This window comes from Mitsuokella apri, assembly GCF_047974105.1.
In the GTDB taxonomy this organism is placed as follows: domain Bacteria; phylum Bacillota; class Negativicutes; order Selenomonadales; family Selenomonadaceae; genus Mitsuokella.
The window spans coordinates 115,344-230,686 of sequence record NZ_JBHYRS010000003.1; the positions used below are offsets into that span (position 1 = coordinate 115,344).

At 52.2% G+C, this 115,343-nt stretch carries 90 protein-coding genes, 1 tRNA gene, 1 other RNA gene and 1 riboswitch (2 of these 93 cut by a window edge); of the genes, 79 read left to right on the plus strand and 13 right to left on the minus strand.

Going from position 1 to position 115,343, the window contains the following annotated elements; all coding sequences use genetic code 11:
- From ACE419_RS05595 to rfbB, 8 genes are all read left to right on the plus strand, one after another.
- Positions 1–680 carry the final stretch of a hypothetical protein gene (locus tag ACE419_RS05595; protein ID WP_435721294.1) on the plus strand. It extends 1,429 nt beyond the left edge of the window, so only the last 680 of its 2,109 coding nucleotides appear in the window; its start codon lies beyond the left edge, outside the window; its stop codon occupies positions 678–680.
- A gap of 3 nt (positions 681–683) precedes the next feature.
- Complete coding sequence (locus ACE419_RS05600; RefSeq protein ID WP_435721295.1) at positions 684–3,095, plus strand: phosphoadenosine phosphosulfate reductase domain-containing protein; 2,412 nt, start codon at positions 684–686, stop codon at positions 3,093–3,095.
- A gap of 14 nt (positions 3,096–3,109) precedes the next feature.
- Positions 3,110–7,333 (plus strand): hypothetical protein, encoded by a 4,224-nt coding sequence (locus ACE419_RS05605; protein ID WP_435721296.1) that lies wholly within the window; start codon positions 3,110–3,112, stop codon positions 7,331–7,333.
- 10 nt (positions 7,334–7,343) lie between these two features.
- The gene (pglZ, locus tag ACE419_RS05610) at positions 7,344–9,644 is read left to right on the plus strand and encodes a BREX-4 system phosphatase PglZ (RefSeq protein ID WP_435721297.1); all 2,301 of its coding nucleotides are present in this window, start codon (positions 7,344–7,346) and stop codon (positions 9,642–9,644) included.
- 11 nt (positions 9,645–9,655) lie between these two features.
- Positions 9,656–11,098, plus strand: a complete 1,443-nt coding sequence (gene brxL / locus ACE419_RS05615) for a BREX system Lon protease-like protein BrxL (protein ID WP_435721298.1) — start codon at positions 9,656–9,658, stop codon at positions 11,096–11,098.
- A 3-nt stretch (positions 11,099–11,101) separates the two neighbouring features.
- Positions 11,102–11,299, plus strand: coding sequence for a hypothetical protein (locus ACE419_RS05620; protein ID WP_435721299.1), 198 nt, complete (start codon positions 11,102–11,104; stop codon positions 11,297–11,299).
- A 14-nt stretch (positions 11,300–11,313) separates the two neighbouring features.
- Positions 11,314–12,429: a cysteine desulfurase family protein gene (locus ACE419_RS05625; protein WP_435721300.1), complete on the plus strand. Its 1,116-nt coding sequence runs from the start codon at positions 11,314–11,316 to the stop codon at positions 12,427–12,429.
- A gap of 150 nt (positions 12,430–12,579) precedes the next feature.
- Positions 12,580–13,623 (plus strand): dTDP-glucose 4,6-dehydratase, encoded by a 1,044-nt coding sequence (rfbB, locus tag ACE419_RS05630; protein WP_435721301.1) that lies wholly within the window; start codon positions 12,580–12,582, stop codon positions 13,621–13,623.
- Positions 13,624–13,679: 56 nt separating this feature from the next.
- On the opposite strand, the gene ACE419_RS05635 is transcribed toward rfbB, so the two are convergent.
- Positions 13,680–13,967, minus strand: coding sequence for a hypothetical protein (locus tag ACE419_RS05635; RefSeq protein ID WP_435721302.1), 288 nt, complete (start codon positions 13,965–13,967; stop codon positions 13,680–13,682).
- A 157-nt stretch (positions 13,968–14,124) separates the two neighbouring features.
- Here ACE419_RS05635 and ACE419_RS05640 point away from each other — a divergent pair.
- The 12 genes from ACE419_RS05640 (at position 14,125) to ACE419_RS05695 (ending at position 33,186) form a co-directional block, all read left to right on the plus strand.
- Positions 14,125–14,200 (plus strand) — tRNA-Ala (locus ACE419_RS05640).
- An 80-nt stretch (positions 14,201–14,280) separates the two neighbouring features.
- Positions 14,281–15,438, plus strand: coding sequence for an exonuclease SbcCD subunit D (locus tag ACE419_RS05645; RefSeq protein WP_435721303.1), 1,158 nt, complete (start codon positions 14,281–14,283; stop codon positions 15,436–15,438).
- On the plus strand, positions 15,435–18,506 hold the full coding sequence (locus tag ACE419_RS05650) for an SbcC/MukB-like Walker B domain-containing protein (RefSeq protein ID WP_435721304.1): 3,072 nt from the start codon (positions 15,435–15,437) through the stop codon (positions 18,504–18,506). The genes ACE419_RS05645 and ACE419_RS05650 overlap by 4 nt, the downstream gene beginning before the upstream one ends.
- Positions 18,507–18,548: 42 nt before the next feature.
- A complete protein-coding gene (gene addB / locus ACE419_RS05655) occupies positions 18,549–22,190 on the plus strand; it encodes a helicase-exonuclease AddAB subunit AddB (RefSeq protein ID WP_435721305.1) in 3,642 nt (1,213 codons plus the stop codon).
- The gene (gene addA, locus ACE419_RS05660; RefSeq protein ID WP_435721306.1) at positions 22,156–26,055 is read left to right on the plus strand and encodes a helicase-exonuclease AddAB subunit AddA; all 3,900 of its coding nucleotides are present in this window, start codon (positions 22,156–22,158) and stop codon (positions 26,053–26,055) included. The genes addB and addA overlap by 35 nt, the downstream gene beginning before the upstream one ends.
- Positions 26,056–26,158: 103 nt before the next feature.
- Positions 26,159–26,495, plus strand: a transfer-messenger RNA (tmRNA) gene (gene ssrA, locus ACE419_RS05665).
- Positions 26,496–26,672: 177 nt separating this feature from the next.
- Positions 26,673–27,686, plus strand: a complete 1,014-nt coding sequence (gene cbiM, locus ACE419_RS05670; RefSeq protein ID WP_435721307.1) for a cobalt transporter CbiM — start codon at positions 26,673–26,675, stop codon at positions 27,684–27,686.
- Between the two features lie 169 nt (positions 27,687–27,855).
- Positions 27,856–28,563 carry an energy-coupling factor transporter transmembrane component T gene (locus ACE419_RS05675; RefSeq protein ID WP_435721308.1) on the plus strand — a complete coding sequence of 236 codons (708 nt, stop codon included), beginning with the start codon at positions 27,856–27,858 and terminating at the stop codon, positions 28,561–28,563.
- Positions 28,560–29,228, plus strand: a complete 669-nt coding sequence (locus ACE419_RS05680) for an energy-coupling factor ABC transporter ATP-binding protein (RefSeq protein ID WP_435721309.1) — start codon at positions 28,560–28,562, stop codon at positions 29,226–29,228. The genes ACE419_RS05675 and ACE419_RS05680 overlap by 4 nt, the downstream gene beginning before the upstream one ends.
- 141 nt (positions 29,229–29,369) lie before the next feature.
- The gene (locus ACE419_RS05685; RefSeq protein ID WP_435721310.1) at positions 29,370–30,407 is read left to right on the plus strand and encodes a threonine aldolase family protein; all 1,038 of its coding nucleotides are present in this window, start codon (positions 29,370–29,372) and stop codon (positions 30,405–30,407) included.
- A 564-nt stretch (positions 30,408–30,971) separates the two neighbouring features.
- Positions 30,972–32,339, plus strand: coding sequence for an MATE family efflux transporter (locus ACE419_RS05690; protein WP_435721311.1), 1,368 nt, complete (start codon positions 30,972–30,974; stop codon positions 32,337–32,339).
- A complete protein-coding gene (locus ACE419_RS05695) occupies positions 32,329–33,186 on the plus strand; it encodes a MerR family transcriptional regulator (protein WP_435721312.1) in 858 nt (285 codons plus the stop codon). The genes ACE419_RS05690 and ACE419_RS05695 overlap by 11 nt, the downstream gene beginning before the upstream one ends.
- Here the strand turns inward: ACE419_RS05695 and ACE419_RS05700 are convergent.
- Positions 33,153–33,539 (minus strand): hypothetical protein, encoded by a 387-nt coding sequence (locus ACE419_RS05700; RefSeq protein WP_435721313.1) that lies wholly within the window; start codon positions 33,537–33,539, stop codon positions 33,153–33,155. The two genes, ACE419_RS05695 and ACE419_RS05700, sit on opposite strands and share 34 nt — an antisense overlap.
- Before the next feature lie 265 nt (positions 33,540–33,804).
- On the opposite strand from ACE419_RS05700, the gene ACE419_RS05705 reads away from it, so the two are divergent.
- Complete coding sequence (locus ACE419_RS05705) at positions 33,805–34,662, plus strand: EamA family transporter (protein ID WP_435721314.1); 858 nt, start codon at positions 33,805–33,807, stop codon at positions 34,660–34,662.
- A 58-nt stretch (positions 34,663–34,720) separates the two neighbouring features.
- On the opposite strand, the gene ACE419_RS05710 is transcribed toward ACE419_RS05705, so the two are convergent.
- On the minus strand, positions 34,721–35,425 hold the full coding sequence (locus ACE419_RS05710) for a tetratricopeptide repeat protein (RefSeq protein WP_432648065.1): 705 nt from the start codon (positions 35,423–35,425) through the stop codon (positions 34,721–34,723).
- Positions 35,426–35,487: 62 nt separating this feature from the next.
- Here ACE419_RS05710 and ACE419_RS05715 point away from each other — a divergent pair, with 62 nt between their 5' ends.
- Positions 35,488–37,194 carry a phosphoethanolamine transferase family protein gene (locus ACE419_RS05715; RefSeq protein WP_435721315.1) on the plus strand — a complete coding sequence of 569 codons (1,707 nt, stop codon included), beginning with the start codon at positions 35,488–35,490 and terminating at the stop codon, positions 37,192–37,194.
- A 16-nt stretch (positions 37,195–37,210) separates the two neighbouring features.
- Here the strand turns inward: ACE419_RS05715 and cydC are convergent, their stop codons facing one another.
- The 4 genes from cydC to ACE419_RS05735 are packed head-to-tail and all read right to left on the minus strand — an operon-like array spanning position 37,211 to position 42,948.
- Positions 37,211–38,827: a thiol reductant ABC exporter subunit CydC gene (cydC, locus tag ACE419_RS05720; RefSeq protein ID WP_435721316.1), complete on the minus strand. Its 1,617-nt coding sequence runs from the start codon at positions 38,825–38,827 to the stop codon at positions 37,211–37,213.
- Positions 38,824–40,536, minus strand: a complete 1,713-nt coding sequence (gene cydD, locus ACE419_RS05725) for a thiol reductant ABC exporter subunit CydD (RefSeq protein ID WP_435721317.1) — start codon at positions 40,534–40,536, stop codon at positions 38,824–38,826. The genes cydC and cydD overlap by 4 nt, the downstream gene beginning before the upstream one ends.
- 28 nt (positions 40,537–40,564) lie before the next feature.
- Positions 40,565–41,578, minus strand: a complete 1,014-nt coding sequence (cydB, locus tag ACE419_RS05730; RefSeq protein WP_435721420.1) for a cytochrome d ubiquinol oxidase subunit II — start codon at positions 41,576–41,578, stop codon at positions 40,565–40,567.
- On the minus strand, positions 41,578–42,948 hold the full coding sequence (locus ACE419_RS05735; protein WP_435721318.1) for a cytochrome ubiquinol oxidase subunit I: 1,371 nt from the start codon (positions 42,946–42,948) through the stop codon (positions 41,578–41,580). Before ACE419_RS05735 ends, cydB begins: the two co-directional genes overlap by 1 nt.
- Positions 42,949–43,164: 216 nt before the next feature.
- Between ACE419_RS05735 and ACE419_RS05740 the strand changes: the two genes are divergently transcribed.
- The 6 genes from ACE419_RS05740 to ACE419_RS05765 all read left to right on the plus strand — a co-directional run bounded on the left by ACE419_RS05740 (position 43,165) and on the right by ACE419_RS05765 (position 49,035).
- The gene (locus tag ACE419_RS05740) at positions 43,165–44,016 is read left to right on the plus strand and encodes a 4Fe-4S binding protein (RefSeq protein WP_435721319.1); all 852 of its coding nucleotides are present in this window, start codon (positions 43,165–43,167) and stop codon (positions 44,014–44,016) included.
- 38 nt (positions 44,017–44,054) lie between these two features.
- Positions 44,055–44,924 (plus strand): 4-(cytidine 5'-diphospho)-2-C-methyl-D-erythritol kinase, encoded by an 870-nt coding sequence (gene ispE / locus ACE419_RS05745; protein WP_435721320.1) that lies wholly within the window; start codon positions 44,055–44,057, stop codon positions 44,922–44,924.
- Between the two features lie 11 nt (positions 44,925–44,935).
- Positions 44,936–45,691 carry a GntR family transcriptional regulator gene (locus ACE419_RS05750; protein ID WP_432646832.1) on the plus strand — a complete coding sequence of 252 codons (756 nt, stop codon included), beginning with the start codon at positions 44,936–44,938 and terminating at the stop codon, positions 45,689–45,691.
- A 75-nt stretch (positions 45,692–45,766) separates the two neighbouring features.
- Positions 45,767–47,131 carry a bifunctional UDP-N-acetylglucosamine diphosphorylase/glucosamine-1-phosphate N-acetyltransferase GlmU gene (glmU, locus tag ACE419_RS05755; RefSeq protein WP_432646833.1) on the plus strand — a complete coding sequence of 455 codons (1,365 nt, stop codon included), beginning with the start codon at positions 45,767–45,769 and terminating at the stop codon, positions 47,129–47,131.
- A 158-nt stretch (positions 47,132–47,289) separates the two neighbouring features.
- On the plus strand, positions 47,290–48,237 hold the full coding sequence (locus ACE419_RS05760) for a ribose-phosphate diphosphokinase (RefSeq protein WP_295632958.1): 948 nt from the start codon (positions 47,290–47,292) through the stop codon (positions 48,235–48,237).
- Between the two features lie 108 nt (positions 48,238–48,345).
- Positions 48,346–49,035, plus strand: a complete 690-nt coding sequence (locus ACE419_RS05765; RefSeq protein WP_435721321.1) for a Crp/Fnr family transcriptional regulator — start codon at positions 48,346–48,348, stop codon at positions 49,033–49,035.
- Positions 49,036–49,129: 94 nt separating this feature from the next.
- Here ACE419_RS05765 and trxA read toward each other — a convergent pair whose 3' ends face one another.
- The gene (gene trxA / locus ACE419_RS05770) at positions 49,130–49,438 is read right to left on the minus strand and encodes a thioredoxin (protein WP_432646835.1); all 309 of its coding nucleotides are present in this window, start codon (positions 49,436–49,438) and stop codon (positions 49,130–49,132) included.
- Between the two features lie 314 nt (positions 49,439–49,752).
- Between trxA and ACE419_RS05775 the strand changes: the two genes are divergently transcribed.
- The 7 genes from ACE419_RS05775 to thiC all read left to right on the plus strand — a co-directional run bounded on the left by ACE419_RS05775 (position 49,753) and on the right by thiC (position 57,615).
- Entirely contained in the window at positions 49,753–50,601 is an 849-nt protein-coding gene (locus tag ACE419_RS05775; RefSeq protein ID WP_432646836.1) for an undecaprenyl-diphosphate phosphatase, read from the plus strand.
- A 178-nt stretch (positions 50,602–50,779) separates the two neighbouring features.
- On the plus strand, positions 50,780–51,433 hold the full coding sequence (gene pth, locus ACE419_RS05780) for an aminoacyl-tRNA hydrolase (protein ID WP_432646837.1): 654 nt from the start codon (positions 50,780–50,782) through the stop codon (positions 51,431–51,433).
- Positions 51,414–52,667, plus strand: coding sequence for a radical SAM family protein (locus tag ACE419_RS05785; protein ID WP_435721322.1), 1,254 nt, complete (start codon positions 51,414–51,416; stop codon positions 52,665–52,667). Before pth ends, ACE419_RS05785 begins: the two co-directional genes overlap by 20 nt.
- Before the next feature lie 139 nt (positions 52,668–52,806).
- Positions 52,807–54,261 (plus strand): DUF438 domain-containing protein, encoded by a 1,455-nt coding sequence (locus ACE419_RS05790; RefSeq protein ID WP_435721323.1) that lies wholly within the window; start codon positions 52,807–52,809, stop codon positions 54,259–54,261.
- Positions 54,262–54,396: 135 nt separating this feature from the next.
- Positions 54,397–54,843: an Hsp20 family protein gene (locus tag ACE419_RS05795; RefSeq protein ID WP_432646840.1), complete on the plus strand. Its 447-nt coding sequence runs from the start codon at positions 54,397–54,399 to the stop codon at positions 54,841–54,843.
- 146 nt (positions 54,844–54,989) lie between these two features.
- Positions 54,990–56,006, plus strand: a complete 1,017-nt coding sequence (locus ACE419_RS05800; RefSeq protein ID WP_432646841.1) for a phenylacetate--CoA ligase family protein — start codon at positions 54,990–54,992, stop codon at positions 56,004–56,006.
- 158 nt (positions 56,007–56,164) lie between these two features.
- Positions 56,165–56,264, plus strand: a riboswitch (TPP riboswitch).
- A gap of 43 nt (positions 56,265–56,307) precedes the next feature.
- On the plus strand, positions 56,308–57,615 hold the full coding sequence (gene thiC, locus ACE419_RS05805; RefSeq protein ID WP_432646842.1) for a phosphomethylpyrimidine synthase ThiC: 1,308 nt from the start codon (positions 56,308–56,310) through the stop codon (positions 57,613–57,615).
- A 92-nt stretch (positions 57,616–57,707) separates the two neighbouring features.
- Here thiC and ACE419_RS05810 read toward each other — a convergent pair whose 3' ends face one another.
- Both ACE419_RS05810 and ACE419_RS05815 read right to left on the minus strand, forming a co-directional pair.
- Positions 57,708–58,790 carry a M48 family metallopeptidase gene (locus ACE419_RS05810; RefSeq protein WP_435721324.1) on the minus strand — a complete coding sequence of 361 codons (1,083 nt, stop codon included), beginning with the start codon at positions 58,788–58,790 and terminating at the stop codon, positions 57,708–57,710.
- Between the two features lie 39 nt (positions 58,791–58,829).
- Complete coding sequence (locus tag ACE419_RS05815; RefSeq protein WP_432646844.1) at positions 58,830–59,225, minus strand: helix-turn-helix domain-containing protein; 396 nt, start codon at positions 59,223–59,225, stop codon at positions 58,830–58,832.
- Between the two features lie 257 nt (positions 59,226–59,482).
- Here ACE419_RS05815 and ACE419_RS05820 point away from each other — a divergent pair, with 257 nt between their 5' ends.
- Positions 59,483–59,932 (plus strand): CBS domain-containing protein, encoded by a 450-nt coding sequence (locus ACE419_RS05820; protein WP_435721325.1) that lies wholly within the window; start codon positions 59,483–59,485, stop codon positions 59,930–59,932.
- Between the two features lie 92 nt (positions 59,933–60,024).
- On the opposite strand, the gene ACE419_RS05825 is transcribed toward ACE419_RS05820, so the two are convergent.
- Positions 60,025–60,345, minus strand: a complete 321-nt coding sequence (locus ACE419_RS05825; protein ID WP_435721326.1) for a hypothetical protein — start codon at positions 60,343–60,345, stop codon at positions 60,025–60,027.
- A 208-nt stretch (positions 60,346–60,553) separates the two neighbouring features.
- Here ACE419_RS05825 and rny point away from each other — a divergent pair, with 208 nt between their 5' ends.
- From rny to ftsH, 7 genes are all read left to right on the plus strand, one after another.
- Positions 60,554–62,098: a ribonuclease Y gene (rny, locus tag ACE419_RS05830; RefSeq protein WP_435721327.1), complete on the plus strand. Its 1,545-nt coding sequence runs from the start codon at positions 60,554–60,556 to the stop codon at positions 62,096–62,098.
- A 67-nt stretch (positions 62,099–62,165) separates the two neighbouring features.
- Entirely contained in the window at positions 62,166–62,708 is a 543-nt protein-coding gene (locus tag ACE419_RS05835; protein WP_435721328.1) for a hypothetical protein, read from the plus strand.
- Between the two features lie 54 nt (positions 62,709–62,762).
- Complete coding sequence (locus ACE419_RS05840) at positions 62,763–63,548, plus strand: TIGR00282 family metallophosphoesterase (protein WP_435721329.1); 786 nt, start codon at positions 62,763–62,765, stop codon at positions 63,546–63,548.
- A gap of 215 nt (positions 63,549–63,763) precedes the next feature.
- Positions 63,764–64,024, plus strand: coding sequence for a stage V sporulation protein S (locus ACE419_RS05845; protein WP_118015757.1), 261 nt, complete (start codon positions 63,764–63,766; stop codon positions 64,022–64,024).
- Between the two features lie 45 nt (positions 64,025–64,069).
- On the plus strand, positions 64,070–64,900 hold the full coding sequence (locus tag ACE419_RS05850) for a phosphatase (RefSeq protein ID WP_432646850.1): 831 nt from the start codon (positions 64,070–64,072) through the stop codon (positions 64,898–64,900).
- Positions 64,901–64,917: 17 nt separating this feature from the next.
- Entirely contained in the window at positions 64,918–65,751 is an 834-nt protein-coding gene (locus ACE419_RS05855; RefSeq protein WP_432646851.1) for an Asp23/Gls24 family envelope stress response protein, read from the plus strand.
- Between the two features lie 75 nt (positions 65,752–65,826).
- Entirely contained in the window at positions 65,827–67,866 is a 2,040-nt protein-coding gene (gene ftsH / locus ACE419_RS05860) for an ATP-dependent zinc metalloprotease FtsH (RefSeq protein ID WP_432646852.1), read from the plus strand.
- Between the two features lie 86 nt (positions 67,867–67,952).
- Here ftsH and ACE419_RS05865 read toward each other — a convergent pair whose 3' ends face one another.
- The gene (locus ACE419_RS05865) at positions 67,953–69,311 is read right to left on the minus strand and encodes a hemolysin family protein (RefSeq protein WP_435721330.1); all 1,359 of its coding nucleotides are present in this window, start codon (positions 69,309–69,311) and stop codon (positions 67,953–67,955) included.
- A 129-nt stretch (positions 69,312–69,440) separates the two neighbouring features.
- On the minus strand, positions 69,441–70,016 hold the full coding sequence (locus ACE419_RS05870) for a BsuPI-related putative proteinase inhibitor (RefSeq protein WP_435721331.1): 576 nt from the start codon (positions 70,014–70,016) through the stop codon (positions 69,441–69,443).
- 172 nt (positions 70,017–70,188) lie between these two features.
- Here ACE419_RS05870 and ylqF point away from each other — a divergent pair, with 172 nt between their 5' ends.
- The 36 genes from ylqF to ACE419_RS06050 form a co-directional block, all read left to right on the plus strand.
- Entirely contained in the window at positions 70,189–71,106 is a 918-nt protein-coding gene (ylqF, locus tag ACE419_RS05875) for a ribosome biogenesis GTPase YlqF (protein ID WP_432646855.1), read from the plus strand.
- Positions 71,103–71,876, plus strand: a complete 774-nt coding sequence (gene rnhB / locus ACE419_RS05880) for a ribonuclease HII (protein ID WP_432646856.1) — start codon at positions 71,103–71,105, stop codon at positions 71,874–71,876. Before ylqF ends, rnhB begins: the two co-directional genes overlap by 4 nt.
- 81 nt (positions 71,877–71,957) lie before the next feature.
- Positions 71,958–72,323, plus strand: coding sequence for a YraN family protein (locus tag ACE419_RS05885; RefSeq protein ID WP_432646857.1), 366 nt, complete (start codon positions 71,958–71,960; stop codon positions 72,321–72,323).
- Between the two features lie 35 nt (positions 72,324–72,358).
- Positions 72,359–73,888: a YifB family Mg chelatase-like AAA ATPase gene (locus tag ACE419_RS05890; protein WP_435721332.1), complete on the plus strand. Its 1,530-nt coding sequence runs from the start codon at positions 72,359–72,361 to the stop codon at positions 73,886–73,888.
- A 53-nt stretch (positions 73,889–73,941) separates the two neighbouring features.
- Positions 73,942–76,359 (plus strand): primosomal protein N', encoded by a 2,418-nt coding sequence (priA, locus tag ACE419_RS05895; RefSeq protein ID WP_435721333.1) that lies wholly within the window; start codon positions 73,942–73,944, stop codon positions 76,357–76,359.
- A gap of 112 nt (positions 76,360–76,471) precedes the next feature.
- Positions 76,472–76,762 (plus strand): Asp-tRNA(Asn)/Glu-tRNA(Gln) amidotransferase subunit GatC, encoded by a 291-nt coding sequence (gene gatC, locus ACE419_RS05900; protein WP_435721334.1) that lies wholly within the window; start codon positions 76,472–76,474, stop codon positions 76,760–76,762.
- Between the two features lie 14 nt (positions 76,763–76,776).
- Positions 76,777–78,246 (plus strand): Asp-tRNA(Asn)/Glu-tRNA(Gln) amidotransferase subunit GatA, encoded by a 1,470-nt coding sequence (gatA, locus tag ACE419_RS05905; protein ID WP_435721335.1) that lies wholly within the window; start codon positions 76,777–76,779, stop codon positions 78,244–78,246.
- The gene (gene gatB / locus ACE419_RS05910) at positions 78,246–79,688 is read left to right on the plus strand and encodes an Asp-tRNA(Asn)/Glu-tRNA(Gln) amidotransferase subunit GatB (protein WP_435721336.1); all 1,443 of its coding nucleotides are present in this window, start codon (positions 78,246–78,248) and stop codon (positions 79,686–79,688) included. The genes gatA and gatB overlap by 1 nt, the downstream gene beginning before the upstream one ends.
- Positions 79,689–79,833: 145 nt before the next feature.
- Positions 79,834–80,499, plus strand: a complete 666-nt coding sequence (locus ACE419_RS05915) for an HAD family hydrolase (protein ID WP_432648249.1) — start codon at positions 79,834–79,836, stop codon at positions 80,497–80,499.
- A gap of 37 nt (positions 80,500–80,536) precedes the next feature.
- Positions 80,537–81,904, plus strand: coding sequence for a 23S rRNA (uracil(1939)-C(5))-methyltransferase RlmD (gene rlmD, locus ACE419_RS05920; protein WP_435721337.1), 1,368 nt, complete (start codon positions 80,537–80,539; stop codon positions 81,902–81,904).
- A gap of 15 nt (positions 81,905–81,919) precedes the next feature.
- Positions 81,920–82,501, plus strand: a complete 582-nt coding sequence (locus tag ACE419_RS05925; protein ID WP_435721338.1) for a uracil-DNA glycosylase family protein — start codon at positions 81,920–81,922, stop codon at positions 82,499–82,501.
- A gap of 79 nt (positions 82,502–82,580) precedes the next feature.
- Entirely contained in the window at positions 82,581–84,353 is a 1,773-nt protein-coding gene (locus ACE419_RS05930; RefSeq protein ID WP_435721339.1) for an EAL domain-containing protein, read from the plus strand.
- Positions 84,346–85,212 carry a GGDEF domain-containing protein gene (locus tag ACE419_RS05935; RefSeq protein ID WP_435721340.1) on the plus strand — a complete coding sequence of 289 codons (867 nt, stop codon included), beginning with the start codon at positions 84,346–84,348 and terminating at the stop codon, positions 85,210–85,212. Before ACE419_RS05930 ends, ACE419_RS05935 begins: the two co-directional genes overlap by 8 nt.
- A gap of 187 nt (positions 85,213–85,399) precedes the next feature.
- The gene (locus ACE419_RS05940) at positions 85,400–85,942 is read left to right on the plus strand and encodes a cell division protein SepF (RefSeq protein ID WP_432648283.1); all 543 of its coding nucleotides are present in this window, start codon (positions 85,400–85,402) and stop codon (positions 85,940–85,942) included.
- A 91-nt stretch (positions 85,943–86,033) separates the two neighbouring features.
- Positions 86,034–87,494, plus strand: coding sequence for a beta-Ala-His dipeptidase (pepD, locus tag ACE419_RS05945; RefSeq protein WP_435721341.1), 1,461 nt, complete (start codon positions 86,034–86,036; stop codon positions 87,492–87,494).
- A 186-nt stretch (positions 87,495–87,680) separates the two neighbouring features.
- Positions 87,681–89,018: a tRNA (N6-isopentenyl adenosine(37)-C2)-methylthiotransferase MiaB gene (miaB, locus tag ACE419_RS05950; protein WP_435721342.1), complete on the plus strand. Its 1,338-nt coding sequence runs from the start codon at positions 87,681–87,683 to the stop codon at positions 89,016–89,018.
- A gap of 114 nt (positions 89,019–89,132) precedes the next feature.
- Complete coding sequence (gene mutS / locus ACE419_RS05955; RefSeq protein ID WP_435721343.1) at positions 89,133–91,757, plus strand: DNA mismatch repair protein MutS; 2,625 nt, start codon at positions 89,133–89,135, stop codon at positions 91,755–91,757.
- Positions 91,754–93,772, plus strand: a complete 2,019-nt coding sequence (gene mutL / locus ACE419_RS05960; RefSeq protein ID WP_435721344.1) for a DNA mismatch repair endonuclease MutL — start codon at positions 91,754–91,756, stop codon at positions 93,770–93,772. The genes mutS and mutL overlap by 4 nt, the downstream gene beginning before the upstream one ends.
- 38 nt (positions 93,773–93,810) lie before the next feature.
- On the plus strand, positions 93,811–94,602 hold the full coding sequence (locus ACE419_RS05965; RefSeq protein ID WP_435721345.1) for a class I SAM-dependent methyltransferase: 792 nt from the start codon (positions 93,811–93,813) through the stop codon (positions 94,600–94,602).
- Positions 94,603–94,957: 355 nt separating this feature from the next.
- A complete protein-coding gene (locus tag ACE419_RS05970; RefSeq protein ID WP_435721346.1) occupies positions 94,958–96,655 on the plus strand; it encodes a ribonuclease J in 1,698 nt (565 codons plus the stop codon).
- An 80-nt stretch (positions 96,656–96,735) separates the two neighbouring features.
- Complete coding sequence (locus ACE419_RS05975; protein WP_435721347.1) at positions 96,736–100,122, plus strand: DNA polymerase III subunit alpha; 3,387 nt, start codon at positions 96,736–96,738, stop codon at positions 100,120–100,122.
- A gap of 240 nt (positions 100,123–100,362) precedes the next feature.
- Positions 100,363–101,460: a D-alanyl-D-alanine carboxypeptidase family protein gene (locus ACE419_RS05980; RefSeq protein WP_432646243.1), complete on the plus strand. Its 1,098-nt coding sequence runs from the start codon at positions 100,363–100,365 to the stop codon at positions 101,458–101,460.
- Positions 101,461–101,464: 4 nt separating this feature from the next.
- Positions 101,465–102,214, plus strand: coding sequence for a pseudouridine synthase (locus ACE419_RS05985; RefSeq protein ID WP_432646224.1), 750 nt, complete (start codon positions 101,465–101,467; stop codon positions 102,212–102,214).
- Positions 102,211–103,455 (plus strand): BaiN/RdsA family NAD(P)/FAD-dependent oxidoreductase, encoded by a 1,245-nt coding sequence (locus tag ACE419_RS05990; protein WP_432646223.1) that lies wholly within the window; start codon positions 102,211–102,213, stop codon positions 103,453–103,455. The genes ACE419_RS05985 and ACE419_RS05990 overlap by 4 nt, the downstream gene beginning before the upstream one ends.
- A gap of 28 nt (positions 103,456–103,483) precedes the next feature.
- Complete coding sequence (gene aroA / locus ACE419_RS05995) at positions 103,484–104,788, plus strand: 3-phosphoshikimate 1-carboxyvinyltransferase (RefSeq protein ID WP_432646222.1); 1,305 nt, start codon at positions 103,484–103,486, stop codon at positions 104,786–104,788.
- A 66-nt stretch (positions 104,789–104,854) separates the two neighbouring features.
- Complete coding sequence (gene cmk / locus ACE419_RS06000) at positions 104,855–105,511, plus strand: (d)CMP kinase (protein WP_432646221.1); 657 nt, start codon at positions 104,855–104,857, stop codon at positions 105,509–105,511.
- Between the two features lie 4 nt (positions 105,512–105,515).
- Positions 105,516–106,121: a lysophospholipid acyltransferase family protein gene (locus tag ACE419_RS06005; RefSeq protein WP_432646220.1), complete on the plus strand. Its 606-nt coding sequence runs from the start codon at positions 105,516–105,518 to the stop codon at positions 106,119–106,121.
- A gap of 101 nt (positions 106,122–106,222) precedes the next feature.
- Positions 106,223–107,050 carry a 4-hydroxy-3-methylbut-2-enyl diphosphate reductase gene (ispH, locus tag ACE419_RS06010; protein WP_432646218.1) on the plus strand — a complete coding sequence of 276 codons (828 nt, stop codon included), beginning with the start codon at positions 106,223–106,225 and terminating at the stop codon, positions 107,048–107,050.
- Between the two features lie 2 nt (positions 107,051–107,052).
- Positions 107,053–108,096 (plus strand): 30S ribosomal protein S1, encoded by a 1,044-nt coding sequence (gene rpsA / locus ACE419_RS06015; RefSeq protein ID WP_432646217.1) that lies wholly within the window; start codon positions 107,053–107,055, stop codon positions 108,094–108,096.
- A gap of 92 nt (positions 108,097–108,188) precedes the next feature.
- Positions 108,189–109,598, plus strand: coding sequence for a DUF512 domain-containing protein (locus tag ACE419_RS06020; protein ID WP_432646216.1), 1,410 nt, complete (start codon positions 108,189–108,191; stop codon positions 109,596–109,598).
- Positions 109,599–109,641: 43 nt separating this feature from the next.
- Positions 109,642–110,973 carry a ribosome biogenesis GTPase Der gene (gene der, locus ACE419_RS06025; protein ID WP_435721349.1) on the plus strand — a complete coding sequence of 444 codons (1,332 nt, stop codon included), beginning with the start codon at positions 109,642–109,644 and terminating at the stop codon, positions 110,971–110,973.
- Positions 110,973–111,572, plus strand: coding sequence for a glycerol-3-phosphate 1-O-acyltransferase PlsY (plsY, locus tag ACE419_RS06030; protein WP_435721350.1), 600 nt, complete (start codon positions 110,973–110,975; stop codon positions 111,570–111,572). The genes der and plsY overlap by 1 nt, the downstream gene beginning before the upstream one ends.
- Positions 111,573–111,762: 190 nt before the next feature.
- Positions 111,763–112,209 carry an ACT domain-containing protein gene (locus ACE419_RS06035; RefSeq protein ID WP_295635359.1) on the plus strand — a complete coding sequence of 149 codons (447 nt, stop codon included), beginning with the start codon at positions 111,763–111,765 and terminating at the stop codon, positions 112,207–112,209.
- An 18-nt stretch (positions 112,210–112,227) separates the two neighbouring features.
- Positions 112,228–113,529 (plus strand): homoserine dehydrogenase, encoded by a 1,302-nt coding sequence (locus ACE419_RS06040; protein WP_435721351.1) that lies wholly within the window; start codon positions 112,228–112,230, stop codon positions 113,527–113,529.
- Between the two features lie 3 nt (positions 113,530–113,532).
- Positions 113,533–114,462: a homoserine kinase gene (gene thrB / locus ACE419_RS06045; RefSeq protein WP_432646211.1), complete on the plus strand. Its 930-nt coding sequence runs from the start codon at positions 113,533–113,535 to the stop codon at positions 114,460–114,462.
- A 51-nt stretch (positions 114,463–114,513) separates the two neighbouring features.
- Positions 114,514–115,343: the 5' portion of a tRNA nucleotidyltransferase/poly(A) polymerase-related protein gene (locus ACE419_RS06050; protein ID WP_435721352.1), read on the plus strand. The gene runs 430 nt beyond the window's last position; 830 of the gene's 1,260 nt are visible here — the first part of the coding sequence; the start codon lies at positions 114,514–114,516; the stop codon falls past the right edge of the window.

Genomic DNA, 115,343 nt, shown 5'->3' on the forward strand with positions numbered 1-115,343 from the left:
AAAATTCTGTGTATTCTCCTCTTGGATGGCGAAATGCGTTGTGGTATAAACTTGGTGATAAATTCTCTTTTAATAGTAATATCATCAGCGACAAATATAAAGATCTCGCCATGAAAGATGTTTTTTTATATTATGCGCAAAAAAGAAAGAATTTTACTTTACAAGATATTCAACAATTTGCTGATAGTATTGGATCTACGACAATTTATTTTGAAAGCCTATATCAGAAAAGTGCAAGGATAAGTGAAGATAGATTTGTTCAAAAAGATGATCTTATTTTCAATGTGAGTGAAACAGACAAGGTACTCAGTAAATTTTGTACAGGTGATTATATTCCGATTGCTGAAATTAGCAATTATGGAATTCTACCAGATGCATCTTACCCGTGGAATACATATTTATTAGAAACCTACATAGCTTTTTATAGTAAGAAGTATTATTTATTACATACAGGCTATAACCAGTATATGGTTCTTGGTTCTATGGTTGATAAATCAAGTGATATAAAAGATTTTTCGATGCTCATTACAAGAGTAATTGCTGATGCCAAGGTTCCTTTGGAAAAAGAGGCAGCTCTTTCTTATCTTTGTGATAAAGGATATATTGGCCGCCGATCATACCGTGGTATTGAGAAAATCTTGATTAATGCTCGCACTATACGAAATAGAAAGGAAAAGTAAAATATGTACTCATACGAATGGGATCCTGAAACAGGAGGAATCCTATTAAATAGTTCACCGCTTAGTTTTAGTAAAGAACCAAGACCTGTTTATTATAAAGAACTTGATATACTTGGTTTTGATAAATACTGGAACTACAAAAAGGATGATTCTTATCCGTATATGTGGGCTGAGTCGAATACGTATATATATCGTGGACGAAAAGTTGCTAAAACGAAGGGCGGCTCTTTTTATACTGCGCCAGAATTAATTTTGCTTGAAGATCCAGAGCCTGACGGAAATCCATTACAATTTGTGGATGTCCCTACTATGGTGGAAAAAAACCGTGAAATAATTGAGACGCTTTCACAGAACACAATAAAAAAGATTTATAATACTTATATAGAATATAGCAATAAAATAGATGTATTCTATGTTGCTTTTAGTGGTGGAAAAGATAGTATTGTAGTTCTTGATCTTGTGCAACGAGCATTGCCACATAACCAATTTAAGGTTCTATTTGGAGATACAGGAATGGAATTTCCTGATACTTACGAGGAACTAAAAAAAATAAAAGAAGAATGCAAAAAAAAGAATATAGAGTTCATAAAAGCAGCATCAACTATGAATGTAGACCGAAGCTGGCATACATTTGGTCCGCCAGCAGTAACTATACGTTGGTGCTGTAGCGTACATAAATCAACACCGCAAATTCTTAAGCTTAGAGAGTATACAGGTATTCCAAATTTTAAAGGTATGGCATTTACAGGAGTACGCGGTGATGAAAGTATCTCAAGAAGTGAATATGATGAGATTAGCTATGGAAAGAAAATAAGAGGTCAGTATAGTTTCCATCCTATTCTTGAATGGAATTCTGCAGAATTGTTTATATATATATACCAAGAAAATCTTATCGTTAATGAAGCGTATAAAAAAGGAAATTCTAGAGTAGGATGCCTTGTTTGCCCTATGTCTTCTGGAAAGCACGAATATATGAAGGCACAGTGTTATAAAGATGATGTGGATTGTTTATTAAAAAAAATAAAAGAAACGAGTGGAAAAACATCTTTTACATCACAAGAGATGGATAAGTTTATTGATAATGGTTTATGGAAATCAAGAAAAACTGGAAGAGAATTGAATCTAGGATGCGATAAACACATTATAGATGTAAAAAATGGAAAAACAATTATTTCGGTAAAACAACTTAGTAATGAATGGAAAGAATGGGCCAAGACAATAGGAGAGTTTATTCAACTTTCCGAACAAGATTATTCAATTAACTTCAGTAAGAAAAATTATAAAATACACCTTGAAGATAATGATGATAACACAGTTATTACTTTTCCTGATTGCGGAACGAGTAAAGATGATATAAAGTTTATTTCCTTATTTAGAAGTGTCATTATAAAAACTATATATTGTGTAGATTGTGATGTATGTGTTGCTAATTGTCCCTATGATTATATAAGTATGAAAAACGGACTCGTAATTGATGATAGGTGTGTTCATTGTCATCAGTGCCATGATATTTACGAACATTGTCTGAGATATAACTCTATAAGAAATAAAATTGGGGGAGAAAAAATGGTAAAAGGGCTAGATAGATACTTTAGTTTTGGCATCAGAAAGGAATGGATAGATTTTTATTTTCAAGATAAAGGATCTGATGAATTTTGGAACTCTGATGGTCACGGACATGTTGCAAATAAGAAAAAAGATGCCTTCTTGAATTTTATTAAAGATGCTGGTCTTGTTAGCTATAATCGTTTAGATGGTGATAATAAATATACAAAAAATAAACCTAATAAATTTGCGAAAGTACTATTTTCTATTGGAAGCGATTCGGAAATAACTTGGGGGCTTATGCTCAGTAATCTGGCTTATACACCAGAATTTAAGTGGTTTATAAAAAATATACCTTTCCATGAGAGTGTTACTCCAGAACGACTTAAGTATATGCTGGAAGATGTTATGAGTAATGACACAAAAGGATTAGGCAAAAGAAATATATCAGATGCCTTCAAAATATTACTTATAAAAACGCCTTTTGGAGAAGCTATTGGACTCGGAAAGTGTGACTACAAAAAAAAGGTAAATTCTTCTGGAAATGAAACTATAACATTGAATAATTTTTATCGTGATAAATGGTATAATCCGGACATAAAGGTTATACTATATTCACTTTATAAATTTGCAGAGTCGTGCGGTGATTATTATCAGTTTTCACTTTCGAGATTAATGGACTTTAGCATAGATGGTGACGGTATTAGCCCTGCCGAAATTTTCGGATTAGAAAAAGATACGATGAAAAAAATATTAATGGGACTGAGTATAAATTATCCTGATTTTATAATGACGCAATTTACTTTAGATCTAGATTCAATAACATTAAATGCGCAAAAGACATCTATGGATGTTTTGGAATTATTTTAAGGGGAGTTTTACATATGGATACGTATCGCCATTATTTTGATATTGACCCAGATTATTTTCCAGCTGTAAATGAAAAGGTAATAAATGATAATCCGGACATGTGGGAAAAATTCTTTCCACATGAATCATTTGTTAGATTATTGAAAACCACAGTAAGTGTTTTAGATAGAAGACAGAAGTTATCCATCTGGGTTGAAGGTGCTTACGGTACTGGTAAATCTCATGCTGTCCTGACATTAAAGAAACTTTTGGATGTAAATGAACAAAAAATGCAGGATTATTTTCAAAAATATAATCTAGATAATGATCTTCTTAATAATTTTAAACGCATAAAAAATGATGGACAAATTTTGACAGTTCATCGTTATGGTTCTTCTGATATACATGGTGATAATGATCTTGTTTTTGCCGTTCAAGAGAGCATAGAAGAGGCCTTCAGAAAATCTGGTATAGAAAATAAAGGTCGTGAATCATTAAAGGAAGCTATTATTCGCTATCTATCTGATTCTGAGAATAAACAAAGTCTTGAGATCTTTATAAAAGGTAGTTATTCAACTCTTTTTGGCGGGGATGATGTAGATACTATCATAGAAAAATTGAAAACGTATCATGGTGCAGCTTTGCATACTCTCATGGAAAAGATATTTAAGCTATCTCACGAGAAACAGATACGGGCATTTTCTATGACCGTAGATGACCTTATTAATTGGATTATAGAAACGATACATGTAAATAACTTAAAATCAATCGTATTTATGTGGGATGAATTCACTGAGTACTTTTATAATAATACCAGAAATCTTACTGGCTTTCAAAAACTTCTAGAGTTGAGTGAAACGGAGCCATTTTATTTTATTCTTGTGACACATATTAGTTCTAGTCTCTTCCATGAGGGAGATAAGGATTATAAAAAATTAAACGATCGTTTTGTAAATCCGCATAGTCAGATATCCTTACCTGAGAACATTGCTTTTCAATTAATGGGAAGTGCAATGGAGAAAAATTCCGACTCCGTAGTTAGGAATGAATGGAATGATATTGTAGAGGAACTTGCTAATCGTACAAATGAATCTAGAAAAACCGTGGGCAAGGAAGCCGGAATTAAAGAGCAGGAGATGCTGGACATACTGCCTATTCATCCTTATACCGCATTATTGCTAAAAAATATTTCATCTACATTTGATTCCAATCAGAGAAGTATGTTTGATTTTATAAAAAATGATCGTGGTGATGACATTAAGGGATTTCAATGGTTTATCGATAATTACGGACCTTATGGTGGCCCAGATAATACAGATAATCCTCTTCTTACTGTTGATATGCTGTGGGACTTCTTTTATGAAAAAGGTAAAGAGAGCCTTGCACGTGATGTTAGAACGACTCTTGATTATTATAGTCGTGTTCAAAGGCGTGGCCTTGATACAGATGAGAAACGAGTGTTGAAGACAATATTATTATTGCAAGCAATCTCGCAGCATGTGGCAGATTCGGTAGAGATGTTTATCCCGAATGAAAAAAATTTGGATCTTGCTTTTGAAGGATCCGACATCGAGAACGATGTATTACGTATTGCAAAAAAACTAGATAGGGATAAGATCATTTTTCAAAATAAATTAGGTGTAAATAACTTTCAGTATAATGCTTATATTAACGAAGCTAGTGATGAGGAATTAGAGAAATTCAAAAAAAATATTGATGATAAATCTACATATTCTTTGATTACTGAACACTTAAATGATAATACAACTGTACTAGATGCATTAGCATTTGCTGATGGCGCTTTAAAACTTCGTTATAATTTAAAGTATGTTTCATCGAGGGAATTTGATAGCACTATCAGGAAGTTGCGGAATATTGATGAAGAGGAAGGAAATAAGATTCCTGCAGTTGTCTGTTTCGCAAAAAATGATGAAGAAGCAATTCTTGTGGAGAAAAAAATACAAGAGGCTCTGCATGATGGCAGCTATCATTTAGTATTCATCGATGCCACGACGACTCCATTTGGTCAGGATGGATATGACCAGTATCGAGAAGATATGGCTCAATCGCTGTACCAGACCGGTAAAGATAATGTATTAAGTGAGCAGTACTCTAGAAATGCCAAAGAGGCTTTAAAAAAATGGAAAGAACGAATTTTTAACGGTGATGTTATCGTTTATACGCAAAAAAACACTGCTGGTGAACGAGCTACTTCAAGGGATTTATTTGAAGAGATTCTTAAGAAGATTGACCGGGAGAAATTTCCTAGATGTCTTGAAGGTGAGTACAATGTACTGCCTACGATGTACAAGTCAACAAATTTAAAGCAGGCTGTACAATGTGGTGTTGAGAGAAAAACGAAGGGAGCATTTACTTCTGGTAATCCTAAGACTAAATTGGAGACTGCCTTAAAAGAAGCATGGGATGATCCCGTATATTGGAAAACGCATCCTAATATTTTGATTTCTAAAATAAAGACTGCTGTTGATCAGGGAATTCAAGATGAATTTAGGAATTCAGGTAGAATTTCAATCAGAACTATTTGGGACATATTGGAAGCTTCTCCTTATGGATTTATGCCATGCAATCTTTCCGCGTTTATTCTGGGGTTTGTCCTTAAGGAATATACAAATGGAGAATATTCATGGAGTGACGGACTAACTAATGATGAGCTTACACTAGATAAATTGAAAGAAATGGTAGACGAAGTAATTCATCTCCAAATCACATCAAATCCTAAATATAAGGATAAGTATATTGTTACCTTAACTCCGGAAGAAAGAGCCTTTAACGAAAATAGTGCTATGGTATTCGGTGTTTCTAAGAATTTATGTACATCATCTGAGCAGACCAGAGGTGTTGTTCGTAATAAGATGAAGGAATTTCCCTTCCCACTTTGGACCTTAAAAGAGATTACTTCAGAAATAGGGCTTGAGACAAAATCCAATGTATTGGATGAAATGATTGATTGTTATTGTGGAATTGCTAATAGTGGAAATGTTGGCAGTTTGAAAACAGAAAATGATATTGTTAATCAAATAGGAAAGTTATACTTGGATAATCCTAGTGCGACAAATGATTTGAAAACACTTTTTTCAGAGGATAACTGTATCGAAGGAATGAAACATTATCTTAGTAGGTTTGAAGGAGGAATATTGCCAAGGCTTTCTGATGAGATTGAAGATAAGGGGCAGTATATTAATGCTGTAAGAGAGAAATTTGATGCTGATGCTGCAAACTGGGTTTGGAATAAAGATACAGCTAATCAAAAGATTCGTGAAACAATTATAGAATATCAAATTATCGCAGAGAGCAATAAGATATTGCCTAAGGCAACATCATTTACAGAAACAATCAAGGAATGGTGCGATAAATGCAATCGCCTGCATATGTCTTATACAGCAGCTAAAGATAAATATGGCAGCATTTCGGATTTCATGAAGATGCTTTATGAGATAGAGAGAACAGGAAGCCTTTCTGGGGAAGAAAAAAAGAAAAAATTCCTTTCTCTTTTGCAAGTAAATGGTTCCGGATTTAAACAATATTATGAACATCAAGAGGACCTTTTTGAAGTAGTATGTGAATTTTATCTTGATGGATTTGATGATGATGAAATAAAAGAAATTTATAAAAAGATACCAGCGGCAGGTACTTTTGTGATGGATAAGGCTGCTTATTTAGGTCTGGTAGATAATACTTCAAAAAAATATCGTAATTCTTTAGGATATGAACAACTTAAGAATTTCTGGCAGGATAAGATACAGTCATCTCTTACTCCGCAGGAATGGTCTAATAGGCATAAAATGCCTATTTTATGCCTCGTCCCGGATAATGAAGTGACACAGGCAAAACAAGCTTTTGACGTTCTTAATAAAGCTCATCCAGATGAGGCTTCTGTAACAAAGGCTAAAGAATATCTAGAAAAGGCCACCTTTTATTCGAAGATGGATGATAATGACATGCTTGATAAGATATTTGCCAGATCTATAATCAAAGATTATTCCGTAATTTTGACAGATATAAATGATGTCAAAGAATATCTTAGCAGAACTTTAAGTGATGATCCCTACGATTGGTTTGGTTTACCTAGCGTTGAAAAAAAGATAAAGCAAATGGCGGAAGCAAAGTATAATCAAAGTGGAGTGAATAAGGCATTAGAAAAAATTGATAAGATGGATGCAGATGACGTACGTCGTTACTTAAAAGAGCTGATTCAGGATAATATGACAGTGGGAATAGAGATTATCAAGGATAACTGAGGTGACAGTTATGAACATCACTGAATGTAAAGGAAGAATTAAGAAGTTTTTAGAAAAGAATGATGTAGAATCACCGTTGATAGTAGATGTTCAAAATCAGAATGATCTCAAGGAACTAATCCGAGAGTTTTGCGTTAAGTCTGGGAGTCATGTATCTGCAGCACATTACTGTAAAGAGGATGAGTATCCGCGTATCGAAAATATCATTAATGATATCCAGAATAGAGAATGTGACTATTTTTTTCTTACAGGATTGACTTCATTCTTAAGACTTGTTGGAGAGCACGAACTGACAGATGTATTACGCGCAATTGTTAGCTTAACTACAACTAGTCATGTGGTTATTATTAGCTATCAGTGTAAGCGGTTCTTGAATTTTGGTGATCCTCGTATTAGTCGAAGAATATTAATATTAGATGGAGATATAGCAAAGATTCCCCATATATATTTTGTTTCACCTAAATTGCCAATTCCTCAAGAAGTAATGTCAAAGAAAGGGATTGAAAAATTAGCAGATGTAATTGAATATGAAGAAAATGACGATATTTATCTAGTAACAAGAATTGAAAAAAATACATTTCAGAATGCCCTTTATAATATTACCGAGATTCAAAGTGCATATGATATCCTCTGTCTTAAAGATATAAAAACACGAGAATTAAATAAGGAAATGGGAACAGAGAAGCAATGGCAGTATGCACTTTCGTTATTTGATTCTAGCTGGGATGATCTTATTGATGCTGAGTTTGGTGATCATAGAAAGCTCGATATCTATATTGCTGGACTATCTTGTAAGTCAGACGAGTATCGTTGGCTGTATTATATAGGAATAAAATTATACGGAGCAAAGGGGAATTGGTGTTTAAATGATGCAGCAATCCATTCTAACAGTTTGGAGGAGATGAAACGAAACATCTACATCGGAATTCTTTCGAGATCGCATAAGGAGAATGATTTTTGGGAATGCTATACAAGCAGAAAAGAAATCATCTGCCAAATGGAAGATCACTCGGCTGAAATTGTATCTTTTCGTAATCTCGCTCGTGCAAAAGGACAAGATGAGATCTATTACCTCACGGATGTTACGCAATGTGAAAAAGAAGAGATATTTTACGTTCTTGATCGATATGGAGCTCAGATAGGTCGTGCTAAGCTGGTTGATATCTTGGCGAAGATATATCCAGACCTTTGTTCATATTTAAGACCATATGAGTATAAAGACAAATTGTTAACTGAGTACTTTGATGAATATAATTATCAAAAAGTGATCAATAAGCTTTTTCCTGAATTCTATGAGAAGGTACTTGATCAAGCGGAAAAACGTGACTATAATGCTCTTCTTCCCCCCAGGTCCTCGAAAATTGAAGAAATATCAAAGGAAAATGCGTTACTCTATTTCGTAGATGCTATGGGAGTAGAATATCTAAGTTACATAAAGTCTCTATGTAATAATCTGAAGCTGCATGTAGACATTACTGTCTGTCGTTGCGAGCTTCCGTCGATAACAAGTGTCAATAAGGAATTTTTGAATGGTTGGTCGCCAGAACAAATTATATCTATTAAAGATATTGATGATATCAAACATCATGGGAAGGATGACTTCGATTATTACAGAAAATCCAAATTGCCAATTCATCTTATAAAGGAACTTGAAATAATCAAAGGTATTTTAAAAAATATTCAGGAAAAGCTTCGGAATGGGCGGGATGAGGCAGTAATCATCTCTGACCATGGAGCCAGTCGTCTGGTTGTTCTCTATGACCATGAAAATATTTGGGAAATGGGGAATAATGGTGAACATTCAGGAAGATGCTGCAAGAAGAACGTTGTTGATAAGCAGCCAGCGTATGCAGTAGATGCTGGGGATTTCTGGTCATTAGCCAATTATGATCGTTTTAAACATGGAAGGAAAGCAAATGTCGAGGCTCATGGGGGCGCAACATTAGAAGAGGTCTGCGTGCCAATCATAAGAATTAGATCCACAGATAAAATAATTGAAGCCTATATTATGTCTGCTGAATCGGATTCTTTAGGAGATATTCATGAGGTTCCAGAGATAAGAGTAAGCTACCGTAAGAAAGCTGAAATTAAACTGTATTTGACAGTGGAATGTCGTGATGTTTCTATTGTGATAAATGAAAAAAATTATAAGGCTATTCCGCTTGGTAATGGCTATTATAGTGTAAAAATGCCAGATTTGAAGAAAAAAGGACAATACTATGTAGATATCTTTTCCGGCGACAATAAAATAGCAAATCATTTACCACTCCTTATTAAGCGGGAGGGTCAACAAGAAAATGATTTGCTGTAGGAGGATCTAATATGGAAGATAAACTACGTGAATGTTTTGAAGATATGGTGGTTTATAAGGATCTAAAGAAAAGTAATTTCTTTTCCTCTCTTGGATTACCTTCTTTTTTACGAGATTGGGTTTTGAAAAAATTTGAAGATGATGATGGAAATTATGATATTGAAGAAGTAACCAATTTCATAAAAACTTATCTGCCAAAAAAAGAAGAGTGGCTTAGTATAAAGAATCGTATTGCATATGAGAATGAACGTGTAAAAATTCTTACAAAGATAAGCGTGGATATCGATATAAAGACAGGAGAAATATCATTTTCACTTCCTAATTTTGGTGTGACAAATAAAGAAACTATCATAGAGCCATCCGTTTGGGAGCAGTATAAAAATGAATTAACTAGAGGACAAGAAACTTGGGGGGTAATCGAACTAGGATATCGTTTCCCAGATGATACTGTAAGACCTAAGATAACGGGTAAAATTAAGATGACTGGCTTTACTAATTTTTATCCGTATATAGCCGAATTAGATTACTATAAAGATGTTCGTGAAGAATTTTCTATTGGAGAATGGATTGATATTCTTCTAGGTGCAATCGATTATAATGCTGAGGGATATAAGGACGAGAATGAGAAATTAGCAATGCTGACTCGTCTGTTGCCTTTTTTAGAGAAGCGACTAAATCTTCTTGAGCTTGCACCAAAGGGAACAGGAAAATCGTACGTTTTTGGAAATTTGAGCAAGTATGGAACTTTGACCGATGGCGGTAAAATTACTCGTGCCAAAATGTTTTATGATACGAGCAGACATAAACCGGGCTTTATTGTAGGGACTGATTACGTTGCTATCGATGAGGTCAAACTGGTAACATTTAACGATGTCAATGAAATGCGTTCCATTATGCAAGGATATATGGAGCGTGGACGTTTCAATATAGGGGGATATGAAGGCGAATCGTCTGCTGGTGTCGTACTTTTAGGCAATATCGATATAAACAACATGGACGAATATAAAAGTATGTTTAATGAACTTCCTTCTCTGTTCCAAGAGAGTGCACTTGTAGACAGAATTCATGGCTTTATTAAAGGTTGGGACATTCCTAAAATGAGCGATGATCTAAAAGTTTCAGGATGGGCTTTAAATACTGAATACTTTTGTACTATTATGCATATGCTGCGTGATGATGTAAGCTATCGCGCTATTGTTGATGAGATAGTTAAGGTTTCAGACAATGCATATGTGAGACATACCGAAGCCGTTAAACGTATTGCGACTGCATATTTAAAGTTACTTTTCCCGAATGTAAGGTCTGCTGATGATGTGGATGTACACCAATTCAATCGCTACTGTTTAAGACCTGCAATTCGTATGCGAAAGAATATATGGCGGCAATTATCTATTCTTGATTCGGAATATAAGAATGATGATAAATTAATGCCAGATTTTACAGTAAGAGGTTAATTTATGAAATACGAATGTATTGCTTGTGGGAAAAAAGGGCTTGATAAAGATACCATTGGCATCAATAAAAAGTTACTAGGTAGGGATATAACAAATTATTATTGCATGGACTGTCTAGCAGACTATCTGGGATGCACAGTTGATGATTTACTTGATAAAATAGAAGAATTTAAAGACGAGGGATGTACTCTTTTTGATTAGGAGATGGTTGTTTCATGATTTATGCAGATAATGCTGCTACTACTAGATTAAGCGAGAACGCTTTTGCTGCCATGAAGCCCTATCTCCTTGAACAATATGGAAATGCATCTCAACCATATTCTTTTTCTCGACCAATCAAAAAGGCGTTGAAGCATGCCCGTGAAACTATCGCGGAGTGTATAGGCGCTTTGCCAGAAGAAATATTTTTTACTTCTGGCGGTACAGAGAGTGATAACTGGGTAATCAAATCTTCCTTATTTCTCCCATCAACAAAAAATCAAATCATTACTTCTCAAATAGAACATCATGCGATTTTAAATTCGTGTGACACAGTTCAAAAACTCGGTATAGATGTAAAATATCTGCCAGTTGATCATCAAGGCGTGATAAATCCTGCTGTTTTGAGAGATAGCATATCTGAAAATACGGGCATAGTGTCAATCATGTATGCAAACAATGAAATTGGTACAATTGAACTAATAAGAGAATTATCTAAAATTGCTCACGAGAACGGTGCGCTTTTTCATACGGATGCTGTTCAGGCTGTCGGACATGTTCCCATTGATGTCAGGAAATTAGATATTGATCTTCTGTCGGCTTCCTCACATAAGTTCAATGGCCCGAAGGGGATAGGATTTTTGTACATGAAGAAGGGCGTTCGTATTCATCAATATGCGGATGGTGGCTCACAGGAAAACGGAAACCGAGCTGGAACCGAAAATGTAGCATCGATTGTTGGTATGGCAGAAGCTCTCAAGGAAAATACCTCGAGGATGGATGAGCAAAAAAAGAGACTCCTTAATTTGGAAGATACCTTGATTCAAACACTTCTGTCAGAGAATCTAGACTTTATTCGTAATGGTGCGGAAGATCACTTACCAGGGAATGTAAATATTTCTTTTCGCAATGCAGATGGGGAAATGCTTTTGCACCGTCTTGACCTGATGGGAATTTGCATCTCTACAGGATCGGCATGTGATTCAGTTAATACGCAGATTTCGCATGTACTGCAGGCAATCAATGCCCCTGAAGAATACGCAAAAGGAACTATTAGAATAACATTTGGTGTAGACAATACTCCTTTTGATGCGGTAAAGATAGCAAAGTCTATAGGGAAGATTTTGTCTTAACGTAACCAGAAGAGCTACATACTTGTGTCATAATTTGTAATGTGAAAAAGGTTTTTGTGTCGTGTGATATACTATTGTATAATATATAGGTAGAAAAGAATACGGCGCAGAGGCTTTTTTTGCGGCCGTTTAGACATAGGGGGAATTTGTATGAATATTATTGTGACCGGCGGTGCCGGGTTTATTGGTTCGAATTTTATTTACTATATGCTCAAGAAGCATCCGTCCGACCGCATTATCTGCGTGGACAAGCTGACGTATGCGGGTAATCTCGAGACGCTTGAGGGCGCGATGGAGAAGAAGAACTTTAAGTTCATCCGTGCGGATATCGCGGACCGCAAGGCGATTTACCGCATTTTTGAGCAGGAGAAGCCGGATGTCGTCGTGAATTTCGCAGCGGAGTCGCATGTCGACCGCTCCATTGAGAATCCGGAGATTTTCCTGCAGACGAATATCATCGGCACGAGCGTGCTGCTTGATGCCTGCCGCAAGTACGGCATCGATCGCTATCATCAGGTTTCGACGGATGAAGTCTACGGCGACCTGCCGCTTGACCGTCCGGACCTGTTCTTTACGGAAGAGACGAACCTCAAGACGTCGAGCCCGTATTCGGCTTCGAAGGCCGGCGCTGACCTGCTCGTCATGGCTTACCACCGCACGTACAAGCTGCCGACGACGATTTCGCGCTGCTCGAACAACTACGGTCCGTACCATTTCCCGGAGAAGCTCATCCCATTGATGATTATCAACGCGCTGTCCGACAAGAAGCTGCCGGTCTACGGCGACGGCAAGAATGTCCGCGACTGGCTTTATGTCGAGGATCACTGCCGTGCCATCGACCTCATCCTGCAGAAGGGCCGTGTCGGCGAGGTTTACAACATCGGCGGCCACAATGAACGCGCCAATATCGATGTCGTCAAGACCATCCTCAAGGAACTCGGCAAGAGCGAGGACCTGATTGAGCACGTCACGGACCGCAAGGGCCACGACCGTCGCTACGCCATCGACCCGACGAAGATTCACAACGAACTCGGCTGGGAGCCGGAGACGAAGTTCGAAGACGGCATCAAGAAGACTATTAAATGGTACCTCGAGCACCGCGACTGGTGGATGGGCATCATCAGCGGCGATTATCAGAGCTACTATGAGCGCATGTACGACAAGCGCGCCATCCTGGAATACGCAAAAATCTGATTCGCTCAGGGAAATCTGGGCATAAAAAAGAGGCCGTCGCTGGCCTCTTTCTTGTCTCATAGATTTTTGTGCATGACGTATTTGTCCGTAGCCGTGTCGAGCATTTCCTGCCATGAGGAAAATTTCGTGGCTTTTTTGACCCAGGCATCCATTTTTTCTTCGGGCAGGGCCTCAAAATCCTTCTGGCAAGTGATGCCCAAATGGCCGCCCTGCAGGAATTTCTCGAAGGTGCGGAAGCGCGTGTATTTGCGCATGAACGAGGTGTCGAAGACGTCGTCAAAGTCGACGAGCTCCGGCATCGTCTGATGGGGAAGCTGGTAAAAACCGGTGATTTTGATAGCCATGGAAATTCCTCCTGCTTTATTTTTCAAAGTGTCTGGTCGTTTTTCTCTATTTTAGCAGAAAGTCGGGCATAGAAAAAGTCGGCAGGCGAAAAAAAGTGTTGACAAATGCATGGGGCTCCTTTATAATAATATCTGTCGTTAGCGATTCGCTAAAGACGGGGGCATAGCTCAGCTGGGAGAGCGCTTGCATGGCATGCAAGAGGTCAGGAGTTCGATCCTCCTTGTCTCCACCATATCGAATGCACAGAGTCAGAAGGTACACTTCTGGCTCTTTTTTGTATATCGGGTATTTGGTATTTCCAAGGGAGGGATTGTGTTGCGCTTTATTCATACGGCTGACTGGCATCTCGGGCGCTATTTTCATGGGCTGCATTTGACGGCGGACCAGCGTGCCATCATCATGGAGCAGCTTCTGCCGCTCGTAAAAGACGAAAAGGCCGAGGCGGTCATCATTGCGGGGGATATTTACGACCGCGGCGTGCCGCCTGTCGAGGCTGTCGATCTCTTTGATGAATTCCTTCGCAAAATGGCTGAGGCCAAAGTCAAGGTTTTCTACATTGCGGGCAATCATGACAGCGAGGCGCGGCTGAATTTTGGCGGCCGGCTCATGGAGCAGGCGGGGATTTTCGTGCGCGGCCGTCTCGATGACAAGATGGCCCCTATTATAATAGAAGACAAATTCGGCCCTGTGGCCGTGGAGCTCTACCCTTATATGGAACCTGCCGGTGTCAGGGCGGTGTTCGGCGTGGAAGAGACGCTTGATTTTGAAAAGGCGCATGAAATCGTGCTGCAGAAGAGCCGCGAAAAACTGCCCAAGGGGGTACGTAGCATCGCTGTCGCCCATGCCTTTCTCGCGGGCGGCGTGAGCTCGGACTCGGAACGGCCGCTTGCCGTCGGGGGCTCCTCGAATGTCAGCCCTGCGATTTTTAAGGATTTTTGCTACACGGCACTTGGCCATCTGCACAATCCGCAGCGCGCGGGGGCCGACAACATTCGCTACAGCGGGTCCCTCATGAAGTATTCTTTTGATGAGGCGGAGCAGAAAAAGGGCGTGCTCCTCGTCGACCTCGATGAAAAGGGGCAGACGCAGGAAACATTCGTGCCGCTGGTGCCGCCCCACGATGTGCGCCGCGTGCAGGCGTCCTTTGCCGAAATCGAGCACGACCGCGCGAAATTCCCGCAGTCGGACGATTATGTCGAGGTCGAGCTCACGGATACGGGCATTATCCTCGATGTGTTCAACAAGCTCAAGGCCATTTATCCAAATCTCATGCATGTGCTCTATCCGAATCTGCAGCATGAGGGCACGATGCGCGAGCAGAACGGGCAGGCTGTGCTGAAACTCACGGAAGAGACGCTTTTTGCTCAGTATTACGAGGATATGACGCAGGAAAAGCTCGATGAGGGGCAGAAAGAATTCATTCACGGCTGTCTGCAGGAAATTTATCAGGAAGAGAGGGATGCGAAGTGAAGCCGGAAATCCTTACCATTTGCGCCTTTGGGCCGTATAAGAAGAAAATCAGCCTCGACTTTTCCGTGCTCGACTCGCAGCCGTTTTTCCTGATTCACGGTGCGACGGGCGCGGGCAAGACGAGTATTTTTGACGCCATCTGCTACGCGCTTTACGGCGAGGCCGCGACGGAGGCGCGCACGCCTAGGATGCTCCGGAACCGCGAGGCCGGTCCTGCGGACGATACGTATGTCGATATGATCTTCCGCGTGCGCGAGGAAAAATGGCACATCAGGAGAAGTCCTGAGTACCAGCGCAAGGCCAAGCGCGGCGAAGGACTCGTGCGCCAGAAGCCCGAGGTCCTCTTAGAAAGGCTCGAAGACGGCAAAGTCACCGAAAGCTGGACGAAGGATGGCGAAGTTCATGCGCGCATTGTGCGGCTTTTGGGCTTTGAATGCAAGCAGTTCCGTCAGGTCGTGCTGCTGCCGCAGGGGGAGTTCCGCCGTTTTCTCATGGCCGATACGAGCGCGCGCAAGGAAATCATGAAGGTCCTCTTTAATACGGAAATTTACCAGAAGCTTGAGGAAAAGCTCAAGGCGAAGGCCGCAGAAATAGGCAAAGCGTATGACGTCATTGCAGAAAAGCAGAAAATCTACCTTGCCGAGGCCGGCGCTAAGGATGAGACGGAATTTCAGGCCCTGCTTGCCGTGCAGGAGAAGCAGGCTGAGGGGCTGGCAGAAAAAACCAAGGCCCTGCAGTTTATCAAGGAAGACTGCGAGAAAAAGAGGGACGCTGCGCGCGAGGTCATGACGAAGTTCCAGCAGGCGGAAACGGCGGCTGCCGAGGTGCAGAAGTGGGAAAAAACGGTGCCTGAGGATGAAGTGCTGCGGGGAACACTCGACAAGGCCGACAGGGCGGCAGGCCTCTTGGACTTTGCGGGGCAGCTTCGTAATGTCGAGCAGGATGTAAGAAAACGCGGGCATGAGCTTGAAAATCTCAAACAGCAGGGGCAAAAACTTGCCGCAGAGCATGCGGCGGCTGAGAAACTCTTTGAAAAGGTGCAGGCTGGCAAAGAGGCACATGCAGCGGAAAAGGAAGCCCTTGTCGTCCTGCGGGGACTGCTGACTGTTGCACGGGAGCTGGAAACGGCGCAGAAAGACGCCGCGATGAAGCAGGCAAGGAGCGAAGCCCTGCAGAAGGAGTCGCTGGCAGGCAAGGAGAAGCTGGCAGAAGTGGAAAAACTGTTGCAGGCAGGACAGAAACAGGCCGAAACACTCCGCACGCAGGCTTTGACGCTGGCGTCCCTGCAGCTTGCGCATAAAAATCTCTTGGACGAGCAGGAAAAGTTTGCCGTTTTGGCACGTAACGAGCGTACTTTTAAGGAAGCGAAGGCAGCTCACGAACAGGCGGAAAAGGCCGCGCAGGAAGTCGGGGAAAAATGGCAGACGGCCCGCGCTGAGCTCGACCATCTGCGCGAACTTGCGAAAGAGGCCCGCGCCGTGCTGCTTGCCGAAAATCTAAAAGAGGGCGAGCCCTGTCCCGTCTGCGGCTCCACGCATCATCCAAGGCTCGCGCAGGCCGTGACGGAAGTCGTCACGGATGCCATGCTCGAGGAAAAGGAAAAGTCAGTCGGCAAGCTTGAAAAGTCGTATCAGTCGGCTGCGGCTAAGGTGCAGGAAAAGGCAGCCCTGCTTGCCGCCGCAAAGGCCAAGGCGGAAGAAGTCAAAAAACAGCTCGGCGACAAAAGTCAGCAGGAACTCGGCGAAGAACTCCGGAAGAATGGGCAGGAGCTGCAGGCAGCAGAGCAGGCCGGCAGCGAACATGCGGCCCTGATGAAGAAAATCGCGGAGCTGCAGGAAAAGCAGTCCGACTTGCAGGCTGAGGCAGAGCAAACGGAAAAAGCGGCTGCCGCAGGTGCGGCCGAGGCCGCGGCGGCCAGAGCGCTGGTCGAAGATAAAAAGGCGCAGCTTGCAGGCAGGGAACTTCCTGCCGAACCCAAGGAACTGGAACGCCAGTGGCAGCAGCGCGAAACGGCATGGCAGGACGAGGAAAAAAAGGCCGTCGGGGCAGAAAAAAACTACCATGAACTCGATACGCGCTATCATGCGGCGCAGTCGGCGTGGCTGACGAAGCGCGAGGAACTTTTGCGCAGTCAGGAGCAGGCAAAGACTCTGCAGGATAATTTTGCCAAACGGCTGACTCAGGCGGGCTTTGACGGGCAACCGGCGTACGCAGAGGCCCTGCAGGGCAGCTGGCGGGAAGAAAAGTACCGCGAGCAGGTGCGGCAGGAACTTCTCGCACACGAACAGGCCCTGCATACGGCGAGGACGAACCTTGCCAAAAGTCAGGCCGCCATCGAGAATTTGGAAAAGCCGGACCTCGCGGCGGCAGAATCTGCGGCAAATGCGGCCCAGCAGGCATGGCAGGGGGCCCTGCGCGAGTCGTCGGCAGCCGAAACGGTGCTGGCTTCGTGGCAGAAACGGGCCGTGGCCCTGCAGAAACTTCGCGAGAAGAGCGGGGAGCTCACGGACGCCTATGCGCGCATCACGAGTCTTTCGGAGCTTGCGAGCGGCAAGACGGGCAGCAAAGTGTCATTCCAGACGTATGTGCTGCATTCGCTTCTTGGCGATGTCATGGAAATGGCGAATCAGAGACTCCTGATTATGAGCCGCGGCCAGTATGAGCTGCATGCTGGCGAACGCCTGCGCGCGAATCAGCAGGGCGGGCTCGACATGGAGATTTTTGACAATTATTCGGGGTATCCGCGCCCTTTGGCGACGCTTTCGGGCGGCGAGTCGTTTTTGGCATCCCTGGCACTCGCGCTTGGCCTTGCCGATGTCGTGCAGGCCTGTGCGGGCGGCGTGCGTCTCGATACGATGTTCATCGATGAAGGCTTTGGCACGCTCGACAGCGAGACACTCGATGTGGCTCTCAAGGCCCTGTTCGAACTGCAGAAGAGCGGCCGCCTCATCGGCATCATCTCGCATGTCGAGGAGCTCCGGAGCCGCATTCCGGCAAGGCTCGAAGTCACGAAGACAAAGAGCGGCGGCAGTACGGCCCATTTTGAGCTCGGCACGGCGGAGAGCTGAGGCAGCCTGTATTATAATAGAAGGAAGTTGAGGAAGAGATAAATGACAGCAGAACTCGATTTCATCATCGGCAGGGCCGGCACGGGCAAGACGCACGCGTGCCTTGAGGCCATGCGCGCACACCTTGCCGAAAATCCCATGGGACCGGCGCTCATCCTGCTCCTGCCCGAGCACATGACGTTCAAGGTCGAGCGCGAACTCGCCGCGAGCATCCCGCAGGGCAGGGGCTTTTTGCGCGGCTATGTCTTCGGTTTTCGCCGTTTTGCGCGCCATGTGCTCTTAGAGACCGGCCATATGAAGGTGCCGCGCATCAGCGAAGTCGGACGAAGGCTGCTGCTGCGCAAGATTTTGACGAAGCACCAGAAGGAGAAGGATTTGCAGGTTTTTGCGCGCGCTGTGCGCCAGCGCGGCTTCACGGAGAGTTTGTCGGACGCGATCAAGGAGTTTAAGAGCTACCGTCTGACGACGGACGTGCTGCGCGAAGCGGCAGAGGAACTTTCCGCGGGCACAGGCAATGAGCGCCTTGCGGGCAAACTGCAGGAAATGGCGCTTCTGACCGATGAATTCGGCGCGGAGATGCAGGGCAAGGCCAACGATGCCGAGGATATGATGCAGAAACTCGCCGAGTCCCTGCCCGAAGCCGCCATTATGAAGGGGGCCGAAGTCTGGCTTGACGGCTTCATTTTCTTCAATCCGCAGGAAATGGCCGTGCTGAAAGCCCTGCTGCAGTCGGCGGCTAAAGTCCATATCACGCTGCCGATGACGGGATTTCTGCGGCCGGATGGCAAGATTTCGCTCGACTCGCCGGAAAATCTGCAGGAGACCGCGCTTTTTAACCGTCCGTACCGCACCATGCAGGCCATTCGTCAGATGATGCGCGGGGAACTCGGCTGCACGCGGCCCATTCCGATTCATCTGCTTTCCGGCCAGCACCGTTTTGCGGAAGATACCATCATGCCCGCGCTCGAGCAGGAGCTTTTCCGCTACGGCGGCACTGCACATGAGGGCAGCGGCGGCGTGCAGCTCGTCGAGGCCGCGAATCGGCGCCTTGAAGTCGAGAACGCCGCGGCTGATATTCTGCGGCTCGTGCGCGATGAGGGCTGGTATTACCGCGAAATCGGCATCCTCGTGCGCGATGCCGAGAGTTACGACGACCTCGTCAGGCTCGTCTTTGCCGACTATGGCATTCCGTTTTTCGAAGATGCCAAGAGACCGAGCATTCATCACCCCTTGGCAGAGCTCATGCGTTCGGCCATCGAGGTTGCCGCGAAGGATTGGCGCTATGAGACGGTCTTCCGCTGCCTGCGCACGGGCTTTTTCCCGCCGGTCCGCGAGGATGTCGATAAACTCGAGAACTACGTGCTCGAATTCGGCATTCGCGGACGCAAACGCTGGCAGCAGGAAGAGCCGTGGGATTGGCACCGCCGTTATTCACTCGATGAGGATGGCGAGACGGTCGATGAAGACACGGCCTCGACGCTCGCGCTCATCGACGGCCTGCGCCGTCAGTCGGTCGCGGCCTTGACTTCGCTTGAAAAAAATCTGCAGCAGGCGAAAGATGTCCGCGGCTTTACGACGGCCCTCTACAATTTTCTCGTGGAGCTCGAGGTGCCGGCCAAGCTGCAGGAATGGGCCGAACTGGCCGAAAAAGAAGGCCGTCTTGCCGATGCGGCGGAGCACCGGCAGCTCTGGGATGACAGCATGGCCCTCTTTGACCAGCTCGTCGAGGTCAGCGGCGATGAAGAGATGAGCCTTGCCGACTTTGAGGCGATTTTGAGCGACGGCCTCGATGCCCTGCAGATTTCGCTGATCCCGCCGGGACTCGACTATGTGACGCTCGCGCCGTTTGACCAGAACAGCCTCGACAATCTGCGCGCTATCTATATTTTAGGCGCGGATGCCGACACGATGCCGCGCCGCGTGCGCGAACAGGGGATTTTTTCCGATGCCGACCGCCTGCACATTGCGGAGACCTTAGCAGCCTGCCAAAAAGAGGGCGGCGAGGCCCATACAATTTCGCGCGGCGGCCATGAGCGAAGTTTTGGCGAAAAATTCCTGCTCTACCGCGGCTTTAACGAGGCCCATGAGTACCTATGGCTTTCGTACGCTCTGGCCGATGCCGAGGGCAACGGCCTGCAGCCTTCGCCGCTGTTCAAGAAAATCCGCGCGCTCTATCCTGAGGTGCCGTTCCTTTCGATTCCTTTGGAGACGGTGCAGCGCGATGACGACCTTTTGCTTGCGGCCCCGCGGCCGGCCCTTTCGGGTCTTGCCAATGCCCTGCGCGCGGAGCGCGAACAGGGGACGATGCAGCCCTGCTGGCGCGATGTCTACAACTGGGCGCGCGGTCAGGAAAAATGGCAGCGTCCCCTGCGCATGGCTCTGGCCGGTATTTTTGCGAAGGCCGGCGAAGGGAAACTGCCGAAGGAAATCGCCGAACAGATTTTCACGAAGGGCACGATTCTGCGCGGCAGCGTGACGCAGTTCGAGAAATTCCGCCAGTGTCCGTTTGCGCATTTTGCGGCCTATGGGCTGAAGCTGCAGGAACGCCGCGAGTATCAGTTCCGTTCGATGGACCTCGGACAGCTCCTGCATGCCGTGCTCAAGGAATACGGCGGCATCGTTAAAAAGGATTATGCGAACCGCTGGCAGGATGTGCCGGAGGAAAAACGCACTGCCCTCTGCGAAGAACTCGTCAATACGCTTGCCCCGCGCCTGCAGAGTGAAATCCTTCTGAGCCGCGACAATTACCGCCATTTGAAGAAACGCATCGAAAGGACCGCAGAACAGGCCGTCAATCATCTTTCGGCGTGGGCCGCTGTGTCGGAATTTCAGCCAGCGTTTTTTGAAGAAGCGTTTGGACATCCCGATGATGCGGTGCATTTAAAGCCGCTGCAGCTTGAAGATGGCTATGCGCTGTCTTTTAAGGGGCAGATTGACCGCCTTGACCTGCACGAGCATGCCCCGTATTATCTGATTCTCGACTACAAGACGGGTCATGTCGCCATCAATCTCTTTGAAGTTTACTACGGCCTGCGGCTGCAGCTGCTCGTCTATATGCTCGTAGGCAGGGAGCTGCTGCGTGAAAAAGGGGAAAAACGCCTGCCGGCGGGCATCCTCTATGCATTTTTGCAGAATCCTCTGCTGCAGACGCGCAAAAAATACACGCAGGCGGAGCTTGAAAAGCGCGTCAATGCGGAACTGCGCATGCCGGGCTGGGTGCTTGCCGACCTCGACGTGGCCAAGGCCATCGATGCGAGCTTCTCGCACATCAAACCAGGGCTCAGTCAGGTCCGCGACGAGAAGAAAAAGGCGGTGCTCGGCCCCGACGGCGAGCCCGTCATGGACTTTGACGCCAACAGCCGCAAACGCGGCTACATCAGGAGCCCTGAAGAATTCGAGCTCATGCTTGCCTATGTCGATTACATCCTGAAGGATACGGGCAGGGCGATTCTCTCGGGCGATATCAGCGCGAGCCCTTACCGCCTCAAGGACAATAAAAAGCAAAATGCCTGCACCTACTGCGAGTACCGCGATGTCTGCGGCTTTGACCCTAGCCTCGATGGCTATGACTACCGCGATATCGGGCCCGAGGACGACAGCGTGCTCGAAGAGAAGATGGCGAAGTGCACGGGGAAGGAGGATTTACTGGATGAAATACACAAAGGACCAGCAGAAAGCAATTGAGACAAGGCATAAGAACATCCTCGTAGCAGCAGCTGCGGGCTCGGGCAAGACGCGCGTGCTCGTCGACCGCATCATCGCGCAGCTTCTCGCGCGCGAATGCAGCGTCGATGAAATGCTCGTCGTGACCTTTACGAACGCCGCGGCCGCCGAAATGCGCGAACGCATCGACAAAGCCCTGCAGCAGAAGCTCGTCGAGGCCGAGGACAGGGAGACCATTGACTGGCTCGAACGCCAGCTCGTTCTCTTGTCCGGAGCTTCCATCTGCACATTTCATGCGTTCTGTCAGCGCGTCATCCGGCAGAATATCGAAGCCCTTGACGTCGACCCGCAGTTCCGTCTGGCGAGCGACCAGGAAATGGTGCTTCTGCGCCGCGATGTACTTGAAGAACTTCTCGAAGACTCGTATAAAATGCCGGAAGATGAGGAAGAGAAAAAAGAATGGCAGGATTTTCTCGAGTTTGCCGACGATTACGGCGACGACCACGGCGACGAGGGCGTCTATGATGCTGTGCTGAAGCTCTACAATTTCTGCCAGAGTCAGCCTTTCCCCGAGGACTGGCTGCGCGCACAGCAGGAGCGTTTTGCTTATATTAAGGAAGGAAACGGCTTCTGGCAGACGCCGTGGACGGATACCATCGTCGAAGCCCTCGGTCAGGAAATCGAGCGCAGCATCCGCCGGTATGAAGAGACCTGCGCCCTTGTCCGCATCAATCCCGATGAATCCGAGGCTGGGGCTGAGGCGAAAAAGTCGCAGGCCCTGATGGCCGCCTGGCAGCCTTATGTCGAATACCTGCAGTCGTGCATCGAAAAAATGGAGGATGTGCAGGCCGCTTACCGCACGGCCGTGCTCGAAAAAAAGGCGGGCGGCTGGGATGCGCTTGCGGCTGTCGCGAAAAAATGGCGTCAGCCCGTGCTGCGCGGCAAAATCTACAATGATCTGCGCGACAATTTCCCGGAAGTCAGGCAGGCCTTTGAAAAGAGCCGCGATGAGGCCAAGAAAATCTTCACGGACGCGCGCGATAAATACCTCGCGGAGTCCGAGAAAGAAGTCATGGCAGGTCTTTTGGCATGCGGCGCGACCGTGCGGCGTTATACGAATCTGACCCTGCGCTTCATCAAGGCCCTGCAGGCCGCGAAAAAAGAGCGCAATATTCTCGATTTCAACGACCTCGAGCATTTTGCTCTGGCTGTGCTCTGCGCCGACCCCAAGAAACTGGCCGCAGCGAAGGAAGAAGATTTTCAGGGCGAATCGGGCGAAGCCCTGCGCACGGAGGCCGCGCGTGACCTGCGTGAAAAATATGCGGTCATCATGGTCGACGAATATCAGGACACGAATGGCGTGCAGGAGGCGATACTAAATCTCGTTGCGCGCGAGGACAACCGTTTTACCGTTGGCGATGTCAAACAGAGCATCTACCGCTTTCGCCTCGCGGACCCATATCTCTTTCAGCAGAAGTACGATACGTATCCCGAAAATCCGGGAGAGGGCGACAAAAATCAGCTGATTACGATGAAGCAGAATTTCCGCAGCCGCGCCGAGGTGCTCGCGCCGATTAACTTCATCTTCGACCAGGTCATGCACCGCGCTCCGATGGAAATCGAGTACGACGAGAAGAGCCGGCTCTATCCGGGGGCCGACTATCCGGAACACGCGCAGAGCCTCAAGGGACCGATGGAAATCGATATTATACTGCGCGGCGGCGAAGATGAAATTTCGTCGGCCAGCAGTCAACAGAATCAACAGAACCAGCAGGATCAGGAGGATGAGGCCGAGGAACTGGAGGGTTTTGAACTTGAGGCGCAGCATATTGCGGACCGCATTGCAGAGCTGATGGAGTCGGGATATAAAGTCTTCGATAAGGACGCGGGCGGCTACCGGCCTTTGGCTTACCGCGATATCGCGATTCTCTTGCGCGCGGTCAAGGGCAAGGCGAATACCCTGCTCGAAAGCCTGCGCAAAAACAGCGTGCCTGCTTACGCCGATGTCGATGGCGGCTATTTTGAGGCCAATGAAGTCCGGCTCGTGCTGGCCCTTTTGAAAGTCATCGACAATGCGCGGCAGGAGATTCCGCTCGCGGCCGTGCTTGTCTCGCCGATTGGCGGCTTTACGATGGAGGAACTCGCGCGCCTGCGCATGTCCGTGCCCGACGAAGACCTTTACGGCGCTCTTTTGCGCAGCCATTCGCCGGAGACGCCGCTGCCGGAAGATTTAGCCGACAGAGCCGCTGATTTTTCGGCCGCACTCAACAGCTGGCGCAGTTACGCCGTGAGCCACAGCGTGCCGGAGCTCATCTGGAAACTCTACCGTGAGACGGGATATTACGATTATGTCGGCGGCCTCAGGGGCGGGCTTCTGCGTCAGGCCAACCTGCGCATGCTTGCCGACCGCGCGGCCGAGTACGAGAAGACGAATTACCGCGGCCTATTCCGCTTCCTGCGTTTTCTTGAGGATCTCAAGAAACGCGACACGGACCTTTCCGTTGCGCGTACACTCGGTGCCAGCGAGGATGTTGTGCGCATCATGAGCATCCATAAGAGCAAGGGGCTGGAATTCCCCGTGGTCATCGTCGCCGATATCGCGAAGGGATTCAATGTGCGCGACGCACAGGGCGTTTTCCTGCTGCACAAGGAACTCGGCATTGGGCCGCGCCTTGTCGAGCGTTCGGCCGCCGGCCGTCAGATGTATACGACGATGCCGTATCAGGCCATTGCCGCGCGCATCACGGCGGAGACAAAGGCCGAGGAAATGCGCGTGCTCTACGTCGCTATGACGCGTGCCCGCGAAAAACTCATCCTGACGGGCACAATCCCTGCCGCGCACTGGGAGAAAATGGCCGCGCGCTATTGCCGCGGCCTTGACGAACAGGACCTTGCGCTGCCCGATGAGGAAATCCGTCAGGCAGGCAGCTATCTCGACTGGATTGCGCCGGCCGTTGCGCGTCATACGGATGGCAAAATCATCCGGCAGGCCGCAGACCGCGACTTCGGCACGATGCTTGACAATGTGGAGCCCGATGCTCATTTTGCTGTACAGCTCCTGCAGGGAAATCGCATTCAGCCGCATGAACAGGAAGAAAATCTCGACGACCCCATCCTCATCGCCGTGCGCGGCCATCAGCCGCTGCCGGCTTCTGCTGAAAAAGAACTCGTCGAAAAGCGGCTGAACTGGCATTATGAAGGCGAGGAACTCACGGGCATTACGGCTAAGATGACCGTTTCCGAAATCAAACAGCGCTTTGCCGAGGAAATCCGCGAAGAAGAACCGGCTTCCGTGCCTCTTGTCAAGACGGAAGAAAATCTCGTCTGGCGCCGGCCGCAGTTTTTGCAGCAGAAGGGCCGTCTGTCACCGTCCGAGCGCGGTACACTCATGCACAGCATCATGCAGAACCTCAACCTGCACGGCGATTTGTCGCCCGATGGCCTCAGGGCGCAGGTATCTTATATGGAAGCAAAAGGCCTGATTGCCGCAGGTCATGAAAGTGCCGTAAACTACCGCAGCATCGAAAGATTCTGTGCATCTCCGCTGGGAAAACGCCTGCGCGGGGCGAAAAGCATCTGGCGCGAACTGCCTTTCAGCCGCATGATCCCGGTCGGCGAAGTCAGCAGGGCCTATGCGGAAAGTCACGAAGAAATCTTCATCCAGGGCGTCATTGACGTGCTGTTTGAAGAACACGACGGCAGCCTCGTCCTGCTCGACTACAAGACCGACCGCGACACGACGCCAGACAAAGTCCGCCGCCACTATGCCAAGCAGATTGAGCTCTACCGCGAAGCCGTCGAGAGCGTCCTCAAGAGAAAAGTCAAAGAAAGCATCCTCTTTATGCTGCAGGATGGCACCATTGTCACGATTGGCCCCGAATGCTGAAAATCAGGATGGGCCATCTATTGACGAATTGACTTTTCTGTATTATAATATCCTTTACAAAAGGTTGCAGAACCCTGCAATCGCCTTTTACAATTTACCTTAGGGGGATGTAAAGGTTTCGACGGGGTATTGAAGCCACGAAGTTCGCAGGCCAATGGTCATGAAAGCCTAAAGCTTGACCGCTAAATTCAACTGACGAAGCTGAATACGCTTACGCTGCCTGAGCCTAGCTCAGATAGCCCCTCTGGAAGTACGAACCGTCAGCCAACCCGGAGGCTTTAAATAAAGACGGCAGTTTCCTGTTTTGTAAAAACAGGTGGTGGAGAACTCTGAATCCCAGAGTTTCGCTCCTATGATGCCCGCATTCTCGGGCTACTGCGATAATGCTTTGTGATGTGGATGTATTTCGGACAGGAGTTCGATTCTCCTCATCTCCACCATGATGTGGACTGTCGCCGGCCGGTGCTCGGAGCACGGCTGGGGACAGATGATATAAAAAGTCGGAGTTTTTATGACTTCGACTTTTTTTCTTGCCATTTTATCCCCCTGGGAGGCTTACATAAAAGAACATCTTCCCTTACAATATAGAATATGAATTCTATTTATGGGAGGTTCTTATGCACATTCCAGAAAACTACCTGAGCCCCTCAACCTGTGCAGTGATGGGCGCGGTCATGGTCCCTGTCTGGCTCATGGCCGTTTCGAAGGTGCGCCGTCATGTGCCGCAGGATAAACTGCCGCTTTTAGGCATTGCGGCAGCCCTGTCGTTCCTCAGCATGATGTTCAACATCCCGCTGCCGGGCGGCACGACGGGGCATGCGGTAGGCGGCACGCTGATTGCTATCTTGTTCGGGCCTTATGCGGCGTGTCTTTCCGTCAGCATCGCTCTGCTCATTCAGGCCCTGTTTTTCGGCGACGGCGGCATTCTCGCCTTTGGGGCGAACTGTTTCAATATGGCCTTGGTCCTGCCGTTTACGGGCTACGGTGTCTACCGTTTCCTGCGCGGACATTTAAAATCGCGTTCCGGCGAGTATATCGCGGCGGGGGCCGGCGCTTATGCAGGCATCAATGCTGCGGCTTTTGTGGCTGCCGTGGAATTTGGCATTCAGCCGCTGCTGTTCACGGATGCTGCCGGACAGGCTCTTTACTGCCCGTATCCGTTCTGGATTTCCATTCCGGCCATGATGATCGGCCATCTGACGCTCTTCGGCCTTGCGGAAGTCGTCTTCACGACGGCGGTGCTCGCGTATCTGCGTAAGACCTCGCCGGACCTCTTTGGCTCTGTGCGCATGAAGACGAACCGCGCACTTTACGGCCTGATTGCCGCACTTATCGTCTGCACGCCGCTCGGCCTGCTCGCTGCGGGTACGGCCTGGGGAGAATGGGACCCGGAGGAGCTTGCGGGACAGGATTTCCTCGGCAGTGTCCTTGGCTATACGCCGGCCGGCATGGAGCAGGGCTTCTCATTTGACGCGCTGTTCCCAGACTACGCGGTTGCGGGACTGCCCGATGCGTTTGGCTACATTTTGTCGGCTCTCATCGGCACCGCCCTGCTCGTCATCATCTTCAAGATGGCGGCGCCGCTCTTTGCCTCGCATACGGATTACGGCGACTCGCTTTCGAACCGTTGAGGCCGTAATTATGAGGCTGTAATTCCTATATATAATAGAAAGATTTTGTTGATTTTTGAGGTGTTTCTTCATGAAGGATTTGCCGGCTTGGGCAAAACGGGAAGAATCATATAGACCTGACAAGGACCGGGATGCATTCATTTCCCGGTCTCTTTTGCGTATCATGGGAATGCTGAAAGTGCTGCGCGCACAGGCCGGCAGGCGCCATCACGGTCAGGCCGGACTTTATTTCGTGCTGCTCGTGCTTTTCCTGCTCGCCGTGGTTACGGCAAGGACTTCGGCCTTCCTCTGGACGGCTTTGGGCGGCGAACTCCTGCTGCTGGCCTTTTTGCCGGCAAAACTTTTGCGGCAGGATATCATGGGGGCTCTGGCGGCCGCTGTTTTCTGTCTGCTGCTCATCCTGCCGGCCCTGCTCTTTTGGGGGAGCGGACCTGTCCTGCTGCTGCCGTTTAAGACATTTCTCTGCGTGACGGCGTTGAATCTTCTGCAGCAGCATTTTTCATGGCACGAGCTCACGGCGGCCCTGCGGCGCTTTCATCTGCCGCCCGAAGTCATCTTCATTCTCGATACGACCCTGCGCTACCTCGTGCTGCTTGGCGATCAGGCCTCGCTGCTTTTGACAGCGCTGAAGCTCCGGTCCGTCGGACACAACCGCAAAAAGCACAAGGCCATGGCCGGCATCATGGGCATCGTCATGCAGCGTTCGCAGAGACTGTCCATCGAGATGGCTGAGGCCATGCGCTGCCGCTGTTTTACGGGCGAATACCCGCTGCTGCAGGCAAAAAAGAGCAGCAGTTCCATCGGTTCCCTGCTGCCGCCTGTCATCCTGCTTCTTGTTTACGGCTTTCTTTATCTGCGTTTGGAGGGCTTTTTGTGATTGCGTTAGAAGATGTCTGCTGTGCGTTTGACCATGAACCGGTCCTGCGCCATATCAGCTTTACGATAAAAAAAGGCGAGACCGTGCTTTTAACGGGACCGAATGGCTCGGGCAAGACCACGCTGCTGCGGCTCTTAAACGGCCTCGTCTTCCCGGAAATCGGCATGTATACGTTTGAAGGGACGCGCATTACGCCGGCGAAGATGCGCGAGCACCGCTACTCAAAGTACTTTCATCAGCGCATCGGCTATGTCTGGCAGAATCCCGATGCCCAGCTCTTCTGCGCAAGTGTCGAAGAAGAATTGGCCTTCGGTCCCCTGCAGATGGGGCTGCCGGAAGAGGAGGTGCGTCAGCGCGTCGAAGATGCTTTGGCGTATTTTTCGCTGACGAAACTTCGCGATAAAGCCCCGTATTATCTTTCGGGCGGCGAGAAGAAACGCACGGCCCTCGCGTCAATTTTCACGATGAACCCATCCGTCTGGACGCTCGATGAGCCAGAAAATTTTCTTGATGCCGAGAGTCAGCAGTGGCTTGCCGAGTTTCTGCAGTCCCTGAAGGAAGCGGGCAAGACCATCATCGTGACCTCGCATCATCCGGATATCACGGGCCGCCTTGCCGACCGCGAACTTCGCCTGACCTCCGACCACAATCTCGCGGCTGACTGACAAAAGACAGCGGGATGGCCGTAAAATTTACGGCTTACGGCTGTGACGAGTTGTTTGTCATCGCATAATAACAGCGTATCACATACAAGCGGCATTTTTTATCGCTATGATACTTGGAATACAGGGAGGATGTAGTTTTTTATGAGTAAAGAGCGGATTTCTTTTGCGTCGGATTACCTCGAAGGGGCACATCCGTCTATATTGAAGAGACTTTTTGATACGAATATGATGCAGACGGCAGGCTACGGCTTTGATGAATTTTCCGAGTCGGCCCGCGCAAAAATTCGTCAGGCCTGCGAAGCTCCTGAGGCTGACATTTTCTTCCTCGTCGGCGGCACGCAGACGAATGCGACGGTCATCGATGCCATCCTGCGTTTGACGGAAGGCGTTATCGCGGCTGATACGGGCCATGTCAGCCTGCACGAAGCAGGGGCCATTGAATTTGGCGGCCATAAGGTCCTGCCGATTCCTCATCAAAATGGCAAACTCACGTCTGCAGGCATCGATGCTTATGTCAAGGGCTTTTACGCTGACGGCAACCATGACCACATGGTCGCGCCGGGCATGGTCTACCTCTCGCAGCCGACGGAATACGGCACGCTTTACTCCCTCAAAGAGCTCACGGCCATCAGCAAAGTCTGCCGTGAGCATCATCTGCCTTTGTACCTTGACGGTGCACGCCTTGCCTATGCACTGGCCTGCAGAGAAAATGACGTGACTTTGGCGGATATTGCGAGACTCTGCGATGCCTTCTACATCGGCGGTACGAAATGCGGCGCTCTCTTCGGCGAGGCCGTCGTCTTCCCGAAGCACGGCTTCGTGCCGCATTTCTTTACGATTACAAAACAGCACGGCGCACTCCTCGCCAAAGGCCGCATCGCCGGCATTCAGTTTGACACGATGTTTACGGATGGCCTTTACGAAAAAATCGGCCGGACAGCCATCGAAGCCGCCGACAAAATCCGCGGTGTCCTGCGCGAAAAGGGCTATCAATTTGCCATGGAGAACCCGACGAACCAGATTTTCATCGTGCTGACAAAAGAAAAATGCGCGGAGCTTGCTAAGGAAGTCGAGCTTGGCTTCTGGGAGAACGTCGATGAAGGGCATTGCGTTATGAGGATTGCGACGAGCTGGGCGACGACCGAAGAGCACGTAGATAAATTATTGGAGATGCTTTGAGTTCGGTGCAATGAGGCGTCCATGCTATACCTATCCAACGTTCCGCGCAGCAGGCTGAAGCTTCACTTATGGATAGGTATAGCACGGACTTAGATTCTGCAGCAAAAGCGTATCACTCGATAAGCGAGATCATGCGGAAGATGTGCTATCGATGAAGTGACTACGGTAAAAGCGATACTTTGCTGCCGCCGTTAAGGAGAAGAAGTTAGAGCATGGGAGGAAAGGGGTAAGCAGAAGCGGAGCGTTTGACTGCCTGCGTGAAGAACGGATTTTTTGACAGCCAGAACCCTTGCGAAAGAGCGTCGTTCAAACGAAGTGCGTTTAGCTCTTTCGTAAGGATGCATTAGAAGTCAAAAAATCCGTTTAGCAGGCAGTCACCGCGGAGTGCTGCTTGCCCCTTTCCGGCGTAACGAGGCGGCGAGGATGGATGCCTGACGTTCCGCGCAGCAGGCTGAAGCTCCACTTACAGACATCCATCCTCGCCTTAAATTATGTGTACATAGGAGAATCCCCCTTGACTCTATAATCATTGTAGTGTTTACTATAAGGTCAGGAGGGATTTTTTTGACTAGGAATTTAACGACAGGCAGTGTCTTCAAGAACATCATCTTTTTCTCGCTGCCGTATTTTCTTTCGTATTTTCTGCAGACGCTCTACGGCATGGCCGATCTCTTTATCATCGGGCAGTTCGAGGGAGCGGCGAGCATCACGGCGGTTTCGATTGGCAGTCAGGTCATGCACATGCTGACGGTCATGATTGTCGGACTGGCCATGGGCACGACGGTCACAATTGCGCAGTCCGTGGGTGCGGAGGACAAGGAGTGCATCAAAAAGGCCGTCGGCACGACGACGGTCCTGTTTTTTGGTGTTTCCCTCGTGCTGGCCGTGCTCTTTATCCTGCTGCGCAGCCGCATTGTCGCCGTCATGGCGACGCCAGCGGAGGCGGTCACGGGGACAGAAGTATATCTTTTGATTTGCTTCTTAGGCATTCCGCTGATCACGGCCTACAACATCATCGCCTCGATTTTTCGTGGCCTCGGCGATGCGAAGAGTCCGATGTATTTTGTCGCCGTGGCCTGCATAGCCAATATCGTGCTCGATTATATCTTCATGGGCGCGCTCGCCATGGGGCCTGCCGGTGCGGCACTCGGCACGGTGCTTTCGCAGGCCCTGAGCGTCGTGCTGGCGCTGCTGTTTATCCAAAGCGGCAGGGCGGGCATTCGCGTGACGCGGGCGGATTTTCGGCCGGACTTCGCTGTTTTGCGGCGCATTCTGCGCATCGGCGTGCCCGTTTCGCTGCAGGACGGCTTTATCCAGATTGCCTTCCTCGTCATCACGGTCATCGCGAATATGCGCGGCCTGACGGATGCGGCGGCCGTCGGCATTGTGGAAAAAATTATCAGCTTCATTTTCCTCGTGCCTTCGTCGATGCTCTCGACGGTCTCGGCACTCGGCGCGCAGAATATCGGCGCAAAAAAATACGGCCGTGCGCAGCAGACTCTGTGGTATGCTCTGGGCATGACCGTAAGTTTTGGCATCATCGTCGCCGTGATCACGCAGTATGCGGCATATGATATGGTCGCGCTGTTTACCTACGATACGGCGGTCGTCGCATCTGGCGAGGCCTATCTGCAGGGCTATATCTTTGACTGCATCTTCGCGGGCGTGCATTTCTGCTTCAGCGGTTATTTCTGTGCCTGCGGCCGTTCGGAGATCTCGTTCCTGCACAATGTTGTCTCGATTGTCACGGCGCGCATCCCTTTTGTTTATCTGACTTCCATCTGGTATCCGATGACGCTTTTCCCGATGGGCCTTGCCACGGCAACGGGGTCGCTCGTGTCCGTCATCATCTGCGTCAGCGCGTTCCTGATTCTGCGGCGTCACGGCAATCCGGCCTTTATTGGCGAGGGGAGTGGGATACGTGAATTCTAACGATAGAAAAGGTTTGTTTCGTATCGGCGAGGTGGCCAAATTATTTCATCTCAGTATCAGCAGTCTGCGCCATTATGAGGATATCGATTTGCTGCGGCCGGCGTACATCGACAAGGCGACGGGGTACCGTTATTATGGCCTGCAGCAGTTTGAAATGCTCAATACCATACGCTACCTGCGTGCCCTTGACATGAAACTGCCGGATATCCGTGATTTTCTGCAGCATAAGGATGTCGGCCATATCTGTGAGCTCCTAATGGAACAGCGTCAAACGGTGCAGAAAAAAATTGCCGAGCTCACGCGCATTGAGCGTAAACTCGACAATCGTCTTTGCCAGCTGCAGGCTGCCATGTCAGCAGAATATGATGTCGTTCACATCGAGCGGCAGCCTGCACGGCGTATGGTTTGGCTGCAGCATGATCTTAAACATCCGCAGTCACATGATTTTGAAGAGCCCATCCGGCAAATGGAAGGCCGGCAGCAGGAAGCACTGGCCTTCCTCGGCAAGGTTGGCATCAGCATGAGTGTGGAAAACATGAAGGCGAGAAACTTTTCAGCTTACGACGGCATGTTTTTGCTGCTGGATGCAGAAGACCATTATGAAGGCAAGGCACTGGAGCTGCCGGCTGGTGACTATGCGGTCTTGATTTTTCGCGGCAGCCACAGCGAGGCGGGCGGCCGTTACCAGAGTCTTCTTTCCTATATAAAAGCAAAAAATCTGCAGATTGCAGGTCCCTCAGAGGAAATTACCCTGATTGATCAGGGCTTTACGAGCAATGCCGCAGATTTTGTTACGGAAATCCGCATTCCGGTTCAGGCAGCGGATACGGCGGCAGCGCGCGGATAGAGACGCGCGACGCTGTGTTTGTGCTCGTTGTAATAATAGATGGGATGAGCCGGATATTTTGCATGCAGGACCTCAAAGATGGCCTGCGGCTTCATGTTCGTGAAGAACGGCAGGGAGCCGAAGATGAGGTTTTTGCCGATGACGTGGAAGCCGGCTCTTGGCTTATCGCGCAGGGTGTCGATATTTTCCTGCGGATGGTCGGTGAGATAATGGTCAATACAGCCCATATGCTCCTCGGCGGTGTAGACTTCATCGCCTAAGATGACACCGGCCTTATCGCGTGTGCAGACATCGAGCTCTTGGATATGGAACACTTCCTTGAGCGGACGAAAAACGAGTTTTTCCTGTTCCATGATAATGCATCTCTTTTCTTTTTATTCGCCTCTATTATAGTCTTAAAAAGACAAAAAGACAAGAGTGGACGGATGAACTTGACAAAGCACGGCTGTCTTTGCTATGATAGTTCACGGTTTGTAACGTCTAAAACTCGGGCAGGGTGCCTGAGAGGTGGATTTTTCTGACAGCATCTGCATAATGCTGTCATTTTCGCCACGCAGTTTCTTGCTGCGTGGCTTTTATTTTGCCTGTAAATCGGAGATGTATCGGGGAGTGATTTTTTTGCAATACGCTGTTCTTGTCTTTCTAGGGGGATGCAGTTACGGCATCCTTTCGACCATTGTGAAGCTTGCCTATGCGGCAAGACTGACGGCTGCGGAAGTCTGCGGCAGTCAGGTGTTTTTCGGTATGGTGCTCTTGTGGACTGTTGTGCTTTTGCGCCGCAGTCTCGTCAGGATGAGTCCGCGCCGTATTTTGACTTTGATACTCTGCGGTCTGCCCGTCGGCCTCACGACGATGTTTTACTACACGGCGCTCAAGACGGTTACGGCCTCGTTTGCCGTCATTCTGCTTTTTCAGTTCGTCTGGATCAGCATGGTGCTCGACAGCATCATTACGCGCCGTCTGCCGGGCCGCAGCAAAATCGCGGCCCTTGTCGTGCTGCTGCCGGGATCCGTACTCGCAGCGGGATTTCTCGGCAGCGGTGAACCGTTGGCCTTGACGCAGGGCATCATTTGGGGCCTTTTGTCGGCCGTTAGCTACGCCTTTGTCCTGATCGTCAGCGGTACCGTCGGCTGCGAGGTGCCGCCGTTTCTCAAGAGTGCTTTGATGTCAATCGGTGCGGCTGTGGTCGTTTTCAGCGTGATGCCGCCGGCGTTTCTGCTGTCGTTTGCAGATATCGCGAAAGTTCTGCCCTACGGGCTGCCGCTCGGCCTTTTCGGCATCGCTTTGCCGCCTCTGCTCTTTGCCATCGGCATTCCGCATACGGGGCCGTCGCTCGGCAGCATCCTGACCTCATCGGAGCTGCCGATGGCCCTGATTATGGCTTTTCTCGTGCTCGGCGAGCACATTGCGCCTCTGCAGTGGCTCGGTGTCGTGCTGATTTTCCTCGGCGTCATCATCGGCAATCTTCGGCAATAAAAAAATCCGGCTCCTGTCATGCGGTGAGCCGGATTTTTGCTGTTTTTGTGCGGAACGGTCAGATATCCCAGTGCAGATTGTCGGGGTTCGGCGTGGCCTTGTCGACTTCCGTGAGGATCCACGAAGCGTTGTCGTGCGTGGCCGCGAAGGCCTTTTCGAGGCCGGCTTCGTATTCCTGCGGGATTTCCATGGCGTGCAGGGCCATGTGCATGTAGTCCTTGGCGACGAGCGTCACGCCGCGTTCGGCGGAAAGCTGCGCCTTGAAGCGGTAGCCGTAGTAAAGGTAGCTGTTGTGATGCACGGGGATGTCCTTGAAGGCTTCGATGCGTTCATCGACCTCGGCCTCGGCATCTTTTGTCATGTTCATCTTGTGCATGAGATTCCAGCGGTCGGCCCAGAGTTCGCCGCGCAGAATGTACTTATAGAGAAAATCCGTCGATTCGGCGAGTTCGATGGCCATATCGATGTGGCGCAGGGCATCATCGTCCTTATTGAGCTCTTTTTCGAGGGAGCTTAAGCGCTGCAGCGCAAAGACTTTTTCCTCGACATCCTCGGATTTTTCCTCATCGATATCGGCGTCGACGATGCTGTGGAAGAGCTCAAGGGCCTCATCCGTCTTGTCAATACCTTTCATCGCGAGAAAATGGGCGAGGCGTGCGCGCGCATGCCAGCTGTCCATGCCGCCGATGAAGAGCTTTTCGGGCGGATGGGCAGGGGAGTCCATCACGAGATGTACTAATTTATGAAATTCATCCTGAGTCATGAAAATTCCTCCTGAGTTGTGTATAATATAATATTATATCATTTTTGCTGGGAGATGGGAATTTGCAGGCATTGAAACGTTTTTTGCTGCGGGCCTGGGCGCGCGGCACACATATCGTCGAGCATGAGGCGGGGCTTCTTTTGGTGCTTTACATCCTGAATCTTGCCCCGATTGTCTGGCTCAATATCCACATGTACAAGGCACAGCAGCTCGGGGTACTCTTTACCGATGCCATTTTTTTGTTCGGCGGCATCGAGCTCTATGTCCTGATTTTAGGTTTCGTGCCGATTCGGAAGCTGCGGCGTTTTTTGTTTGCCCTGTCCTTCTTTATCTCGCTGCTGCTTGGCGGCGTGGAGACCTTTTCCATCCTGCAGTACAGTTCCCTGATTGGTGCGGGCATCGTGACGGCCGTGCTGCAGACGAATCCGCGCGAGGCAGGAGAATTCATCCGCATGTATGTGGGCTGGCAGGGCGTAGCGGCGGCAATTCTGCTCATGGTACTGGGAATTTTTGCTTACCGCTATTTAGGCCGCGTGAAAATCCCGTTTTTGTCGCGCCACCGCCTGTCGCGCGCCGTGCCCATCGTACTGCTCGTGTCCGTGCTGGCGGGCGGCGTGCTGCTGCACAGCTACTTTTCCTTCATTATAAATGATTCTCTCGATGTGCCGGCCGTGCGTGTCGGCAGGGCGACAACGACTTCGGTCGAAAACATCCAGGCCTTTGAAAAACTCAAGAATGAGGCCGCGTCCGATGTCGAGATCACGGAAAACGAGAGCGATACGCCGTATGTCGTCTTCATTCTCGGGGAATCGACGAACCGCAGCCGCATGCATCTCTACGGCTATCCGCTCGAAAATACGCCGAATCTCGACGAGCTCAACGAAAAAGGGGAGCTCGCCGTTTACCACGATACCATCAGCCCCGAGGCCGCGACGGTTGCCGTCCTGCGCAAGCTTTTGACGTTTGCGGATGTGGATGCAGAGAAGCCCTGGTATGAGCACAATAACATGATTGACGTCATGAAGGCGGCGGGCTACAAGACGTACTGGCTCTCGAATCAGGAAAGCTCGGGCATCTGGGGCAATGTCGCCCAGCTCTTTGCCGGACGCAGCGATTACAGCCGTTTCACGCGCCTGCGCGAGTCCCATGAAGACAACGGCATTTATGACGAAGCCCTGTTTCCTTTGGTAGATGAAGCCCTGCAGGAGCCGGCTGCCAAGAATTTTTACGTCATTCACCTCATGGGCGGTCACGGTCTCTACTACATGCGCTTCCCCTATATTTTCTCGAAATTCACAGCGGACGATATCCCTGCCCCGCAGGATACGCTCTCGGAGGAAAAACGCACGGAAATTGCGCAGTATGAGAACGCGCTTTACTACAACGACTTTGTCGTCACGAGCCTCATGGGGAAATTTGCCGACAAGGATGCCCTCGTCATCTACATCCCCGACCATGGTGAAGCCGTCTATGACAACGGCATTTTCTCGGGCCATGTCGAGGAGAATCCGACAAAAGAAACACTTGAAATCCCGATGATTTTCTGGGCTTCAAAGGCCTATAAGGAACACCACCCCGAAAAATGGCAGGCCATTCAGGCTGCCGTGAACCGTCCTTACATGACTGACGACTTCATTGACACACTCCTTGACATCCTGGATATTCATACGGCCGAGTACGACCCAGCTAAGAGTGTCATCAATCCATCTTTCCAGCCCCGCATGCACCGCATGGTTCAGGGCAGAGACTATGACACAGAGTTAAAGTGAGCAGGAAACAGAGTGGTTAAATCCGTATCACCTGTGCAAATTTCTCTGTAACTTCTATATCATGCGTAATGACCAGTAGCGTCTGTCCTGTTTTCTGTACGCGCCTGAAAAGTGCGTGCATCAGGTCGGACGCTGTTTTTTTGTCGAGTCCGCACGTCGGCTCATCGAGCAGGATGATGGGGGCTCGGTTGGAAATGGCAAGGGCTGTGAGCAGTCGGCTGCGCTGGCCGCCCGATAAGAAACAGGCATTGGGGCCGAGCTTTGTATCAAGGCCGTCCTTCATGGCCGCAGCGACCTTTGTCAGCTGTGCATCCTGCAGGGCCTGCCGGATATCCTCTTCCTTTGCGTCGGGACAGAAGACGCGAAAATTCTCGCGGATGGATTTGGCAAAGAGCACGCTGCCCTGCGGCATCGCACTGATATGCCGGCAGATGGTTTCTTGGGTCAGTTTGCTGTAGGGCTGTCCCAGCAGGAAGAACATGCCGGCATCCGCCGGCCAGACGGCGAGCAGCAGCTCTGCTAGCGTCGTCTTGCCGGCACCGCTTGCTCCCACAATGGCAGTATGCTGCCCTTTGGCGATGGAAAAAGACAGATGGCGAAGGAGCTCCTGCCCCTGACGGTAGGAAAAGGAAACATCTTTTGCGCAGAGCAGAGTTTTTTCGGCAGCATTGACAGCCGATGCCTTCACTGCAGCCGGAACGGCAGCTCTCTTTGTATTTTTGGGGCCCAGGGAGCCGGCTGCTCTTTGGCTGCGGCAAATCTGGCGCACGGCTTCGGGCAGGGTGCGGAACTCTGCGAGCAGGGTCTGCAGCACAAGAAAATAAACGGCAAAATCGATGCCGGAAAGATGCCTGCCGGCGACAGCGGGAATCAGGCCGGCCATGAGGGTGAGCAGGGTCAGGACATCGAGGATATTCAAGGCCGTATCCGTGCGGTCGTGCTGCAGAGCGGCTTTTTTATCTGCCTGCATTTTGTCTGCAGCAGTCTGATTCAGGATTTTGAGGGCTGGACTTGTGCCGGCAAAGAAGAGTTCAGCGGCGCCGCCAGCGCTGTCCATGAGACCGCTGCGGTAAGCTCCGTCAAGTCTGCGGCTGTCAGGCTGACTTTTCTGCCAGCCGCAGGCGGGCGCGCAGAGACGAATGGCGTAGAGGAGCAGCAAAAGCAGGGAAAGAGGTCCTGTCATCTGCCAGAGCAGACTGACGATGAAGGCCGTGAGCAGAAATAACGTGGCGGGCGGCAAAAGGCCGCGCACGAAAAAGTCGCGCAGTTCGTTGGCCCCGCCCAAAAGGTCATGCAGGAATTCTCCCTGCCGGGCAGGACCCGTGCGCAGGGGCAGCACGGCGGCTGCTTTTTGGTAGAGGCTGACGCGTATGGCTGTCAGGGCATGAAAGGCGAGGCGGTGCGAAAGATAGCGTTCGCCGTAACGAAAAACCGCGCGGAAAATACCGCAGGCGCGCACTGCCGTAATGCCGACGGCGAGAGTATACAACGGAGGCATCAGCGCGGCACTGGCAATGAGCCAGGCAGAAGCGGCCAAAAGCCCAATGCCTGTGGCCGCAGCCAGCAGACTGACGAGCAGGACGGGCAGGAGTGCCGGTATGGAAATCAGGGAAAATAATCGCAGCAGCTTCATTCTCGCTCACTCCTTTCTGCCTGTTTTTGTGAATGACTGTTTTCCTGCTGTTCGACAGGTGCCAGAATAATCGTTTTTGCTGCGAGTTTCTGCAGTTCTCCGTCGTGGCTGACGAGCACGAGCGTGCGCCCTGCGGCAAAAGAAAGCAGAACTTCACGAATTTCCGCACTTGTCCTGCCGTCAAGGGCTGCGGTCGGTTCGTCGAGCAGCACAAACGGCCGGTCCTGATAAATGGCGCGGGCCAGCCCCAGACGCTTGCGCTGTCCCTGGGAAAGATTCTGCCCGCCTTCGCCGAGTTTTGTCGAGAGACCTTGGGGAAGGGACGCTGCCCAGTCAAGCAGGCTGACTTTCTGCAGCGCTGCCTTGATGCGTTCGTTCTGCTCTGCGCTCAGGGAAGATGGGGCTTCTCCGAGCGTCAGGCTGACATTTTCAGCAAGAGAGGCATTGAAAAGATGAGGTTCCTGCGGAACATAGCTGAACTGCTGGGAAATCCCGGCTGCCGGGAGGGATTTCCCATTTTGCTGCCAGCAGAGTTTGCCGGCAGTCGGCAGCAAAAGTCCGGCGCAGAGCTTTAAAAGTGTGGTTTTGCCGCTGCCGCTCGGTCCCTGAATTATGGTTATTTGCTTTGACGGAACACGGAAACTGAGATGCCCGATTACGGGCAGGGGACTGCCCGGATAGATAAAGGTCAGGTTCTCTGCTGTCAGCGCGGCGTCTGGTACATCCTCTATCTTGACGCGGTCAGCAGGGGCAGGCGGAGGGGGTGTCTGCTTCAGGGCAGCAGCCAGTGATTTTTCTGCCGTCATGGCCGTCATGCCGCCGTGAAAGGCCGTGCCGGCCTGACGCAGCGGCTGGTAAAATTCCGGTGTCAGGAGCAGGACGAAAAAAGCGGTCAGGAAGGTCAGATGGCCGTAGAGCAGCCGGAGACCGATGCCGACGGCGATGATGGCAATCGAGAGGGTCGTGATGAGCTCAAGGGCAAAGGCGGAGACAAAGGAGAGCTGCAGGACGCGCAGGGCAGCCGCAGCAAAGTCCTCGCTGAGTGCTTTGACTTTTTTGCCCATGTTCTTTTCCTGCCGGAAGAGCTTGAGCGTCGGCAGTGTTTTTAAAAGTTCGGCAAAGCCGGAAGAGAGTTCTGTGAGTTTCTGCCACTCTTTTTCGCTGGCTTCGCGTGTCACACGGCCAATTAAGTAAAGAAGAAACGGGGCAATCGGCACGGTGATGAGCATCAAAAGACCGGTCAGGGGGTCGGCAAGAGCGGCGATGATGAGCAGCAGAGGCAGGGTGACGATGAGCCCTAAAAGTACGGGCAGGACGCGCGTGAACCAGAGGTCGAGGGCATCGGTCTCCTCTAAGGCCAGAGGCAGAAGATGGTCCTGAAAGTCAGGCTGCGACTGGCTCTCTTTGCTCAGCAGTTTTTGATGGAGCTTTTCGCGTACCATGGTGCGCGCTTGCAGGGAAAGAGATCGTGCCTGCTGGTTCTGCAGCAGAACCATGAGGTATTGGCAGGAGAGTATAAGAAACAGCACCAGAAGGACTGGTGCTGTTTCTTTTAGCTCTTTTCCCTGCAGGAAGACGCCGTCGACGAATTTCGCTGCGGCAAAGGCCGCACCGGCGAGCAGCAGGGCCCGCAGAGTCTCAAGCATCACGAGGAAGATGAGACTTTTTCGATGAAGGCGCATGGTCTGAAGAAAGAAGAGATTTTTCATATGTTTCTGTTCTGTGACTTAGAAATGATCAATAATGTTCCTCGGCATCTTTCGGCGTGACGCGTTTGCGGAAGATGTAATACGTCCAGATCTGATAAATCAGCACAATCGGCACGAAGATGCCGGCTGCCACGGTCATGACGGACAGCGTATACGGACTCGAAGAAGCATTGGCAATCGTCAGGCTGTAAGCCGGATTGAGGCTCGAGACCATGAGACGCGGGAAAAGACCGGCAAAGAACGCAACGGTCGTGGCCACGATGGCGACAGCGCTCAGAAGGAAGCTGGCCCTGCCTTTGCCAAGTTTCATGCTCAGGATGGCGATGACGAAGAAGAGCGCGGCGCCGAAGAGGGCGACGGCTGCAACCGGCTTCGTGAAGAGGTCCGTGTACTGCAGTGTCAGGACCATGCAGAGCACGAAGAAGATGGCGGCGATGACACCGACCTTCAGGCCGATTTCCTGACAGCGAAGAATCAGGCTTTCCTTTGCGAGACGGATGGTCAGGAAGGAAGCACCGTGATAGAGGAAGACAAACAGGAAAGCAAGGCCGCCGATAACGGAATAAGGGGTCAGGAGGTCAAAGAAACCGCCCATGTAAATCATTTTTTCGTTGATGGGCAGGCCAGCGATGAGGTCCGTGACCGCTACGCCCCAGAGAAAAGCCGGCACGATGCTGCCAAAGCAGATGGCACCGTCCCAGAAGCGCTTCCAGCAGGAAGATTCCTGACGGCCGCGCAGGTCAAAGGCAACGCCGCGCAGAATGAGGGCGACGAGCATGAGGAAAAGCGCGAGGTAGAAGGCTGAGAACATCGTGGCGTAGACGTGTGGGAAAGCCGCAAACATAGCGCCGCCGGCTGTGATCATCCAGACTTCGTTGCCGTCCCAGACCGGCGTGATCGTGCGCAGAATCTCACCGCGTTCCTCTTCATCTGAAGTGAGGAACGGCATGAGACCGCCGACGCCATAATCAAAGCCTTCGAGGAAGAAAAAGCCCGTAAAGAGTACGACAATGAGAATGAACCAGAGAATTTGGAGATCCATCATGCATTCCTCCCTTCTTCAAAGGAGATATGAGTTTTCTTGATAAAGCGCATGGCCACCCAGAGTGCGACAATGGCGAGTACGAGATAGATGAGCGTGAAGCCCGTCATCGTCAGCCAGACATCGCCGCCTGTGAGGTTTGGCGAGACAGCGTCACTCGTTTTCTGCAGGCCAAAGACAATCCAGGGCTGACGGCCTGCTTCAGCGACATACCAGCCGACGCTGTTGGCAATATAAGGAATTGGCAGCAGCCAAGGCAACACTTTCAGCAGGGCAGGGCAGGCCATGGGGCGGTTCGTCCAGCCGAGATAAGCCGTGATGAGGCCGAGCAGGATCATGAGACCGCCGAGACCAATCATGATGCGGAAGCTCCAGAACATGCCCGTGACATCCGGACGGTATTCACCGGGACCAAATTTTTCGGAGTAGTCCTTCTGAATCTGATTGATGCCTGGCACAGCACCTGACGGCTGATTGTAGAGCATGAACGAGAAGGCAGCCGGAACTGTGAGTTCCATGTTGTTCTTATGCTGCTCTTCGTTGATGTCGGCGACAATGGCAAATGGAGCAGGGTCTTCCGTTTCCCAGAGAGCTTCAAAGGAAGATACCTTCATCGGATTGACCTGTGCAATATACTGGGCGTGCATATGGCCGCTGCCCATCGTGGCGAAAAGGCCGAGCAGCATGAAAAGAGCGCCAGCCTTGAGCGTCTGCGTGAAAGCGCGGCGCGAAGCTTCATCGTGCAGTACTTTCCAGGCTGAGACGGCCATGACGAGGAAACCTGCCGTAGCAATTGCGGAAAAGAGAGTGTGTGAATATTCACCGAGTACGTAATGATTGGTGACGAGTGAGAAAAAGTCCGTCATTTCGGCGCGGCCATTGCGGATGGCAAAGCCAACCGGATGCTGCATGAAGGAGTTGGCCACGAGAATCCAGAAAGCCGAGAGATTGCTGGCAAAGGCAACGACCCAGATGCAGATACAGTGGGCTTTTTCGGAGAGTTTATTCCAGCCGAAAATCCAAATGCCGAGGAAGGTCGACTCGAGGAAAAAGGCAGTCAGGGCCTCAAGTGCCAGCGGTGCACCGAAAATATCGCCCATGAAGCGGGAATATTCCGACCAGTTCATGCCAAAGTGAAACTCTTGTACGATACCGGTTACGACACCCATCGAAAAGTTGATGATGAACAGCGTGCCGAAGAACCGCACGAGCTTGCGGCTGGTCTCTTTCCAGGCTGGTTTTTTCGTGCGGACATAGCACGTCTCGAGCAGAGCGACGAAAATCGAAAGCCCAAGAGTCACAGGGACAAATAGAAAATGGTAGACGGTAGTGATGGCAAATTGCCATCGTGATAGGATAAGTGCATCCATGAATCTTGCCCTCCTTTTGTATTAATGCAGTGTGATGCTTCTCACTATGACTCCATTATAGCGTAAATTGGCAGTTAAGACAATTAAAAAGTATATTTAGTCTTAAAAGAAAATAATTATCGCAGATATCTGTTTTTCTTGAAGAGGGACTGGAGAGGCTGTCGGACCGCTCTATATATGGTATAATAGAGACAATTATGATAGGAGAGAAAGATTTTGAGTAAACGAAATATCGATCTTGCCCGCTGCCTTGTGCACGATGGAGCAGTCAACTGTCATTTGTGTGAAAAAATCTGTCCGCAGAACGCGATTCAGGAACATGTGATTGATATGAGCCGCTGCGATGGCTGCGGACTCTGTCAGGCAGTCTGCCCGACTGCGGCCATTATGTCAACGGAAGATTACGAACGTGCCTTAGAAAAGGCGGCAGAACTTGAGCCACAGGCGCTCATGTGCCAAAAAGCGGGGGAAGGGAATGTATCCTGCCTGGGCTTCCTGAACCGCCGAATTTTATGGGCATTGGCCTCGAAGCGCAGTCTCTGCCTTGATATCTCGCGGTGTCAGAAGTGCCGGCCTGCTGTTTACGAGTGGCTTCTTGGCGAAGTGGAGGCCTGTAACGAAGCGCTGCACCGCGCGCAGAAAGACGAAATTCGGCTCGTTCATGTCAAGCCGCAAAAAACACAGCCCAAACCTGCCCCAAAAGTGGAACGGCGCAGTTTCTTTCAGGCACTGTTTCATTCGACAGCGAAGGGCCTGCAGGAAATTGCGGACTCCCAGATTGAACGCTTCTATTTCTTTGACGAAATGACGTGGCTGAAGCGTCAGGGGCCTCAGAGGATAGAAGCAAACACACTTTTTTATGGTATGGCAGTCCGACAGGGCTGTACGGCCTGCGGTCTTTGCGCGGTCGTCTGTCCGACAAATGCCCTGACTTTTTCCAGAGAGGAGCGCCGGCTTCATTTTGACCCGCTGCTCTGCAAAAAATGCGGGCTCTGCGCGGCCCACTGTCCGTCTGAAGTTTTGGCTTTACTGCCGCATTTCAACGGACAGCGAGATTTCAGCTGTTAAAATACGGCATCAGCAAAATTTTTATTGGGGGAGATAATTTGATTACCGTAGAGGGAAATGCCAAAATCAATCTGACACTCGATATCCTCGGCAAACGGCCGGATGGTTTTCACGAAGTGGCTATGGTCATGCAGTCGGTCAGTCTTCACGATACGCTGACTTTCGAGAAAATCCCTGAAGGCATTGAACTGACCCTTGATGTGCCGGGGCTTGAAGCGGACGAAAAGAATCTTGCCTGGCGGGCAGCTGCCCTGCTGCTCAGGGAAAAGAATGTCAGGGGCGGCGTGCGTATTGACCTTACGAAACGCATTCCCATTGCAGCGGGCCTCGCGGGCGGCAGTGCCGATGCAGCTGCTGCTCTGCGCGGGGTCAATGCCCTTTATGATTTGGGGCTTACGCTGCCGGAACTCTGTGTCTATGGAGCAAAACTGGGCTCGGATATCCCCTTCTGCCTTATGGGCGGTACCATGCTCGCGACAGGACGGGGCGAAATTCTCAAGGAGCTGCCTGCCGTGCCGTCATTCTGGGTCGTGCTCATCAAGCCGAAAATTTCGGTTTCGACAGCCTGGGCTTATCAGAATTACGATGCACATGGGGCAGAGAAGCATCCGGAAAATGCGGCGGTCTGCGAGAAAATTGCAGCACAGGACCGAAAAGGGATTGCTTCATTATTGTGTAATGTTCTTGAAAGTGTTACTATTAAAAAGTATCCTGTTATCGCGCAGTACAAGGACTGGCTCCTTAAAAAAGGTGCTATGGCCAGCATGATGTCGGGCAGCGGCCCGACCGTCTTCGGACTTTTTGCAGACAAAACGGCAGCAGAGGAGGCCGCCGCTGCTTTGCGCGGGCAGACGGATGCGGATATCTTCGTCTGTCAGACGGCAGGAAAAAACAAGGATCAGAATTGAGGGAATCAGAAATGGATCAGAGATTGACTCCGATTAAGTTAGATAGTTATCAGCCTTTGCGTGAAGTCGTTTGTGAATCTCTGCGGGATGCTATCCGCAAGGGAATCTTGAAGCCCGGTGAACGCATCATGGAAATCAAGCTTGCCGAGGAACTCGGCGTGAGCCGTACGCCGGTGCGTGAGGCCATCCGCAAACTCGAGCTTGAAGGCTATGTTGTCATGATGCCGCGCCGCGGCACGTATGTGGCGGATATGTCCATCCGCGATATCAATGAAATTTTTGAGATTCGCACGGCACTGGAGTCTCTGTCCAACAGTCTCGCGGCAGAACATATCACGGAAGATGAACTTGAACATCTGCAGCGGCTGCTTGTCGTCATCGGCGGTTATATCAAAGAGTATGAAGACGGTCCGGACCGTGAAGCGGCCATGGAAAAAATCGTCGAGACGGATATTGAATTCCATGATTTGCTCTATCATGCGGCACGCAATAACCGCTTGGTTGGAATCATTTCCAATCTGCGCGACCAGCTCACGCGTTTCCGTACACTCTCGATGTCGTATCCGGGCCGTCTGGAAGCTACCCTTGATGAGCACCGTGAAATCGTGGAAGCCATAGCCAACGGCGATGGCCGCGCAGCGCGCAAAGCGGCAGAGCATCATATGGAGAACTCCGAGAAGACACTCTTGAAGGCCATGGATATCGCCACGTCGCAGAAGAGTGCGGCCAAAAAGAAAAAAACGCGCTCTGCAAAGGCTAAGGCGTAATTCAAACGAGAGTCAAAATAGTATCCTATAGTATAGGAATACAATCAAGTATAGATAAGATGGGAGAACGATAAAATGTCAGATTTAGTAACCGTCATCCTCGCTGCTGGCAAGGGCACACGCATGAAATCCAAACTGCCGAAGGTCCTGCATAAGGCTGCAGGCAAGACGATGCTCCAGCATGTCATTGATGCGGCTAAGGCAGCAGGTGCGAAGCGCAATATCGTTGTGACGGGCTTTGGCGGCGATATGGTCCGCGAGGCCATCGGCCCGCAGGCAGAATTTGTCACGCAGACGGAGCAGCTCGGCACAGGCCATGCTGTTCTGCAGACAAAAGAACTCCTGAAAGATGAGACGGGCACGGTCATGGTCCTCTGCGGCGATACGCCGCTTCTGACGGGCAGCCTGCTGAAGAAACTCTACGATGAACACGTTGCAGCACAGGCGAAGGCCACGGTCCTCACGGCCATCATGCCGGATGCCACGGGATACGGCCGCATCATCCGCGCAAAAGACGGTTCTGTAGAAAAAATCGTTGAGCATAAGGATGCCACGGAGGAAGAGCGTCAGGTACGCGAAGTCAATTCCGGCATTTACTGCTTTGCAGCCAAAGACCTTTTTGAGGCACTTTCGCATGTCACGAATGACAATGCCCAGGGCGAGTACTATCTGCCGGATGTTCTCGAAATCCTCAAGAAGAAGGGCGAGAAAATCTGGGCTGTGGCTGCGGATAATTATGAAGATACGCTCGGCATCAACTCGCGCCTGCAGCTTGCCGGTGCTGAAAAAATCCTGCGCCGCCGCAAGAACGAAGAGCTCATGAATGAGGGCGTCACGATTATGGACCCCGATACGACGTACATCGACGAGGATGTCAAGGTCGGCCGTGACACGATTATCTACCCGATGACCTGGCTCGAGCATGGCACGGTCATTGGTGAAGAATGCGAACTCGGCCCGAATGTCCGCTTCCAGGATGTCAAATGCGGCAATCATGTGACGGGGCAGTTTGTCTATGCTCATGAATGCCAGATTGACGACAATGTCAAGCTCGGCCAGTTCGTCCATCTGCGTCCGAACACGCATCTCTTTGAGAATGTCAAGATCGATAACTTCATCGAAGTCAAGAACTCCAACATCGGCAAAGGCTCGAAGCTGCCGCACCTCTCTTATATCGGCGACTGCGATATGGGCGAGAATGTCAACATGGGCTGCGGCACCATCACGGTCAATTACGATGGCAAGATTAAGCACCGTACAAAAATCGGCAACAACGCCTTTGTCGGCTGCAATTCGAATCTCGTCGCACCGGTCACGGTCGAGGACAATGCCTATATTGCAGCTGGCTCCACGATTACCAAGACGGCTCCTGCAGGCAAACTCTCCATCGCCCGCGCACGTCAGACTGTTATCGAAAGCTGGCATGACAAACGCGAGTAATTCGCTGCGAAAAGGGATAGCCAGACTTTTTTTGTCAAATTGCAAGGAAGTATGTCCTTTTTCTTTCCGGCGTGTTATACTAAAAGAAGGAAAGACTGGGTCCAGCCCGTCTTTTTGAGAAAAGATTTAGGTGTAATGATTTGGAGGATTTTAACAAAATGGCTTTAGACACTGGAAACTTATGCATCCTGACCGGTAATGCAAACCCGGATCTCGCAAAGAAGATTGCAGACCATATCGGCGTAAATCTCTGCGATGCATATGTCGGTCATTTCAACAATGGTGAGACGCAGGTCATGATCAGCGAGAGTATCCGCGGCAAGGATATCTTCATCATCCAGCCGACGTCTTATCCGGTTAATGACAACCTCATGGAGCTCCTGATTATGGCCGATGCCTGCAAGCGTGCTTCGGCTCACAGCATTACGGCTGTTGTACCGTATTACGCTTATGCACGTCAGGACCGCAAGACGCGCGGCCGTGAGCCGATTTCCGCAAAGCTCGTCGCGAACCTCATGACGACGGCTGGTGTTACCCGCGTTGTAACGGTTGACCTCCATGCTGGTCAGATTCAGGGCTTCTTTGATATCCCGGTTGACCATCTGGCAGCAGCTCCGGTCATTGCTAATTATTTCCGCACGCAGAAACTCGACGATGTCGTTGTCGTTTCGCCGGACCTCGGCGGTGTTACGCGTGCCCGCGTGCTCGCAGACCATCTGCAGGCTCCGATTGCCATCATCGAGAAGCGCCGCCCGCGTCCGGGCTGCGCTGAGGTCATGAACCTCATCGGCGATGTCGAGGGCAAGACGGCTGTCATCATCGACGATATTGTCGATACGGCAGGTTCCCTCTGCGAAGGTGCACGCGCCCTTGAGAAACGCGGTGCAAAGCGCATCTTTGCTTCGTGCTCGCATGCCATTCTCTCGGACCCGGCTGTTCAGCGCATTAACGAGTCCCCGATTGAAAAACTCGTCATCACGGATACGATTCCGCTGCCGCCGGAAAAACAGTCGGACAAATTCGTCGTCCTGTCGCTTGCAGACGCCCTTGGCGATGTCATCATGCGCATCCAGAGCCATCGTTCCGTCAGCCAGCTTTTTCGCTAAGATACGAGCAGCGTTTGCTGATTGATTTTTGATATTGGATGAAAAAAGAGCCTTTTCCGCAGAAAAGGCTCTTTTTCTTCGTTTCGTTCTTCGTTAGAGGGTGACATTATGAATCAGAATAAAAAAAGCGTAACCGATCTCTTTATCCGTCACTTCAGTTTCTGGCCGCATCTTTCGGATGCAGAAAAGGAACTTCTGAATACGCACACCCATGCCGTTCATTACGAAAAAGGGGCACAGGTTCACCGCGGCCCCTTTGACTGCATCGGCGTCCTCCTGCTCAAGAAAGGGCAGCTGCGCGTCTATACACTGTCGGAAGATGGACGCGATGTGACGCTTTACCGTCTCTTCCCCGATGATATCGGCATTCTTTCAGCTGCCTGTACACTGGATTCCGTGACCTTTGATGTCTACATTGACGCGGAAGAGGATACCGATGTACTGCTGACAGATGCTTCGGCGTTCCGAAAGCTCTCGGATAACAATATTTACGTGCGCTGCTATGCCTATGAACTGGCCTCGAAGCGCCTTTCCGACATGCTCTGGAAGCTGCAGCAGGTGCTCTTTTTGTCGGCGGACCGCCGCTTTGCCATTTTTCTGCTCGAAGAGAGCAGGGAGAGAAAGTCGGATACGGTCCATCTGACTCATGAGCAGATGGCCCGCTATATGGGAACGGCCCGTGAGGTCGTCACCCGCCTGATTAAATACTTCAATCAGGAAGGCTGGACCAGAACGGGCCGGAGCTGCCTGCAGATTGTGGACCGAGAGGCTTTGAAGAAGCTCGCAGGGGCTTACTGAGCTGCGGATACAGCAGATTTTTGTAAGATGTATGTATTTGGAGAGAAATGTGGAGTGTGGAGTTAGGATGTTTCCGTTTTAGGATGTTTCGAAATCAGCCGATGAGTTCTTCGACTTTTTCTTTTGGAATCAGGCCAATGGATTCGTTGACTTTCTGGCCGTTGCGGAAGACAATCAGCGTCGGGATGCTCATGATGCCAAACTGCTGGGCGAGTTCCGGCTGTTCATCGACGTTGATTTTGCCGACCTTGACATCCGTGCGCTCATTGGCGACTTCGTCGACAATCGGGGAGAGCATGCGGCAGGGACCGCACCACGTTGCCCAGAAATCGATGAGGACCGTGCCTTCTGCCTTGAGTACTTCGCTCTCAAAATTATCTTTGGTAATCACTACTGCTGCCATAATAAGAAAAACCTCCCTGGTTCATACGAAAAAAGTATCACGCGTGTTTTATATGGAATCCATGTGCATTTACGACGCATTTCCTTGGATTTGCCTTTAGTATAACAGGGAAAATGAAGAGATTCCGTGACTTGCTCACATTTATATTCTGTTTATCTGCTGTTTAACTGCATATCCTATAATGAAGCACGTCTTAGGGCACGGGAATCGTCAAGCCTGCATGAATTTTCCATGCAGAGCAGCAGGAGCTGTGCTATAATGGGCATACTGTTGAAAAAACAAAAAAGCATAGTTGTGTATTAGGAGGAAGAAAAGTGGATCTTAGTATTGCCGATTTACTCAAGACCATCATCCTTGGTGTGGTTGAGGGACTTACGGAGTGGCTGCCGGTATCGAGTACGGGCCATATGATTCTTGTCGATGAGTTCATCAAACTGGATGTCAGCAAGGCATTCATGGACATGTTTTTGGTGGTCATCCAGCTCGGCGCCATCATGGCTGTTGTCGTTTTGAGCTTTGAAAAGCTCAATCCGTTCTCTTCGTGGAAGACACGCCAGGAGAAACATGATACCATTCAGCTCTGGCTGAAAGTCATCGTGGCCTGCCTGCCGGCGGCCGTCATCGGTCTTCTCTTCAATAAATATATGGAAGAACATTTCATGACGGCTCCTGTCGTGGCGACTACTTTGATTTTCTACGGCATCATGTTCATCATTGTCGAGAATTACAACAAGCACCGCCGTCCGGCTATCACGGATCTGCGCCGCCTCGACTATAAGACCGCTTTCATCATCGGTGTGTTCCAGGTCCTTTCTCTCGTGCCGGGCACGAGCCGTTCCGGTGCGACTATCCTCGGCGGTCTGCTGTTCGGCGCGAGCCGTACGGTGGCAGCGGAATTCACGTTCTTCCTCGCCATCCCCGTCATGTTTGGTGCCAGTGCCCTGAAGATGGTCAAATTCGGCTTCCATTATACAGGAGCGGAAATCATCATCCTCGTCGTGGGCATGGTCACGGCTTTTATCGTTTCCATCCTGTCCATCAAATTCCTCATGCGCTATATCAAGACGAATGACTTCAAGGCCTTCGGCTGGTACCGCATCGCTCTGGGCATTGTCGTCTTCGCTTATCTCTTCCTGATTGGCGACCCGACGGCCAATGATTAAAGCGAAAAGGCTGAATCGTAAATTTCATAAAGAAATCGAGTCTCTTGAGCTTTGCTTGAGAGACTTTTTTGCTGCCTTTTGCTGTATGCCGCAGGATATGGTAAACTGAAAGGTACATATTAAGCATGATAGGATTGGCTAAATTTAGCCGAATCAATAAGAAAGAGGCAAATCACATATGAAAATCATTGCAGGTCTTGGCAACCCCGGTTCCGAGTATGCTAAGACAAAACATAATGTCGGCTTTATGTTCGTCGATGCTCTGGCCGAGGCACTCGGCGTCGCGGAGTCCGACTGGAAGGATAAATTCGATGCCAAGGTCGCCGATACGCGCATCGGCACGGAAAAAGTCGTTTTAGTCAAGCCGCAGACGTATATGAACGACAGCGGCCGTGCCATCGGCCCCATCCTGAACTGGTATAAACTGGCTCCGGAAGATCTCATCGTCGTACACGACGATATGGATATTCCGGCCGGCACCATCCGCATCCGCAAGAAGGGCAGTGCGGGCGGCCACAACGGCATCAAGTCCATTCTCGCGCATGTCGGCGATGAGCATTTCGCGCGCGTGCGCATCGGCATCGGCCGGCCGCTGCCGGGCTGGACCGTCGTCAATCACGTGCTGGCAGGTTTTTCCGATGAGGACCAGCCGAAAATCAAAGAGGCCATTCAGTATCTGATTCCCGCGGTCGAGTGCATCGTACAGGATGATGTCGATATGGCGATGAACAAGTTCAATCCGAAAAAGAAGAAAAAAGCGAAAAAAGCCGTGCAGGAAGCAGCTGTACATGACGATAAAGGGGAGAAGAACGATGAGTCAGCAGACAAATGAGATGATTACGGCAGTTTACGCCGATGAAGACGGTAATATTCTCGATGCACAGGGCATGCGCGGCATGGGCCGCACGGGACGCGAAAATATCCTTTTAAAACCGGAAGATTTGATTCCGCTGCCGGAAAGCGCCGACCTCATGCTGCTGCCGGACCGTTTGGCTGTCGGTCAGAGCCCCGATGGTGAAACCATGCCCATAAGCGGCCTTGCCGTAGCTGCCATACTGCCTGCGGGCTACACGCGGCTTTACATGCCGGCTTATGAGCGCGCCGAAGAGGCACAGCGCCTGCCGCTCTACGGCTATACGGCTGTCGTGGTTTATCATGATGAGCTCTGCTGTGCGGCTGTTTACACGGATGAAAATGACAAGTGGGATCCCGTTCATTATAATACGAAGGAGCTGCCGAAGCTCGTCAAGCGCACGAAGAAGGATCTGCCGGGCAACCGCATCGTCGAGCAGGTCGGCGGCTGCTCCTTAAAATGGCACTGCTGCACGGCGCAGAATCTCTTTTACCGCCGCTGGGAGTGCGGCATTCCGACTTCGCCCGTCTGCAATGCCAACTGTTTCGGCTGTATTTCGCTGCAGCCGGCAGAATGCTGCCCGTCGCCGCAGGAACGCATCAAATTCCGCCCGACGCCTGAGGAAATCGCGGAAGTCGGCATTTACCATCTGTCTGTCGCGCCCGATGGCATCGTCAGCTTTGGTCAGGGCTGCGAAGGCGAGCCGTCACTGGCTGCTGACAATATCGCGGCAGGCATCAAGCTCATCCGTGCCAAGACGAAAAAGGGCCAGATCAACATGAACTCGAATGCGGGCTGGACCGAGGGCATCAGGAAAATCGTCGATGCCGGGCTCGATTCGCTGCGCGTTTCCATCATCAGTGCCCGCGATGAGGGCTATGATGCCTATTACCGCGCAAGCTACCACCTGAAAAATGTCAAGGACTCCATTCGCTATGCTCTTGACCACGGCGTTTATGTCTCGCTGAATCTGCTCTATTTCCCCGGTTTCAATGACCGCGAGGAGGAACTCGCGGCCTGGCAGGATTTCTTCCGCGAACTGCCCGTGCAGATGATTCAGGTGCGCAATCTCAACATCGACCCTGATGCCTTCCTCGACATCATGCCGGAGCCGCAGGGCAAAATCCTTGGCACGCGTCATTTTATGGAAGTCCTGCACCGCGAATTCCCGCAGCTCGTCATCGGCAGCTTCAGTCATTACGTCGAGAAATGAGCCTGCAGATGGATGCGCACATGTTCTGCGTCTTTATGTAACAAATGGTACAACTAAGAGGCGGAGTCCTGTAATATAATCATCTCATAACAGAGAGAACGAAATCTTGATACAGCTCGCCTGGAAGGAGCCATATGATATGAAAAAGATTGATTTAAATAAAAGTGTTGCTGAACTCGTTACGGAATATCCGGAACTTAAGGAAATTCTTGCGGAACTCGGCTTTACGGATATCATGAAGCCGGCGGCCCTGAAGCTCATGGGCAGAATCATGACGCTGCCGCGCGGCGCTGTCGTCAAGGGCATCCCGATGGAAAAAATCCGCGAGACGCTCGCAAAGAAAGGCTTCACGATTGTCGGCGCCGAGGAACAGCAGCGTCAGACTATGCTGCGCGAGTACGTCGGACGCCTCAATAACGGCGAATCCCTCGAATCCGTGCGCGCTGACTTTGTGCGCAATTTCGAGCATGTCGGTGCGGAGGAGATTGCCGAAGCAGAGCAGGACCTCATCAAGGGCGGCGTGCCTTTGAAAGATGTTCAGAAACTCTGCGATGTTCATGCCGCACTTTTCCATGACCGCAATGAGATGGAAAAGGCCGAGCTGCAGGCCATGGCAGAAAAAACGCATAAAGCTGCCGCTGCTTCGCAGTTTCTCGCAGAAGAAGATTTGCCGGAGGGGCATCCCCTGAGTCTCCTGAAGCTTGAGAATAAAGCGCTCATGCAGCATCTCGATGCCATTCAGCATGAGATGACAGGCAGCGAAGATGTGGTCAAAATCACGGGCATGGTGGCAGGCCTCAATGCCGTCCGCTCGCATTACGCCAAAAAAGAAGAACTCCTGATGCCAATTCTCTATGATTACGGTGTCACGGGACCTTCCCAGGTCATGTGGGGCGTGGATGATGAAATCAAGCGCGAGCTCGGCACCATCACGAAAGCACTGAAAGAAGACGCGGAAAACTATCCGTTATATAAGGGACGCATCAATCAGGTCTGCACGCGCACTCGCGAAATGATTTTCAAGGAGGACCGCATCCTGTTTCCGCTGTCCCTGCGCTATTTTACGCAGGAGCAGTGGTATGAAGTGTACCGCGACCTCTTCGAGATGGGCATGGCCTTTGTCGATGTCAACACGATGCCGCGCTGGCCGGAAGGAGAAACGTGGCTCGCAGAGAAGAACGCAGAGGTGGAGCCGTCTGTGCTCGATGGCAAAGTCAAGCTGCCGACAGGCGAGCTGACCGTCCGTCAGCTGCAGGGCATCTTGAAACTTCTCGATGTTGACATCACATTCATCGATAAAGACGACATCCTGCGCTATTTCCTCAATGAGGGCAAAGTCTTCTCGCGTCCGCTCTCCGCTCTTGGACGTGAGGTATACAACTGCCACCCGCCGGAGATCATTCCCGTCGTGCGTCAGATGCTGCTCGACTTCAAGGCGAAGAAACGCACACACATGGAAGTATGGCGCCGCATCATGGGCCGTCCAATCGGTGTGCGCTACGCAGCTGTCTATGACGATGCAGGTGAATACATGGGTACAGTCGAATTCGTACAGGATTACCAGAAGGCTCTGGATAAATTTAAGAACAGATAAAACAAATAGAAAAGAAAAGCCAGTTTCTCAACGGGAGGAACTGGCTTTTCTTGAATTTTTCAGACATTTTAGTTATAATAGAGATACCGAAAAAAAGAACATAAATTTTATGTTGAAGATTTGGGGGCGATTTTGATGATCAGACCGATTCCATTCAATATCCGCGAAAATGCAGAGCGCGGCCGTGAGGCCCTGGAGAAGGCAATTGACTTCATGACAGAGCAGCCTTGCAATCCCTTGGGCCGTGTCAGCGGGGCGTTTTCTTCTTTCCGTGTCGATGTCATTGATACACCGGACCGTTATGAAATTTTTGCCGAGCTGCCGGGGTTCCACAAGGATCAGATTACCGTATCGTACGATGATGCCCGTGAATACCTGACCATCAAGGCCGAGCGCCCGGACCCGGATATGGATGTCAAGTACATCTGCCGCGAACGCCGCGTGGGCACGTTTGAACGTACCTTTGAAATTGACGGCATTGTCAAGGACGAGGTCAGTGTTTCTTTTGAAGACGGTGTCCTGCACATTGTTCTGCCGAAGGAACCATCGGAAGCCAATAAGACCGTTTTTGACATCAAATAAAAGTTTATAGTTTCCCTAAAGTTTCCCCCTCCAGGGAAATCTGACAGGCTGTCGAAAAGGCAGAATGCTTTTTGGCAGGATATGTCACTTTCCCTGGAGGGAAATTTTTTGTGGTTTTGTGATTTAGAACGGGAAGGACGATTTTTTTGTTTGCAAATCCATCGATTGAACAGATTTCTGCAGAAGCACTGCATGAGCTGCAATTGAAAAAACTAAAAAAGGAACTGCGCTGGGCCGGTGAAAAGTGCTCATACTACCGGGAACGCTTTGCAGAGGCAGGGATAAATGCTAGCAACTTGCAGGATCTCTGCGACCTGCAGAATTTTCCACTGCTGGCAAAAGAAGAACTGCAGGGGAAAAGGGCTTTTGACTTTCTGACGATGCCGCTTTCGAGCCTGCTGCGCATCTCTTATATGAAAGACGGTGATGGACTGTCTGCCGATGAAGAATATAATGAAGGGTATAATGAAGAGGAAACAGGCTTTCTGCACTTTGCGACCAATGGGGATATTGCGCATCATGTCGAGCAGATGACGCGCAGTCTTGTGGCCTGCGGCCTGCATAATGCCTCCCTCGCGGCTGTACTCGGCGATGGGGCGGACAGCCGTCTCATGGATTTTCACTATGCGGGCGAATTCCTCGGTGCAGCCGCTGTGATGCTCGGCGCGGATAAGAGAATCTGGCCGGCGATACTTGATTCTGTACCGGCAGAGACACTGGCCGGCACGCCGAAACGCCTGATTGAGCTCGACGACATCCTCCAGCAGAAAGGCAGCGGCCTTTGTGAAATGCCTCTTACCCGCATACTCTGCCTGCATACGGAGGTCCCGTCAGAGAGTCTCGTGGCCACGCTGCAGGAAATGACAGCTGCCAAGGTCTATCACCTGCTTGCTTTGCCGGAGCTCGGGACGGCGGCACCATTCCTGCCCTGTGAGCCGGCGGCGCTGACATTTCATCTGCAGGAAGACTACACGCTGGCAGAGGTCATAGACCCTGTGACACGGAAGCCTGCTGCTGATGGCTGCGGCGAGCTTGTGCTGACGTCTTTGGCTGCAGAAGCTATGCCGCTCATTCGCCTGCGCACGGGCCTTAAGGTTGAGTCTGTGCCGGCTCCATGCAGCTGCGGCCGCACGCAGAAACGTTTCCGTCTGCTGCTGTCCTGATGTTTATGGCATTCATGATTCATTTTTGGCGTATTACGCATGAACATGGAAAAGTCATGGATTTGTATTGCATCTTTAGGACAGATTTGTTAAAATAAATGAAGCTGATTGTTCCATAAGGAAACAATCGTGAAGCTCATCATATGAATAGGAAAAGAATGATTCGCTGGGGGAGCCGCTTGGCTGAGAGAATCTCTGGATTCGACCCTTGGAACCTGTTGGGTTAAGACCTGCGTAGGGAAGTGACAAAGCTATTTTGCCGTCCGGTACGCCGGACGGCTTTTTTATTAGGAGGAATATTATGGCTACACAAATGCAGCTGGCCCGTGAGGGCCGCATCACCGATGCGATGAAGATCGTTGCCGAGGAAGAACATATTCCGGCCGAAACGATACGCGAACGCGTGGCAAATGGCACGATTGCCATCTGTGCGAACATCAACCACAAAAACCTGCGTCCGCGCGGCGTCGGCGAAGGCCTGCGCGTCAAGGTCAACGCCAATATCGGCACGTCGAGCACGTTCCCGGACATTGAGCCGGAGCTCAAAAAACTCGACGAAGCGGTGCGCTGCGGTGCAGATGCCGTTATGGACCTTTCGACGGGCAACAATATCGATGTTTCGCGTCAGCGCATCATCGAACATTCGCCCATCATGGTCGGCACGGTGCCGCTCTATCAGGCTACGGTCCGTTCCATCCGCGAGCACGGCGCTGTCGTCGAGATGACGGATACGGATATTCTTGAGACGATTGAGCAGCAGGCCAAAGATGGTGCCGATTTCATGACGCTGCACTGCGGTGTCACGCGTTCGGCCATTGAGCGCATGCGCCGTCAGGGCCGTGTTATGGACATCGTGAGCCGCGGCGGTTCGTTCATCGCCGGCTGGATGCTCCACAACGAGATGGAAAATCCGCTCTATGAACATTATGATGATATCCTTGATATCTGCGAGAAATACGATGTGACCATCAGCCTTGGCGACGGCATGCGTCCGGGCTGCACGGCCGATGCCACGGACCGCGGGCAGCTGACAGAGCTCATCACGCTCGGCGAACTCGTTGACCGCGCCTGGAAACGCGGTGTACAGGTCATGGTCGAGGGCCCAGGCCATGTACCGTACGACCAGATTGAAGCGAACATGAAGCTGGAGAAGCGCATTTGCCGCAAGGCGCCGTTCTACGTGCTTGGACCTCTTGTCACGGATATCGCGCCGGGCTATGACCACATCACGGCAGCCATCGGCGGCACGCTGGCAGCTGTTTCGGGCGCCGACTTCCTCTGCTACGTCACGCCGGCTGAGCATCTGGCCCTGCCGACTATCGAAGATGTTCATACGGGTGTCATCACGAGCCGCATTGCCGCACATGCAGCGGACCTCGTGCGCGGCGTACCGGGTGCGCGCGAGTGGGACCTTGAGATGGCCAAGGCGCGCAAGGTGCTCGACTGGAACAAGCAGATGGAGCTTGCCATCGACCCGGACCTTGCCAAGGCAAAACGCGGTGCACGCAATCCGCAGGATGAAGGTGCCTGCTCGATGTGCGGTGATTACTGCGCCGTTGAGATCATCAACAAATATTTCCATAAAGAAAACTGCCCGTGCCAGGACTGATTCATCAAAAGATGGATGCCTGACATCTGGCCAATGGCAAAAAAATTGCTGCCCGTCATGAGCAGCAATTTTTTTGTGTCTTATTAGCTTTATTATTTGATTTTGTTGAGACGGTCGGCAAGCTTCGCGGCACTTTCATCATCGTACGTGCTCGTCATGATGGGCTGTGCGCCGAGCATGACGGTCTTGCCGTCCACATAGGCTTTCTCTTTGTTATGTCCATTGTGGTAAGCGGCCGCGAGATTGCCGAGCACAAAGTAGGAACGCTCTGCACCGGACATATCCCCCGAGGCTGCCGGCGTGACAAAATCTTTGCCGTTGACTTTGACGGTGCCATCTTTGGCGGTCACATGCTTGTTGCTGTATTCGTAGAGCTTCTTGACATACGCATCGCGGCGGTCGCCGTCGGACGGATGGTCGGAAATGAACTGCTGGAAGGCCGTCGGCTGCGTCTTTTCTTTATCCATGACGCGCTGCCAGACTGCTGCCGTGGCACCGGGGTTGTAATTCGTATGCGTGATGTACTCAAAGGCGAGGGCATCGGCCTCGCGTTCCATCGGCTTCGTGATGTTGCGGTTGTTGATGACCGTCGTGACAATGCTGCCGAGCGTCGTGCCCGTCGCCTCACCGAGAATTGCCATGTTGAGGCTGCGGCGCGCGCCCTTGGCCGGATGGTCTTTCTGTCCGTGTCCCATCTCATGGCCGAGCACGACGGCAATTTCATCGTCGTTGGTCAGGACGCTGAAGAGTCCGGTGTTGATGCTCATATTGTGGCCGAGCGTGCAGAACGCGTTGAAGCTCGTATCCTTATTAATGAAATAATTGTATGGCTTATCGTAGATGGTCGGGTCGACCGCGCCGATGCCGGCAGTCAGGTTCGCCATAATGGTATCAATCCTGCTGTTTAAGGCATAGTCGTTATTGACGCCGTATTCTTTTTTCATCTCTTCGAAAAATTCCTGACGTCCTTCTTCGGAGTCATTGTATTTCTTGAGTGTCTGCGTCAGCTGTGCGTGCGCAATGGCACCTTCGATGCCCGCGCCAATGATGCTGCCAAGACCAAATTCCGCCTGAGCCGTCGGAGCCGGCGCCAGTACATAGGCCCCCGGGACCATCAGAACGCCTGCTGTCAAAATGGCAGCAGCTTTTTTTTGCCAAGTTTTTCTCGCATGCATACGGCATCCTTCTTTCTCGTCGAGATGATAAGAGCATTCTCAGCGTTTCTTTTGCTGTTTATTTTGTTTTTTGGCATCAGAGCTCGTTTCGTTTGCGTCAACAGCTCTAAGAAAAACGCGCATCATGTCTTCGGCAATCGGTATTTTTTCGTCTGGCAGAGAGGAGGCAAGAATCTGCAGCTTCTTCATGCGGTCGGGGCCTTTAGCGAGACTCGTCTTGCCAAGCAGTAAATAATCTGTGCTGATCTGCAGAGCTTTGGCCAGCTTGACGATGGTCGTGGAGGTCATGCTCTTCTTGCCGAGCTCGATATCGGACAGAAACTGCGGCGAGATATCCGCCCACTCTGCAACCTGCTCCCGTGTATATTGATGGGTGTCCCGTATTTGACGTACACGATTGCCGATGATCTGGTTCATATCTTTTCTGTTCATCATAACAGTATACCTCTAATACTTCTTTTAAAAGTATCATACCGAACATCCATTTCTATTGAAATAAACGATAGATATTTCAAGAAGCATACTTTAGTTACATTATAGAGCAAAGTGCGAAAAAAACAAGCATATTATGACGAGTTGTCAGAGGAATTTTACCAACTTTTTCTTTCCAGCAGGAATGTTGTCGAAAGATAGCGAATACTTAAGCAAAGAGGGAATGCTCTCGATGATTATCAGGAATTGAGGTGTTTCATATGTTGGTTAAGGATATTATGACGAAGAACGTCATTACGGTCAAAAAAGATGCATCAATCCGCGAAATTGCGCAGACTATCGTAGATCATGACATTTCGGGACTGCCGGTGGTAGATGAAGAGGGAAAGGTCTGCGGTATTGTCAGCGAAGGCGACCTCATGCGCAAGGAATTTGCGCCGGAGCTGCCGGATGAACTCTGCATCCTCGGTGCGGTCATCTATTATTCGGGTCTGCGCGAGTATCAGGATGCTTTCCGCAAGATTGCGGCGATTTCAGCAGAGCAGCTCATGACGAAGAAAGTCGTGGCCGTGCATCCCGATGATGATGTCAGCAAGGTGGCCAAAATCATGTACGACAAGCATGTCAAACGCGTGCCGGTGCTCGACGATGAAAAGCATCTGCTGGGCATCGTCAGCCGCCGCGATATTGTCAAAATGATGCTTTCATGAAAAAGGTATGAGTACGCCTGACGGGCAGCCGTGAAAAAATGGTAACAGAATGGTAACAAAAATTGTCCTTCTCCAGTGGAAGGACAATTTTGTCATGCTTTCGTATTTTTTTTCGTCTTGGGCTTGCCCGTGCGGCTCGAGAAAAGATAGACGAGCAGGGTCAGGACGATGCCGAGTACGGCATAAGGCCAGCCTTTTTCGAAGAACGCGTAGATGGTGGCGGCGAGACAGAAGAGCACGGCGAAAAAAGTCTGCTTGGCATTTTCGCGGCGATAGCGGAACGTCTCATAGTCGACGCCGACGATTTTTTCAAAGCAGGCAGGGCAGATGACTTCTTTTTCCCCGTTCTTGCCCTGATGGACCAATGCTTCTTTTTCGCTGAGCTCACGTCCGCAGACGGAACATTTGAACATAAAACCCCTTCTTTTCCTTCTTGACTGTTATCCTTTTCAGAGGAATCTGACAGTCTCTATTATAGCGGAAAATCTTTTCTCTGGCTACTCTCCAGAAGGTTTGTGATTCCTTGACACTAAAGGGGAAAACCGATAGAATAGAAAGGTATAGTTATATGTCAAAACTACCGATATAAATTATGCATGAAAGCAAAAAAAGAAAAGGGGGGTGAATATTATCGTTACAATAATATTAGCGGTAATAGTAGCAGTGATCGTCGGTGCGGGCTGCGGCTATGTCATGCGCAAACGCACGGCAGAGTCCCAGATCGGTTCGGCGGAAGCTGAAGCAAAACGAATTGTAGATGATGCAGCCAAACGTGGCGAGACGAAAAAGAAAGAAGCTTTACTCGAGGCGAAGGAAGATATCCATCGCCTGCGTCAGGAACTGGAACGTGAGACGAAAGACCGCCGTTCGGAGCTCCAGCGTCAGGAACGCCGCGTTGTGCAGAAAGAGGAAAATCTTGACCGCAAGCTGGATTCCATCGAAAAACGCGAGGAAGCGCTGACGCGCAAAGAGGTTCGTCTCGACAAGAGCCAGGCTGCTGTCAATGAGATGCATGAACAGCAGAAAGCTGAACTGGAGCGCATTTCCGGACTGACGTCCGACGAGGCACGCACGATGCTCATGGCCGAGGCTGAGGAAGAACTCAAGCACGAAAAGGCCATGAAAATCAAGGAATACGTCCAGCAGACGAAGGACGAGGCCGACAAGAAGGCGCGCGAGATTCTTTCTACGGCTATCCAGCGCTGCGCTGCAGACCATGTCGCTGAGACGACGGTCTCGGTCGTAGCTCTGCCAAACGATGAGATGAAAGGCCGCATCATTGGCCGTGAGGGCCGCAATATCCGCACACTGGAGACGCTGACGGGCATCGATCTCATCATCGATGATACACCGGAAGCCGTCATCCTGTCGGGCTTTGATTCGGTGCGCCGCGAAATTGCGCGCATTGCTCTTGAGAAGCTCATTCAGGATGGCCGCATCCATCCGGCCCGTATTGAGGAAATGGTCGAGAAAGCCAAACGCGAAGTCGACCAGCGCATCAAGGAAGCCGGCGAACAGGCAACATTCGAGACGGGCGTGCACGGACTCCATCCGGAGCTCATTCGCCTGCTCGGCCGTCTGCGCTACCGCACGAGTTACGGCCAGAATGTACTCAATCATTCTATCGAGGTCTCGCATCTCGCCGGTGTCATGGCTGCAGAGCTCGGCTGTGATGTCATGCTCGCCAAACGCGGCGGTCTGCTGCACGATATCGGCAAGGCCATTGACCATGAGGTCGAGGGCTCGCATACGACCATCGGTGCCGATATTGCCCGCAAGTATCACGAATCGAAGGATGTCATCAATGCGATTCTGTCGCATCACGGTGATGTCGAAGCAACGAGCGTCGAATCCGTGCTCGTCGCTGCTGCTGATGCTGTCTCGGCTGCCAGACCTGGCGCACGCCGTGAGAGCCTTGAATCGTATCTCAAACGCCTTAAGAGCCTCGAAGAGATTGCCGAGTCCTTCGACGGCGTCGAACGCTGCTTTGCCATTCAGGCTGGCCGTGAGATTCGCGTCATGGTCAAACCGGATAAGGTGGATGACGCAGAAGCTGCGGCTCTTGCTCATAACATTGTCAAGAAAATCGAAGACGAGCTCGAATATCCTGGCCAGATCAAGGCCACGGTTATCCGTGAGACGCGCGTCGTCGATTATGCAAAATAAAGAAATCTGCTGTACTGAGGGTGCGGGGCGAAGTCCCGGACCCTCAGTCTGTTAAGAGGGAACTATCATGTTTGGATTTAAATCACAGCGCCGGAAACAGTCGGAGGAAAAAGCAGGGATTCAGTTTTTAGCGTCGCTTCTTGTCTGTTATCCGGAAATCAGTTCGGTCACCTATGATCCGCAGAAGGTTGCTCTGACCCTTGATTTTGTGCTGCGCGGCAGTTATCCGCCGCAGGCGCTCGATGCTTTTACGAAACTGCTCTCTGAGAGCATTGCAACGTATCATGCGCTCATGGACGGCACGGAGCCCTATCTGGAAATCCGGGGCGAGGAAATCGCGGCGGAACATAAGCTGGTCATGTTCCATGTGGAGCGTGAAGTGGCGACGCTGGAGCGCGATGAGCTGACGTTGATAGCGCGTCTCTTTACGGAACATTTTGGCAGGAACCTGCTGGTCGACAGCCACTCGCTCAAAACGCTTGAACAGGATTTTGCTGCCGTGCAGAGTGAATTATTGGACCAGATGCTCGGTCAGGCCGCGGAAATTCAGTTCCGCATGCATATGGTCGGACTGCGCGAGGGAGACCGCGTGGTGGTCTATAATCGCTGAGTTCGCTGCTGATGAGGTGCGGAAACGCCGAAAGATAGAAAAGAGGAAAAAATTTTGAAAGTCATGTTGGTGGGAGATGTCATCGGCCATGCCGGCCGACGGGCATTCTGCAAAATTACGCCGCGTCTGCGCGCGGAAAAGAAAATCGATGTCGTCATCGTCAATGGTGAGAATTCTGCGGGCGGCAAGGGCTTTACGCGCAAATCACTCGACGAGCTTTACCGCGGCGGCGCGGATATCATCACATCGGGCAATCATGTCTGGGATAAAAAAGATGTACTGGAATTCATCGATCAAGAGCCTTTCCTGATTCGTCCGGCCAATTACCCAGAGGGAACACCGGGCAGGGGCTGGTGCTCGTATCCTTTTAAGGCAAAGAATATCGGCGTGATGAATCTTTCGGGACGTGCCTTTATGCCGCCACTCGACTGTCCGTTCCAGAAAGTCGAAGAACTGCTGCATGAGATGAAAGACGAATGTGATATTATTTTCCTTGACTTCCATGCAGAGACGACTTCTGAAAAAATCGCCATGGGCTGGTACCTCGATGGCCGCGTCAATGGCGTGGTCGGTACGCATACGCATGTGCAGACAGCGGATGAACGCATCCTGCCGAAGGGGACGGCTTACATCACAGACCTCGGCATGGTCGGTCCGCATGATTCCGTGCTCGGCGTCAAGACGGATTTGATTTTGAGAAAGTTCACGACGGCCATGCCCGTGCGTTTTGACGTTGCCGAGGGGCCCTGCGTGTATTCAGCATTCGTAGTTGAAATTGATGACGCAGCAAATAAGACAGTTGGCATTGAGCGCATATTGCTGCGGGAAGAAGACTTTTGATTTGCTAAAAGACGAATGTCTTTTCTCTTTTCTAGAAAGTGAAGCGAAAAAGAAGGAATTCAGGGGTACGCGCCGAATAAATAGAACTAGTAATAGTTTTGGATAGTAAGTAAATAGTAGGTATTTTGTAGATTAAACAATCGTTCCGGTATTCGCTGCAGCATGAATAGCATTGAATATTCCAGCAGTTGATCAACAAGGAGGTCATGCTCATCATGGAAATCTTGAAAGTTTCTGCGAAATCGAATCCAAATTCTGTAGCTGGTGCCTTAGCTGGCGTTATCCGTGAGAATGGCAGTGCTGAGATGCAGGCCATAGGGGCAGGAGCCTTGAATCAGGCGGTCAAAGCCGTGGCCATTGCCCGTGGTTTTGTTGCCCCGCATGGCGTAGATCTCATTTGTATCCCGGCTTTCACGGATATCAAGATTGACGGCGAAGAGCGTACCGCTATCAAGCTGATTGTAGAACCGCGGTAAACGCTCTTTACCGAATTCCAGATACGATTTAGGAGTGAAATAAGGATGCCAAGTGATCTGCATATGCACACGACGTACTCGGACGGCAAACTGACCCCCGAGGAACTCGTGGCTAAGGCAAAGGAAGCAGGCTTATCTTATATGGCCATCACGGACCACGATACGGTGGAAGGAATCAGCCATCTGTATGAGAACGGTCTTTACCCTGCAAGAGGAATTCACATTATCCCAGGCATCGAATTCAGTGCCCATCATCCGACCCGTGAGATTCATATTTTAGGATATAACATTGATATCTATTATGGTGAACTCGTCGATAAGCTCAATGATGTCACAGAAGCACGCTGGACGCGTTTCAGCGAGATGGTGGGGAAATTGCAGCAGCTCGGCTATGAGATCAGCGAAACGGAAGTTTTGACCATCGCTGGTGCGAGCCGCTCGATCAGCCGTTCTCATATCGGCCGCGTCCTCGTGAAAAAAGGATATTTTCCGACTGTGCGCGAGGCCTTTGAAACGATGCTGATGAAGGGGAAGCCCGCGTATGTGCCGCACTATCACCTTGAAGTCGAAGAAATCATCGAACTCATCAAAGCGGCAGGCGGTACGCCGGTACTGGCCCATCCTAAGCTCATAGGGGATGACAGACTTGTGGAAGACCTCTGCTGCCGCGGCATAGAGGGGCTTGAGGTATTTTACCCGCAGCATGATGAAGCAGACACGGAGCGCTACATGGATATGGCGAAGCGTTATAACCTCATGGTGACGGGAGGCTCTGACTTTCACGGCTTTGCCACGCGTTATCCTCAGGAAGTTGGCATCTTTACCATCGACGACTGCTGGGCGGAGAAACTTTACCGTCCGGCACAGAAACTCTGAAAGCAAGGGGAGAATAGATGGACGTCATTGCCTTAGTCGGTCCGAGCGGGACCGGCAAAAGCCATCGTGCACTGATTGTAGCACATAAAAATCATGCGGATGCCATCATTGATGACGGCATTCTCATTAAAGACGGTAAAATCATCGCGGGCCATTCTGCTAAAAAAGAAAAAAGCAGGATTATGGCGGTCCGCAGAGCGATTTTTATCCTGCCGGGTCATGCCGAAGAAGTCCGCAAGGCGATTGAGGAAACCAAGCCTCATCGCATCCTGATTCTCGGCACGTCGGAGAACATGGTGCAGAAGATTACGAGGGCCCTGCATCTGCCGCCTATCGCCAAAATCATCCGCATTGAGGATATCGCCACGCGTTCTGAGATGGAGAAGGCGCGTTTTTACCGCATCAAGCAGGGGAAGCACATCATTCCGGTGCCGACTATTGAGCTCAAGCCTCATTTTTCAGGCTACCTTATAGACCCGCTGCAGTCTTTTTTTAAGCGCTCGTCGACGAGGCGGCGCCGCCTTGGTGAAAAATCCATTGTGCGGCCGGTTTTCAGCTATTACGGCAAGCTCATCATCGATGATGCGACCATCAAGTCAATCGTTCACCATGTCATCATGGCAGAAGGGCCTTTCAGCAAGGTCAGCGATGTCAAAGTCAAACATCTCTTTGTCGGCGATGAAGACCAGGGTCTCACGATTTCCTGCAATGTCGTGCTGACTTACGGCAATCATATCCCGACACTTTTGAAGCAGGCACAGACAAAGGTCAGGAGTTCCGTCGAATTCATGACGGGCATGATTGTGCATGAAGTTGACATTGTCGTCAAGACGCTTTACGTACAGGCATGACTGTGCCCCCGCGCGAGGCCGCGGGGGCCTTTCTTTATCCTTTCTTTTTTGTTTATTTATTTGGAGGTGAATCTTATGAAAGAAGTCAAATCGCCGAAAAAGCCAATGGCATTTTACTATATCGTCGTGCTGGCGCTCATCCTGCTGTTCAATGAGATGGCCCGTCCTTATATGGAACAGGCGCAGATTGAACCGGTTGATTACAGCACGTTCATGCAGTGCATCGACGATAAGACCGTTGACCATGTAGAAATTCAGTCGAATCAGATTCTCTATACGGTCAAGAATGACCATAAGAAGTACAAGACGGGCATCATGAATGACCCGACGCTGGCGCAGCGTCTGATGGAATCAGGGGCAACATTTACACAGGATATCAAGGAAGAGACCTCGCCGCTCATGAGCTTCTTCCTCGCCTGGATTCTGCCCCTCATTATCTTCTTTGCGATTGGCCAGTATATGAGCCGCAAAATCATGGATAAGGCCGGAGGCAATTCGATGATGTTCGGGGGCTCGGGGAACCAAGCCAAGATTTACGTGCCATCTTCCGAGGGCATTCATTTCAGCGATGTGGCCGGTGAAGATGAGGCGAAGGAAAATCTTTCTGAGATTGTCGATTATCTGCATAATCCGGATAAATACACGAGCATTGGTGCTTCGATGCCAAAGGGCGTTCTCCTGGTAGGCCCTCCGGGCACAGGCAAGACGATGCTCGCGAAGGCTGTTGCCGGTGAGGCCGGTGTGCCGTTTTTCTCGATTGCCGGCTCTGAATTTGTCGAGATGTTCGTCGGCATGGGCGCATCCAAGGTCCGCGACCTCTTCAAACAGGCCAAGGAAAAGGCGCCGTGCATCGTCTTCATCGATGAGATTGATGCCATTGGCCAGAAGCGTACGGGTGCTGCGATGGGCAACGACGAGCGCGAGCAGACACTCAATCAGCTCCTGACGGAGATGGATGGTTTTGAAGGCAATACGGGCGTCATCATCCTTGCGGCAACGAACCGTCCGGAGTCGCTGGACCCCGCACTCCTGCGTCCGGGACGTTTTGACCGCCGTGTGCCGGTCGAACTGCCGGACCTCAAGGGACGTGAAGATATCCTGAAGGTCCATGCGAAGAAGGTCCGCCTGGCTGACGATGTCAACTTCCATACGATTGCGCGCATGGCAGCCGGTGCTTCGGGCGCAGAGCTCGCGAACATCATCAATGAGGGCGCGCTGCGCGCGGTCCGCTCGCACCGTGACAGTGTAACCGAGGCGGACCTTGAGGAAAGCATCGAGGTCGTCATTGCCGGTTATCAGAAAAAGAATGCCATTCTGTCGGACCAGGAGAAACGCACGGTCGCTTATCACGAAATCGGCCATGCACTTGTCGCTGCCCTGCAGTCGCATTCTGCACCGGTCCAGAAAATCACGATTATCCCGCGTACGTCGGGTGCTCTCGGCTATACGATGCAGGTTGAGCAGCAGGATAAATACATCCTGTCGCGTGAAGAACTCGAAAATAAGATTGCGACATTCACGGCCGGCCGTGCCGCTGAGGAAGTCAAGTTCGGCCTCGTCAGCACGGGTGCCTCGAACGATATCGAGCAGGCGACGAAGCTTGCCCGCGCGATGATTACGCGCTATGGCATGAGCGATGAATTCGACATGGTCGCGATGGAGACCGTCAACAACCGCTACCTCGGCGGCGATACGAGCCTTGCCTGCTCGTCGGCTACGCAGCAGATGATTGATAAAAAAGTGGTCGAACTCGTGCGCAGGCAGCATGAGAAGGCCATCAAACTCCTTGAGGAGCACCGCGACAAACTCGACGAACTCGCTTCGTTCCTCTATGAGAAGGAGACCATCACAGGCGAAGAGTTCATGAAGATCCTCGAGGGCGATAAGGCAGAAGCAGAGGAAGTCAAAGAGGCCGAGCAGAAACTTTTGGCCGATGAAGAAAAAGATGCCAAAGAAGATGCTGAGAAGGCCAAGAAGCTCGCCTGCCTGAACAGCGAGGATGAGCAGCCTGAAGCTCCTGAAAAGGCTGCAGAGCCAGCTTCGGACAAAAATGCTGCTGCAGTTGCAGATGCGGCAGATAAGACAGATAAGACGGATTCCCGTCAGGATGTCTGAAGAGAATCTTCCTATAATAAAAGTAAATAAATAAAAGCAAAAAGCTCCGGCCATGACGTTTGTCTGGCCGGAGCTTTTGTGTCGTGTTATTTTGTTTCAGAAGAGTTTTCAGCAGCTGGCTGTTTGCCGTCCGCTGCCGGTTCTTCTGCTGGCTTTTCCTCGCGCGTCACGAGAATCTTATCGATGCGGGCGCGGTCCATGTCGACGACTTCGAAGGTAAAGGCGTTCCAGCTGCATTTTTCTGCGACTTTGGGAATGTAGCCAAAGTAAGAAGTCAGGAAACCTCCCATCGTCTGGTAGTGGTCGTGGTCTTCATCGGGGAGTTCTGCGATATCAAAGCGTTCCTTGAAATCGTCAATGGAGCAGAGGCCGTCAACATACCACGAATTTTCGTCACGCGGCGTGAACTGGATGGGGTCCGGCTCGACATTCGACATGGAGTCGCCGATGATTTCCTGCAGGATATCGTTCAGCGTGATGAAGCCGATGACGCCGCCGTATTCATCGAGTACCATGGCTTCGTGAATGCCGGTATCGCGGAATTTGTTGAGTACGCGGAAGGTCTCCATGGAGCGCGGCACGAACATCGGCTTGCGGATGTACTGCGCAAGGTCGAGGGATTTGCGCTCGAGCGAGGCATTGAGGAGGTCTTTGGCGTAGAGTACGCCGCAGAAATCATCAAGATTCTCGCGGCCGACAGGGAAGACATTCTGCGGATGCTCGCGGATGATGCGCAGATTGTGCTTCAGGGAATCCGTGAGGTCAAGCCAGAGCATCTGAGTACGCGGCGTCATCAGGGCGTAGGCCGTCTGGTCGCTCATATGGAAGATGCGGTCGACCATGGCCTGTTCAGACTTTTCGAACGTGCCGTCCTCTGTACCCTGCTCGATGAGGTCCTTGACTTCATCTTCGGTGACGGTGTCTTCGACATGCGGATTGATGCCGAGCAGCAGCAGTACGCCGTTGGCTGAGCCTGAAAGAAATTTAATGAACGGACGCGCAAGTTTTGTGAGACGTGCGACAATGCCGTGGTATTTCATCAACATGTGTTCAGGGTTCTGGGCCGCTTTTTTCTTCGGCAGAAATTCACTGAAGAGCAGCGTGATATATGTCATGACGACGATGCTCACGATCATCGCGATGGCTGAGGCATGCGGCAGAAAGCTGATGAAACCGGCGAGGAACGGTGCGACAAAGGCACCCGTGCAGAGGCCGAGCAGGAGGCCTGTGAGCGTGATGCCGACCTGCACAAGGGAAAGCGGCGCTTCGACGTTTTCAAGCAGGCCGAGCGCGGCTTCTGCATCGGCATTGCCGTCTTCCGCGAGCTTTTCAAGACGGCCGCGGTGACTTTCGGTCAAAGCCGTTTCAATCAAGGAGAAGAAGGCACTGGCGATGAGAAAAAGGAAAACTAAGACGAGCAAAAGGCCCGCGTCTGTACTATCCAAAAATGATACACATCCTTTTGTTTTTTGAACTAACAAATCGAGATTTTATCAATTGATTCCTTCTAGTATAGCATAATCGCGGGGGTTCGTCACATTTTGTCTGGCTGTTTGCCTGTCGATGCTGTCAGCTCAATCATCGTACCAGGGACCGTTGCCGATGATGATGCCGCCGTGCAGGGTCACAGGCGTGGAACTGCCGACTTTTGTCGGCATGCGCGTGGTGATTTTGTAAGGCGTGTCGACGAGCCAGGCCGTCACAAGGACACCGTCTTCTTTGATTTTGCGATAGGCCTTGCTGTCAAGTTCAGCCGTGTAGACTTCGCTCTTATGGGCAGCGACAGACGAGCTTGTCAGGGCCTGCGTGAATGCCATGCCATTCGACCACTGGTAAAGCGTCTTGCCGTTTTTGTCGAGGATGGCGAAGTCATAGACCTGTCCGTCGCGGTGGGCGATGGAATAGTCGCTGTCGCCGTCGTTCGTGACTTTGAGCTCCATGACGAGACGGCCGTGTTTTTGCTCGACCGTCAGTTCTTCAACGATATTGTCAAAGCTGAAAGCTGCATAGGACGGCACGATTTCCGTGCTGTGCGAGCCCGAGGTCGGAAACGACACGCCGATGCCCGTGCCAAATGATGCGGAAGCCACAGGCATGAAGGCGGCGCAGGCCGTCAGGGCAAGGGCAGGAATCAAGGCATATTTTTTCATGTAAATCACTCCTGACTGAATCCATATCCATATCCGGATAGTTTCATTATATCATGATATCATGTCATCTTGTCATCTTGTATAATATCTATTGTATCATGATGAAAGAGGAGTTTCTCTTAAAATGCCGGCTATGTTATAATGAAGATAAATTTTTTGCGGAGGAAGATACATGGAACAGGAAAAAAGAAATGAACTGCCGGGCATTCAGTGGTTCCCCGGACATATGAAAAAGGCACAGCGCCTGATTGAGGAAAATCTGAAACTCGTCGATGTGGTCATCGAGCTTCTCGATGCGCGGATCCCTGCGAGCAGTGCCAATCCGATGCTGGCGGAAATCATCAGGGACAAGCCGAGGCTCATCGCACTCAATAAGTCGGACCTTGCCGATGCGGCTAGCACGAAGCGCTGGCTCGCGTATTTCCGCGCGCAGGGGCTGCCGGCTGTTGCGATTGATTCGGTCAAAGGACGCGGCATGAAGCAGCTCGTGCGTCAGGCCGAAGAACTTGCGCGGCCGAAGACGGACCGTTTTGTCAAGAATGGCGGGCGTCCGCGGGCAGCGCGCTGCATGATCTTAGGCATCCCGAATGTCGGCAAATCGTCTCTCATTAACCGTCTCGCCGGTGCCGTCAAGGCCAAGGCCGCCGACAAACCGGGTGTGACGCGCGCAAAACAGTGGATTAAGATCGGCGCTTCGCTTGACCTTCTCGATACGCCGGGCATTCTCTGGCCAAAGTTTGAGGACCAGACCGTGGGCCTTAAGCTCGCGTTTACGGGAGCCATCAACGATGATATTTACGACCGCGAGCAGGTCACGGCCCTGCTTTTATCCGTCATGCGCCGCGATTATCCCGAGCGTCTGCAGGAACGCTTTAAATTCAAGGGCGAGATGCCGGAAGACGGTCTCGCGCTTCTCGAGGCCATCGGCCGCAAGCGCGGCTGCCTCGTGAAGGGCGGTGTCGTGGACCTTGAAAAGGCGCAGAATATCGTGCTGACGGAGTTCCGCAGCGGCAAACTCGGACTTGTGACGCTTGACGAAGTTCCAGAAATGCCTAAAGTGCCGGAAGGCGGGTGCACAGAATCAAAATGAAAGCAATTGCAGATTATACGATAAAAGAGCTTGAGGCGGCCCTGAATTCTGGTGAGGTCAGTGAGGAATTCCTCGCGGCCTGCCGGGAAGATTCGCGCAAGGCCACGGCAAGACTCGTGCACCGCTATGAAAAAATGCAGGCCGAACACGCGCGGCTTCTTTCGATGTATGCTTATGAGCATGAGGCATGGAAAGAGGGATACGAGATTGTCGCGGGCGTTGATGAGGCAGGACGCGGCCCCTTGGCTGGTCCTGTTTCAGTCGCGGCCGTCATCCTGCCACATGATCTTTGTCTGCCGAAGCTCAACGATTCGAAGAAAATCTCAGCCAAGGTCCGCGAGGAACTTTTTGACGAGATTCAGGAAAAGGCCCTTGCCGTGGGCACGGCTCTCATTGATGCGCAGACCATCGACCGCGTCAATATCTATCAGGCGACGATCAATGGCATGTACGAGGCCATTTTCTCCCTGCGGCCGGAGCCGCAGAAGGTCCTCATCGATGCCGTGCCGCTTGAAAATCTGCCAATGCCGTCTCTGCCCATCATCAAGGGCGATGCAAAATCGGCTTCGATTGCGGCCGCTTCCATCATTGCCAAAGTCACGCGTGACAGGCTTATGGATGAATACGATAAGATTTATCCGGAATACGGCTTTGCACAGCATAAGGGGTATGGTACGGCCCAGCATATTGAAGCCTTAAAAAAATATGGTCCCTGTCCCATTCACCGCCGTTCTTTTGAACCGGTTCGTTCACTGGTACGAGATTTTTGATGGCTTGACTATCTCCAGTAGACATTCTATAATAAATCTATAAGAATTAATAGCAATTTTGTCTAAAATGGAGAAAAGACGATGGCAACAAATGATGCGAAACTGCTGGGCAGTCAGGGAGAAGAAGCGGCTGCCGCTTTTTTAGAACGTCAGGGTCACGCAATCCTTGCGCGCAATTTTCGTACGCCGCAGGGGGAAATCGATATCATTACGCGCCTCGGACAGACTGTCGTCTTTGTCGAAGTCAAGACAAGGCGTACGCGCCGCTTTGGGCGGCCGGCCGCGGCTGTCGGCTATCATAAACAACAGAAAATCATCCAGTCTGCACGCTGGTTTCTGCGGCAGAGGCATCTAGAGAGCTGCCTCTGTCGTTTTGATGTCTTAGAGGTCTATGCAGCGGGGAAAACGTGGTCCTTCAATCATCTGCGGGGAGCCTTTGAGGTGTGAATAGGAAAAGAAAGACGGAGTGAGGAGGGATTCTCTTGTTTGCAAGGTCTTTTGGCGGTACGACGCTCGGCGTCGACGGCCTCATCATTGCGGTAGAAGTCGATTCGGCGGCGGGGCTGCCGGCTTTTGATATCGTCGGACTGCCCGACACATCCGTGCGCGAGTCAAAAGAGCGCGTGCGCACGGCCATACGCAATGCGGGCATTCAGCTGCGGCAGGAAAAAGTCACCATCAATCTCGCGCCGGCCGGCATTCGCAAGGACAGTCCCGGACTTGATCTGCCGATTGCCATGGGGCTTTTGGCGGCTTACGGCGTTTTGCCGGCAGACTGCCTGCAGAAATCTTTTTTTGCGGCGGAGCTGTCGCTTGAAGGGGAGTGCCGGCCTGTACGCGGCATCCTGCCGATGGTCATCGCAGCGCGGAAAGAGGGGCTGACTTCCGTCTTTGTCGCGCGCGGCAATGCCAATGAAGCTTTGCTCGTTGAGGGCATTCAGGTTTATGTACTCGACCATCTGCGCCAGGCCGTGGCTTTTTTCAACGGACAGGAAGCCCTGCAGCCTGCCGCGCCGGATGAAGGAGAGGAAGATTCGCCGCTTCTGGAGGATTTTGCCGATGTGCAGGGACAGTTTCAGGCCAAGCGGGCCCTTGAGATTGCTGCCGCGGGCGGCCACAATCTCCTGATGGTCGGCGTGCCGGGCTCCGGCAAGACGATGCTCGCGCGGCGCCTGAGCTCCATCCTGCCGCGCCTGAGGCGCGAAGAGGCCTTGGAAGTCACAAAAATTTACAGCATTGCCGGGCTCCTGCCGCAGGGCGGCGGCCTTGTGCGGCAGAGGCCGTTCCGCAGTCCGCATCATACGACATCCATGGTTGCGATGATTGGCGGCGGCAGTGTTCCGCGGCCCGGTGAAGTCACGCTTGCCCATCACGGCGTGTTGTTTCTCGACGAACTGCCCGAGTTTTCCAAGGCGACGCTCGAAGTCCTGCGGCAGCCGCTTGAGGACAGGGCCGTGACGATTTCACGCGTGCATGCTTCGCTGACATTTCCCTCGAGCATGATTCTCGTCTGCGCGATGAATCCCTGTCCCTGCGGTTATTACGGCGATGAAGAGGGCGGCAGAACCTGTGAGTGTTCCCCTGGCGAAATCCGGCGTTACACGCGGCGCATTTCAGGTCCCTTGCTCGACCGCATCGACATCCATATCCGCGTGCCGCGCGTCAAGTACCAGGAACTGTCTTCCACGAAAAAGGCGGAATCATCGGCGAGCATCCGCAGCCGCGTGGAAGCGGCAAGGGCTAAGCAGACGGCAAGACTGCACTCTTACGGCATTTTCTGCAATGCTCAGATGAATCATGCCATTTTAAAGAGAACCTGTTTTTTGACACAGGATGCGCAGCAGCTTCTCGAGATGGCGTTCCGGCGCATGAATCTTTCGGCGCGTTCGTATGACCGTATCATCAAAGTCGGCCGCACGATTGCGGACCTCGACGACGCCAAAAATATCGAGGCCAAACACATCGCGGAAGCCGTGCAGCTGCGCAACGATGTCGGATTGTCGGTTGAGTGAATCTATTGTATAATGGGGAGTATATTCTATAGAAGAAATAAGGAATCGCTAGTATGAAGACAGCCGATGTTTTCGTAAATATCCCCGTCAAGAGCATTGCACGGGCTTATACGTACCGTGTGCCGGACAGCCTCGCGCAAATTGAGGCTGGCTGGCGCGTTTTTGTGCCGTTTGGCGGCCGCAAGGTCGAGGGTTTTGTCGTCGAGACACACGAGGGCGCAAAGGAACCGGAAGGCATCAAGCTCAAGGATATCATCGCGGCCGTCGATGAGGAAGGCTGGTTCTCGCCGCAGATGATCCGCGTGGCACGCTGGCTCGCGAATTTTTATCTCTGTTCTCTGGCAGAAATCATGCGCCTCTTTATGCCGGGCAAGAGCGGCCTGCATATTTCCGTACTTTATGAGGCCGATGAGTCGCAGGCACAGCATATCCTCATGAATATGCCGGCCTGCAGGGCAATCTTCTATTATCTGTTACAGGAAGGGCCGCAAAAAAAGTCGGCACTGGCAAAAGCTCTGCCGGAATGGCAGGACGGTCTTGCCGATATGCTCGACAAGATGCAGAAATATCATATCGTGCATAAGGAATACGAAGCGCAGAAGCGCGATGCCGCACAGTATGAGCGCTTTGTCGTGCTGACAGCAGAAGTGACGCCGGAGCTTTTGCAGCAGTTTCATCGCAAAAAGGCACAGGCACATCTGCTGAAACTGCTGCAGGAACGTCCTCAGCAGAGTATGGCAGAGCTCAAAGAACAGCAGGTGACGCCGGCAACGGTTAAGAACCTTGCGGAGACGGGCCTCATTGAGCTGCGCCGCCGCCGCGTCCTGCGCGACAGCTACCGCGGGGCAAAGGCGAAAAAGCAGCAGATTGAGCTCACGGATGACCAGCAGCAGGTTGTGCACGCTGTAATGCCGGCTATCGAGGCGGCAAAATATCAGGGCTTTTTATTGAAGGGCGTCACGGGCAGCGGCAAGACGCAGGTCTATATCGAGCTCGCGGAAAAAGTCCGTGCGGCCGGGCGCCGCGTCATTGTGCTCGTGCCGGAAATCGCGCTGACAGGTCAGGTCGTTATGGCCTTCAAAGCGTATTTCCCCGATGACCTCGTCGTCGTGCACAGCCGGCTGAGTCTTGCCGAGCGCAATGATGCGATTCTGCGCGTGCGGCGCGCGGAAGCCGGCATTATCATCGGTGCGCGTTCGGCCCTTTTTACACCGGCTGAAGATATCGGTCTGATCATCCTCGATGAGGAACAGGACATGAGCTACAAGCAGGACGAATCGCCGCGCTACCATGCACGCGTTGTGGCGGAGGAAATTGCCAAAGTAAATGACGCCGTTCTGCTGCTCGGCAGCGCGACGCCGTCCCTTGAGTCGTATTACCGCGCCAAGACAGGGGAGTTCACACTTTTAAATATGCCGCGCCGCATTGGCGATATGCCCTTGCCTGTTGTGCATTGCGTGGATATGCGTCAGGAACTGCATATGGGCAATCGCCACATCATCTCGCGTGCCCTGCAGGAACTCATCGAAAGGACCATTGCGCACCGTCAGCAGGTCATCATCATGCTGAACCGCCGCGGTTTTTCGACCTTTGTCATGTGCCGTTCGTGCGGCGAGGTCATCCGCTGCCGTTACTGCGGCCTGCCGCTCGTCTATCATAAGAACGGACAGCTAAAGTGCCATCACTGCGATGTACAGGAACCTGTGCCCGATATCTGCCCGAAGTGCGGCAGCCGCTATATCAAGTATTTTGGCTCCGGTACGGAAAAACTTGAACAGGAACTAAGAGAGCTTGTGCCTTCTGCACGCGTCATCCGCATGGACCGCGATACGACCACGTCAAAATTCGCGCATCAGGAAATCCTTGAGAGCTTCCGGCGCGGCGAGTACGATATCCTGCTCGGCACGCAGATGGTCGCGAAGGGGCACGACATCCCCAATGTCACGGCTGTCGGCGTTATCAGCGCGGATTCCAGCCTCAATATGCCGGATTTCCGCGCAGCGGAGCGCTGTTTCATGCTGATTACACAGACAGCAGGCCGTGCCGGCCGCCATGAGCAGCGCGGCGAAGTCGTCATCCAGACGTACAATCCCACGCATTATGCCGTGGCCTGCGGCATTCGGCAGGATTATGAGGGCTTCTTCCAAAAAGAACTCGCCCTGCGCAAAGAACTTTTTTATCCGCCTTTCAGCCGCCTCGTCAAGCTCCTCTATCAGGATGAGGACGAGACAAAAGCGCGTGACAGAGCCACGGCGCTAGTCAAGGCGTTTGAACTTCATTTTGCAGGACAGCGCGGCCATCAGATCATCGGGCCGGCACCGGCGGTCATTGCCTGCTTCCGCGGCATTTACCGCTTTGTCGTGCTCATCAAGACCATGGACCTTGATGCTGTACATGACTTTCTCAAAGAAGAAAAACTTCATTTGCGCGCCGATGTCGCCATTGATATCGACCCGATTACCATGTTCTAAAACTCCGCCTGTCCCTTTCGGCAGGCGGTTCTCTTTTTGGGTGGATATGTGCTATAATAGAACCGTGTTTTTATTTTTTCACAAATGCAATTTTGGATGGTGAATTAAGAATATGAAAGTAACGAAAGAAGATCTCGAGAACGTCGCTGTTCTCTCCCGCCTTTCGGTGCCGGCGGACAAGGCCGAGACGTATATCAAGCAGATGGATTCCATTCTGACGTACATGGATAATCTCTCGCAGGTTGATACGGAAAACGTCAAGCCGACCACGTACGCCCTGCCGATGCAGAATGTCTTCCGTGAAGATGTTGTGAAGCCGTCGCTGCCGCGTGAGGAAGCCCTTGCTAACGCACCGCTGCAGGAAGATGGTTATTTCAAGGTGCCGAAGGTACTTGAGGACTGACGGAGGGGAAGACTGTGAGATTATATGACAAACCGGCGCATGTCCTGCACGACATGCTCGTTAAGAAAGAAATCACTTCGACCGAGCTCACGAAGGACGTGCTTGCGCGCATCGATGAGGTCGAGGGCGACGTTGAAGCGTATCTGACGATTACGCGCGAAGAGGCCCTTGCTCAGGCCGCTGCGGTCGACGAAAAGATTGCCAAGGGGGAGGAAATCTCCTTCCTCGAGGGCATTCCGGGCGCCATCAAGGACAATATCTGCACGAAAGGCATGAAGACGACGTGCGCTTCGAAAATTCTCGAGCATTTCGTGCCGCCTTACGATGCGACGGTCATGACGAAGCTCAAGAAAGAGAATCCGGTCATCCTCGGCAAGGCCAACATGGATGAGTTTGCCATGGGCGGTTCGACGGAGAATTCCGCTTACCATGTGACGCATAACCCGTGGCACCTTGACTGCGTGCCGGGAGGTTCTTCGGGCGGCAGCGCCGCAGCTGTCGCGGCCGGCACGGCCATCTGGGCCCTCGGCTCTGATACGGGCGGATCCATCCGCCAGCCGGCTTCGTTCTGCGGTGTCGTCGGCATGAAACCGACGTACGGCCGCGTTTCGCGCTACGGCCTCGTCGCTTATGCATCTTCTCTCGACCAGATTGGCCCGCTGACGCGCGATGTGACGGACTGTGCGAATATCCTGAACATCATTGCCGGCCACGACGAGATGGATTCGACGTCGAGCACGGCCGAGGTGCCGGACTACACGAAGTCCCTCGTCGAGGATGTCAAAGGCCTCAAAATCGGCCTGCCGAAGGAGTACTTCGTCAAGGGCATGGACCCCGAGGTCGAGCAGGCCATCCGCACGGCCATCAAGAAGTACGAGGAGCTCGGTGCCGAGGTCGTCGAGATTTCGCTGCCGCATACGGAGTACGCGATTTCGACGTACTACCTGATTGCACCGGCCGAGGCTGCAACGAACCTCGAGCGTTACGACGGCGTCAGCTACGGCGAGCGCGTCGACGGCGAGGACCTCGTGCAGATGATGACGAATACGCGCGATGAGAAGTTCGGCGAGGAAGTCAAGCGCCGCATCATGATCGGCAACTACGCCCTTTCTGCCGGCTACTACGATGCCTATTACCTCAAGGCTCTGAAGGTCCGCACGCTTGTACAGCAGGATTATATGGAAGCCTTCAAGAAAGTCGATGTCATCATGGCTCCGACGGCCCCGACGCCGGCCTTCAAGATTGGCGAAATGATGGCAGACCCGCTGCAGATGTACCTGCAGGATGTCTGCACCGTACCACTCAACCTCGCCGGCCTGCCGGGCATCTCCATTCCGTGCGGCCGCAGCAGCAAGGGCCTGCCCATCGGCCTGCAGATCATCGGCAAGCCGCTCGCGGAGGAAACGCTCATCCGCACGGCTTATACGTATGAGCAGAGTCAGGACTACCATAACACGATGGCGAAGCTTGGAGGGAACAACTGATGAAATACGAAGCAGTCATTGGCCTTGAGATCCACTGCGAACTCAAGACGAAAACGAAAATTTTCTGCGGCTGTGCCACGGGCTTCGGCGCCGAGCAGAACACGCATGTCTGCCCTGTGTGCCTCGGCCTGCCGGGCGTCCTGCCGACGGTCAACAAGCGCGTTGTCGAATTCGGCATCAAGGCCGGCCTCGCGACGAACTGCACGATTAACAAGTACAGCAAATTCGACCGCAAGAACTACTACTATCCGGATTTGCCGAAAAACTGGCAGACGTCGCAGTATGACCTGCCGATTGCCGAGCACGGCTGGGTCGATATCGATGTCGACGGCGAGAAAAAACGCATCCGCTTGACGCGCATCCATATGGAAGAAGACGCCGGCAAGCTCGTGCATTCGGGCACGACAATCAAGGATTCCGCTTCGAGCAACGTCGACTACAACCGCACGGGCGTGCCGCTTCTCGAGATTGTTTCGGAGCCTGACCTGCGCTCTGCTGAAGAAGCCCGCGCCTACATGGAAAAGATCAAGGCTATCATGGAGTATATCGACGTGTCGAACTGCCGCATGGAAGAGGGCAATCTGCGTGCCGATATCAACGTCTCGCTGCGCCCGGCCGGCACGAAAGAGCTCGGCACGCGCACGGAGATGAAGAATATCAACTCCTTCAAGAATCTCGAAGATGCCATCAATTACGAGATTGAGCGTCAGGAAGAGGTGCTCGAGGACGGCGGCCATGTCATTCAGGAGACGCGCACGTTCGACCCGGCCCGCGGCATCACGCTGTCGATGCGCAGCAAGGAAAACGCACACGACTACCGCTACATGCCGGAGCCGGACCTGCCGCCAATCGTCACGAGCGAAGAGACGATTGAAAAATACAGAAGCGAGCTGCCGGAACTGCCCGATGCCCGCCGCGCCCGCCTCGAAAAGGATTACGGCCTTTCGACGTACGATGCCGGCATCATCACGAGTTCGCGCGCAATGGCCGAGTACTTCGACGCCGTCGTCGCGACGGGTGCTGACCCGAAACTTGCGGCGAACTGGATCATGGGCGACCTCGCGAAGAACCTCAACGAGGACGGTCTCGACATCGCGAAGTCTCCGGTCAGCGCCGAACGTCTTGGCAAGATGATCGGTCTCATCATGAAGGACACGATTTCCGGCAAGATCGCGAAGAAGGTCTTCAAGGAGATGTGGACGAATCCGGACGAGCCGGAGAAAATCGTCAAGGACAAGGGCCTCGTCCAGATCACGGATACGGGTGCCATCGAGGCAGCCGTCGACGCGGCCATTGCAGCCAATCCGAAGGCCGTCGCCGAGTACAAGGGCGGCAAGAAGAAGGCCATCGGCGCCCTCGTCGGTCAGGTCATGAAGGCCACGCGCGGCAAAGCCAATCCGCAAATGGTCAACAAGATGCTTGCCGAAAAGCTCGCCGACTGATATATTGATATAGTAGGTAAGAAAACCTTCCCTTCGGGGAAGGTTTTTTGCAGGAAAAAACGAAACTATTATAAAGATAACAATAAATGCAGCATATGAAGCGATAGAATAAAATTCAGGAAAATTCAGGAAGGGGATCTTCTCTTTGCAGTATAAAGCAGCGATTTTTGACCTCGACGGCACGCTCGTCGATACGCTCGAGGACCTTGCCATCAGTGTCAACGAAATGCTCAAGTCGTACGGTTTCCCAACGCATACGGTTGAGGAATACCGCTATTTTCTCGGCAACGGCTCGAAAAAACTCATCGAGCGCACGCTGCCGAAGGATAAGGCTCAGGACGAAGCGTTTGTGCTCGAGGCGATGAAGCGCTATCAGGAAATTTACGAGCATCACCGCGACCATACGGGACCCTTTAAAGGCATTCAGCCGCTGCTCGATAAGCTCAAAGACATGGGCATCCCGATGGGGGTCTGCACGAACAAGCATCAGCAGGCAGCGGATGAAATTATTGGAGGCATGTTCCCTAAAGGCACGTTTACGACGGTCATGGGCGACCGTCCGGGGCTGCCGATTAAGCCGGACCCGACGAAGCCCTTGATGATGGCGAAGGAGTACGGCGTGAAACCGGAGGAAGTCGCGTACTTTGGCGATACGAGCGTCGACATGGACACGGCCGTCAATGCTGGCTTCCTGCCCATCGGCGTGCTCTGGGGCTTCCGCCCGGAAAAAGAACTTCTCGAACACGGTGCAAAAGTCATCCTTGCAAAACCAGAGGAGCTCTTCGAAAAGGTCGAATTTGCGGTAAAATAATAAGATAATATAACGAATGGAATGGAAAGGAAAAAGTATGAAACATCAAGTTCCCGTCGAAAAAGGAAAATCATACGAAATCGAGATTCACACGCTTGGCACAAGCGGCGAGGGCGTGGGGCGCTATGAGGACTTCACGGTCTTTGTGCCCTATGCACTGCCGGGGGAAGAGGTCAGGGCCGTCATCACAGAAGTCAAGAAGACGTATGCAAGGGCACGCCTTACCGAAATTCTCAGAAAAAGTGCCGACCGCGTTGAACCCATTTGCTCCATTTATGACAAATGCGGCGGCTGCCAGCTCCAGCATTTAAACTACATGGCTCAGCTCAAGGCGAAGCGTCAGCAGGTCATCGATGCCGTCACGCGCATCGGCGGCCAGAAGGACGTCTTTGTCGAGCCGACGCTCGGTGCCGCAAATCCGTGGAACTACCGCAATAAAATGCAGTTCCCCGTAGGCCGTGAGAAAAATAAGACGATCATTGGCTGCTTTGCACAGGGCAGCCATGAAATCATCGATACGCGCGACTGCCATATCCAGAAGGAAGGCAACAACGAAATCGTCAATGCTGTGCGCGATATCATCACCGAACTGCGCATTCCCGTATATGATGAAGACAAACACACGGGCGTCGTGCGCCATGTCGTCGGCCGTGTCGGCGGGAAGGGCGAGCTCATGGTCGTCATCGTCACGGCGACGAAGCAGCTGCCGCGCGAAAAGGAATTTGTCAAGGCCCTGCGCAGGAGCCTGCCCCATGTCGTCAGCGTGCATCAGAACATCCAGACGTACCGCAACAATGTCATCATGGGCCGCGAGACGAAGCTGCTCTGGGGCAAGCCGACCATCCTCGACCGCATCGGCCGCCTGACGTTCCATATCTCGCCGCGTTCGTTCTTCCAGGTCAATACGGCGCAGGCCGAAGTGCTCTACAACAAGGCCCTCGAATTTGCCAACCTCAAGGGCGAAGAGACGGTCATCGACGCCTACTGCGGCACGGGTACGATTACTTTGTTCCTCGCGCAGAAAGCGCATGAGGTTTACGGCATCGAAATCGTCAAGCCGGCCATCCTCGACGCGCAGAAAAACGCCCGCGACAACAACGTGCGCAATGCCGAATTCATTGTCGGCGACGCGACGGAAGTCATGCCGCGCCTCTACAAACAGGGCGTGCGCGCCGATGTCGTCGTCGTCGACCCGCCGCGCGCCGGCTGCACGGAAACGGTCCTCAAGACGTTTGCCAATATGCACCCCGAGCGCATCGTCTACGTTTCGTGCAATCCCGCGAGCCTCGCGCGCGACCTCGCCATCCTCGAACCGCTCGGCTACAAGGCACAGAAAGTCCAGCCTGTCGATATGTTTCCGATGACTTCGCACGTTGAGACCGTAGTATTGATGTCAAAATCCTAATGAAGGAGTATACAGGTGGATAAGTTAGAAGAGTTTGTACAAAAATTAAAAGAGGATGAACGGAACCGGTCATATACAGAGCGCGGTATTTTACCAGTATTCCAAAGCAGCCTGTCAGCGCGGATTTTGATTATCGGTCAGGCACCGGGCAAAAAAGTTGAGGAGACAGGGATTCCGTTTAACGATAAATCCGGAGAACGTCTGATGGAGTGGCTGGGGATTAGTCGGGATACGTTTTATTCCGAGGATATCGCCATTATGCCAATGGATTTTTATTATCCGGGAAAAGCGAAGACAGGTGATCTGCCGCCGCGTGCCTTTATTGCGAAAGAATACCACAAAGCACTGCGCAGCATGATGCCGAACATTCAGTTGACTGTTTTGATTGGCGGCTATGCTGTCCGTTATTATCTCAAAGGGAAAGAGAAGAAGAATCTTACGGAAACGGTAAAAGCGTTCCATGACTATCTGCCCCAATATTTCCCCATTGTGCATCCGAGTCCTTTAAACAATATTTGGCTGAGGAAGAATCCGTGGTTTGAAGAAGATGTTGTGCCGGAACTGCAAAAGAGAGTGCGGAGCATACTTAAAAAATAGAAGCGCAAGTTGAATGGAAAATACTATAGGCGGGAGTACGTTCACGCATGAATGCCATAGGCAAAGAGGGGATATCAGTATGAATCGGTTTCGTTTACCCGATATGTTGAAAGAGGCGGTCAAGGTTTCGCCGGTACCGTTTGCTATATATGAATTTGCCGAGCAGAAGGTCAAGACGGTAGCCCTTTCCAAGGGATTTCTCGACCTTTTTTGTCTCAAATCGTATGAAGAGGCCGTGCAGCTGCTGGACCGCGATATGTACCGCGACGCCCATCCCGACGATGTCGCGCGCATCTCGGACCTCGCTTACGATTTCGTGGCGAATGGGGAAGAGTACAGTGCTGTCTACCGCAATAAGACCAGCGAGCAAAAAGATTATCATATCATTCATGCGGACGGCAGGCGCATCCATCTGCAGGGCAAGGATAATCTCTTCGTTGTCTGGTATATGGACGAGACGCAGGATATGGCCGGCGACAAGTCCCGCGTGGAAAAGATGATGCATTCGTACATCACGGAGAATATCAAAATCGGCGTCATGGCGCGGCAGAACCGCTACGACGATTTGACGGGCCTGCCGAATATGACGTACTTTCTGCAGCTCGCCGAAGAGGGGAAAAAGCAGTATTACCTCGAGAACAAAGAGCCCGTCATCCTCTACATGGACTTCAGCAATATGAAGATTTTCAACGACCGCCACGGCTTTACGGCCGGTGATACACTCCTGCGGGAGTTTGGCAAGCTGCTGCGCAGGACGTTTGGCACGGAGCAGGCGGGGCGTTTTTCGGGCGACCATTTTGCGGCGTTTACCGACAGTTTTATGCTGAAGGCACAGCTCGATACCCTCTTTGACGAACTGAAGAAGGTCAACCATGGCAATGTGCTGCCGCTGCGCGTCGGCATCTATGCGGACTCTTTTGAAAGCGTCCCGACGGCGACGGCCTGCGACCGCGCGAAGATTGCCTGCGACTCCGAGCGCGGCTCGTTCCGCATGCATCACGTCTATTACAACAGTGAGCTGCACGAGCAGACGGCCCAAAAGGAGTACGTCTTCAACCACTTCAGGGAAGCCCTGCACAATGACTGGATTCAGGCGTATTTCCAGCCAATCGTCGACTCGAAGACCGGTGAAATCACGGACGAGGAGGCCCTCGCGCGCTGGATTTCGCCGACGAGGGGCATGATCCCGCCGAATCAGTTTATCCCCGTGCTCGAGGATGCGGGCCTTCTTTTCAAGCTCGACCTCTATATGATTAAGTTCATCATCAAGGCGATGAAGGCGAAACGGGAGGCAGGCATCAAGCTCGTGCCGGTCTCTCTGAATCTGTCGCTGAACGATTTCCGGTCTTGCCAGATGCGGGAGAAAATCGAGACGTGTCTCAAAGAGGCCGGCATCGACAAAAAATACATTACAATCGAGATCACGGAGCGGGCGCTTGGGCAGGACCCCGAGCTTCTTAGAAGCGTCATTGATGATTTTCACAAGGCGGGCTTTACGGTCTGGCTCGATGATTTTGGCAGCGAGTATTCTTCCCTGAACATCGTTGACGAGTACCCCTTTGAGCTCTTCAAGCTCGATATGAAATTCATTCGCCGTCTCGGCCAGAATAAAATCAGCCGCTACGTCATCGAATGCGTCATTGAACTGACGAAGAAAATCGGCATCGAGACGGTCGCCGAGGGCGTCGAGACCGAGGAGCAAGCCGAATTTCTGCGGCAGTGCGGCTGCACGAAGCAGCAGGGCTATCTTTACAGCAAGCCCCTGCCGCTCGCGGATTTGCTTGCTCTTTATCAAAACAAGATGAACTATAGGTCTGCTCAGAAAGAGGAAGAGGAATGTGTTCATGACTAAACGAGAAGAGGCAGATAAGGGCCTGACGCGGCTGGGGCTCGTGAGGCGCATCAAGGAGCTCCGGACGGTTTTTGACGTCGTCCGCGTCGTGGATCCCATGACGAACCGTGCCTTTCAATGCAGCCTCATGGGCGAATTGACGCCGGAACAGGATTACTGCTACTGCCTTTGGAAGAAGAATGCGCGCTGCTGCAACTGCATCTCCATGAAGGCTCTGACGACGCAGAAGAAGGCTTCGAAATTCGAGTTTATTGACGATGAGGCGTATCTCGTCGTGTCGGACTATCTGCAGATTGAGGGAAAGTCCTACGTGCTCGAGAATATCCTGCACTTAAGCAGCGATACGCTCGTCGGGGCCTACGGCAAGAACGAATTCGTCAAACGCATCACGCGCTACAACGAGCAGATGTTCAACGACTCGCTGACACAGGTCAAGAACCGCCGCTATTACGACGAGCAGGTGGCGGGCATGCCGGTGCAGGCCGTCGCGATGATCGATGTCGACCGCTTCAAGACAATCAATGACACGTGGCTGCACAAGGCCGGCGATAAGGCGCTCTGGTCGGTCGCACGCGCCATCTACTCGTGCATCCGCAAGACCGATATCCTGCTGCGCTACGGCGGCGACGAATTCCTGCTGGCGTTCGAGGAAATCCCGCGGGACGTCTTTGCAAGGAAACTCGACGAAATCTGCGAGGCCGTAAGAGAGCTGACAGTACCCGACTATCCGCAGCTTCACCTGTCAATCAGTATCGGCGGCACCTACGGCCAAGGACGCCTGCAGGATATGCTCGAGAAGGCCGACAAAGCCCTTTACGAAGCAAAAAAACAGCGCGGCTGCGTCATCATCCGTGCATGATGTCGAAGTCAGCCCAGAATGTTTGCTGCCTGCAAAATGTGATGGGCGTGCCGATGGACATAGGAGCTTCTGGCTTTACATCTTTTGCAGGATGTGGTATCATGTTGATAGTTAAATTCAGTTTTTTACATATGTTTGTATATAATGAACTGTTTTGATATGAATTCAGGTGGAAGGACGAGATGTTATGAGCGGTGTAGATAAGATCAAGGGCAAGTTCCAGGGTCTGCTTGATGTGCTGATGCCTTGGGAAGACGTAGAAGTAGAAGAGAATGAAGCTGCTGTGGACCAGAAAAAAGTCCAGCAGACGACTGCAAAGAAAGCAGCAGCTGCTTCTGCGACGGAAGAGTACAAGGTTTCGGGCGGCAGCTCTATCTATGTACAGCGCCCAGAGTCGGAATATGATTCTTCTTACCGCGCCAAGGCGAAGGCATCGCGTCCCCAGCTGACGGTTCATACGACGAGAGTGCCGGAGCTTCGCGTACAGATTTATGTACCGGAGAATTTTGACCAGGTCACGGATATTGCGGATAACCTCAAGGGCGGCAAAGCTGTTGTAGTCAACTACGAGCGTGTTGCCGCAGAGGACCAGCGCCGTATCTGCGATTTTGTCAACGGTGCCTGCTATATTGTCAATGGCTGTGCCAAACGCATCTCAGAGCAGATTGTGCTCTATGCGCCGGAAGGTGTCGATGTAGCTGAGGCTATGCCAGAAGCACTCAAGGATTAATGATTAATATCGGTCCGGTTTAGCCATGGATTCATGCCAGCCTGCCTCGTGAGGCAGGCTGTTTTATGTTGTGTGAAAAGGGGCATTGCAGATGAAACAGAATGATGCAGAAAAAGATACCATACTCGAAGGCGTGCTCGCGGAGTTTGCCAAACTCGCGGCCATTCCACGCAAATCCGGTCATGAAAAGGCCGTCAGCGACTTTTTGAAGGATTATTTGACGGGGCTTGGCTTTACGGTCACGCAGGATGAGGCCAACAACATCATCGCGGACAAGAAGGCGTCGGCCGGCTTCGAGCAGGCTCCGCTCACCATCCTGCAGGGCCATATGGATATGGTCTGCGTAGCTGAGGAAGGCTATGCTTACGACCCACTCAAAGACCCCATCAAGCTTGTGCGCACGGATGAATTCCTTTCGGCCGAGGGCACGAGCCTTGGCGCGGATGACGGCATCGGCGTGGCAGAGGCCATCTATATCATGAAGACGGCCAAGGACCACGGTCCGCTGCGCCTGATTGTCACGACCGATGAGGAACAGAGCATGACGGGTGCCATCCGCCTTTCGGCTGACCATCTCAAGGATGCGTCGTTCCTCATCAACTGTGACAGTGAGAATTATGATGAACTGACGGTCGGCAGCGCCGGCAGTGTGGACCTTGATTTCACGCGTGAGCTCAAACGCGTGGACCCGGAAACGTCGGCTGCCTGGCAGATTGAGGTCAAAGGTCTGCGCGGCGGCCATTCGGGCGAACGCATCGGTGATGGCCGCGGCAATGCCATCCGCACGCTTGCCATGATTTTGACGGAGCTTGCCAAGAAGGGCGAGATTGAGCTTGCTTCCCTGACGGGCGGCAAGGCGCGCAATGCCATTCCAAATGATGCCAAAGCCGTATTTGTCACGGACATTGCCAAGGAAGATATTGAGACTGTCATCAAGGACCAGCAAGAACGCTTTATGCAGATGTACGGCAATGTCGAGCCGCAGATTCTCGTGCCGCTGACGAGCATCGAAGCCCCGCAGAACGTGCTCAAGGCTGGTGACACGCAGCGTCTTCTGCGCCTGCTGACCATCCTGCATACGGGTGTTTACTCGATGTCTTCGGTCATTCCGGGGCTCGTTGAGACGAGTGCGAACCTCGGTGTCGTCAATATGAGCGAGGATGAGGTAGAAATCCAGTTCTTCCCGCGTTCGGCCATTGACCAGAAGCTCGACGAATTCCGCCAGTACGCTGAGACTGTTGCAGCACTTACGGGCTTCACGGCTCATATCGGCACACAGTCCCCAGGCTGGAAGGAAAACAAGGACAGCCGTCTCGCTAAGATTGTCGCCGAGACATTTGCTGAGCAGAACGGCAAACCCATGAAGGTCGAGACCATCCATGCAGGCCTTGAGTGCGGCTGGCATTTCCGCAAGAATCCAAAGCTCGATATGGTTTCCATCGGTGTGACGACAAAGGACATTCACAGTCCGAATGAACACCTCGTGCTCGCCACGGTCAAACCACAGGTTGACCTCATCATCGAAACGCTGCATAAGATTGCCAAACTTTGATTTTGATATAGAAGCCGGAAGAATGGAGCTGCTGAAGTGCGGCTCCATTTTTGCTTTGCTTTGCGAGGAACTGCCGGAGACTGGCATGCAGGAAGTCATGGACAAGGAAAAGGATTTTTGCTAAAATAAAGTCTTGATTACGAATTCGCAAATAGAAATATGCAGGAAAAAGGACGGAGCGATTTTATGAAAATGATAGATGGCAAGTTGCATAAATTTGCTTATCTTTTGGTCTATGGCTGCCAGATGAATCAGAGCGACGCGGAACGCATGATGGGGCAGCTGCGCACGATTGGCTATGAAAAGACGGAGTCGATGGAGGATGCTGACCTCATCCTCATCAACACCTGCTGCGTGCGCGAGACAGCCGAAGACCGCGTTTACGGCAAAATCGGCGAGATCAAGCATCTGAAACGGAAAAATCCGGAGCTGATTTTTGGCATCACGGGCTGCATGGCGCAGAAAGAGGGCGATGCTCTTATAAGGCGCGCACCGCATATCGATTTTGTGCTCGGCACGAACAAGGTGCATGAGCTCACGCATATCGTGCAGGAAATTCAGCAGGAGCATGGCCATCTCGTCGACGTACAGCTCGGCGAGACGGAGCTTCCCGATGATGTCCCCGTGGCGCGCGCGGGCAAACTTTCGGCCTGGGTGCCCATCATGTACGGCTGCAACAATTTCTGCACGTACTGCATCGTGCCGTATGTGCGCGGCCGCGAGCGCAGCCGCCTGCCCGAAGATGTCGTCAAGGAAGTCGAGCAGGCCGTGGCCGCTGGCTACGAAGAAGTCACGCTGCTCGGGCAGAATGTCAATTCATACGGCAAGGACCACAAAAAAGCTGACTTTGCCGACCTCTTAAAGATGGTCGACAAAGTGCCGGGCATCCGCCGCGTGCGCTTCATGACCTCGCATCCCAAGGATTTGTCGGATAAGGTCATCGCGGCCATCCGCGATGGCGAGCATCTCTGCGAGCACATCCATCTGCCCGTGCAGTACGGCAGCAACCACATCCTCAAGAAGATGAACCGCGTTTATACGGTGGAATCGTACCGTGCACTCGTCGGACGCATCCGCAAAGAGATTCCGGACGTCAGCCTGACGACAGACCTCATCGTCGGTTTTCCGGGTGAAACGGATGAGGATTTCCGCGAGATGCTCGACTTCCTGCGTGAGATTCGCTACGATTCGGCCTATACGTTCATCTACTCGAAGCGTTCGGGCACGCCGGCGGCGACGATGGCGGACCAGGTCGATGAAAAAGTCAAGAAAGAGCGCCTGAATCAGCTTATGGCTGTTCAGAACGAAATCAGCCTTGAAATCAACCAGAAACTTCTCGGCAGAACTATGGAGATCATGGTCGAAGGGCCGAGCAAGAATGACGATGCGGTTTGGATGGGCCGTACGCGCACGAATAAAATTGTTCTGTTCCCGCATGACGGCGAACAGGCCGGCGACTTCATTGACGTTAAAATCACGCACCCGCAGACATGGGTGCTCAAGGGCGAAAAAGTCAATAGCTGAGGCAAATGACGGGCGTGCTGGCTTTCTGCCGGCGCGCCTTTTTGACTGAGACTCAGGCCCTATATAATAGAAGGAATCAATTCATTTTAGGATTTCAGGAGGTGTTTGGATTTTATGGAAATGACTCCCATGATGCAGCAGTATCTGGCGACGAAGGAACAGAACCCCGGAGCCATTTTGTTTTTCCGTCTTGGCGATTTTTATGAGATGTTTTTTGACGATGCCAAGCTCGTCTCAAAAGAGCTCGGACTGACGCTGACGAGCCGCAGCAAAGGGCAGGATGCGCCGATGTGCGGTGTGCCGTATCATGCCGCGGAAACGTATGTCAATAAACTCGTCAAGCGCGGCTATAAAGTGGCCATCGCCGAGCAGATCGGCGACCCGAAGGCCAAAGGACTGACGAAGCGCGAGGTCATCAAGGTCGTGACGCCAGGCACAATCCTCTCAGAGTCGGCCCTGCAGGCCACGCAGAATAATTACATCGCGCTGGTTTACGAGAAAGAGGATAAAATCGTACTGGCCGGTGCGGATATCTCGACGGGTGAATGTTTCTATGGTATTTACGCGGGCGGCAACCGCCTGCAGATGCTGCTCGATGAACTTTACCGCCTGATGATGCCGGAGCTGCTCGTCGTCGGCAGGCTGACATTTGCACAGGAACTCCGGGACTTCGCGGCGCTGCGTCTGCCGCATTGTTCCTTCACGCCGATTGAGGAGGTTTCTGCGCATGTCGAGGACCGCATTGTCGAACATTTTGCTGCTGATGTGCGCCCCAGTGATGAAGCCGCGAAAGAAGCCGTGGCGACGCTGCTCGATTATTTGCATGAGACCGTCCGCACGGACCTCACGCAGCTTAATCAGCTGACGTATCTCGATGCTTCGGAAAATCTCGTCATTGATACCTATACGCTGCGCAATCTCGAAATCACGCGCAATCTGCGCGATGGCGGCAAGAAGAATACGCTCTTAGATGTTCTCGATTTCACGGAAACGGCCATGGGCAGCCGCCTTTTAAAGAAATGGCTGGAATATCCTCTTTTGAACATCGCAGAAATCACGCGCCGTCTCGATGCGGTCGAGGAATTCACGAAGAATTTTTCCCTGCGCGGCAATGTGCGTGAGGGCTGCCGTGAAATTCACGATTTTGAGCGCCTGCTTACGCGCATCGAAGTCGGCACAGCCAACGCGCGCGACCTCATCGCTCTTAAAATTTCCCTGCGCTGCCTGCCGGGCATACGCGAGGGGCTCAAAGATGTCCATGCGCCCATGCTCAAGCGTGCGGTCCGTCATATCGAGACCTTTGATGAGCTCGTCGACCTTTTGGAACGCTCCATTGTGGAGGACCCCGGCATCAGTCTGCGCGAGGGCGGCATCATCAAATCCGGCTACAATGAAGAGCTCGACGAATACCGCCGCATTTCGCACGACAGCAAAAAGATGCTGCAGGAAATCGAAGAACGCGAGAAAAAGGAAACGGGCATCAAAGCCCTGAAAATCGGTTACAATAAGGTCTTCGGCTATTATATTGAAGTCCGCCACAGCGGCACGGACCTCGTGCCGGACCGCTATATCCGCAAACAGACGCTTGCGAATGCCGAGCGCTATATTACGGAAGAGCTCAAGGAATTCGAGACGAAAATCCTCGGTGCACAGGAAAAGATTGTCAACATTGAGTACAATCTTTTCACCGAAGTCCGCGAAATCATCAAGTCGCATTTGACGGAAATCCAGCAGACAGCGCATGAAATTGCCCTTGTCGATGTGCTTGCGAGCCTTGCCGAGGCGGCGGGTACGTACAATTACGTGCGGCCGCAGATGCGTACGGACGGGGTCATCGATATCAAGGACGGCCGTCATCCGCTCGTCGAACGCATTTTGACGCGCGACCTCTTTGTGCCGAATGACGCGCATCTTGACCATCATGACTGTGAAATCATGCTGATCACGGGCCCGAATATGGCGGGCAAGTCGACTTATATGCGCCAGGTGGCACTTTTGACGCTGATGGCGCAGATCGGCAGCTTTATTCCGGCGCGCGAGGCTTCGATTTCACCGGTTGACCGCATCTTTACGCGCATCGGCGCGAGCGACGACCTCGTCAGCGGCCAGAGCACCTTCATGGTGGAAATGAACGAAGTCGCACAGATTTTGAAGTATGCGACGAAGAACAGTCTCGTCATTCTCGATGAGATTGGCCGCGGCACGAGCACGTTTGACGGCATGAGCATCGCCAAGGCCGTCATCGAATACATCGAGAAGAAGGTTCACGCTAAGACGCTCTTTGCCACACATTATCATGAACTCACGGACCTTGAGGATGATAAAATCAAGAATTACTGCGTGGCGGTCAAGGAACGCGGCAATCAGGTTGCTTTTCTGCGCCGCATCGTGCGCGGTGCGGCCGATAAGTCTTACGGCATCCATGTCGCACGCCTTGCCGGCCTGCCCAAATCCGTCACGAGCCGCGCCGAAGAAATCCTTAAAGAGCTTGAAGCAGAGGCACCAAATGCGGCGGCTCCTGCTGAAAAAAATCAGCCGGCAGACGGAAAAGCAGAGAAGCAGGGCGCAGCTGCCCTCCAAAAATCGCAGCCCCTTGAACAGGGCATGGGTTCGCTCTTTGCTTCAAGCCTCAGCGATGCTCTGCTTTCGCTTGACGTCATGACGATGACGCCGCTTGAGGCGATGAATGAACTTTATAAACTGCAGGCACAGGCCAAGAGGGAGGCGGGCAAAGCATGAGCATGATCCATGTACTCGATGATAATACCATCAATAAAATTGCCGCGGGCGAAGTCGTCGAACGGCCGGCTTCGGTCATCAAGGAGCTTGTCGAGAATGCGATGGACGCGGGTGCGACACGCATTGAAGTCGAGATTATGGCCGGCGGCACGAGCTTTATGCGCGTGACGGACAACGGCAAAGGCATGAGCGCCGAGGATGCGCGCCTTGCCATCCTGCGCCATGCGACGAGCAAAATCCGCGAAGTCAGCGACCTCAACACGATTGGCACCTTGGGCTTTCGCGGCGAAGCACTGCCGACGATTGCTTCCGTCTCGCGCTTTACGCTTTTGACGCGCCGCGCAGGCGACGACCTCGGCACACGCGTGCTGATCACGGGCGGCAAGGAACCGGATATTATGGAAGCAGGCTGCAGTTTGGGCACGACGGTCAAAGTAGAAGACCTCTTCTTCAACACGCCGGCGCGCAAAAAATTTCTTAAGACGAATCATACAGAAGGCTCGAAAATCAACGATTTCATCGTCAAACTCGCCCTGTCGCGTCCGGATATCGAGTTTCATTTCATCAATAATAACAAGATGTCGGTCGTGACACCGGGCAACGGCAATCTCTACGATGCGATTCAGGCGATTTACGGCGCGAAGGCCGCAGACTCCCTGCTCGGCCTTTCGCTCGAGGATGAGGATGTCAAAATCTCCGGCTATATCACCAAACCCTCGATGCTCAAGAGCAGCCGCGCGTGGCAGACGTATATCGTCAATTCGCGCATCATCCAGAACCGCGCGATTGCCAAAGCCATCGACAACGCTTATAAATCCCTGATTCCAAAGAGCGGCTTTCCGTTGACGGTCATCAATATTGAAGTGCCGCAGCGTTCTGTCGATGTCAATGTGCATCCGCAGAAGAGCGAATTGAAATTTGAGGATGAGAGCCGCATTTTCAAGGCAGTCTACAAGGCCGTGCTCGATGCTATAAGGCCGGCAGGCAGGGGACTCGGCGAAGTCGCCGCCGTGGTCGAAAAGCCGGAAAATCACGTGACGATGGAGCCCATGCAGTTTGTGCCGGCGACAGAGCCCATCGATACCCCTGTGATTCCGGGCGTTTCGCGTGCCGCGTCGTTTTCGTCGTCATTCCCGTCTTCATCGCCGGCGGCGTCGTCTGCAGCAGGAAGCCCGGCCGGCACCTCTTATTCGCAGCGGCCGCAGACGATTTATGAGGCCGTGCACCGCGCTTCGCCTGCTTCAATGGCCGATTTTTCTGCTGTACAGGAAAAAATGCGCTCTGAGCACGCGATAAAGAATCCTGCAGATTCCGGCATCGTGGCAGAAAAGGCTCCGCAGGAGCAGCAGGGATTTGCGGGAAATTGTTTTTCTGAGACGGTACCCTCTGCAAAAAAAACAACGGATACTGCTGCACAGGAGGACTTGGCCTATGAAGGCAGTGTCGTGCCGATTGGTCAGGTTGACCTCACGTACATCATCGCGCAGGATGCCAAAGGACTTTACATCGTAGACCAGCATGCCGCGCATGAGCGCATTCTGTTTGACAAGTTTTCGGCCATGGCCGGGGATATTCCGTCCCAGCAGCTCTTGGTGCATCAGATTTTGAGTTTTGATGCCAAGGAAGCGGAACTTGTCGAAAAGAATCAGGAGCTGTTCGCCTCGCTAGGCTTCCATATGGAAATGAGCGGTGAGCAGGACTTCCGCTTGATGGAAGTGCCTGCCGACGTGCCGGTCAGCGAGGCTGAGGACATCATCCGCGAAATTTTGACGAATCTCATGGAGATGCATGAAACGACGGCTAAGGAAATCCGTCAGGCCTGTCTCGCGACGACAGCCTGCCGCGCGGCCATCAAGGCCGGCGAGGAGCTGAGCTTTCGCCAGATGCAGATTATTCTCGACGAGCTCGCGCATACGGCTTTCCCGTACACCTGCCCGCACGGCCGTCCGACCATCCTCAAATTCAGCAGCGAAGAACTCGCCAAGATGTTCAAGCGCACGGGGTTTGGTTTTTGATTTTCAAAGAGTAAAGAGAGATAGAGAGGTACGTATAAATGAAGGCAATTGCCACAACGGGACGAAAATGTGCAGAAGAAGCGGTCGCCCTGGCGAAATGGGCTGCAGAGCACGCGCACATTCCCTATGTGCCGCGCGACAATCTGTCAGGCAGGGCTCTGCGCGAGCGCTATGGCGTGGATTTTATCCTGATCGCCAAGCAGGGGCTGCTGACGCTTTCGACGCCGTCTGGCGACCTGTTCTTTCATCCGAATATGGCGCATCTGCGCCTCAAGAACCTGCGCTTTGGCAGTGCCGGCACGGGAGACCGCATGGTGGAGGCCATGGATCTCGCGCGCGGCATGAGCGTGCTTGACTGTACATTGGGCTTTGGCGCCGATGCCATTGTCGCCAGTTTTGCCGTGGGGCCGGAGGGGTTCGTCACGGGCATAGAATCCCAGCCCCTCATTGAAACGGTCGTAGGCTATGGCCTTGCGCATTTTAAGGCTGAGAATTGGCCCATTCAAGAGGCCATGCGCGGTGTCCGCACCATTTGTGCCGATGCTTTTTCGTATCTGCAGCAGCAGGATGATAAATCCGTTGATGTCGTTTACTTTGACCCGATGTTCCGCCACCCGCTGCTTGAAAGCAAGAGTTTGTCGCCGCTGCGCACCGTTGCCAACCATGCACCGGTTTCGCCCGAGATGATTGAGGAGGCCTGCCGCGTGGCAAGGCACCGCGTCGTTTTCAAGGAGAATGCGCGCAGCCTCGAATTTGCGCGCCTGAGTTTTACGACTATTATGGGCGGCAAATACAGCAAGGTCCATTACGGCGTGAAAATTCTCAGCTGAGTGCTTCTTCTCAAATATTGTCAGCAAAAATTAAGGCACTTCCGATTGGAAGTGTCTTTTTACATTGATTTATGGCGTCCTTGATGATAAAATAAAAAAGAATGATTTGATCGGATAAAAACTTCATATATCATTTCTACTATTTCGCGGCCTGCGATGACGTCATGACAGATGCCAGAGATTTGGCAGTACGGATTTTGTCATGCTGTATGGGAACGGTCCATTTGTACGGTTGTACGGCAGAGCAGCAGAAGTGAAACGACAGAGATGAGACGATAGGGAATTTCTATCCAGCAACCATAACATACGTGTATCATAAAAAGATGTATCATAAATCTGGCATCGAATCCGGAAAATGATTCAGCAATTCTTTTGGAGGTGTACTTTTTTGGCTAAAACAGCGCAAAAATTACAGATCATCCCCCTCGGCGGTTTGGGAGAGATCGGCAAAAATATGACAGTTATCCGCGTGGATGATGAAATTCTCGTCATCGATGCAGGTCTGATGTTCCCGGATGAGGATATGCTCGGCATCGACCTCGTCATCCCGGATATCAGTTATCTCATTGAAAATAAGGATAAGATCAAGGCCATCGTCTTGACGCATGGTCATGAGGACCATATCGGCGCCCTGCCGTATGTCCTCAAGAAAATCAATGTGCCGGTCTACGGCACGCGCCTGACGCTCGGCATTCTCGAGGGGCGTCTTAAGGAAAACGGCGTGGATTCGAGCAATCTGCACTCTGTCATGCAGGGCGATATCATCAATATCGGCTGCTTCAGCGTCGGCTTCATCCGCGTCAATCACTCGATTCCGGATGCTGTCGGCCTGTCCATCAAGACGCCGGTCGGCATGATTGTGCATACGGGTGACTTCAAGCTCGACTACACGCCGATTGACGGCAAGATGACGGACTTCCGCCGCTTCTCGGACCTTGGCAACCGCGGCGTGCTCGTGCTTATGGCTGACTCGACGAATTCGGAACGTGAGGGTCATACGCCGTCAGAGCGCACGGTCGGTGCGGCCTTTGACAAGGCGTTTCACAATGCACGCGGCCGCATCATCGTCGCAACGTTCTCGTCAAATGTCCACCGCATCCAGCAGGTCATCGATACAGCGGTGCGCTATAAGCGCCATGTCGCAGTCCTTGGCCGCAGTATGGTCAATGTCGTCAATATCTCACTCGAGCTCGGTTACATCACGGCTCCTGAGGGCACGCTCGTCGATATCGACGAAATTCACAATTACCGCATGGAGCAGATGGTCATCATCACGACAGGCAGTCAGGGCGAGCCGATGTCGGCCCTGACGCGCATGTCCATGTCGGATCATCGCAAGGTCGGCATTGTGCCGGGCGATACGGTCATCATCTCGGCTACGCCGATTCCGGGCAACGAAAAGCTCGTCTCGAAGACCATCGACAACCTCATGAAACTCGGCGCGAACGTCATCTATGGCCGCAATCAGGGCATTCACGTTTCGGGCCATGCGAGCCGTGAAGAGCTCAAGCTCATGCACAATCTCGTTCGTCCGAAATTCTTCATCCCGGTTCACGGCGAATACCATCATCTCGTACAGCATGCACGCCTCGCACGCGAGCTCGGCATGCCGAAGGAAAATATCTTCATCAGTGAGAACGGCCAGATTCTGGAGTTCACGCGTGATAAGGGACAGGTGGCCGGCAAGGTCACGGCCGGCATGGTCATGGTCGACGGCCTCGGCGTCGGTGATGTCGGCAACATCGTCCTGCGCGACCGCCGTCAGCTTTCACAGGACGGCATCCTGATTGTCGTGGTGACAATGAACAAGCAGACGCACCGTGTCGTCGCCGGTCCGGATATCGTCTCGCGCGGTTTTGTTTATGTGCGCGAATCGGAAGCGCTCATGGATGAAGCAACAGCCCGCGTCAGACAGGCACTAGAGCGCTGCGAAGACGAGAAAGTCAAGGAATGGGCTGCCATCAAGTCGAATGTACGCGATGCGCTCGGCCGTTATCTTTTCGAGAAAACGCGCCGCCGCCCGATGATCCTGCCAATCATCATGGAAATTTGATTTTAGAAGCTATGAGCCGGAGACGGGGTCTCCGGCTTTTCTGATACGATTATTTTTATTTTTTAGGGAAGGAGCGACATATGCCATTCACCCATCTTCACGTTCATACGGAATTTTCGCTGCTCGATGGCGCGAGCCGCATCAAGGAACTCATCAAGACGACAAAAGAGCTTGGCATGGACAGCATTGCCATCACTGACCACGGTGCGATGTATGGCGTCATCGATTTTTATAAAGAAGCAAAGAAACAGGGCGTCAAGCCCATCATCGGCTGCGAGGTCTACGTCGCACCGGGCGCGCGTCAGGAACACCGTGAAATCAACGGCGTGCGCTATTATCACCTGATTCTGCTCGCAGAAAATCAAACGGGCTACCGCAATCTCGTCAAGCTGGTGTCCCTTGCCAACATTGAGGGGATGTACTATAAGCCGCGCGTCGACAAAGAACTTCTCCGCAAATATCATGAAGGACTTATCTGCCTGTCGGCCTGCATTGCCGGCGAAATCCCGCGCGCCATCCTGCAGGACAATGCGGAACGAGCCGATGCCCTCGTGCGCGAATACCTCGATATTTTTGGCCGCGATAATTTCTTCCTTGAAATCCAGAATCACGGCCTGCCGGAAGAGCGCAAGGCCAATGCCGGTCTGGTGGAACTCGCGCATAAGTATGACATCGGCCTCGTCGCGACAAATGACCTTCATTATGTGCACCGCGAGGACAGCGAATTTCACGATATTCTGCTCTGCATCCAGATGAACAAGACCTTCGATGACCCTGACCGCATGCGTTTTGCCAGTGATGATTACTACCTCAAATCACCGGAAGAAATGGCTGCACTCTTTCCAGATTATCCGGAGGCCATCGCGAACACGGAAAAAATTGCGGCACGCTGCCAGGTCGACTTTGAATTCGGCCATCTGCAGCTGCCATATTATCCGATTCCTGCACCGTACAAGGATGATGAAGCTTATCTTCGCCATCTCTGTGAAGAAAATCTGCCGCGCCGCTATCCGGAGATTACGGATAAAGTGCGTGAACGGCTGGAGTATGAACTCGGCATCATCCACCGCATGGGCTATGACAGCTATTTTTTGATTGTCTGGGATTTCATCAATTATTCGCGCGAGCACGGCATCGGCGTCGGACCGGGCCGCGGTTCGGCAGCAGGCAGCATTGTCGCCTATCTCTTGGGCATCACGAATCTTGACCCGCTGAAGTACGATTTGCTCTTTGAGCGCTTCCTCAATCCGGAACGCGTGACGATGCCGGATATCGATGTCGACTTTGATTACATCCAACGCGGCAAAGTCATCGACTATGTCAAGGAACGCTATGGCTACGACCATGTCGCCCAGATTGTCACGTTTGGCACGATGGCCGCGAAAGGCGCGATTCGCGACGTCGGCCGCGTGCTCAATCTGCCCTACGCCGAGGTTTCGGAAATTGCCAAGCTCGTGCCGAATGAACTGAAAATCACGCTCGACAAGGCCATGCAGGAGTCCGCGGATTTCCGCAAGGCCTATGAGAGCAATCCGGACGTCAAGAGACTCATCGACCTCGCGCGCAAAATCGAGGGCCTGCCGCGCCACTCGTCGACACATGCGGCCGGCGTCGTGATTGCCCGCCATCCGCTGACGGACTATGTGCCCGTGTCCATTTCCGAAGGCACGCTCGTCACGGAATACGACAAGGACCATGTCGAGGAGCTAGGTCTCTTGAAGATGGACTTTCTCGGCCTGCGCACGCTGACGGTCATCAGTGACGCGCTCAAGAATATCGAGAAGAGCCGCCATGAAAAAATTGATATCGACAAGATTCCGCTGACGGATGCAATGACGTCGAAAATGCTCTGCGAGGGCAAGACGGGCGCCGTTTTCCAGATGGAGTCAGCCGGCATGACTCAGCTCGTGCGCGACCTCGCACCGGAGAATTTTGCCGACCTGATTCCGCTCGTGGCCCTTTACCGTCCGGGACCGCTCGGCAGCGGCATGGTCGAGGACTTCATTGCCGGCCGTCATGGCGAGAAGGAAGTCACCTATATGCATCCTCTTTTGGAACCAATCCTTAAGGAGACGTTTGGCGTCGTGCTCTATCAGGAACAGGTCATGCAGATTGTGCAGGTGCTCGCGGGCTTTACGCTCGGTCAGGCCGACCTTCTGCGCCGTGCCATGGGCAAGAAGAAACATGAAATCCTGATGGCGCAGAAAGAAAACTTTCTCAATGGCTGTGAGAAGAACCACATCGAGGCGGGCCTTGCCAATACCATCTTTGACCTCTTAACGCATTTTGCCGACTATGGTTTCAATAAATCGCACAGCGCGGCGTATGCTCTTGTCGCGTGGCAGACGGCTTATCTCAAAGCGCATTATCCGGCCGAATTCATGGCCGCGATGCTCACAAGCATCATGGATACGCCAAAAGTCTCAACGTATATCGAGCTCTGCCGCCGTATGGGCATCAAAATTCTGCCCCCGGATATCAATGCGAGCTCGGCGTATTTCAGCGTCGATGGCAAGGCCATCCGCTTTGGCCTCGCTGCCGTCAAGAATGTTGGCGAGGCAGCCATTGAAAAAGTCGCGAGCATCCGTGAGGAGGGCGGGCCTTTTACGTCGCTTGCGGATTTCTGCCGCCGCGTGGATACGCGCGTTGTCAACCGGCGCGTCACGGAAAGTCTCATTAAATGCGGGGCGTTTGACTCACTCGGCGCCAAGCGCAGCCAGCTTTTGCACATTTTACCGCAGACCCTTACGGAAGCTGCCCAGCAGCAGAAGGATGCCCTGAGCGGCCAGATGGGACTTTTTTCTGAGGAAACCATTGAGGAGACGGGCATGACGCAGCTGCCGGATATCCCCGAGGTGCCGAAGGCGGAACTCTTAAGTTGGGAAAAAGAAGCAACGGGCTTCTATATCACGGGCCATCCGCTCGACCAGTATGCAGAGCAGCTTGAGAATCTGCCACGCATCGGCAGCCTGCAGCCGGATGCTGTCCGCGATAAACAGGTTGTGCGCATCGGCGGCATGCTGACCGAGGCCAAGCGCATCACGACGAAAAAAGGCGATACGATGTGCTTTTTGACCATCGAGGACTTTACGGACCAGATGGAGGTCACGGTGTTTCCGCGTACCTTCTATCAGCATATGAATCTGCTCGTTCCCGATACCGCCGTTGTCATACAGGGACATATTGATTTGAATGAGGAAACGGTCAAGCTGCTGGCTGACAATATCTGGCCGCTGGCGGACTACCGCTTTGCCTATTATATCGAACTGCCCGATGGGGGCTTGCCGGAAGAAAAGCGCACAGCCATGAAAGAACTTATAAAAAAGCACCATGGCGAACATGCGACATTTTTCCATTCGGGAGGACATTGGCAGAAGGCCCGTGAACAATTTTGGCTTGATGGCAGCAAAGAGACATGCAGGGCTCTTGAAGACATTGTCGGCGCTGGAAAGGTCAGGAAACGCTGACTTTGGTATGCTGAGAACTTTTCAGAGACTTTACTGCCTGCATTATTGCGATGGGACAGGGAGAATGATAGAATAAGATGTATCTATCATTCCCAGAGGGAATATAAGGAGTTTGAATTCAGATTGAAAAAAAGAAAATATGTCCGTCTGCTGCTGGCTGGAAGCATGGCCTTTACGTTCCTTGCCCCGCAATTTTTTGTAAAGCCGGTACAGGCAGAGGCAGTTTATGATATTAAGGAAATGCCGCGGCCCGATATCCCGGACCTTGTCGTGAGCCCTGACGATCCTTTGCAGAATCTGACGGCCCGTTCCGCCGTCGTCATCGATGCGGCCTCAAAGCAGGTCATCTATGCGCGCAATAAGGATGACCGCCGCTTTCCGGCAAGTACGACGAAGATCATGACGCTGATTCTCGCACTCGAACATTCGAATATGGATGATATCGTGACGGTCAGCAGCAATGCGGCGGGCACGGAAGGGTCGACGCTTTGGCTCGAGGCCGGTGAAAAAATCCGCATGGGCGATTTGCTTTACGGCATGATGATGCATTCGGGCAACGATGCAACGGTGGCTGTGGCTGAGCATATCGCGGGTTCTGTTGACAAATTTGCCGCGATGATGACGGCCAAGGCCCACGAAATCGGCGCGGTCAATACGAATTTTGCCAATGCCAACGGCCTGCCGCGCGATGACCATTACACGACAGCGTATGACCTCGCGCTGATTACGGCCTACGGCTATACGGTGCCGGGCTTTGAGGATATCGTCAGCACGAAGGAGATTGACTTTGACTGGGTCAAGGATCCTTCACATCATCTGCGCAACGAGAACCAGATGCTCTGGCTCTATCGCGGCAGCAACGGCGTCAAGACCGGCTATACCGATGCGGCCGGCCGCTGTCTTGTTTCGGGGGCCAAGAAAGACGGCATGCAGCTCGTGGCGGTCGTATTGGATTCCGTCTATATGTGGAATGACTCGATTAAGCTGCTGGACTACGGTTTTGCCCATGTCGAGCCGGAAACTCTCGTCAACAAGGATGATATCGTGGATTATGCGGCTGTTTCCGGTGCCTCGGGGAAAAAGCTGCCGCTTAAAGCGGCCAGCACCCTGACGCTGGCCAAACTCAAGGATACCGATAAAACGTATCAGACACATGTGGAAGTCAAGGACCTGCGTGCCCCCATCAAGGAGGGGGATACTGTCGGCCGTTTTGTCGTGGAACTTGACGATAAGGAAGTGGCATCAACGGACCTCGTTGCAGGGGCCGATATCACGCGCCGCTCGTTCTTCCTGACGGTCTGGCATTTCCTGACTTCCCTGTTTAACGGAAAGGCTTGATAGGATGCAAGAGGAGAGACTGCAGAAAATCATCAGTCAGGCCGGCCTTGCTTCAAGGCGTGCCGCAGAAAAGCTGATATTAGAGGGCCGTGTGGCCGTAGATGGCAGGACTGTGCAGGAGCTCGGGCAGAAATTTGACCCTGCTGCACACGAAATCACCGTGGATGGCAAAAAAATAAGGGAAAGTGAGCAGCATGTCTATTTGCTGCTCAATAAGCCGAAGGGCTTTCTTTCCACGGCGAAGGACGACCGCGGGCGGCGCACCGTGCTCGACCTTTTGCCCGAAGTCAAGGAACGCGTTTATCCAGTTGGCCGCCTTGACAACAATACAGAAGGCCTTTTGCTCATCACGAATGACGGCGGGCTCATGAATGGTCTGCTGCATCCAAAATTTGAAGTGGAGAAGACGTATCATGCCCGCGTGACGGGAAATTTGACGCACGAAAAAATCATGAAACTCAGGCAGGGCATTCTTTTGGAAGATGGGATGACGGCTCCGGCAAAGGTCCGCATGCTGCCGGACCCTGAGCCAAATGACCAAAGACGCGGTCTTTCGCGTGTGGAAATCACGATTCACGAAGGGCGCAACCGTCAGGTGCGCCGCATGTTCGCGGCAGTCGGCTGCGATGTCAAAGCACTGAAGCGCGTGCAGTTTGCCGGCCTTACGCTCAAGGGTGTGCCGCGGGGCCGTCATCGCGCGCTGACGGAGGAGGAAGTCGCTATGCTCTACAGATTGGCGGGATTAATGAAATGAAACAGATTCTGGTCATAGGAGCCGGTCCTGCCGGCATGATGGCAGCTATCCGTGCCGCCGAAAACGGCGCAGAAGTCACGCTGCTTGAAAAAATGAAAAAGCCCGGGCGCAAGATGATGATTACGGGCAAGGGCCGCTGCAATATCACGAATGCCGCTGATGTACCGGAGATCATCCGTCAGATTCATGGCAACGGCGCCTTTCTGAACAGTTCCATGCGTGCCTTTGACAATCAGGATGTCATGGAATTTTTCCGCGGACAGGGCGTGCCGGTCAAGGTGGAGCGCGGCAACCGCGTTTTTCCGGTCAGCGATAAGGCGCAGGACGTTGTGGATGCCATGGTACACCGCCTGCATGAGCTCGGCGTGAAAATCGAGCTCGAGACGCCTGTGGCGGATATTTTGACGCAGGATGGCCGCGTGGCCGGCGTGCGCACGAAGTCCGGAGCGCATTATAAAGCCGATGCCGTGATCCTCGCCGTCGGCGGTGCTTCGTATCCGGGCACGGGCTCAAGCGGCGATGGCTATGAGATGGCCAAGAAACTCGGCCATACGATTGTGCCGCTGCGCCCGTCGCTGGTGCCTTTGGAGACAGAAGAAGACTGGGTAAAGGATGTACAGGGACTTTCCCTGCGCAATGTGCGGGCAACGCTTTTAGCAGATGGCGAAAAAGTTCAGGAAATGTTTGGCGAGATGATGTTCACGCATTTTGGCGTGACGGGGCCGATTATTCTTTCCCTGAGCCGCAGGGCCGCGGCGTGTCTCGCTCAAAAGAAGCTTGTCGAACTTGAGCTTAATCTAAAGCCTGCTTTGACGCCGGAAAAGCTCGATGCACGCATTCAGCGCGACTTTGAAAAATACATCCGCAAATCGCTGAAGAATGGCTTGCTTGACCTTCTGCCGCATAAACTCATCGAGCCGGTGCTTGATTATGCCTATCTGGAGCCGGAAAAGCCCGTGCATCAGGTCACGGCCGAGGAGCGCCATCGCCTTGTGGAAACGCTGCAGCATTTGACGCTGACCATTACGAAGACACGGCCTTTGGCTGAGGCCATTGTGACAGCCGGCGGCGTTTCCGTGCGCGAGATCAATCCGAAGACGATGGAGTCGAAGCTCGTGCCGGGTCTTTACTTTGCCGGCGAGGTCACGGATGTCGATGCCTACACGGGCGGTTACAATCTGCAGGCCGCTTTTTCAATGGGCAATGCCGCAGGCTGCTGGAGCGTCTGGAACGACGATTGATTCTGCTAAGTATCAGGGGGGAACTCTCATGGAAAATACGAAGATGATTGGCAAGGCGAAAAAGGGACTGCACGGAGAAATCGTGATTCCCGGCGATAAGTCCATTTCACACCGCAGCGTCATGTTTTCGGCACTGGGCTCGACACCTGTGCATATCACGAATTTCCTGCACGCACAGGACTGCCTGTCAACGGCGGCCTGCATGCGTGCACTCGGAGCAGATGTCAACTTCATATCCGATACGGAACTCACGGTCTGCGGTCATGGCCTGCACGGCTTGCAGGAACCTTCTTCTATCATCGATGCAGGAAATTCCGGTACGACTCTGCGCCTCATGATGGGAATTCTCGCGCCGCAGCCGTTTCTGACGACGTTTACGGGCGATGCTTCATTGCACAAACGCCCGATGGGCCGCGTGATTAAGCCGCTTCGTCAGATGGGCGCAAAGATTTTTGGCCGCGAAAATAATACGAAGCTTCCTATCACAATTGTGCCGGCAGGAGAAAAACTGCATGGCATGGTCTATGAAAGCCCTGTAGCGAGTGCTCAGGTCAAATCGGCCATCCTGCTCGCCGGCATGTACGCCGACGGCGCGACAACGGTCGTTGAGCCGTTCACATCGAGGGACCATACGGAACGCATGCTTGAGGCGTTTGGCGTGCACACAGAGAAAAAGGGTACAGCTGTGACCATTCAGCCGGTACAGGAATTTACGGCGCCCGAAGCTATCGAAGTGCCGGGCGATATCAGTTCGGCAGCTTATTGGCTGGTAGCCGGTGCCATTGTGCCGCAGAGCAGACTGCTGCTCAAAAATGTCGGCGTCAATCCGACGCGCACGGGCATTCTCGATGTTCTGCAGGATATGGGCGCAAAAATCTCGCTTGAAAATGAGCGTACGAGCGGCGGCGAAGCCGCAGCGGATATTCGCGTGGAAGCTTCGAAGCTCCATGGTGTCTCGTTTGGCGCAGAAATCATGCCGCGCCTGATTGATGAAATCCCGGTCATCGCCGTGGCCGCACTCTTTGCGGAAGGCGATACCGTGATTACGGGGGCCGGCGAGCTGCGCGTCAAGGAGACTGACCGCCTGCAGGCTATTACGGATGAATTCAACAAGCTGGCACCGGGTTCTGTAGAAGCCAGTGCTGATGGCCTCGTCATTCACGGCGGCACAAAGGTCAAAACGGGCTCCTGCTTCTCCTATGATGACCACCGCATGGCCATGTCACTGGCCATTCTCGGCACAGCCGGCGAAGGCGCTGTCATCGAAAAACCGGAATGCGTGAATATCTCGTATCCGGCTTTTTACAGCACACTGGCCAATCTGCAGGCATGACAATTGACGCGGAAGAACAGGAAACTGGGACAACAGATATTTATTTTGCATTTGGGGGAATCAGTCTTGAAAAAACTCGTAGTAGCAATCGACGGTCCGGCCGGCGCGGGCAAAAGCACCGTGGCCCAGCTGGCAGCGAAGGAGCTCGGCTATACATACATCGATACAGGCGCGATGTACCGCGCTGTTGCCTGGAAAGTCCTGCAGCAGGGCGGTGAGGTGACGGATGAGGCCATTCTTGCGGTTGTGCCGGATATCGATGTGGACCTTGCCTATGAACAGGGCAAAACGACTGTACGCGTCGATGGTGTGGATGTCACGAGCGAAATCCGCACGCCGGCTGTCAGCCATATTGTCTCGAAGGTCGCAGCCCTTGGCCCTGTGCGCGAGAAGATGGTCGCGCTGCAGCGCAAAATGGCAGAGCGCGGCGGTGTGCTCATGGACGGCCGTGACATTGCCACAAATGTTCTGCCGAATGCCGATGTCAAGATTTATTTGACGGCTTCCATTGAAGAAAGAGCCAAACGCCGCTATAAGGAACTTTGCGATAAGGGCATGGATGTCAAATTGGCGGACATTCAGCACGATATCGCCGCGCGCGACAAGGCCGATATGGAGCGTGAAATCTCGCCGCTCGTACAGGCCGACGATGCGGCGCTGCTCGATACGACAGGTTTGACGATTCCTGAAGTTGTCGCTAAGATTGTCGGAATGTGCAGGTGATTCGATGCTGTATACGATTTTGCGCGTCATTTTCAGTCTGCTTTTTGGCATCGTCTTTCGCACAAAGACGTATGGCAAAGAAAATCTGCCTAAAGAAGGTCCCGTCATCCTTGCCGCCAATCATCTGAGCAACTGGGACCCGCCGCTTTTGGCGACATTCATCCTGCGTCCCGTCAGCTACATGGCCAAGATTGAACTCTTTGAACATCCGATTTTTGGCGCGGCCATCCGCAGCTGCCATGCCTTTCCCGTGAAGCGCGGTGCCGCAGACCGCGGCGCCATCAAGGCAGCGCTTCAGGTTCTGAAAATGGGGCATGTGCTCGGACTTTTCCCTGAGGGTACGCGCAGCAGGGATGGCCATCAGCACAAGGCTGAAGCCGGAGTTGGCCTCATCGCGGCGATGAGCGGCGCTCCTGTCGTGCCAGCCTGCATCATCGGTACGGACCATATTTTCCAGAATGGCGGCTTTCTGCCAAAACTTCGCGTTGCCTATGGCAAGCCCATGTATTTTACGGGGGACCGGCGCGACAAGGAGCAGCTCGCGGCTTTTTCTCAGGAAATCATGGCCCATATCGCCAAAATGCGGGAAGAAATTGAAAAAATTTCATAAAACCATTTGCCTGACGCCCTTATGCATGATATACTAGGCTATAGATTGTAAAAAAGCCTTTTGGGCGTCTTTACAAGAATATGATTTATGGTGGTAGATGTATGGAAGTCATCTTAGCAGATTATCTTGGCTTTTGTTATGGCGTCAAGCGCGCGATAAAGATTGCCAGAGAAAATGCTTCCGCAGACGGGACCTCCTGTACACTCGGACCCATCATCCATAATCCGCAGATGGTCGACCGGCTGCGCCGCGAGGGCGTTGGTTCGGTAAATCATTTAGAGGATATGGAGAAGGGAACGGTCATCATCCGCTCGCATGGCGTAGGCCCGCAGGTCTATGAAGAGGCGAAGGAGCGCGGCCTGAATCTTGTGGATGCAACGTGTCCGCATGTCAAGAAAGCGCAGCTTTCCGCCAAAGAGCTCGTGGATGAAGGGTACAGTGTGGTCATCATCGGAGAAAAGGAACATCCGGAGGTCAAAAGTATTTTTGAATGGTCTTCGGGCAAGGCACAGATCATCGAGACGGAGGAAGAAGCAGAAAAGCTTGAACCCTGCGGCAGACTCGGCATCGTGTGTCAGACGACATTTTCAGGAGCGCGCTTCCGGCAGATTGTCATGCGTCTTCTGGAGAAGTCAAGGGATATCAGAATCCTGCGAACCATCTGTACGGCGACAGACCAGCGACAGGCCGCTGCCATAGATCTTGCTAGCAAGGTTGACCTCATGCTGGTCATCGGCGGCAAGAACAGTGCCAACACGACAAGGCTTGCACAGCTTTGTTCCGAGAAGTGCCTGACTTACCATATCGAAACTGCAGCGGAGCTGCGGGACGAGTGGTTTGACAAAATAAAAAAAATTGGTATTACAGCTGGTGCTTCAACACCGGACTGGATTATCAAGGAGGTATATAAAAAGTGTCAGAACAGATGAACATGGAAGAATTATTAGCGCAGGAGTCCCTGCCGGATCTCCAGGAACGCACCACTGTAAAAGGTAAAGTCGTTCAGGTGAACCGCGACGAGGCTTATGTCGATATTGGATACAAGCAGGAGATTCCTATCCCGAAGCGCGAGCTGGCTTATCCGGCTCCGGAATCCGCAGAGGATGTTGTTAAGGTTGGCGATGAGATTGAAGTTTTCATCGTATCCCTTGGCGGCGACAACGGCGGCATTCTCTCCAAGGTAAAAGCTGACCGCATGGTCGCTTGGAAGGAAATGGAGAAGAAGAAGGAAGCAGATGAGACGGTTCAGGCTCATATCACTCAGGTAGTCAAGGGCGGCCTTGTTGCTTCCGTTGAAGGCCTGCGCGGCTTCATTCCGGCATCCCAGATGGAACTCCACTTCGTCAAAGATCTGTCCGTTTATGTCGGTCAGACGGTTGATGCCAAGATCATCGAGATCGATGTTCACAAGCAGCGCCTCGTTCTTTCCCGCCGTGCTATTCTCGAAGCTGAGCGCGCTAAGAAGGAAGAAGAAGTCTTCTCCACGCTCGAAGCTGGCCAGACGGTACGCGGTACGGTTAAACGCCTCGTTGATTACGGTGCTTTCATCGATATCGGCGGCGTAGACGGCCTCGCTCACATCTCCGACCTCGCTTGGCACCGCGTTAAGCATCCGTCGGATGTTCTCGAAGTTGGTCAGGAACTCGACGTTTACGTCAAGAGCGTTGACCCGGAGACGAAGCGCATTTCGCTGTCCGTTAAAGACACGATGCGTGACCCGTGGTATGACCATGCTGAGAAGTACAGCGAAGGCCAGATCATCGAAGGCAAAGTCATCAAACTGACGGACTTCGGTGCCTTCATGGAAATCGAGCCGGGCTTTGACGGCCTGATCCCGATGGGCGAACTCGCTGACAAGCGCATCGAGCGCGCTGACGAAGCCGTTCATGTCGGTGATGAAGTACGCGTCAAGATCCTGCGCATCGACACGAAGCGCAAACGTATCTCGCTGTCCATCACGAAAGCTCGTGACTAATAGGACGCCTGCGTTCAAAAATAAGATATGACATTCTGAGGAGTGATGATTTATGCATCACTCCTTTGTTTGTAGTGTAAGAGAGTAAAAAAATGAGCAAATATTATCCGGGAATCATCCTGCGCGTCCATCCTGGAAGCCTTGCCGAAGAACTCGAGCTCGTGCCGGGTGATAAGATCCTTGAAATCAATGGGCAGGGACTGCGCGATATCATCGACCTGAGCTTTGCCATGGCGGACGAGGAAATCGATATGCTTGTCGAGCACAAAGACGGTGAGCAGGAAATGATTTCCTTTGAAAAGGATTTCGATGAAGAGCTCGGCGTCGAATTCGAGTCGGCTGTTTTTGACGGCATCCGCAATTGTGCCAATCACTGCTATTTCTGCTTCGTTGATATGATTGCACCGAATATGCGTCAGAGTCTCTCCATCAAGGACGATGATTACCGCCTGTCCTTTCTTTATGGCAACTTCGTCACCATGACGAATATGGGGCCGAATGATTTTAAGCGCATCAAACAGTTTCATCTGTCCCCGCTCTTTGTCTCTGTGCAGTGCATGAACCCAGAACTGCGCGCACAGATGCTGCGCTGCCCCGGTGCGGCAAGGATCGCCGAGCAGCTCGACAATCTGGAAGAGGCAGGGGCGGACTACCACACGCAGGTCGTGCTCTGTGCCGGCCTCAACGATGGTAAGGAACTCGAGCGCACGATTCGTGAAGTCGTGGCCCGCCGGCCGCATGCGCTTTCGCTGGCCATCGTGCCGGTCGGCATCACGAAGTACCGCACGGACCCGTTCCCGCTGCATCAGTTCGACGCAGAGGGGGCTGCCCGCGTCATTGATGAAGTCGAAAAATGGCAGAAAAAGATTCAGGAAGAAGAGGGACGCACGTTCATTTACCTCGGCGATGAATTTTATTTCCTTGCCGGCCGCCCTGTGCCGCCTACGGAGTTTTACGATGGTTTCCCTCAGCTCGACAATGGCATCGGCCTCACGCGCAATTTCATCAACGACTGGCAGCAGGAAGCAAAGACAGAGGCAGGGGAGCTTGCTGCGCAGGAAGTGCTTCATCTCGATGTCGTGACAGGTACAGCTGTGGCTCCTGTCATGCGCGAGCTCGCGGCGCAGGCAGAAAAGAAACTGCCGCATCTCAAGGTGCGCATTGTGCCGGTCGTCAACCATCACTTTGGTCCGACGGTCAACGTTTCAGGCCTGCTGACTGCGCATGACATCATTGCAGAGCTTCAGGAACTTCCGGGAAAGCGCGACGGCATTTTGATTCCGGAGTCTGCGCTGCGTTCGGGCGAGGACATCTTCCTCGATGATGTGAGCCTTGCGGAGATGCGGGAAAAGTTTCCTGAGAGCCGCATCGAGCCGGTGCAGACAGGGGCGGACTACTACAAGGCCTTGTTTGACTGGCCGCATTATGCTAAGCGCCGTGCCGGTGAGACGGCCTATATGTGGCAGAGCAATGCGGGGTACACGAAGAATATCCAGTACTGATACAGATTTACGAAGTTAATTTTTTATAGAAAGAGGGATGAATATGAGCAAACCAATCGTGGCGATTGTCGGCCGCCCGAATGTCGGCAAATCCACGCTGTTCAACCAGATTGGCAAGAAGCGTGTCTCAATTGTCGATGATATGCCGGGTGTTACGCGCGACCGCATCTATCTCGATGCCGAATGGCTCAACAAGCATTTCACGATGATCGATACAGGCGGCATTGAATTTGACGAGAGCAATCACATCCTGAAATCCATGCGTCAGCAGGCCCAGCTGGCGATGGATGAGGCCGATGTCATCCTGTTTCTCGTCGACGGCCGTGCCGGCCTGACAACGGCGGATGAAGAAGTCGCACGTTTGCTGCGCAATACAAAGAAGCCGGTCATTCTGGCCGTCAACAAGATTGACAGCCCGCAGCGCGCGATGGATGTCTACGAGTTTTACAATCTCGGCCTTGGCGACCCGATTCCCATCTCGGCTTCGAATGCCATGAACCTCGGCGACCTGCTCGATGCGATTGTCGCGGCTTTCCCGAAAAAAGAGGAAGAAGTCAAAGATGAAGATGAGATCAGCATCGCAGTCATTGGCCGTCCGAATGTCGGCAAATCCTCTATTGTCAATGCCATTCTCGGCGAGGAGCGCGTCATCGTCAGCGATGTGCCGGGCACGACGCGCGATGCCATCGATACGCATTTCACGAAAGATGGCACGAAATTTACTTTGATCGATACGGCCGGCATGCGCCGCCGCGGCAAAATTGACGAGCCCGTCGAGCGCTACAGCGTCATGCGTTCGCTGCGCGCCATTGACCGTGCCGATGTCGTCCTGATGATGATCAATGCCTTCGAGGGCATTACCGAACAGGACAAGAAGATTGCAGGGTATGCCCATGAGTCGGGCAAGGGAGTCGTCATCGTTGTCAATAAGTGGGATATTTACCCGAATAAGGATGACAAGTCGACCCTGCGCTTTACGGACGAACTGCGCGACAAGCTCGGCTTTCTGCAGTATGCCCCTGTGCTCTACACGTCGGCCCTTACTGGACAGCGCGTGACGCGCGTGACGGAACTTGTCAAATACGTCGCAGAGCAGCAGGCCATGCGCATCAAGACGAGTGTTTTAAACGAGCTCATCCGCGATGCCGTGTCCATCAATCCGCCGCCGATGCACCGCGGCCGTCAGCTCAAGATTCTCTTCATGACGCAGACAGATATCTGCCCGCCGAAATTCATCATTTTCGTCAATGATCCGGACCTCATGCACTTTTCGTATCTGCGCTTCATCGAGAACCGCCTGCGTGAGCAGTTTGGCTTTGAAGGGACGCCGCTGCGCCTCATCGTGCGTGCACGCAAAGAGGAGGAGGATTATTGATGACTGCTGTCATCCTTGTCTGCCTCGCAAGCTACCTGCTTGGTTCCATCCCCAATGGCCTTGTCTTCGGCAAACTCATCTGGCATATCGACCTGCGCGAGTACGGCAGCCACAACATTGGCGCGACAAATGCCTGGCGTACACTCGGCAAGGGACCGGGCTTTTTGATTTTCCTGCTGGATTTCCTCAAGGGGGCGATTAGTGTCTTTCTTGCAGAGACTTTCGTGGGAACACCGCTTTTGATGGTTGTCGCCGGCATTCTTGCCATTTTCGGTCATTCGTGTTCGCTCTTTCTCCACTTCGAAGGAGGCAAGGGCGTGGCGACAGGCCTTGGCGTCATTGCCATGCTCATGCCGGTGCCGAGTCTCATCGTCTTTCTTGTCTGGCTCGTCATTGTCATGATTACGAAGTATGTTTCGCTGGGCTCCTGTGTGGCCGCAGCGCTGGTGCCGGTTCTCGCCTATGTCTGGCATTATCCGCTGCCCTATACGATTTTTGGCGTTCTGGCCGCGGCCTTTATCATCATCCGCCACAAGTCGAATATCGTCCGCCTGCTCAATGGCACGGAAAATAAAATTCATGCCGGTCATCGCGATTAAGCATCATAATGATAACGTTTACAGCCTGTTCATGCAGGCTGTTTTTTTATTTTTCGCATGTAACAAGTTAACATTTTGTGAAATATATCCTTATATTTTGGACAAATACGGAAATTTCATTGGCATTTGTGCACATCTTATGGTATACTATCCTTTGTCAAAAGATTAGTATCCATTGGAGGCGTAATATATGAACAACGATAAAAGCGGTTTTTTCCTTGTTCGTGAGGAGATCCTGCCAGAGGCAATTAAGAAGACGATTCGTGTCAAGGAGATGCTCAAGCGCGGCGACGCCCGCACCATCAACGAAGCGGTAGAAAAAATGGAGCTTTCGCGCAGTGCGTATTATAAGTACAAGGATTATGTTTTCCCGTTCTATGAGGCCAGCCAGAATAAAATCGTCACGCTGACGCTGCTCTTAGAACACAAAAAAGGAGTCCTGTCGAGCGTGCTCAATACGATTTCGGCAGATTCGGGCAGCATCATGACCATCAATCAGGGCATTCCTCTTCAGGGGGTTGCCAATGCGACGGTCTCAATTGAGACGGCCAATCTTTCGGTTGACCTTGAAGCCCTGCTCGACAAACTGCGCATGGTCGATGGTGTCAAACGTCTCGAAGTTCTTGGTCAGTCCTAAGGAGAGAAGGTGTGTCGGATGGATAAAGTCATAAAGGTTGGTCTGCTCGGGTCCGGTACGGTCGGATCCGGCGTCATTAAGGTGCTCGAGATGAATCGTCCCCAGATTACGGAACGCGTCGGCACACCGATTGCTATTAAAACAGTTCTGGTGCGCGATACGAAGAAACCGCGTCCTTATCTCGGCAATGTCAACCTGACGGATAATATTGAAGAGATTCTGAATGACCCTGAGATTGATGTCGTGGTTGAGCTCATGGGCGGCATTCATCCTGCCCGCGAATATATGCTGCGGGCAATGGAAGCTGGCAAGAGTGTGGTAACGGCCAATAAGGACGTCGTGGCACAGTTTGGCAAGGATATGTTTGCCATGGCTGAAAAGAAGGATGTCGATTTCCGCTTTGAGGCCAGTGTCGGCGGGGGCATTCCCATTATCACGCCGCTCAAGCAGTGCCTGACGGCCAACCGCATTACGGAAATTCTCGGTATCGTCAATGGCACGACGAATTACATGCTGACAAAGATGACGGAGTGCGGGGCAGATTACGATACCGTACTCAAGGAAGCACAGGCAAAGGGCTATGCTGAGGCCAATCCTTCGGCTGATGTCGATGGCCTCGATGCGGCCCGCAAGGCTGCCATCCTCGCTTCCCTGGCGTTTAATACGCGCGTCGAGCTCAAGGATGTATCCGTTGAGGGCATCACGAAAATCACGCCAGATGATATTGAATATGCCAAAGACCTTGGCTATGTCATCAAACTGCTCGCCGTCGGCAAGGATACGGACGAACACGGCGTCGATGTACGCGTTCATCCGGTCTTCCTGCCCAAGACGCATCCGCTGGCTTCTGTTAACGGCGTTTATAATGCCATTTTTGTGCGCGGCAATGCCATTGGCGAGGCCATGTTCTACGGTCAGGGCGCAGGCTCCCTGCCGACGGCTTCGGCTGTTGTCTCGGATATCATCGATGTGGCACGCGACATCATCAACCGCACGTTTGGCCATGTGCGCTGCACGTGCTATGAACAGAAGAAAATCTGTCCGCTTGACAAGACCTCTTCTTCTTACTATGTGCGCCTGCTCGTCGACGACAAACCGGGCGTGCTCGGTGCCATCGCCACGGCTTTTGGCGATGCCGGTGTCAGCCTGAAATCGGTCATTCAGACACGCCGCAACGTGGTCGACCATGCTGAAATCGTGGCCATCACGCATCTTGTCAAGCACAAGCGCATCGAAAAATCCCTGGCAGCACTCAAGGATTTGCCGGTGGTTGACGAAATCCGCAATGTGATTCGCGTCGAAAATGAGGAACGGGGGTAAAACATGGCAGAAAAAAGTATACGCGTCCGCGTTCCCGGAACGAGCGCCAACTGCGGTCCTGGCTTTGACTGTCTTGGCCTTGCCTGCACCGTCTACAATGACCTGGAACTTCGTCTGACGCATGAACCGGGCCTTTCCATCACGATGACAGGCGAGGGCGCGACGAATATTCCCTGTGACAATCACAATATTGTTTGGCGCTCTGCCCAGTATTTGCTGGAAAAAGCAGGCAAGGACCGCGATTACCGCGGTGCCGTCATTCACATGGAAAACCGCGTGCCTCTTTCGCGCGGCCTTGGCAGCTCGGCTACCGCCATCGTCGCGGGCCTTACGGCGGCCAATGCCCTCATTGGCAATCCTTTCAACCGCCGCGAACTTTTGCAGTTCGCGACGGATATCGAGGGACATCCCGACAATGTGGCACCGGCCATTTTTGGCGGCTTTACGGTCAATGCGGTCACGAATGGCCGCGTCGACTGCTTCAGCTTTCTGCCGCGCTTCCGCATGAAATTTGTCGTAGCTGTACCAAATTTCCCGCTTTCGACGCGCATGGCCCGCAAGGTCCTGCCAACGGAAGTGCCGATGAAGGATGCGATTTTCAACATCGGGCGCGCTTCGATGCTCGTCGCAGCTCTGACGCGCGGCAATGAGCGCTATCTGCGCCTCGGCCTCGACGATGCCCTGCACCAGCCGTACCGCGCTGAGCTCATTCCGGGCATGTACGATGTCTTCAAGGCGGCCTGCCGTGCCGGCGCTGCCGGCGCAACGCTCAGCGGCGCCGGTCCCTGCCTCATCGCCTACGTGCTTGAGCGCCGTCATGCCGAGGAGAAAGTCGGTAAGGCCATGCTTGAAGCTTTTAAGAAGCACGATGTCGAGGCACGCATTTTGACGCTTGACCTCGATACACACGGTGCGCAGATATTAAAAGAATGAATTAAGATAAAAGGGGCCTATAGAGCCCCTTTTTTTGCTGGAGGAGAAAACATGACAGAAGCGGAATTTGCTGAAATCTTGCAGCAGCATGGAGCCCGCCTTTTTATTGTTGGCGGCTGGGTGCGCGATTTTTTCCGCAAGGTCCGGCCGCATGACAAGGACTATATGGTTTCAGGGATTGCGGAAGAAACATTTCAAGAGCTTTTTCCGAAGGCACAGAAAGTCGGACGAGGCTTTCCCGTTTATCTCGTGCAGATTGAGGGTACGGCCTGTGAAGTGGCTTTTGCGCGCAGGGAAAAAAAGGAAGGACAGGGATACCGCGGGTTCCGCGTCTCATATGATCCTTCGGTGACCGTAGAGGAAGACCTTTACCGGCGCGATACAACGATGAACAGCATGGCCCTGGAACTGCCGGCCAAGAAGCTCATTGACCCATATCACGGCCGTGAGGATATCGCTGGGCAAAAAATACGCGCTGTTTCCGCCCATTTCACGGAAGACCCCGTGCGGGCCCTGCGGGCGGCGAGGCAGTCTGCGGAGTTCGGCTTCACGATTGCGGAGGAAACCTACCATTATATGGCTGTCTGCCGCGAAGAACTGCGGCAGGAGCCGCCGGAGCGCATCACCTCCGAACTGCGCCGTGCGCTGCAGTCGCCGCATCCTTCTTTTTTCTTTCGGGCTTTAGAGAAGGCTGACATTCTCGATGTGACATTTCCGGAGCTCTTTCACCTGATTGGCAAAACCCAGCCGCCTGAATATCATCCGGAGGGAGATGCCTTTGAGCATACGCTGCTTGTGCTTGAGGAGACGGCGAAACGGACAAAGAATACGGCCGCGCGCTTTGCTGCACTCGTTCACGACCTTGGCAAGGGTACGACGCC

Excerpts from the sequence above, each read along its gene's own strand:
- ACE419_RS05600 (WP_435721295.1), top strand. The coding sequence starts at position 684 with ATGTACTCATACGAATGGGATCCTGAAACAGGAGGAATCCTATTAAAT.
- ACE419_RS05605 (WP_435721296.1), top strand. The coding sequence starts at position 3,110 with ATGGATACGTATCGCCATTATTTTGATATTGACCCAGATTATTTTCCA.
- pglZ (WP_435721297.1), top strand. The coding sequence starts at position 7,344 with ATGAACATCACTGAATGTAAAGGAAGAATTAAGAAGTTTTTAGAAAAG.
- brxL (WP_435721298.1), top strand. The coding sequence starts at position 9,656 with ATGGAAGATAAACTACGTGAATGTTTTGAAGATATGGTGGTTTATAAG.
- ACE419_RS05620 (WP_435721299.1), top strand. The coding sequence starts at position 11,102 with ATGAAATACGAATGTATTGCTTGTGGGAAAAAAGGGCTTGATAAAGAT.
- ACE419_RS05625 (WP_435721300.1), top strand. The coding sequence starts at position 11,314 with ATGATTTATGCAGATAATGCTGCTACTACTAGATTAAGCGAGAACGCT.
- rfbB (WP_435721301.1), top strand. The coding sequence starts at position 12,580 with ATGAATATTATTGTGACCGGCGGTGCCGGGTTTATTGGTTCGAATTTT.
- ACE419_RS05635 (WP_435721302.1), bottom strand. The coding sequence starts at position 13,967 with ATGGCTATCAAAATCACCGGTTTTTACCAGCTTCCCCATCAGACGATG.
- addB (WP_435721305.1), top strand. The coding sequence starts at position 18,549 with ATGACAGCAGAACTCGATTTCATCATCGGCAGGGCCGGCACGGGCAAG.
- addA (WP_435721306.1), top strand. The coding sequence starts at position 22,156 with ATGAAATACACAAAGGACCAGCAGAAAGCAATTGAGACAAGGCATAAG.
- cbiM (WP_435721307.1), top strand. The coding sequence starts at position 26,673 with ATGCACATTCCAGAAAACTACCTGAGCCCCTCAACCTGTGCAGTGATG.
- ACE419_RS05675 (WP_435721308.1), top strand. The coding sequence starts at position 27,856 with ATGCTGAAAGTGCTGCGCGCACAGGCCGGCAGGCGCCATCACGGTCAG.
- ACE419_RS05685 (WP_435721310.1), top strand. The coding sequence starts at position 29,370 with ATGAGTAAAGAGCGGATTTCTTTTGCGTCGGATTACCTCGAAGGGGCA.
- ACE419_RS05700 (WP_435721313.1), bottom strand. The coding sequence starts at position 33,539 with ATGGAACAGGAAAAACTCGTTTTTCGTCCGCTCAAGGAAGTGTTCCAT.
- ACE419_RS05710 (WP_432648065.1), bottom strand. The coding sequence starts at position 35,425 with ATGACTCAGGATGAATTTCATAAATTAGTACATCTCGTGATGGACTCC.
- cydC (WP_435721316.1), bottom strand. The coding sequence starts at position 38,827 with ATGAAGCTGCTGCGATTATTTTCCCTGATTTCCATACCGGCACTCCTG.
- cydD (WP_435721317.1), bottom strand. The coding sequence starts at position 40,536 with ATGAAAAATCTCTTCTTTCTTCAGACCATGCGCCTTCATCGAAAAAGT.
- cydB (WP_435721420.1), bottom strand. The coding sequence starts at position 41,578 with ATGGATCTCCAAATTCTCTGGTTCATTCTCATTGTCGTACTCTTTACG.
- ACE419_RS05735 (WP_435721318.1), bottom strand. The coding sequence starts at position 42,948 with ATGGATGCACTTATCCTATCACGATGGCAATTTGCCATCACTACCGTC.
- ACE419_RS05750 (WP_432646832.1), top strand. The coding sequence starts at position 44,936 with ATGGATCAGAGATTGACTCCGATTAAGTTAGATAGTTATCAGCCTTTG.
- glmU (WP_432646833.1), top strand. The coding sequence starts at position 45,767 with ATGTCAGATTTAGTAACCGTCATCCTCGCTGCTGGCAAGGGCACACGC.
- ACE419_RS05760 (WP_295632958.1), top strand. The coding sequence starts at position 47,290 with ATGGCTTTAGACACTGGAAACTTATGCATCCTGACCGGTAATGCAAAC.
- ACE419_RS05765 (WP_435721321.1), top strand. The coding sequence starts at position 48,346 with ATGAATCAGAATAAAAAAAGCGTAACCGATCTCTTTATCCGTCACTTC.
- trxA (WP_432646835.1), bottom strand. The coding sequence starts at position 49,438 with ATGGCAGCAGTAGTGATTACCAAAGATAATTTTGAGAGCGAAGTACTC.
- pth (WP_432646837.1), top strand. The coding sequence starts at position 50,780 with ATGAAAATCATTGCAGGTCTTGGCAACCCCGGTTCCGAGTATGCTAAG.
- ACE419_RS05785 (WP_435721322.1), top strand. The coding sequence starts at position 51,414 with ATGAGTCAGCAGACAAATGAGATGATTACGGCAGTTTACGCCGATGAA.
- ACE419_RS05790 (WP_435721323.1), top strand. The coding sequence starts at position 52,807 with ATGAAAAAGATTGATTTAAATAAAAGTGTTGCTGAACTCGTTACGGAA.
- ACE419_RS05795 (WP_432646840.1), top strand. The coding sequence starts at position 54,397 with ATGATCAGACCGATTCCATTCAATATCCGCGAAAATGCAGAGCGCGGC.
- thiC (WP_432646842.1), top strand. The coding sequence starts at position 56,308 with ATGGCTACACAAATGCAGCTGGCCCGTGAGGGCCGCATCACCGATGCG.
- ACE419_RS05810 (WP_435721324.1), bottom strand. The coding sequence starts at position 58,790 with ATGCATGCGAGAAAAACTTGGCAAAAAAAAGCTGCTGCCATTTTGACA.
- ACE419_RS05815 (WP_432646844.1), bottom strand. The coding sequence starts at position 59,225 with ATGATGAACAGAAAAGATATGAACCAGATCATCGGCAATCGTGTACGT.
- ACE419_RS05820 (WP_435721325.1), top strand. The coding sequence starts at position 59,483 with ATGTTGGTTAAGGATATTATGACGAAGAACGTCATTACGGTCAAAAAA.
- ACE419_RS05825 (WP_435721326.1), bottom strand. The coding sequence starts at position 60,345 with ATGTTCAAATGTTCCGTCTGCGGACGTGAGCTCAGCGAAAAAGAAGCA.
- ACE419_RS05835 (WP_435721328.1), top strand. The coding sequence starts at position 62,166 with ATGTTTGGATTTAAATCACAGCGCCGGAAACAGTCGGAGGAAAAAGCA.
- ACE419_RS05845 (WP_118015757.1), top strand. The coding sequence starts at position 63,764 with ATGGAAATCTTGAAAGTTTCTGCGAAATCGAATCCAAATTCTGTAGCT.
- ACE419_RS05850 (WP_432646850.1), top strand. The coding sequence starts at position 64,070 with ATGCCAAGTGATCTGCATATGCACACGACGTACTCGGACGGCAAACTG.
- ACE419_RS05855 (WP_432646851.1), top strand. The coding sequence starts at position 64,918 with ATGGACGTCATTGCCTTAGTCGGTCCGAGCGGGACCGGCAAAAGCCAT.
- ftsH (WP_432646852.1), top strand. The coding sequence starts at position 65,827 with ATGAAAGAAGTCAAATCGCCGAAAAAGCCAATGGCATTTTACTATATC.
- ACE419_RS05870 (WP_435721331.1), bottom strand. The coding sequence starts at position 70,016 with ATGAAAAAATATGCCTTGATTCCTGCCCTTGCCCTGACGGCCTGCGCC.
- ylqF (WP_432646855.1), top strand. The coding sequence starts at position 70,189 with ATGGAACAGGAAAAAAGAAATGAACTGCCGGGCATTCAGTGGTTCCCC.
- rnhB (WP_432646856.1), top strand. The coding sequence starts at position 71,103 with ATGAAAGCAATTGCAGATTATACGATAAAAGAGCTTGAGGCGGCCCTG.
- ACE419_RS05885 (WP_432646857.1), top strand. The coding sequence starts at position 71,958 with ATGGCAACAAATGATGCGAAACTGCTGGGCAGTCAGGGAGAAGAAGCG.
- priA (WP_435721333.1), top strand. The coding sequence starts at position 73,942 with ATGAAGACAGCCGATGTTTTCGTAAATATCCCCGTCAAGAGCATTGCA.
- gatC (WP_435721334.1), top strand. The coding sequence starts at position 76,472 with ATGAAAGTAACGAAAGAAGATCTCGAGAACGTCGCTGTTCTCTCCCGC.
- gatB (WP_435721336.1), top strand. The coding sequence starts at position 78,246 with ATGAAATACGAAGCAGTCATTGGCCTTGAGATCCACTGCGAACTCAAG.
- rlmD (WP_435721337.1), top strand. The coding sequence starts at position 80,537 with ATGAAACATCAAGTTCCCGTCGAAAAAGGAAAATCATACGAAATCGAG.
- ACE419_RS05930 (WP_435721339.1), top strand. The coding sequence starts at position 82,581 with ATGAATCGGTTTCGTTTACCCGATATGTTGAAAGAGGCGGTCAAGGTT.
- ACE419_RS05935 (WP_435721340.1), top strand. The coding sequence starts at position 84,346 with ATGACTAAACGAGAAGAGGCAGATAAGGGCCTGACGCGGCTGGGGCTC.
- ACE419_RS05940 (WP_432648283.1), top strand. The coding sequence starts at position 85,400 with ATGAGCGGTGTAGATAAGATCAAGGGCAAGTTCCAGGGTCTGCTTGAT.
- pepD (WP_435721341.1), top strand. The coding sequence starts at position 86,034 with ATGAAACAGAATGATGCAGAAAAAGATACCATACTCGAAGGCGTGCTC.
- miaB (WP_435721342.1), top strand. The coding sequence starts at position 87,681 with ATGAAAATGATAGATGGCAAGTTGCATAAATTTGCTTATCTTTTGGTC.
- mutS (WP_435721343.1), top strand. The coding sequence starts at position 89,133 with ATGGAAATGACTCCCATGATGCAGCAGTATCTGGCGACGAAGGAACAG.
- mutL (WP_435721344.1), top strand. The coding sequence starts at position 91,754 with ATGAGCATGATCCATGTACTCGATGATAATACCATCAATAAAATTGCC.
- ACE419_RS05965 (WP_435721345.1), top strand. The coding sequence starts at position 93,811 with ATGAAGGCAATTGCCACAACGGGACGAAAATGTGCAGAAGAAGCGGTC.
- ACE419_RS05970 (WP_435721346.1), top strand. The coding sequence starts at position 94,958 with ATGATTCAGCAATTCTTTTGGAGGTGTACTTTTTTGGCTAAAACAGCG.
- ACE419_RS05975 (WP_435721347.1), top strand. The coding sequence starts at position 96,736 with ATGCCATTCACCCATCTTCACGTTCATACGGAATTTTCGCTGCTCGAT.
- ACE419_RS05980 (WP_432646243.1), top strand. The coding sequence starts at position 100,363 with ATGCCGCGGCCCGATATCCCGGACCTTGTCGTGAGCCCTGACGATCCT.
- ACE419_RS05985 (WP_432646224.1), top strand. The coding sequence starts at position 101,465 with ATGCAAGAGGAGAGACTGCAGAAAATCATCAGTCAGGCCGGCCTTGCT.
- ACE419_RS05990 (WP_432646223.1), top strand. The coding sequence starts at position 102,211 with ATGAAACAGATTCTGGTCATAGGAGCCGGTCCTGCCGGCATGATGGCA.
- aroA (WP_432646222.1), top strand. The coding sequence starts at position 103,484 with ATGGAAAATACGAAGATGATTGGCAAGGCGAAAAAGGGACTGCACGGA.
- ACE419_RS06005 (WP_432646220.1), top strand. The coding sequence starts at position 105,516 with ATGCTGTATACGATTTTGCGCGTCATTTTCAGTCTGCTTTTTGGCATC.
- ispH (WP_432646218.1), top strand. The coding sequence starts at position 106,223 with ATGGAAGTCATCTTAGCAGATTATCTTGGCTTTTGTTATGGCGTCAAG.
- rpsA (WP_432646217.1), top strand. The coding sequence starts at position 107,053 with ATGGAAGAATTATTAGCGCAGGAGTCCCTGCCGGATCTCCAGGAACGC.
- ACE419_RS06020 (WP_432646216.1), top strand. The coding sequence starts at position 108,189 with ATGAGCAAATATTATCCGGGAATCATCCTGCGCGTCCATCCTGGAAGC.
- der (WP_435721349.1), top strand. The coding sequence starts at position 109,642 with ATGAGCAAACCAATCGTGGCGATTGTCGGCCGCCCGAATGTCGGCAAA.
- plsY (WP_435721350.1), top strand. The coding sequence starts at position 110,973 with ATGACTGCTGTCATCCTTGTCTGCCTCGCAAGCTACCTGCTTGGTTCC.
- ACE419_RS06035 (WP_295635359.1), top strand. The coding sequence starts at position 111,763 with ATGAACAACGATAAAAGCGGTTTTTTCCTTGTTCGTGAGGAGATCCTG.
- ACE419_RS06040 (WP_435721351.1), top strand. The coding sequence starts at position 112,228 with ATGGATAAAGTCATAAAGGTTGGTCTGCTCGGGTCCGGTACGGTCGGA.
- thrB (WP_432646211.1), top strand. The coding sequence starts at position 113,533 with ATGGCAGAAAAAAGTATACGCGTCCGCGTTCCCGGAACGAGCGCCAAC.